Annotated in this window: 98 protein-coding genes, 1 tRNA gene and 2 pseudogenes; 48 read left to right on the plus strand and 53 right to left on the minus strand. The window is 61.6% G+C overall.

Features of this window, described 5'->3' with window-relative positions; translation table 11 throughout:
* From BVH03_RS24330 to folE2, 12 genes are all read right to left on the minus strand, one after another.
* Positions 1 to 597, minus strand: a 597-nt coding sequence (locus BVH03_RS24330) for a leucine zipper domain-containing protein (RefSeq protein ID WP_143486070.1), incomplete at its 3' end; no start/stop codon positions are given.
* Between the two features lie 286 nt (positions 598 to 883).
* Positions 884 to 1,384, minus strand: a complete 501-nt coding sequence (gene hisI / locus BVH03_RS24335) for a phosphoribosyl-AMP cyclohydrolase (RefSeq protein ID WP_075963602.1) — start codon at positions 1,382 to 1,384, stop codon at positions 884 to 886.
* A gap of 18 nt (positions 1,385 to 1,402) precedes the next feature.
* Positions 1,403 to 2,749 carry a dihydroorotase gene (locus tag BVH03_RS24340; RefSeq protein WP_075963603.1) on the minus strand — a complete coding sequence of 449 codons (1,347 nt, stop codon included), beginning with the start codon at positions 2,747 to 2,749 and terminating at the stop codon, positions 1,403 to 1,405.
* Complete coding sequence (gene thrS, locus BVH03_RS24345) at positions 2,746 to 4,755, minus strand: threonine--tRNA ligase (RefSeq protein WP_075963604.1); 2,010 nt, start codon at positions 4,753 to 4,755, stop codon at positions 2,746 to 2,748. Before thrS ends, BVH03_RS24340 begins: the two co-directional genes overlap by 4 nt.
* 2 nt (positions 4,756 to 4,757) lie before the next feature.
* Entirely contained in the window at positions 4,758 to 5,318 is a 561-nt protein-coding gene (locus BVH03_RS24350; RefSeq protein WP_075963605.1) for a carbonate dehydratase, read from the minus strand.
* 9 nt (positions 5,319 to 5,327) lie between these two features.
* Positions 5,328 to 6,329 (minus strand): arsenic resistance protein, encoded by a 1,002-nt coding sequence (locus BVH03_RS24355; RefSeq protein ID WP_075963606.1) that lies wholly within the window; start codon positions 6,327 to 6,329, stop codon positions 5,328 to 5,330.
* The gene (locus BVH03_RS24360; RefSeq protein WP_075963607.1) at positions 6,323 to 6,523 is read right to left on the minus strand and encodes a hypothetical protein; all 201 of its coding nucleotides are present in this window, start codon (positions 6,521 to 6,523) and stop codon (positions 6,323 to 6,325) included. Before BVH03_RS24360 ends, BVH03_RS24355 begins: the two co-directional genes overlap by 7 nt.
* A complete protein-coding gene (locus tag BVH03_RS24365) occupies positions 6,516 to 7,124 on the minus strand; it encodes a 6-carboxytetrahydropterin synthase (protein ID WP_075963608.1) in 609 nt (202 codons plus the stop codon). The genes BVH03_RS24360 and BVH03_RS24365 overlap by 8 nt, the downstream gene beginning before the upstream one ends.
* Positions 7,118 to 7,366, minus strand: coding sequence for a membrane protein insertion efficiency factor YidD (yidD, locus tag BVH03_RS24370; RefSeq protein WP_075963609.1), 249 nt, complete (start codon positions 7,364 to 7,366; stop codon positions 7,118 to 7,120). The genes BVH03_RS24365 and yidD overlap by 7 nt, the downstream gene beginning before the upstream one ends.
* Positions 7,363 to 8,754, minus strand: coding sequence for a cysteine--tRNA ligase (gene cysS, locus BVH03_RS24375; RefSeq protein WP_075963610.1), 1,392 nt, complete (start codon positions 8,752 to 8,754; stop codon positions 7,363 to 7,365). Before cysS ends, yidD begins: the two co-directional genes overlap by 4 nt.
* On the minus strand, positions 8,751 to 9,833 hold the full coding sequence (locus BVH03_RS24380; RefSeq protein WP_075963611.1) for a GTP-binding protein: 1,083 nt from the start codon (positions 9,831 to 9,833) through the stop codon (positions 8,751 to 8,753). Before BVH03_RS24380 ends, cysS begins: the two co-directional genes overlap by 4 nt.
* On the minus strand, positions 9,830 to 10,738 hold the full coding sequence (folE2, locus tag BVH03_RS24385; protein WP_075963612.1) for a GTP cyclohydrolase FolE2: 909 nt from the start codon (positions 10,736 to 10,738) through the stop codon (positions 9,830 to 9,832). The genes BVH03_RS24380 and folE2 overlap by 4 nt, the downstream gene beginning before the upstream one ends.
* Before the next feature lie 614 nt (positions 10,739 to 11,352).
* Here folE2 and BVH03_RS24390 point away from each other — a divergent pair.
* The 4 genes from BVH03_RS24390 (at position 11,353) to BVH03_RS24405 (ending at position 16,343) form a co-directional block, all read left to right on the plus strand.
* Positions 11,353 to 11,619, plus strand: a complete 267-nt coding sequence (locus BVH03_RS24390; RefSeq protein WP_075963613.1) for an antitoxin of toxin-antitoxin stability system — start codon at positions 11,353 to 11,355, stop codon at positions 11,617 to 11,619.
* Between the two features lie 84 nt (positions 11,620 to 11,703).
* Positions 11,704 to 11,895 (plus strand): hypothetical protein, encoded by a 192-nt coding sequence (locus BVH03_RS24395; RefSeq protein ID WP_083640157.1) that lies wholly within the window; start codon positions 11,704 to 11,706, stop codon positions 11,893 to 11,895.
* 245 nt (positions 11,896 to 12,140) lie between these two features.
* Complete coding sequence (locus tag BVH03_RS24400; protein WP_075963614.1) at positions 12,141 to 13,619, plus strand: site-specific integrase; 1,479 nt, start codon at positions 12,141 to 12,143, stop codon at positions 13,617 to 13,619.
* Positions 13,620 to 14,504: 885 nt separating this feature from the next.
* A complete protein-coding gene (locus BVH03_RS24405) occupies positions 14,505 to 16,343 on the plus strand; it encodes a hypothetical protein (protein ID WP_075963615.1) in 1,839 nt (612 codons plus the stop codon).
* A gap of 24 nt (positions 16,344 to 16,367) precedes the next feature.
* On the opposite strand, the gene BVH03_RS24410 is transcribed toward BVH03_RS24405, so the two are convergent.
* Entirely contained in the window at positions 16,368 to 17,345 is a 978-nt protein-coding gene (locus BVH03_RS24410) for a site-specific DNA-methyltransferase (RefSeq protein WP_075963616.1), read from the minus strand.
* Positions 17,346 to 17,635: 290 nt separating this feature from the next.
* Here BVH03_RS24410 and BVH03_RS24415 point away from each other — a divergent pair, with 290 nt between their 5' ends.
* Positions 17,636 to 18,310 carry a hypothetical protein gene (locus BVH03_RS24415; RefSeq protein WP_075963617.1) on the plus strand — a complete coding sequence of 225 codons (675 nt, stop codon included), beginning with the start codon at positions 17,636 to 17,638 and terminating at the stop codon, positions 18,308 to 18,310.
* A gap of 738 nt (positions 18,311 to 19,048) precedes the next feature.
* On the opposite strand, the gene BVH03_RS26220 is transcribed toward BVH03_RS24415, so the two are convergent.
* Complete coding sequence (locus tag BVH03_RS26220) at positions 19,049 to 19,705, minus strand: hypothetical protein (protein WP_143486063.1); 657 nt, start codon at positions 19,703 to 19,705, stop codon at positions 19,049 to 19,051.
* Between the two features lie 9 nt (positions 19,706 to 19,714).
* Positions 19,715 to 20,242, minus strand: coding sequence for a hypothetical protein (locus BVH03_RS26225; protein WP_143486064.1), 528 nt, complete (start codon positions 20,240 to 20,242; stop codon positions 19,715 to 19,717).
* Positions 20,243 to 20,393: 151 nt separating this feature from the next.
* Here BVH03_RS26225 and BVH03_RS24425 point away from each other — a divergent pair, with 151 nt between their 5' ends.
* Positions 20,394 to 20,762 carry a helix-turn-helix domain-containing protein gene (locus BVH03_RS24425; protein WP_075963619.1) on the plus strand — a complete coding sequence of 123 codons (369 nt, stop codon included), beginning with the start codon at positions 20,394 to 20,396 and terminating at the stop codon, positions 20,760 to 20,762.
* Between the two features lie 88 nt (positions 20,763 to 20,850).
* Here BVH03_RS24425 and BVH03_RS24430 read toward each other — a convergent pair whose 3' ends face one another.
* Positions 20,851 to 21,153: an AlpA family transcriptional regulator gene (locus BVH03_RS24430; RefSeq protein WP_075963620.1), complete on the minus strand. Its 303-nt coding sequence runs from the start codon at positions 21,151 to 21,153 to the stop codon at positions 20,851 to 20,853.
* 373 nt (positions 21,154 to 21,526) lie between these two features.
* Positions 21,527 to 21,616 (minus strand) — tRNA-Ser (locus BVH03_RS24435).
* Between the two features lie 291 nt (positions 21,617 to 21,907).
* On the opposite strand from BVH03_RS24435, the gene imuA reads away from it, so the two are divergent.
* The 3 genes from imuA to BVH03_RS24450 are packed head-to-tail and all read left to right on the plus strand — an operon-like array spanning position 21,908 to position 27,022.
* The gene (imuA, locus tag BVH03_RS24440) at positions 21,908 to 22,528 is read left to right on the plus strand and encodes a translesion DNA synthesis-associated protein ImuA (RefSeq protein WP_075963621.1); all 621 of its coding nucleotides are present in this window, start codon (positions 21,908 to 21,910) and stop codon (positions 22,526 to 22,528) included.
* A 1-nt stretch (position 22,529) separates the two neighbouring features.
* Positions 22,530 to 23,939, plus strand: coding sequence for a DNA polymerase Y family protein (locus tag BVH03_RS24445; protein WP_075963622.1), 1,410 nt, complete (start codon positions 22,530 to 22,532; stop codon positions 23,937 to 23,939).
* Positions 23,936 to 27,022, plus strand: a complete 3,087-nt coding sequence (locus tag BVH03_RS24450) for an error-prone DNA polymerase (protein ID WP_075963623.1) — start codon at positions 23,936 to 23,938, stop codon at positions 27,020 to 27,022. Before BVH03_RS24445 ends, BVH03_RS24450 begins: the two co-directional genes overlap by 4 nt.
* Positions 27,023 to 27,527: 505 nt before the next feature.
* Here BVH03_RS24450 and BVH03_RS24455 read toward each other — a convergent pair.
* From BVH03_RS24455 to BVH03_RS24485, 7 genes and pseudogenes are all read right to left on the minus strand, one after another.
* Positions 27,528 to 27,641, minus strand: a pseudogene (locus tag BVH03_RS24455) (GNAT family N-acetyltransferase); the annotation flags it as partial.
* A 242-nt stretch (positions 27,642 to 27,883) separates the two neighbouring features.
* Positions 27,884 to 28,339, minus strand: coding sequence for a GNAT family N-acetyltransferase (locus tag BVH03_RS24460; protein WP_075963624.1), 456 nt, complete (start codon positions 28,337 to 28,339; stop codon positions 27,884 to 27,886).
* Between the two features lie 79 nt (positions 28,340 to 28,418).
* On the minus strand, positions 28,419 to 28,844 hold the full coding sequence (locus tag BVH03_RS24465) for a group 1 truncated hemoglobin (protein ID WP_371915391.1): 426 nt from the start codon (positions 28,842 to 28,844) through the stop codon (positions 28,419 to 28,421).
* Between the two features lie 2 nt (positions 28,845 to 28,846).
* Complete coding sequence (locus BVH03_RS24470) at positions 28,847 to 29,713, minus strand: DUF3034 family protein (RefSeq protein WP_075963749.1); 867 nt, start codon at positions 29,711 to 29,713, stop codon at positions 28,847 to 28,849.
* Entirely contained in the window at positions 29,710 to 32,016 is a 2,307-nt protein-coding gene (locus tag BVH03_RS24475; RefSeq protein ID WP_075963625.1) for an EAL domain-containing protein, read from the minus strand. Before BVH03_RS24475 ends, BVH03_RS24470 begins: the two co-directional genes overlap by 4 nt.
* Positions 32,003 to 32,683 (minus strand): hypothetical protein, encoded by a 681-nt coding sequence (locus tag BVH03_RS24480; protein ID WP_075963626.1) that lies wholly within the window; start codon positions 32,681 to 32,683, stop codon positions 32,003 to 32,005. Before BVH03_RS24480 ends, BVH03_RS24475 begins: the two co-directional genes overlap by 14 nt.
* Positions 32,684 to 32,860: 177 nt before the next feature.
* The gene (locus BVH03_RS24485; RefSeq protein ID WP_075963627.1) at positions 32,861 to 33,613 is read right to left on the minus strand and encodes an AraC family transcriptional regulator; all 753 of its coding nucleotides are present in this window, start codon (positions 33,611 to 33,613) and stop codon (positions 32,861 to 32,863) included.
* A gap of 195 nt (positions 33,614 to 33,808) precedes the next feature.
* Here BVH03_RS24485 and lon point away from each other — a divergent pair, with 195 nt between their 5' ends.
* The gene (lon, locus tag BVH03_RS24490; protein ID WP_075963628.1) at positions 33,809 to 36,196 is read left to right on the plus strand and encodes an endopeptidase La; all 2,388 of its coding nucleotides are present in this window, start codon (positions 33,809 to 33,811) and stop codon (positions 36,194 to 36,196) included.
* Between the two features lie 71 nt (positions 36,197 to 36,267).
* On the opposite strand, the pseudogene BVH03_RS24495 reads toward lon, so the two are convergent.
* A pseudogene (locus tag BVH03_RS24495) lies at positions 36,268 to 37,604 on the minus strand (spinster family MFS transporter).
* Positions 37,605 to 37,872: 268 nt separating this feature from the next.
* Here BVH03_RS24495 and BVH03_RS24500 point away from each other — a divergent pair.
* The 3 genes from BVH03_RS24500 (at position 37,873) to mdoH (ending at position 43,387) form a co-directional block, all read left to right on the plus strand.
* The gene (locus BVH03_RS24500) at positions 37,873 to 39,129 is read left to right on the plus strand and encodes an acyltransferase (protein ID WP_075963629.1); all 1,257 of its coding nucleotides are present in this window, start codon (positions 37,873 to 37,875) and stop codon (positions 39,127 to 39,129) included.
* Positions 39,130 to 39,272: 143 nt separating this feature from the next.
* The gene (locus BVH03_RS24505; protein WP_075963750.1) at positions 39,273 to 40,817 is read left to right on the plus strand and encodes a glucan biosynthesis protein G; all 1,545 of its coding nucleotides are present in this window, start codon (positions 39,273 to 39,275) and stop codon (positions 40,815 to 40,817) included.
* Positions 40,814 to 43,387 (plus strand): glucans biosynthesis glucosyltransferase MdoH, encoded by a 2,574-nt coding sequence (gene mdoH / locus BVH03_RS24510; protein WP_075963630.1) that lies wholly within the window; start codon positions 40,814 to 40,816, stop codon positions 43,385 to 43,387. Before BVH03_RS24505 ends, mdoH begins: the two co-directional genes overlap by 4 nt.
* Here the strand turns inward: mdoH and BVH03_RS24515 are convergent.
* From BVH03_RS24515 to BVH03_RS24525, 3 genes are all read right to left on the minus strand, one after another.
* Positions 43,370 to 44,161 (minus strand): hydroxypyruvate isomerase family protein, encoded by a 792-nt coding sequence (locus BVH03_RS24515; protein ID WP_075963631.1) that lies wholly within the window; start codon positions 44,159 to 44,161, stop codon positions 43,370 to 43,372. The two genes, mdoH and BVH03_RS24515, sit on opposite strands and share 18 nt — an antisense overlap.
* A 261-nt stretch (positions 44,162 to 44,422) precedes the next feature.
* On the minus strand, positions 44,423 to 44,791 hold the full coding sequence (locus tag BVH03_RS24520; RefSeq protein ID WP_075963632.1) for a DUF5064 family protein: 369 nt from the start codon (positions 44,789 to 44,791) through the stop codon (positions 44,423 to 44,425).
* Between the two features lie 199 nt (positions 44,792 to 44,990).
* On the minus strand, positions 44,991 to 45,302 hold the full coding sequence (locus tag BVH03_RS24525; RefSeq protein ID WP_075963633.1) for a DUF2288 domain-containing protein: 312 nt from the start codon (positions 45,300 to 45,302) through the stop codon (positions 44,991 to 44,993).
* Between the two features lie 290 nt (positions 45,303 to 45,592).
* Here BVH03_RS24525 and BVH03_RS24530 point away from each other — a divergent pair, with 290 nt between their 5' ends.
* From BVH03_RS24530 to tsaA, 8 genes are all read left to right on the plus strand, one after another.
* The gene (locus BVH03_RS24530; RefSeq protein ID WP_075963634.1) at positions 45,593 to 46,714 is read left to right on the plus strand and encodes a branched-chain amino acid ABC transporter substrate-binding protein; all 1,122 of its coding nucleotides are present in this window, start codon (positions 45,593 to 45,595) and stop codon (positions 46,712 to 46,714) included.
* A gap of 119 nt (positions 46,715 to 46,833) precedes the next feature.
* Positions 46,834 to 47,757, plus strand: coding sequence for a high-affinity branched-chain amino acid ABC transporter permease LivH (gene livH, locus BVH03_RS24535; RefSeq protein ID WP_075963635.1), 924 nt, complete (start codon positions 46,834 to 46,836; stop codon positions 47,755 to 47,757).
* Positions 47,754 to 49,013, plus strand: a complete 1,260-nt coding sequence (locus tag BVH03_RS24540; RefSeq protein WP_075963636.1) for a high-affinity branched-chain amino acid ABC transporter permease LivM — start codon at positions 47,754 to 47,756, stop codon at positions 49,011 to 49,013. The genes livH and BVH03_RS24540 overlap by 4 nt, the downstream gene beginning before the upstream one ends.
* Positions 49,010 to 49,777, plus strand: coding sequence for a high-affinity branched-chain amino acid ABC transporter ATP-binding protein LivG (livG, locus tag BVH03_RS24545; RefSeq protein WP_075963637.1), 768 nt, complete (start codon positions 49,010 to 49,012; stop codon positions 49,775 to 49,777). The genes BVH03_RS24540 and livG overlap by 4 nt, the downstream gene beginning before the upstream one ends.
* Positions 49,777 to 50,478: an ABC transporter ATP-binding protein gene (locus BVH03_RS24550; protein ID WP_075931190.1), complete on the plus strand. Its 702-nt coding sequence runs from the start codon at positions 49,777 to 49,779 to the stop codon at positions 50,476 to 50,478. The genes livG and BVH03_RS24550 overlap by 1 nt, the downstream gene beginning before the upstream one ends.
* 455 nt (positions 50,479 to 50,933) lie before the next feature.
* Positions 50,934 to 51,644 (plus strand): rRNA pseudouridine synthase, encoded by a 711-nt coding sequence (locus tag BVH03_RS24555; RefSeq protein WP_075963638.1) that lies wholly within the window; start codon positions 50,934 to 50,936, stop codon positions 51,642 to 51,644.
* 60 nt (positions 51,645 to 51,704) lie between these two features.
* Positions 51,705 to 52,166 (plus strand): DUF1456 family protein, encoded by a 462-nt coding sequence (locus BVH03_RS24560; RefSeq protein ID WP_075931192.1) that lies wholly within the window; start codon positions 51,705 to 51,707, stop codon positions 52,164 to 52,166.
* Between the two features lie 5 nt (positions 52,167 to 52,171).
* The gene (tsaA, locus tag BVH03_RS24565; RefSeq protein ID WP_075963639.1) at positions 52,172 to 52,864 is read left to right on the plus strand and encodes a tRNA (N6-threonylcarbamoyladenosine(37)-N6)-methyltransferase TrmO; all 693 of its coding nucleotides are present in this window, start codon (positions 52,172 to 52,174) and stop codon (positions 52,862 to 52,864) included.
* A 208-nt stretch (positions 52,865 to 53,072) separates the two neighbouring features.
* Here the strand turns inward: tsaA and grxD are convergent, their stop codons facing one another.
* Complete coding sequence (gene grxD, locus BVH03_RS24570; RefSeq protein WP_075963640.1) at positions 53,073 to 53,399, minus strand: Grx4 family monothiol glutaredoxin; 327 nt, start codon at positions 53,397 to 53,399, stop codon at positions 53,073 to 53,075.
* Between the two features lie 101 nt (positions 53,400 to 53,500).
* Positions 53,501 to 55,600, minus strand: a complete 2,100-nt coding sequence (locus BVH03_RS24575) for a molybdopterin oxidoreductase family protein (RefSeq protein WP_075963641.1) — start codon at positions 55,598 to 55,600, stop codon at positions 53,501 to 53,503.
* 288 nt (positions 55,601 to 55,888) lie between these two features.
* On the opposite strand from BVH03_RS24575, the gene argF reads away from it, so the two are divergent.
* A complete protein-coding gene (argF, locus tag BVH03_RS24580; protein ID WP_075963642.1) occupies positions 55,889 to 56,809 on the plus strand; it encodes an ornithine carbamoyltransferase in 921 nt (306 codons plus the stop codon).
* Positions 56,806 to 57,891, plus strand: a complete 1,086-nt coding sequence (locus BVH03_RS24585) for an ABC transporter ATP-binding protein (RefSeq protein WP_075963643.1) — start codon at positions 56,806 to 56,808, stop codon at positions 57,889 to 57,891. The genes argF and BVH03_RS24585 overlap by 4 nt, the downstream gene beginning before the upstream one ends.
* Here the strand turns inward: BVH03_RS24585 and BVH03_RS24590 are convergent.
* On the minus strand, positions 57,888 to 58,667 hold the full coding sequence (locus BVH03_RS24590; RefSeq protein ID WP_075963644.1) for a PhzF family phenazine biosynthesis protein: 780 nt from the start codon (positions 58,665 to 58,667) through the stop codon (positions 57,888 to 57,890). The genes BVH03_RS24585 and BVH03_RS24590 overlap by 4 nt on opposite strands.
* A gap of 96 nt (positions 58,668 to 58,763) precedes the next feature.
* Positions 58,764 to 59,522, minus strand: coding sequence for an ABC transporter substrate-binding protein (locus BVH03_RS24595; protein WP_256574811.1), 759 nt, complete (start codon positions 59,520 to 59,522; stop codon positions 58,764 to 58,766).
* A gap of 464 nt (positions 59,523 to 59,986) precedes the next feature.
* Here BVH03_RS24595 and BVH03_RS26235 point away from each other — a divergent pair, with 464 nt between their 5' ends.
* From BVH03_RS26235 to BVH03_RS24610, 4 genes are read left to right on the plus strand one after another with little or no spacing between them, the layout of a single operon-like run.
* Complete coding sequence (locus tag BVH03_RS26235) at positions 59,987 to 60,274, plus strand: hypothetical protein (RefSeq protein ID WP_143486065.1); 288 nt, start codon at positions 59,987 to 59,989, stop codon at positions 60,272 to 60,274.
* A gap of 15 nt (positions 60,275 to 60,289) precedes the next feature.
* Entirely contained in the window at positions 60,290 to 61,459 is a 1,170-nt protein-coding gene (locus tag BVH03_RS24600; RefSeq protein WP_075963646.1) for an efflux RND transporter periplasmic adaptor subunit, read from the plus strand.
* Positions 61,453 to 63,399 carry an ABC transporter permease gene (locus BVH03_RS24605; RefSeq protein ID WP_075963647.1) on the plus strand — a complete coding sequence of 649 codons (1,947 nt, stop codon included), beginning with the start codon at positions 61,453 to 61,455 and terminating at the stop codon, positions 63,397 to 63,399. The genes BVH03_RS24600 and BVH03_RS24605 overlap by 7 nt, the downstream gene beginning before the upstream one ends.
* Positions 63,400 to 63,410: 11 nt before the next feature.
* On the plus strand, positions 63,411 to 64,775 hold the full coding sequence (locus BVH03_RS24610; RefSeq protein WP_075963648.1) for an efflux transporter outer membrane subunit: 1,365 nt from the start codon (positions 63,411 to 63,413) through the stop codon (positions 64,773 to 64,775).
* Between the two features lie 188 nt (positions 64,776 to 64,963).
* Here BVH03_RS24610 and ybaK read toward each other — a convergent pair whose 3' ends face one another.
* Positions 64,964 to 65,431, minus strand: a complete 468-nt coding sequence (gene ybaK, locus BVH03_RS24615) for a Cys-tRNA(Pro) deacylase (protein ID WP_075963649.1) — start codon at positions 65,429 to 65,431, stop codon at positions 64,964 to 64,966.
* 331 nt (positions 65,432 to 65,762) lie between these two features.
* Here ybaK and BVH03_RS24620 point away from each other — a divergent pair, with 331 nt between their 5' ends.
* The 4 genes from BVH03_RS24620 (at position 65,763) to glpD (ending at position 70,870) form a co-directional block, all read left to right on the plus strand.
* Entirely contained in the window at positions 65,763 to 66,611 is an 849-nt protein-coding gene (locus BVH03_RS24620) for an MIP/aquaporin family protein (RefSeq protein WP_075963650.1), read from the plus strand.
* A gap of 69 nt (positions 66,612 to 66,680) precedes the next feature.
* Positions 66,681 to 68,177, plus strand: coding sequence for a glycerol kinase GlpK (gene glpK / locus BVH03_RS24625; RefSeq protein WP_075963651.1), 1,497 nt, complete (start codon positions 66,681 to 66,683; stop codon positions 68,175 to 68,177).
* Positions 68,178 to 68,258: 81 nt separating this feature from the next.
* Positions 68,259 to 69,014, plus strand: a complete 756-nt coding sequence (locus BVH03_RS24630) for a DeoR/GlpR family transcriptional regulator (RefSeq protein WP_075931202.1) — start codon at positions 68,259 to 68,261, stop codon at positions 69,012 to 69,014.
* Between the two features lie 260 nt (positions 69,015 to 69,274).
* The gene (gene glpD, locus BVH03_RS24635; protein WP_075963751.1) at positions 69,275 to 70,870 is read left to right on the plus strand and encodes a glycerol-3-phosphate dehydrogenase; all 1,596 of its coding nucleotides are present in this window, start codon (positions 69,275 to 69,277) and stop codon (positions 70,868 to 70,870) included.
* Here the strand turns inward: glpD and BVH03_RS24640 are convergent.
* Positions 70,794 to 71,783, minus strand: coding sequence for an alpha/beta fold hydrolase (locus BVH03_RS24640; protein WP_075963652.1), 990 nt, complete (start codon positions 71,781 to 71,783; stop codon positions 70,794 to 70,796). The genes glpD and BVH03_RS24640 overlap by 77 nt on opposite strands.
* Positions 71,784 to 71,995: 212 nt before the next feature.
* On the opposite strand from BVH03_RS24640, the gene metR reads away from it, so the two are divergent.
* The 5 genes from metR to cmoB all read left to right on the plus strand — a co-directional run bounded on the left by metR (position 71,996) and on the right by cmoB (position 75,570).
* Positions 71,996 to 72,916, plus strand: coding sequence for a transcriptional regulator MetR (gene metR / locus BVH03_RS24645; RefSeq protein WP_075931204.1), 921 nt, complete (start codon positions 71,996 to 71,998; stop codon positions 72,914 to 72,916).
* A gap of 30 nt (positions 72,917 to 72,946) precedes the next feature.
* The gene (locus tag BVH03_RS24650) at positions 72,947 to 73,276 is read left to right on the plus strand and encodes a DHCW motif cupin fold protein (protein WP_075963653.1); all 330 of its coding nucleotides are present in this window, start codon (positions 72,947 to 72,949) and stop codon (positions 73,274 to 73,276) included.
* A 76-nt stretch (positions 73,277 to 73,352) separates the two neighbouring features.
* Entirely contained in the window at positions 73,353 to 73,745 is a 393-nt protein-coding gene (locus BVH03_RS24655) for a protease inhibitor I42 family protein (protein WP_075963654.1), read from the plus strand.
* Positions 73,746 to 73,828: 83 nt separating this feature from the next.
* Complete coding sequence (cmoA, locus tag BVH03_RS24660) at positions 73,829 to 74,605, plus strand: carboxy-S-adenosyl-L-methionine synthase CmoA (RefSeq protein WP_075963655.1); 777 nt, start codon at positions 73,829 to 73,831, stop codon at positions 74,603 to 74,605.
* On the plus strand, positions 74,602 to 75,570 hold the full coding sequence (gene cmoB, locus BVH03_RS24665) for a tRNA 5-methoxyuridine(34)/uridine 5-oxyacetic acid(34) synthase CmoB (protein ID WP_075963656.1): 969 nt from the start codon (positions 74,602 to 74,604) through the stop codon (positions 75,568 to 75,570). Before cmoA ends, cmoB begins: the two co-directional genes overlap by 4 nt.
* 191 nt (positions 75,571 to 75,761) lie before the next feature.
* On the opposite strand, the gene pdxJ is transcribed toward cmoB, so the two are convergent.
* The 11 genes from pdxJ to rpoE all read right to left on the minus strand — a co-directional run bounded on the left by pdxJ (position 75,762) and on the right by rpoE (position 85,956).
* On the minus strand, positions 75,762 to 76,505 hold the full coding sequence (gene pdxJ / locus BVH03_RS24670) for a pyridoxine 5'-phosphate synthase (protein ID WP_075963657.1): 744 nt from the start codon (positions 76,503 to 76,505) through the stop codon (positions 75,762 to 75,764).
* Positions 76,498 to 77,196 carry a DNA repair protein RecO gene (gene recO, locus BVH03_RS24675; RefSeq protein WP_075963658.1) on the minus strand — a complete coding sequence of 233 codons (699 nt, stop codon included), beginning with the start codon at positions 77,194 to 77,196 and terminating at the stop codon, positions 76,498 to 76,500. The genes pdxJ and recO overlap by 8 nt, the downstream gene beginning before the upstream one ends.
* Before the next feature lie 48 nt (positions 77,197 to 77,244).
* Positions 77,245 to 78,147 (minus strand): GTPase Era, encoded by a 903-nt coding sequence (era, locus tag BVH03_RS24680; protein ID WP_075963659.1) that lies wholly within the window; start codon positions 78,145 to 78,147, stop codon positions 77,245 to 77,247.
* Positions 78,140 to 78,829: a ribonuclease III gene (rnc, locus tag BVH03_RS24685; RefSeq protein ID WP_013792324.1), complete on the minus strand. Its 690-nt coding sequence runs from the start codon at positions 78,827 to 78,829 to the stop codon at positions 78,140 to 78,142. The genes era and rnc overlap by 8 nt, the downstream gene beginning before the upstream one ends.
* Positions 78,826 to 79,203, minus strand: a complete 378-nt coding sequence (locus BVH03_RS24690) for a DUF4845 domain-containing protein (RefSeq protein ID WP_013792325.1) — start codon at positions 79,201 to 79,203, stop codon at positions 78,826 to 78,828. Before BVH03_RS24690 ends, rnc begins: the two co-directional genes overlap by 4 nt.
* A gap of 106 nt (positions 79,204 to 79,309) precedes the next feature.
* The gene (gene lepB / locus BVH03_RS24695; protein ID WP_075963660.1) at positions 79,310 to 80,164 is read right to left on the minus strand and encodes a signal peptidase I; all 855 of its coding nucleotides are present in this window, start codon (positions 80,162 to 80,164) and stop codon (positions 79,310 to 79,312) included.
* 5 nt (positions 80,165 to 80,169) lie between these two features.
* The gene (lepA, locus tag BVH03_RS24700; RefSeq protein WP_075963661.1) at positions 80,170 to 81,969 is read right to left on the minus strand and encodes a translation elongation factor 4; all 1,800 of its coding nucleotides are present in this window, start codon (positions 81,967 to 81,969) and stop codon (positions 80,170 to 80,172) included.
* Between the two features lie 288 nt (positions 81,970 to 82,257).
* On the minus strand, positions 82,258 to 83,691 hold the full coding sequence (locus tag BVH03_RS24705; protein ID WP_075963752.1) for a DegQ family serine endoprotease: 1,434 nt from the start codon (positions 83,689 to 83,691) through the stop codon (positions 82,258 to 82,260).
* A gap of 99 nt (positions 83,692 to 83,790) precedes the next feature.
* Positions 83,791 to 84,744 carry a MucB/RseB C-terminal domain-containing protein gene (locus BVH03_RS24710; RefSeq protein ID WP_075963662.1) on the minus strand — a complete coding sequence of 318 codons (954 nt, stop codon included), beginning with the start codon at positions 84,742 to 84,744 and terminating at the stop codon, positions 83,791 to 83,793.
* 11 nt (positions 84,745 to 84,755) lie between these two features.
* Positions 84,756 to 85,343, minus strand: a complete 588-nt coding sequence (locus BVH03_RS24715) for a sigma-E factor negative regulatory protein (protein ID WP_075963663.1) — start codon at positions 85,341 to 85,343, stop codon at positions 84,756 to 84,758.
* A 31-nt stretch (positions 85,344 to 85,374) separates the two neighbouring features.
* On the minus strand, positions 85,375 to 85,956 hold the full coding sequence (rpoE, locus tag BVH03_RS24720) for an RNA polymerase sigma factor RpoE (protein WP_013792331.1): 582 nt from the start codon (positions 85,954 to 85,956) through the stop codon (positions 85,375 to 85,377).
* Positions 85,957 to 86,541: 585 nt separating this feature from the next.
* Here rpoE and nadB point away from each other — a divergent pair.
* Positions 86,542 to 88,158, plus strand: coding sequence for an L-aspartate oxidase (nadB, locus tag BVH03_RS24725; protein WP_075963664.1), 1,617 nt, complete (start codon positions 86,542 to 86,544; stop codon positions 88,156 to 88,158).
* Here nadB and BVH03_RS24730 read toward each other — a convergent pair.
* Both BVH03_RS24730 and BVH03_RS24735 read right to left on the minus strand, forming a co-directional pair.
* Positions 88,127 to 88,579, minus strand: a complete 453-nt coding sequence (locus BVH03_RS24730) for a protein YgfX (protein WP_075963665.1) — start codon at positions 88,577 to 88,579, stop codon at positions 88,127 to 88,129. The genes nadB and BVH03_RS24730 overlap by 32 nt on opposite strands.
* Entirely contained in the window at positions 88,563 to 88,817 is a 255-nt protein-coding gene (locus BVH03_RS24735; protein ID WP_075931219.1) for a succinate dehydrogenase assembly factor 2, read from the minus strand. The genes BVH03_RS24730 and BVH03_RS24735 overlap by 17 nt, the downstream gene beginning before the upstream one ends.
* Positions 88,818 to 88,975: 158 nt before the next feature.
* Between BVH03_RS24735 and BVH03_RS24740 the strand changes: the two genes are divergently transcribed.
* Both BVH03_RS24740 and BVH03_RS24745 read left to right on the plus strand, forming a co-directional pair.
* Positions 88,976 to 89,917 carry a folate-binding protein YgfZ gene (locus BVH03_RS24740; RefSeq protein WP_075963666.1) on the plus strand — a complete coding sequence of 314 codons (942 nt, stop codon included), beginning with the start codon at positions 88,976 to 88,978 and terminating at the stop codon, positions 89,915 to 89,917.
* Between the two features lie 48 nt (positions 89,918 to 89,965).
* On the plus strand, positions 89,966 to 90,802 hold the full coding sequence (locus BVH03_RS24745) for an HDOD domain-containing protein (RefSeq protein ID WP_075963667.1): 837 nt from the start codon (positions 89,966 to 89,968) through the stop codon (positions 90,800 to 90,802).
* A 35-nt stretch (positions 90,803 to 90,837) separates the two neighbouring features.
* Here BVH03_RS24745 and BVH03_RS24750 read toward each other — a convergent pair whose 3' ends face one another.
* Positions 90,838 to 92,229 carry a sensor histidine kinase gene (locus tag BVH03_RS24750; protein WP_075963668.1) on the minus strand — a complete coding sequence of 464 codons (1,392 nt, stop codon included), beginning with the start codon at positions 92,227 to 92,229 and terminating at the stop codon, positions 90,838 to 90,840.
* Positions 92,222 to 92,893 (minus strand): response regulator, encoded by a 672-nt coding sequence (locus BVH03_RS24755; protein ID WP_075963669.1) that lies wholly within the window; start codon positions 92,891 to 92,893, stop codon positions 92,222 to 92,224. Before BVH03_RS24755 ends, BVH03_RS24750 begins: the two co-directional genes overlap by 8 nt.
* A 236-nt stretch (positions 92,894 to 93,129) precedes the next feature.
* Between BVH03_RS24755 and BVH03_RS24760 the strand changes: the two genes are divergently transcribed.
* From BVH03_RS24760 to BVH03_RS24785, 6 genes are all read left to right on the plus strand, one after another.
* Complete coding sequence (locus BVH03_RS24760) at positions 93,130 to 93,870, plus strand: hypothetical protein (RefSeq protein ID WP_075963670.1); 741 nt, start codon at positions 93,130 to 93,132, stop codon at positions 93,868 to 93,870.
* Between the two features lie 75 nt (positions 93,871 to 93,945).
* On the plus strand, positions 93,946 to 94,929 hold the full coding sequence (locus BVH03_RS24765; RefSeq protein ID WP_075963671.1) for a tripartite tricarboxylate transporter substrate binding protein: 984 nt from the start codon (positions 93,946 to 93,948) through the stop codon (positions 94,927 to 94,929).
* A gap of 84 nt (positions 94,930 to 95,013) precedes the next feature.
* Positions 95,014 to 95,472 carry a tripartite tricarboxylate transporter TctB family protein gene (locus BVH03_RS24770; protein WP_075963672.1) on the plus strand — a complete coding sequence of 153 codons (459 nt, stop codon included), beginning with the start codon at positions 95,014 to 95,016 and terminating at the stop codon, positions 95,470 to 95,472.
* 3 nt (positions 95,473 to 95,475) lie between these two features.
* Positions 95,476 to 96,990: a tripartite tricarboxylate transporter permease gene (locus tag BVH03_RS24775; protein WP_075963673.1), complete on the plus strand. Its 1,515-nt coding sequence runs from the start codon at positions 95,476 to 95,478 to the stop codon at positions 96,988 to 96,990.
* Entirely contained in the window at positions 96,983 to 98,038 is a 1,056-nt protein-coding gene (locus BVH03_RS24780) for an AbrB family transcriptional regulator (protein WP_075963674.1), read from the plus strand. Before BVH03_RS24775 ends, BVH03_RS24780 begins: the two co-directional genes overlap by 8 nt.
* A 108-nt stretch (positions 98,039 to 98,146) precedes the next feature.
* On the plus strand, positions 98,147 to 99,001 hold the full coding sequence (locus BVH03_RS24785) for a DUF6279 family lipoprotein (protein ID WP_075963675.1): 855 nt from the start codon (positions 98,147 to 98,149) through the stop codon (positions 98,999 to 99,001).
* 209 nt (positions 99,002 to 99,210) lie between these two features.
* Here the strand turns inward: BVH03_RS24785 and ung are convergent, their stop codons facing one another.
* The gene (ung, locus tag BVH03_RS24790) at positions 99,211 to 99,903 is read right to left on the minus strand and encodes a uracil-DNA glycosylase (protein WP_075963676.1); all 693 of its coding nucleotides are present in this window, start codon (positions 99,901 to 99,903) and stop codon (positions 99,211 to 99,213) included.
* 179 nt (positions 99,904 to 100,082) lie between these two features.
* Between ung and BVH03_RS24795 the strand changes: the two genes are divergently transcribed.
* Positions 100,083 to 100,901, plus strand: a complete 819-nt coding sequence (locus tag BVH03_RS24795) for an enoyl-CoA hydratase (protein ID WP_075963677.1) — start codon at positions 100,083 to 100,085, stop codon at positions 100,899 to 100,901.
* A gap of 31 nt (positions 100,902 to 100,932) precedes the next feature.
* On the plus strand, positions 100,933 to 102,033 hold the full coding sequence (locus BVH03_RS24800; RefSeq protein ID WP_075963678.1) for an enoyl-CoA hydratase/isomerase family protein: 1,101 nt from the start codon (positions 100,933 to 100,935) through the stop codon (positions 102,031 to 102,033).
* A 4-nt stretch (positions 102,034 to 102,037) separates the two neighbouring features.
* Here the strand turns inward: BVH03_RS24800 and BVH03_RS24805 are convergent, their stop codons facing one another.
* Genes BVH03_RS24805 through BVH03_RS24815 form a run of 3 tightly spaced genes read right to left on the minus strand, consistent with a single transcriptional unit; the run spans position 102,038 to position 106,942 of the window.
* Entirely contained in the window at positions 102,038 to 103,381 is a 1,344-nt protein-coding gene (locus BVH03_RS24805; protein ID WP_075963679.1) for an HlyD family type I secretion periplasmic adaptor subunit, read from the minus strand.
* Positions 103,382 to 103,400: 19 nt separating this feature from the next.
* On the minus strand, positions 103,401 to 105,557 hold the full coding sequence (locus BVH03_RS24810) for a type I secretion system permease/ATPase (protein WP_075963680.1): 2,157 nt from the start codon (positions 105,555 to 105,557) through the stop codon (positions 103,401 to 103,403).
* Between the two features lie 32 nt (positions 105,558 to 105,589).
* Complete coding sequence (locus BVH03_RS24815) at positions 105,590 to 106,942, minus strand: TolC family outer membrane protein (RefSeq protein WP_075963753.1); 1,353 nt, start codon at positions 106,940 to 106,942, stop codon at positions 105,590 to 105,592.
* 304 nt (positions 106,943 to 107,246) lie between these two features.
* On the opposite strand from BVH03_RS24815, the gene BVH03_RS24820 reads away from it, so the two are divergent.
* On the plus strand, positions 107,247 to 111,393 hold a 4,147-nt coding region (locus tag BVH03_RS24820; RefSeq protein WP_075963681.1), incomplete at its 3' end, for a retention module-containing protein.

The raw sequence follows: 111,393 nt of genomic DNA on the forward strand, positions 1-111,393 counted from the left end.
TGCCTGCAGCAGGGCTCGACAGGCGCTATTGCCGCGCTCATCTGGGTGCAGGCTGGTGAAGGCCAGCCGAGACGCGTCATCGATGGCTACATGAACGAACTCCCAGCCGGCGCCAAAGGAGCCCTGCAGACGATCCCCCGTAACTCGGTGCCCTGGCCTCCAGAATCGGCCCAGCTTCTTGATGTCCAGGTGCAGGAGATCGCCGGCGTTGGGATATTCGTAGCGAACCACTGCAGGGGCAGGCTCCAGCTCGGCCAACCGATGAAAGCCCGCTTGTTTGAGACGGCGCGCAACGGTACTGACGGCCACGCCGAGTGCCAGCGCGATCTGTCGGTAGGTATGGCGAGATTGGCGTAGTTGAATCAGTTGTGCGATGAGGTCGATTGCCGTCTCATGAGGGCATGAATGCGGACGTGACGAGCGATCCATCAGGCCGGCCTCGCCCTCCTCACGAAAGCGCCTGAGCCATTTGTAGGCGGTGCGGACACTGACTCCTGCGGCTTGTGCTGCATCTTCGACACGTAATCCATCGAGCATGCGCTGCACGAGAAGGGCTCGACCTCGAGGGGTAAGACGGGCATGTTTATGCAAGTTCATCCGGGGCTCCTGGAAGGCTGTGTTGGTCGCGCTTCCAGAATTCCGGGAACGCCCCGGATGAACAACCTACTGAGAGATCACAGCTAGTGGGGCACAGTACCTGTTGGCGCGGGCGGGGACGCCTAGCCCCGCCCGCGTTTCTCGCGCGCGCATGGCGCGCTCCCATAGTGGATAAGGGAACGGCCGCTTCTACCTCGTAGTTGCCGCTTCATGGCATGCAGACCTTGAACAGGCTCTCAGGTTTGACACGCTGTGCAGTTGCATAAAAGTGGCTCGGGGGCCGCGCTCAGAGGATGGTCGGGTTGGGCGCGTCGCCATAGACAGCCTGGGGATCGAAGGTTTTCTCGGCCTCAGCATAGCCAATGCGCCCAGTCTGTAGCTCGACGGTGCGGTAGAAGCAACTGCGATAGCCAACGTGACAGCTGGCCGGAGCACTGTTGTGCCCGGCAGACAGCACGACACGCAACCAGACTGCGTCCTGGTCATCGTCAATGCGCATTTCTTCGACTTTCTGCACCAGGCCGCTGGTAGCGCCCTTGTGCCATAGCATCTGGCGTGAGCGGCTCCAGTAATGGGCCTCGCCGGTCTGGATAGTCTTTTCCAGCGCCTCGCGGTTCATGTAACCCAGCATCAGTACCTCACCGCTGACAGCATCGGTGGTAACGCAGGCGATCATGCCGTCGGCATCGAACTTGGGGGCCAGGTCATGGCCCTCTTCCACCTGTTCGATGGACGTGCGCGCTGCAAACAGGGACGTTTCAGGGGCTTTTTGCGATGTGTTGTTCATCAAGAAAATCTCGGTTATTCAACGACGCCGATCGGCGTCCAGAAAGCGCAGCATCTGGCCTTGGGGAGCGCCCTGCAGTTGTTCGTCGCGGACCACCAGCCGGCCATTGACCAGCGTGTGGATAGGCCATCCTTTCACCTGCATGCCGTCGTAGGGCGTCCAACCACTGCGGCTGGCGATCCAGCTGTTGTGGATCGTGCGCTGCGCCTGCAGATCGACCAGCGTCAGATCGGCATCGAAGCCCAGCGCGATGCGGCCCTTGCCTTCCAGGCCGAAGATCCGTGCCGGACCGGCACTGGTCAGATCGACCAAACGCGCCAGACTCAGTCGTCCGGCGTTGCAGTGGTCGAGCAACAACGGCAACAGGGTTTGCACCCCCGTCATGCCGCTGGGCGAATGCGGGTAGGGTTTGGCTTTCTCTTGCAACGTGTGCGGGGCGTGGTCGCTGCCCACCACGTCCACCACGCCGTCGCGAATGGCTCGCCACAATGCCTCCTGGTGTCTCCTGTCACGCACAGGCGGGTTCATTTGCGCCAGGCTACCCAGGCGCTCGTAGCAATCCGGGGCCATCAGGCTCAGGTGGTGCGGGGTGATTTCCACCGTGACCCGGCGCTTGTGGCGGGCGAGAAAGGTCATTTCCTCGGTGGTGGAGACGTGCAATACATGCAGGCGGCGATCAACCTCGGCGGCCAGCCGCACGATGCGCTCGGTGGCCATCAGCGCGCTGGTTTCATCGCGCCACAGCGGATGCTGTCGAACGTCACCACTGGCCTCGACCAACGCCTTGCGCGCTCGCAGCCGGGCTTCATCCTCGGCATGCACCGCCATGCGCCGGCGTCCATGCTTGAGGATGCGCCGTAACACGCTTTCATCGTCGGCCAGCAGGTCGCCGAACGAACTGCCCATGAACACCTTGACCCCAGCACAGCCAGGCAGGTTTTCAAGGTCCGCGAGCTGCTCGGCATTGCTCCCCGAGCCACCGATATAGAAGGCGTAGTTGCACCATGCACGCTGCGCGGCCGCATCGAGCTTGGTCTGCAGGTCAGCCTGCCAGAGCGTCAGCGGGTTGGTGTTAGGCATCTCGAACACGCCCGTGACACCACCCAGCACTGCGCCACGGGTGCCGGCTTCCAGGTCTTCCTTGTGGGTCAGGCCCGGCTCGCGAAAATGCACCTGACTGTCGATCACGCCCGGCAGTACATGCAGACCACGAACATCGACTTCGTTCTCGGCGCTCCACGTGTCACGCAAGTCGCCCAGGGCAACGATGAGCCCATCGCGGCAGGCCAGATCGATGCGCTCGGCGCCATTGGGCGTCATCACCGTGCCGCCGTGCAGCAGGACGTCGGCGTGGCGCTCGCTCATGGGTTTACCTCGAGCAACGGCTGCTGGGTTGCCAGGCCCCGCAGACGCTTATCGCGAACACGCTGCTCTGCCTGTCGGTCAGCGAAGTCAGGGGCCTGCGCTTGCTCCAGCAGAAAATGCCGGGCCTGCGCCAGGCTCATCACGCCCAGGTCGGCGCCGTCGCGGGTGCGCACTGCGACCTGTCCGGCAGCCGCCTCCTTGGCCCCAACCACCAGCAGGAACGGCACGCGCTGCAACGTCTGCTCGCGGATCTTGTAGCCGATCTTTTCGTTGCGCAGATCGTGCTCGGCGCGCAGCCCTGCATCACTCAGCCACTGCGCCACATCTCGGGCGTAATCGGCGTGGGCATCGGTGATCGGCAAGAGCACCGCTTGCACCGGCGCCAGCCACACTGGCAACTTGCCGGTGTAATGTTCGATGAGAATACCGGTGAAGCGCTCCAGCGAACCGAATAACGCTCGGTGCAACATGACCGGACGCTGACGCTGGCCCTCTTCGTCGACGTAATCGATGCCAAAACGCTCAGGCAGGTTCATGTCCACCTGCAGGGTGCCGCACTGCCAGTCACGGCCGATGGCGTCACGCAACACGAACTCCAGTTTGGGCCCGTAGAAGGCGCCCTCCCCCGGATTGATCTGATACGGCAGGTTCATCGCTTCGAGCGCCTGTACCAGCGCGCCTTCGAGGGTGTCCCAGGTGGCCTCGCTGCCCATGCGGTTGGCCGGACGGGTGGACAGTTTGATGCGCACATCGTCGAAGCCGAACTGGCGATAGATGTCCAGGGTCAGCGCCACCACCTCGCGGCACTCGGCATCCATCTGTGCAGGGGTGCAGTAGATGTGCGCGTCATCCTGGGTGAAATGGCGTACGCGCAGCAGGCCGTGCAGCGAGCCGGATGGCTCGTAACGGTGCACCTTGCCGAACTCGCCCATACGAATCGGCAGGTCACGATAACTCTTCAGGCCATGACGATAGAGCAACACGCTGCCGGGGCAATTCATTGGCTTGAGCGCCAGGGCGCGGCCATCCTCGGTTTCGGTGGTAAACATATGATCGCGGTAGTTCTGCCAATGGCCGGAAATCTGCCACAGGCTGCGATCCATCACGTCCGGTGTGTTGACCTCGATATAACCCGCGCCGTCGTGACGGCGACGCATGTAGCTGATCAAAGCCTGGAATACCGTCCAGCCGCGCGGATGCCAGAACACCGCGCCAGGAGCGTCTTCCTGAAAATGGAACAGATCCAGTTCGCGGCCCAGCTTGCGATGGTCACGCTTCTCGGCTTCCTCCAGGCGTGTAAGGTAGGCCTGTAAGCCCTTCTTATCCGCCCAGGCGGTGCCGTAGATGCGCTGCAACTGTTCGTTCTGCGCATCACCGCGCCAATAGGCACCGGACAGTTTGGTCAGTTTGAAGTGCTTGAGAAACCGCGTGTTGGGCACATGGGGGCCACGGCACATGTCCACGTACTCTTCGTGGAAGTACAGACCCATGGCCGACTCTTCAGGCATGTCCTCGATCAGCCGCAGCTTGTAGTCTTCTGCGCGTGCCGTGAACAGTGCAATGACCTCGTCACGCGGCGTCATGCGCTTGGTCACGTCGTAGTCGCGGGCGATCAACGCCTCCATGCGCTGCTCGATGGCGCTCAGGTCATCGGGGGTGAAGGGGCGCTCATAGGCGATGTCGTAATAGAAACCGTCGTTGATCACCGGGCCGATGACCATCTTCGCTGTAGGGTACAGTTGCTTGACCGCGTGGCCGATCAGGTGCGCGCAGGAGTGGCGGATGATTTCCAGGCCCTCGTCGTCACGCGGGGTGATGATCTGCAGTGTCGCGTCTCTCTCGATCCGCTCGCAGGCATCCACCAGAACGCCATTCACCCGGCCTGCCAGGGTGTTCCTGGCCAGGCCCTGACCGATGCTTGCCGCCACCTCCGCCACGCTCGGCGCTTGCTCATAGCGGCGCTGCGAGCCGTCGGGCAGCGTGATGCTTACAGGTTTTTCGCTCATTTCTAGAACTCGTTCTGAATGCTTTTGTAGCCCAATACCAACTCGTTGTTGGTACGGGCCACGTCTTCGGAAAACTCACTGGCGGCGGCGGGCACCTGAGGCAAGGTGCTCAAGTCGGTCTCGGCGCCGATGCGCTCGGTGGAACGCACATAGAAACCTGCCGGCAGGTGAACGCCGTCGACCACTGCGTTGTGGCGTACCACGCAGCGGTCTTCCACGACGCAGTTGAACAGCACGCTGTTGAAGCCGATGAATACCGCGTTACCCACGGCACAGGGGCCATGAACGATAGCGCGGTGAGCGATGGAAGTGTTTTGGCCAATGCTGACCCGAGCACCGGACTTGGAATGAATGACCACGCCATCCTGAATATTGGAGTGGGCACCGATGACGATGGGATCGATATGACCATTGGCGTCCATCTCGTCGGCACGGATCACCGCGTAAGGGCCAATGAATACATTCTCTTCGACGATCACCAGGCCACAGAGGATGGCCGTCGGGTCAACGAAGGCACTGGGGTGGATTTGCGGCAGATCACCACGCGGATTTTTGCGAATCATCTGTTTTTCTCAAGCAGGTGGGGTCACGGTATTGGAGACGTGCGCGCGCTGCCGGCGTTGGGCTAGCAACACGCGGCTGAGTGCCGTCAGGTGGGGAAACTCGACCAGCATGCCGATCACCAGGGCGGCGTAGATCAGCGGCTGGCCTGGCAGTGCCGCCATGGTCACGGCGAGCATCAGCGGTGCATTGCGCGCAGCGGTGGTCATGCTCAACAACGCGTGTTCGGGATAGTCGAAACCCAACAGGCGGCTGAGGCCCTCGCCGAGCAGAAAGGTCAACACGAAGAAGATGAATACCGCCAGCAGTACCCAGGCGAACACACGGCGGTGCTCGAGGATCACCGCGATGTGGCCGGCGAAGATTTCCAGCACCAGCAGGCCGATCAGCCAGGGCACCAACTGATCGACCAGGGCCAGCAAAACCTCGAAGCGCTCGCCCCCCAGCAGCCAGCGCAACCCCTGATGGGCAAGGATGGCCAGCAGCAAGGGCTGCAGGAACCACTGCAATAAGGTGCTGCCCAGGGTGCCCGCCTCCACCGCCACGGTTTGCCCGGCGAACAGCTGCAGGTAAAGCGGGTAAAGCAGCAGTTGCACCAGCATGTTCAGCGGAATCAGCGCCGTGCCCAGGGCGACATTGCCTTTGGCCAACCGGGTGAAGCCGAGAACCCAGTCGGTGCAGGGCGACATGAAGTAGATCACCAGGCCAACCATGAACAGCGGGTGGTGGCCGAGCAGCAGCCAGGCCACGGCATAGCCGATCAGCGGAATCAGCACGAAGTTGGCCAGCAGCGCCACGACGAAGAAGCGCAGATTGCTCGCTGCCTGCAGCAGCGCACCGAAACGCACGCCAAAGAACAGCAACGCCACGAGGCTCAGCAACGTGGGGTCGACCCAGTCGCCCAGGCGCTCGCCGGTGTACGGCGCGAAGTGCCCCAGGGCAGCGCCGAGGGCGATGGCCGCCAGCAGGATGAGCGAGGTAAAGGAGGCGCCGGGCGCCTTGAGACTCAGCATTGGCAGCCCTCGCAACATTCAGCGTTGCCGGACGGCCGCCAACTGCCCTGCTTCTCTCTGGCATGTTCGAGGCCCAGGGGCGCGGAAATCCCCTCGGCGATCAGCGCGAAGCGCTGGCGGAACCCGTAGCTGAAGCAGTAGATGAGCGGCTCATGGCGCACCTGCAGGCCGACCACGACATTCACACTACGCATATACCCCTCCCTGATGGTCGACCGGCGGCGCCGGGTTGGCCCGCCGCTCGCCGCGCTGCAGGCGTTGCAGCAGCTGCGGATCGCTCCAGGCGGCGCGAATGGCTGGGGAAAATTCGATGCAGTCCAGCTCGATCAGGCCCATCCGCGGGTTGTCTGCATCCTCGCGGAAACACTGGGCATAGCCGGTTTCCGTTTCATGCACGATCACCGAGTGCAGGCACACGTCCTGCTCACCGTTGACCATGTCGGTCAGCTGCAGAGCGCTGTCGACCAGGCGAAATAACAGCCGGGAGAACTGCTCGGCGCTGGGCGATACCGGTAGCAGCACCCAACGCGCCGAGTGCCGGCGCATGCTCTGCAGGTAATCCGGATCATCGCCGGACCATAGCGCCACAGCGTGGTCGAACGCGTCGATCAGCTCGCGGATGTCGCCCTTGAGCAGCCCGAAGTCGTAGACCATCTGCCCCTGATCCAGGACGTGAGCCTCGAGCAGTAGTTCGACCTTGTAGGAATGACCGTGGATGGAGAACGCGCAGCGCTCGCTGCTGCAGCCGCGCACGACGTGCGCGTTCTCGAACTTGAACAGCTTGCGAATCAGCATTGGTCCTCTCGTTTGCAGGTACAGGGCACCGGGTCGTAACCGCCCGGGTGCCAGGGATGGCAGCGCCCCAGCCGGCGTAGCGCCAGCCAGCTGCCGCGCAATGCGCCGTGGCAGCGCAGGGCATCGATGGCGTACTGCGAGCAGGTAGGGTGAAAACGGCAGCGCGGGCCTATCAGCGGGCTGATGAACAGCTGATAACCGCGCACCAGGCCGATTAGCAGCTTCAGCGTCAGGCGCTTCATGCCGGCTCCGCCGCGCGTAGTTGCGGCCCCGTGGCGCGGTCTTCGACCTGAAAGCCCAGTTGCGCCAACTCGGCACGCAGGGCGTCGGCACGAGCAAAGTCCCGCGCCTGACGCGCCCGCTCACGTGCCGCCAGCAGCGCTTCGGCCTGCTGACGTTCGGCCCCCTGGGCCGCTAGCTGCTGTTTCAGGGCGGGCTGCGACACAGGTTGCTGCAGCAGCCCGAGCAAGGCGCCGGAGGCCAGCAGCTGCGCCTTGGCCTGACGCCGCGCCGCCGGCTCGCGGGCGGCATCGAGCTGTCGGGCTAGCACCTGCAAGCGTGCGAGTGCCGCGGATACGTTGAGATCGTTGCGCAGGGCCTGCAGCACCTCGTCGTCGACACCTGTATCGGCGTCGGCCTCGACATCGGCGGCTCGCGCCAGGCTAGCCTGCAACCGCGCCAGCGTCTGCTGCGCGGCCTGCAGGCGCATCTCGTTCCAGTCCAGCGGCCGGCGGTAATGAGTGGCCAGCAACGCCAGGCGGATGGCCTCGCCCGACGACTGCTGCAGCAGGTCGCGCACCAGCAGCACATTGCCCAGGGACTTGGACATTTTCTGCCCGTCGACGGTGACGAAGCTGTTATGCACCCAGGTGCGGCAGTACAGCCCGCCATGAGCACAGGTGCCCTGGGCGATCTCGTTTTCGTGGTGCGGGAAGATCAGGTCCTGCCCGCCGCCGTGGATGTCGATGGTGTGGCCCAGGTGCTGGCCGATCATCGCCGTACACTCCACGTGCCAGCCTGGCCGGCCGCGGCCCCAGGGGCTGTCCCAACCGGGCTGCGATGCGTCCGAGGGTTTCCAAAGCACGAAATCCAGCGCGTCACGCTTGTACGGCGCCACTTCGACCCTCGCACCGGCGAGCATGTCTTCGACGCGGCGGCCGGAAAGATGCCCGTACTCGGGATAGGACGCCACCTCGAACAGCACATGGCCCTCGGCGACATAGGCATGGCCGCGCTCGATCAGGGTCTGCACCAGGGCGATGATGTCGCCGATATGTGCGGTGACCCGAGGCTCGATGTCCGGCGCCAGAACTCCGAGGGCCTGCATGTCCTCGTGATAGGCGTCGATGTACCGGGCCGTGATGCTGCCGATCGGCACGCCGGCGGCCGCGGCGGCGGCGTTGATCTTGTCGTCGACGTCGGTGAAGTTGCGCGCGTACAGCAGCTCGCGGTAATCGTGGCGCAACAGCCGCGCCAGCACGTCGAAAACCACCGCCGGACGGGCGTTGCCGATATGCGCGTAGTTGTAAACCGTCGGCCCGCAGACATACAGGGTGACGCGATCCGGGCGTTCGGTCTGCAGCGGCTCCTTGCGCCGGCTCAGGGTGTTGTGCAGCAGGATCTGGCTCATGCGCTCTGTTCCTCGATCGGGGCCACGGCGCCGCGCAGGGCCAGGAGGATACCCTCGACCACCTCGCGCTCCACCCCACGGGTGATGAACACCAGTCGCGTGCGACGGTCCGCGCTCGGCCAAGCCGGCAACCACACTGGCGGATGAAAGATGTGCTGCACGCTATGCAGCACCACTGGGCGCTCGCGGCCCTGGATGTTGACGATGCCCTTGACCCGCAGAATGTGGCTGCCGGCCACGCTCATCAGCAGTTCCAGCCAGTCGCTCAGCTCGCTGTCGGCCAACGGTTCGTCGAGGCTCAGGCAAAAGCTGCGAATATCACCGTCATGCCGGTTGGCGGGTGGCAGGCGCAGTGACGTCCCCAGGTGCCGCGGTACAACCGGTTGTTTCAGAGGACGGTAAGCCGGCTCGTTGAGCCAGCGCTCGACATCGGCACCTTCACCCCGGCTGGAAAACAACCCCAGGTCAAGCAGCCGCTCAGCCTCGACCACGCCCTGAGGCGCCGGCCAGCGCGGCGCTGCCGGATTGAGCTGCTGTAACCGGGCCAACACGACTTCGCCTTCACCAGCACTGACCAGATCGCCCTTGGTCAGCAGCAATACATCGGCCACCGCCACTTGCTTGAGCGCCTCCGGCTGACTGGCCAGGGTCACTGCGCCAGCGGCCAGATCGACCGTGACGACGATGCCGTCGAGGCGATAGCGCGATGCCACCTGGGTGTGGGTCATCAGGGTGTGAATGATCGGCGCCGGATCGGCCAAGCCGGTGGTTTCGATCAGCACACGGCGCAGCGGCCGCCGTTCGCCCGTCGCCAGTTCGCGGCCGACCTCCGCCAGGGTTTGCACCAGATCGCCACGGATGGTGCAGCACAGGCAGCCACTGCTCAGCTCCATGAGCAGGTCTTCGCGGCTGTGCTTGACCAGCAGGTGATCCAGTGCGATTTCGCCGTACTCGTTGATGATCACCAGGGTGTCGGCCAGCGCCGGCTGGCGCAGCAGATGGTTGAGCACGGTGGTCTTGCCGCTGCCGAGAAACCCGCTCAACAGGGTCACTGGGATCAGCGGTGCCGTGGCACTCATGCCGGCGGCACCAGGGGCCCGGCCCAGGCCGAGGCGTCATGCGGGTGCAAGCTTTCCAGGTGGCGCACATGCACGCGGGGGCCGGAGTAGTGGCCGGCCAGGGCGTGCTGGATGCGCCGCGCGGCGTCTTCGACGAACATCAAATTACTGCCATTGAGGGCAGCGAAGGCCTGCTCGTCGGCCCGTTTGACCGCCGTCTGTACCGGCGTGCCGAGGGCCTGTTCGATACGCTCGACCAATGCCAGCAACTGCAGTTCATCAGCTTCGCCCAATTGCACCCGCACCTGGGCGACACTGCGCTGGCTGTGCGGTGTGGCCAGGGTGGCGTGCTCACGCAGCCAGGCGGCCACGTCTTCAACGGAGAGCCCCTGCTGCCCGACGAACGCTTCGGCGAAGGCGTGTTCCACCAGTTGCCGTGACAGCGCCGCGGAGCACGGGCAGGTCGATGAGTAGGTGACGCCAACTTGCGCCTGCAGGCTGAAGGTGCCGGCGATCAGCGTGGCTTCCAGGCTCACCGGGTAGGCTTTCCAGCCGGCCAGGTGTTCGCTGACCAACGCCGGACGCCGGGTCAGTAGGTCGAAGTCCAGCGACAACCGGGCATTGCCGCTGGCGCAGTCCTGGTGGCTGTCGGCCATCGCCTGCAGCAACTGGTGCAGGCCCGCCGGCGACAGCGCCTGGCCCTCGCCCAGACTATCGACCAGTCGGTACAGCCGCGACATGTGGATGCCCTTCACATGGGCCGCCGGCAGGTCGACCTGAACGTCGGCGCGGGCATGCAGGGTCGGCGGGCAACCCCTTTCAGCCAAGGTCACCGGCAGGTCGATGCCCTGCATGCCGACCCACTCCAACTGACCCAGCTGGGCGGCGCGCTCGGCACGTGATACATCGGGCAGTACAGCATTCATTGCGGGGTCCTTGTGGGTTTGATCGTAAAGGTCGTCAAGTACGCCGCGCCGCCTTGAGCGCGGTGAACACGGATTTCTGGTTGCTGGCTGCTGGCATACGGCAGCCTCGCTGAATACCTGGATACGTTATAACATAACAAGTAAATAGTCAGCGTAAAGCTTCTCTTCGTCTACTTTCGGGCACGCTGGTCAACGCTCCGTGCCGATGGTGAGGCTCAGTCCGCAGCCTTAGCGATCGCCAGAGCGCGTGCTCCTAACCCGCAGAACGGACAGTTATAGCCGCGACAGAAGGTGGAGACGTTCGCCGCACCCAAGTAGCCGCCTCAAAGGTGATCTGCTCACTTGTGCTGGAACAACAGCGTCCTGGCCAGCGGCATGCGTTGACTACGTAAATAACAGAGCCGACACCCAGATCACCTGCTTGAGCGCCTCTCGTTGGATGGCCTGGCCCACTCCCAGCTGCCTGCCAGGGCGTTCACCGACGGCGGGTTGGCAAGCCCCTCGCGCCGCTACGTACTAACGCACAAGCGTCGCCCTTGAATCGATTAGAGTACGCGCAGGTTTACCATGCTTGAAACCTATATACGTCGCACACATGATCAAGGGTGTCTGTCATGGCTAAAGAAGCTTTATTCAACCTGAAGCTGGAGCCTGAACTGCGTGACGAATTCATGGCTGCTGCACAAGCCGCACACCTCCCGGCTTCTCAGGTAATGCGCGATTACAGTCGCCAGCAGCAGCAAGCCAAAGCGCATGATGAATTCGTTCAGCGCAAGGTGGCTGTTGCCAGAGCTTCTGTCGAGGCTGGCCATGGCCGATCCAATGAAGATGTAGAAGCTGCGTTCTCTGCACGGCGCGCTAAAGCTTTGGGTCACAAATGAAGATTATCTGGACGCCCGAAGCTGAGTAGGGTCGTGTGGATATATGGGACTACGTCGACGGATAACCCGCCAGCAGCCGTACGCATGGATAAGCTATTCAGTACTGCAGCAGCATCCCGGAGAGACTTTCCTGACCAGGGCATGCGGCAGATCGCCGGCACCCGCGAATTAACTCCTAACAAAACCTACCGGCTCATCTATCAGGCTGAAAATGATGCGGTCTGGATTCTCACCCTAGTGCATGGCGCCAGGATGTGGCCCCCGCACCAGGGCTGAGCAGCAGGCCGGTGCGCCTTTCGACAGCCGGCGATCCTAAAAAGCAAAAGCCCCCAGACTCTAGTAGTTTCAGGGGCTTAGGCTTGAGATATGGCGGGAAGATAGGGACTTTCCGATTTAGAGCAAAAAACCCAATAAAATCAATAGATACAGTCAGTTACAGAACCGTTTGCTACAAATTTCTGCTACAAAATCACCAGAAAAACACCTACGATCCAAGCATTCTTGGCTCTGAGGTAGCGGCAATGGCAAGCGATAATCTAGTTCTACGTTCGGGCACATGGCATGCCCGTCTCAGTATCCCGGCAGATGCTCGCCCTACCCTCAATCGACGCGAGTTCACCGCTTCGCTAAAGACCGGATCTAAAACCAAAGCCCAGCGGCTCAAAATCTCCTACCTACAGCAATGGCAATCCTTGATTGACCAAGCCCGTGGAAAATTGAAGATCGATCCAGAAGATGCCCGGATTTTGGCTAGGAAAAACTCAGAGCACGCTAAGACCTTTCTTGCCGAGTCGGCCCAAGCAGCGATTGCCGATACGCCAATGAGTGGCGAAATCTTTGACAGCATGACGGAGTTTCTAACCTTGGGGCCGGAGAACTCTGCAGAGGAATGGGAGCAGATAGTTAGGCATTTCAGGGTAGGAGGGCCGGAACCAGATCCGTTACAGCTCCACCGTGATATTCAAAGCCTTATGCAAGACAATATGGAGCGGCAAGTAACAGCATTGGTATTGGAGGAAGTGGACAAGGCAGAAATTAAGCAGATCCTCAAAGACCCGAGCCACTACCGGGCGAAGTCCCCTATCACAACAGCCAGAATCAACGCATTCAAGACTCATCAAGAACAGGTCAAGGGAATTGTCCAGAAGACGGTAGATACGCAGGTTGCTCGCTTGCAGAGCCTAAAAAAATGGCTTGAAGACAACCGCCACGACCTAACCCACGAAAGCATTACGGCCTATATGGATACGCTTCAGGTCAGTGAAAAGACCAAAAAACAGTTTTTGTTTGCAGGTTCCAGCTTTTGGAAATGGGCCAACCGATACGATGAATTTTTCAAGAAATTGCATCGTGATCAAGTTTCTCCGTTCCAGAATCATGACTTTCCAACGAACCGAAGCAAAAAAGCTAACGCCTCTACGGAACGCAAAGCATTTGCCGTTGATGATGTAGTGAAGCTCTACGAGGCTGCCAAAAAACAGAAAAACCGGGAAACCCTCGCAGATCTCATTTTGCTAGGTGCATACACCGGGGCACGCATCGAAGAACTATGCCGTTTGAAAACGAGCGATATCCTCCAAGAGGAAGGCATTCAGTGCTTTTCAATCAAAGATGCGAAAACCGCAGCCGGTGATCGATCTATTCCCGTTCATCCAAAACTGCTACATGTAGTAGAGCGTTTGGTTAAACAGTCCGAAGACGGATATCTAATAAAATCCACCTCGGGCAATAAATATGGCAACAGATCAGATGCCCTCAGCAAACAATTTGGACGATTAAAAACCGATCTCGGCTATAACGCTCAATTTGTTTTCCATAGCTTCCGCAAAACTGTCATCACGCAATTACAACGCTCAGATGTGCCCGGAATTTTGATTGCCGCGATTGTTGGACACGAAACCGGAACCATTACGTTTGACGTGTATAGTGCAGGGCCAAGCCCGAAGCAAAAAAACACAGCAATCTCCAAACTCAAATACAACATAAAACTTTATACTTAGATAACTCACACATTGAGAATATTCTTACTTTCCAGCAACCCCACATCAGAACATGTAACAACCATATCCTTAAAACTTCAAAATCTGCTCATATTCGAGCATTTAGTATTGGTTTGGTGCTTTGGTAGCAAAAACTAAAAACACTCATTAAATGGCTTGTTTTCGATTGATAAATGTATGAATGGATTTTCACCCGAAAAGAGCAGAAGCCAGATTTATTTACAACTCATAAAAATGGCCTTTAAGAAGGGTCTTTTTATCTCTGCCTACTAATATACGAATAAAAATAATCGCTCAAATTTGACCCATTTCCATAAATGCACACAAAAAGTGCATATCGTTTTTTATATGCTTTTATACCAATTTTTTGATATTTTTAATTTTCCGAACCTCAAATTTTGGCTTATAAACAGCAAAAAACTCTGTCAATAGATAAATGAAAATATTTTTACCGTTCGATGAAAAAGCCTAAATAGCGTCCAACCTTAATTTTCTTTTCCCGCTCTTATAAAGCGAAGCGACCATCAGCCTAACCGAGCAGTTGCTCGGTTATTCTTTTTCTTGTCGGTAATAAGATATCTCCTCGCATTACAACACTTTACTGCTTTGGCGATTTTATATCCTCACCCACGCTATAACCACATACTGAAGCACACGTATTACACAAGCACCAAAAAACCCAAACCCTTTACATACTTGAAAACCATTTTAATCATGGTTCAATATATACATATAGCTCAGCTTTTAAACTGGCCCCTTAAACATACCTGCTATATTAACCATCCCACTTTTGCTACGCAAAAGATGTGACGGTTAATGCAGGTGCCTAGTCGGCAGGACAGAAGCAAAAGCTAGAGCAAGGATAAACCCATAACTGAGGATGACATGAATGACATAAAATTGCAGAGAATCACACTGACCAAAAGAGATAGAAACTATTCAAATTTGAAGGGACTAGATAGCTCGTTAAGGCACTCGCTTAGGCTGGAACAAAACGAGTATGACGAGTTTGAATTTAACCCTAATCCACCACATCCAAACATTGCCATTGTTGATGGTGTGGAGCAGGTGCTAACGAGAGATCTGGCAGAGCAATTACTGGCCAATTTCAATGACCAATTACAAACCAAAATAATCGAAACGGAAGCATCCGAAGAGATAGCAACCGAAAAAGAGAAACTGAGAAAATTAAGATCCAAGCTCAACAAATTCATCAACGCAACTGATGAAACAGAGGTAAAGGAATACGTTGTCTCAGTTATGGAAGGTGAAAAACCGCTGGTAGTGGAAGACTACGCCGCCCTATTGAATCACCACAAAATAAGCCGCATAGGCCAGCGTATAGACCTTTTAGAAAACTACGCGACCAAGAAGAGCGAGATTGATCAGAAAGCACCAAGCAGAGCAGTATCAAGGACGGTCAACAGAGTGAAAGAAATGATCCTTGTGATACCGGAGCCCAACAAGGTAGCCATATCCAGGGAGAAAACCGATCTCTTACAGAAGTCGTTGCACCAGTTCTATCAAAAACATTTCCCTGACAATAAGATTCTCTTTTCATTCAGTCACCTGGACGAATCAACTAATCACGTCCACGCCTTTCTGGATCTTCAAAATACAAAAACAGGGAAATATGACTTTTCAGCCCAAGAGTATGACTTTGCAGTGAAATACTACGCAAAGAACAAAGAACGCTTGGAAAGCATAACAAACCCACCGAAATTAGAAGACTTTAAACTTCCAAACCGCAGCGAAGAAAAGCAAAATCATAGATTTATCCGCGAACGTGAATCTTGGAAGTCAAAAGTAATGCAAGCGGCATTCTACGAACACTTCAACGGGCTAGCCGCAGTCTATGGCTTGCAGGCCAAGTTTTTACCAAAGACCAAGAAAAACAAAAAACACCTAAGTGAAGTTGAGCAAGAGGCAAAGAAGCCGAAAAGTGAGCGTAGCTATAACTATTACACAAAGCAAATTGAGAATCTTAAAGAAGATCTCAGGCTTCAAGAGTTAGAATCTAAAAAGCAGAAAATTGAAACCATCAATCTAAATGCAACCATTGTAGATCTTCAAAACACTGTAACGACGTACAAGGAAAATATTCAAATCTTGCAGCTAGAGGCTAGCAAGCAGAAAGAGCACAACATCAAACTTCATAGCCAAAGGCAAAAGCTTGATGGCGACATAACAGAAATGACAAGCAAGACCAATCAATTGAAGGAGAATTTTAACAAAACCAAGAGCGAAATGCTCAAAGAGCTAAAGCAAATATCCAAACAGATAGAAAAAGATACAGCAAAGAAAAAACACCTTGAAAGTGCAATTGTAAAGATTGAGGGAACACTTGAACCACTTGTCAAAAGATTTGACATTCTTGTGGATCGCATACTTCAAGCCAAAGATCAGGACGAGAATCCAGAAGAATTTTACAAGAGATTGAAAGAGAACACTTTTGACACTGCTAAAATGTTTGGGCCGGAAAAGCGTAAAGACTACTTATCTAACGTTAGGGAAAACTTAAAAGAGAAGGGACTAGATCCATCCCAGGTCAGGTTTGGAATTAAAGAAAATATAAAATTGTGGGCATCTGATACCTTCACCGAAAACCAGACATTGGAATTTACCAAAGAAGAAAAAGAAGAGTCGACTAAAGCAAGAAAGCGAAGACTTTTGAAGCCTAAACCGCCAAGCCCGTTTCAAGACCCTTACGACCCGCACCAATAAAAAGCCCCAATTAAGGGGCTTATTTTAAAATGTATTTTCAAATCTGAATTTACTAGCTTCAAGGTACTCTTCGACTTGATCAAAGGCGAACCAGTAACGCTCTAATCCCTCTGCCACTTTGCCAGTTGTGTTAGATCCAGCAAATGGATCAAGTACCACATCACCGGGATCGGTTAACAGCTTGATAAAAAACTCAGGCAATGCAGCCGGGAACCGTGCTGGGTGGATTTTGATTCCCGCTTCTTTGCATCGCTTTGTATACCCATCATTGGCAGAGTTGTTTCCAAATTTAAGCAGGTCAGACGGCGTATCATCGTCAATAATATTTGGAGGAATAGAGCCCCCAGCGTGAACCTTATCAAACGAATCACGGATAGCGTGGCCAGATGGCCTAGTTGTTGATTTAACACCACGCTTATTCAACCTGATCATATCATCGCTATAAGGACGCAATGCGTTGCGGTTGTTGGCTTTCGGCCACGGAGTTTTTGACAGCCACCAAACGTATTCAACGGAATCTTTGATCCTGATCCGTCGAACAGTCACCCACTCTGCTGGAACTGGCATTTTGGCCGGGTTGTACCAGAAGCACTCTTGAGCCAAGTAGAAGCCCACAGTCTCAACAAGTTCAATCAATAGCTTGTAATGATAAAGAGAGCGGGTTGGCTCGCCTTTGTTGTAGCTCCCGCCGATGTTTAATACAAAACTACCATTGTCGGTCAATATACGAGCTATCTCTTTAGCGAATGGAATAAACCACTCGTTATAGTCAGCCTTATCCTTATTCCCATAGGCCTTCTTAAAATGCAAGGCATAAGGCGGCGAGGTCATCACCAGATTGACCGATCCGGTTTTAATCTCTCTCAAATATTCCAAAGAATCACCTAAAAAAGCATTTCCTCTGGACGTGGAGTAGAAAGAGGTACGGTCGCCATTCGCAAAAATGTTAGGGATGGCCAACTCTTTGGCTGATTCAACTGAAAGCGTAAGTTGTTCTGTCATTCTGGCCGTGATCTAATAAATGATTTTCGAGGAAATGGCGAGCCAAATCCTACCACATCTACAAGGCTAGACTAATGGGTTGTCAATGTCAACCAATTTAGACGAATGGATCAATCAGGCAGACGCTGCACGGCTTCGGGGCGTAACCAGACAGGCCATAGGTCGCCTGATCAAGCGGGGACGTGTCCGCACCCTCGCGGTGGCCGGTTACATCCTTGTATCCCGTGAAGACGTGTTGAATTTCCAACCGGAGAAGGCTGGACGCCCTAAGGGTAGCAAAGGAGTAGTAAATGATTGAGTTGAGGCAGCGTCTCGCTGAACTAACCACAGACGAAAGGGACGAGATTTTCAAATTCCTACGAAGCGAAATAGCTATCCACCCGCTTGAGGAAGAATTTAACGCCCAGGCAGAGGTGATTCTGGAGGCTATATCCAGAGGCTCCGATCTAACCAAGCGAGGTATCCGGGGAATCATCGCAGAGGCCAGCTTTAAGGTTGAAGTATTGGAAAAGCTCCCCCAATGGCAGGACATTACGCCACCGGGCGATCTGCCTTTTGATTTCAAAATCGCCGATGCTATTGGCGAGATTGGCATTCAAGTAAAAATGCAACGAAAGAAAAACCAGCGACCTATGATGGCTAATGAAGGCTACCGAATCCTATCCGCTGATAAATATGTTGTAGAAACTCAAAAAACCCGAGGCGGCAACAAGGATGGAGCCAGCACCCGGCCTTATCGCTATGGCGAGTTTGAAATTCTAGCGGTATCAATGCACCCAGCAGCGAACGACTGGGCACAATTCCGCTATACCGTCGCTTCTTGGCTTTTGCCTGACCCAAAGGATTCGGCCTGCATTTTGAAGTTCCAGCCCGTTCCCCTTGAAAGGAATGAAGACTGGACTGATTCACTTGAAGAGTGTATCCAGTGGTATAGATCGGGCAGACAACACACAATTAGTCATTAAAAGAAAGCCCGCAATCAAGCGGGCTTTTTTCTTGCCATCAATTGACTTAATCAAATCAAGTGGTACTGTATAAAAAGATGAAGCCCAAATGCATCACACACTTGGGCTTCGGCGTTGATACTGATAGCAGCAGTCTCAACTTGTAATTAAAGTTATAACACATAAACTACCAAGTTCAAGACTTCCTGCCGAAAAATCTCATAACTATAATAAATTCAGTATTTACGCCTCCCATAGTTTTGGACAGGACACCCGATCCTATCATTGCGATTTTTGGACTATGGAAATCGAGGCCGTACAAAGGGGAACCCGGCAACGAAGGTGCCAGCCCGCAAGCCATCGAAAGATGTTGAACAGGGAGCCGGGACGCAGCAGATATATGCGTTAAGTGTTCAAAATTTAAGCGTCAGTATCAACGACTTAAATCCGAGAAAAGGGCTCGCTTCCCTTAATCGGTAAAGCTCTCCTCCGAAAGCTCATTTTTTATTGAGTTACTAGGAAGGAGCAGCTTTGCCGAGAAGAAAGGCGAAGCCGCTTCGCGGCAATGCTGAGAGTTAAGAGCAAAGCGAAAACCCCTTAGGGTTTTCAAGACACGCACACGCATACGCACACGTGAAGCCCTTCCATCCAACCTAACCAGCACTGCAAATGTTAAACCATGGGAATAGTTTAAATCCGGATCGCATATGCTTTTTCCACCAATGAAGAAATAAAAAAGCCACCGAAGTGGCCTTTTCATCACGCTAACTCCGATACCTTTTCTCCGAAATTTTCGTTTATATCTTCAAGCATGCTTCTACGCCCTGAATTTTCTTTACCATAATGTAGTGAAAAGACGATAGCGTTTAAGACACCAAAGGCTGCAGTCCCTAAAAAATATCCAATCCACGGATTCATTAAAAGACACGTACAAGCAACCCCAAGCAAACTAATGAGCCCCGATACCTTGGCGGGATTATAAACTTTCATCTCCCCATCTTGATAATATGTTTCATCATTGTAAAGCATAAATAAACCAATCAACGTCCCAGCACCAGGCATAATGCAAAACCAAAAGTCTTGGCCAGAAAGACTGCCCTTTTGACTGGTATAGCCTAGAGAACAAACTGGTGATCTAGGAGTTACTTGATACCCACAAGGCTTATCATCCTTAAAAGCCATCAATATTTTCTTTCCAACTGGAGCATCAAGGCTTTCATTAACCAATTCATATTTCTTGAACTCACCGTCACTATGCTCAAGAATAATTTCAAGCACTATGTCAGTATGTAACGTATTAGTTACAGTCGTATGCTTCCCTCGCGTACTGGCAGTCACTGATCCGCCTGTTTTAGAAATACTGCTCTTTTCCCTAACAATAACGGCTTCACATTTAAAGACAGATCTTTTATTCACAGCATTCCCCTACTCGAACCAAACGCCACTTTCCTTGGCACTTTTAAGTTTCTTCGGGCTTGGATTTTCAGGGAACTCTTTTACACGTTTCAAAATCAACCGATCTCGCTCCTTAGCTGTATTAGCGTATGGAACCATTTCTAACGTATCGTCATCGACCAGCTTAAAATGTAGAGAGCCTTGATTATAAAATTCAATGAATCCCAAACGCTGGCTTTGCCTTGCAAGCATATCATCCAGATCTTGAACCTCTGTTTGATGAATATATTTTTTAATATTGAAAAAATAGCCGTCGCTAAGTCTTCTATCATAAGAATCTTTATATCTGTTATCACTTTCAGAAAAGTAATAACCAACACCATTTTCAGCCGCCCATTTTTTTCCTGTGACTTTCCCGGAGAACTCAAGAATCTTAGAGCCGTACTCCATACCCGTTCTCTCAGGGGAAAGTTCTTGAAGCTTAAAATCTAGATCAGCAAAAGCAGTGCTAGATACAACCAAACACGCCAACCCAACAGCCTTCACGTACGTCTTCACAGGTCTATTCCGTAGCTATCCATGCCGACCCATTCGGCAGGTCGGGTGTGAATATACGATCAAAATCTGTCAATTGGTATCTACCAATCACTAAATGTTATTCAGCAGGATGCAGGGAGGTGTAAGCATCTGATTTTTCAAGGGGTTAGCTATGACCCAAGACACCACCAAAGCCCTTGGCAAGCGGCTAAAACAGATCCGTGAAGCGAAGCAGTGGACGCAAGCCCAGCTTGCCGAGCGGCTTGGATGCGAGCCAATTACCATCAGCCGCTACGAACGCGGCCAGTCGGCTATGGGTGTCGATACCTTGGGGGAAATCGCGGCAGTCCTGGAGTGCTCGATAGCGTCATTTTTCAGCGAGACGCCCGAGCCTGCAGCTCCTAACGAGTTGAGCCGCGACGAGCTTCGACATTACCTAAGCGATCTCATCTATGAAGTCAGCGACCGCGAGTCACTGAAGGAGATAGCGACGTTCGCGAATGAGGTAATCACCCGTCGTCGCAAAAGCCGTAAGCGTTAGCAGCAGAGACCACAGACTTTATCAAAAACGTCGCATTGCCCGCTAAGCCTCGGGATGCTGAGCATCCACCAGCTTAGCGGGCAATCTCTTAGCAACGCTGCTTCTCAAGCCACTTCACAATTTCATCCTCATCCCACTTCAAGGCACGACCGATTTTAAATGGTCTCGGGAAACCTCCAGGCTCATCCTGCAGCCTATCGAACTGAGCTTTAAGCTCTTCAATTGAACCGAAACCAGAAGCTACTGCCGTGACCGTCCTTCCAGTCGAAAGCCCTCGGCTGACGCCTAAAGCAAACGGTTCGTTCCCTTCTTTGATGCCGCACCAGCGGTACAAGGTTGATTTGCTAATGCCAAGCATTTCGCAAACCCCCGAGCTATCAATGAGTTTCATTGACCTATCCTCTATTTGATTGAACACCGGGCCACCTGCTCATTTCATGATCGCCAATGATAGCCAATGACAACAAATGGCGTCTTATGGATGTTAATGGAACCCTATGACAATTGCTAGAGGTCGGCACCCAAAGCCGCGGATAGCAAGTACCCGCACCTTTGGCTACCTCGATCAAAAAACAAGCGTAAAAATCCCTAGAAGCCCTTTGGCGGAGTTTCAGGGCGGGGACTGGGATGGAGATCAGGAGCAGAAAGCTCCGAGCAGGCAAAAAAAAACGACAACCTGCGGGCTTTGGTTTGCTACAAACCATTGCTACAAATCGTCGTTTTATAACCTTATAAACACTTGATTTATAAGGGATTTTTCAATATGGCGGGAAGATAGGGATTTGAACCCTAGGTACCATCGCTGATACAACGGATTTCGAATCCGTCCCGTTCGGCCACTCCGGCATCTTCCCAGGCGGCGCGCATGATACCAGCAGAATTCGCTTTGGCGAAGCCCATTAGGTAATTTTTTTCGCGTGCTATCAAATGCTTGGCTCATTTGCCGATGGCGGCTATGTGGCTACTGGCTGGTTGGCGTGCCCGATGCCGCGTGCCAAAGCCCTTGGCATCGGGGTTGTAGCCCGGAGCCTGCTGGCATGCGCAAACGCTGCCCGAGTCGGCTGCCATCCGCTCGGCGGATAGTGGCTTACTGGCCGGGCAGAATACTGTACATTTAAACAGTATATTTCTTGCGCCCATCTGCCATGCCTTCCGTCGTCGCTATCGATCATCTGCTCAATGAGCGCCGTATCTGGCGTGGCCAAGGCATTGTCGCGCCCAGCGGCCACCAGCCCACAGGCCACGCGGAGCTGGATGCTGCGCTGCCAGGCGGTGGCTGGCCGGAAGCGGCGCTGAGCGAGCTGCTCGTCGAGGCGCCGGGTATCGGTGAGCTGCGCGTGGTGCTGGCGACGTTGGCACGTTTGAGCGCTGCCGGGGAGCGGGTGGTGTTGGTCGCGCCGCCCTACCTGCCCTACCCCAGCGCCTGGTCGGCAGTCGGGGTGGAGATGAAGCAGGTGGCGCTGATCCAGGCGAGCGCACGGGATGCCTTGTGGGCGGCCGAGCAGTGCCTGCGTTCGGGCAGTTGCGCGGCGGTGGTGCTGTGGCCGCAACGGGCCGATGACCGTGCCCTGCGCCGCCTGCAGATCGCCGCGGAAACCGGGCAGACCCTGGCCTTCGCATACCGCCCGCTGCATGAGGCGCGCAACCCTTCGCCAGCGGCCTTGCGCCTGACCATCCAGGCGCAGCCCGCCCAGGTGCGGGTGCTCAAGTGCCGAGGCGGCCAAGCACCGGCGCGCACGTTTCAATTGAGCGGCTGGGGCTTTTGATATGCGCTGGGCGTGCATCCTGCTGCCGCAACTGGCCATGGACGGCGTGTTGCGTGGCCGTGAAGAGGCCGACGCGCCGCTGGTGCTGCTGAGCGGCACACCCCAGCGGCGCATGCTGCAGGCGGTCAATCCGGCCGCCCGGACGCTCGGCCTGCGCCCGGGGCTGACGCTGACGGCAGCGCAATCCCTTAACTGCGCATTCGCCAGCGCCGAGTACGACCCCGCCGACATCGAGCGCTGGCGCAGCTTCCTGGCGGCATGGGCCTACGGTTTCAGCTCCCAGGTGAGCCTGCACTATCCGCGCTGCCTGCTGCTCGAGGTGCAATCGAGTCTGTCCCTGTTCGGGCCCTGGCCACGTTTCGAGGCGCGCCTGCGTGAGGAGCTGACGGCGCTGGGCTTTCGCCATCGCATTACCCTGGCGCACCACCCTGCCGCGGCGCGCATGCTGGCCAACCTGCACGATGGCCTGGCGATCACCGACGAGCAGGCGTTGCGCGAGCGGCTGGCAGCCATGCCGCTGGATCGCATCGGCCTGCCGGAAGAACTGGCCACGACGCTGGCGCGCATGGGCCTGCGCCAGGTGCGACAGTTGCAGGCGCTGCCTCGCGACAGCCTGGCGCGGCGCTTTCCACCTGAGCTGCTGGCCGGCCTGGATACGCTGATGGGCCTGCGCCCGCTGGCGCTGGATTATTACCGCCCGCCAGATGTGTTCGACAGCCGGCTGGAGCTGCACTTCGAGGTGGAGTCGACTCAGGCCCTGCTGTTTCCGCTGCGCCGCCTGATCGCCGACCTGGCCGCCTACCTGGCGGGCCGGGACTGTGGCGTGCAGCGTTTCGTGCTGCACCTGGAGCACCGTGACGGTGACGACAGCCTGCTGCCCGTCGGTTTGCTCAGTGCCGAGCGGGAGGCGGCGATGCTGCTGGAGTTCACCCGCGGCCGCCTGGAACAGCTGCAACTGCCGTCACCGGTGCTAGCGCTGCGCCTGGTGGCCCGCGACCTGCCGACCTTCGTGCCGCAGCATCAGGCCCTGTTCGAGGACCGCCCACAGCAAACCCTGGGCTGGGAGCAACTGCGTGAACGCCTGCGTGCGCGCCTGGGCGACGACGCCGTGCAAGGCCTGGCCGCCCATGCCGACCACCGCCCGGAGAAGGCCTGGCGCACGGATACCAGCCGGGTTGCGCTGCCCAGCCCGAGCGGCGCGCGGCCCAGCTGGCTGCTGCCGGAGCCACAAATGCTGCGTGAGCCGCTGCATATTCTCAGCGGCCCCGAGCGCATCGAGTCCGGCTGGTGGGATGGCGAGGACGTGCGCCGCGATTACTACCTGATCGAGACGCGCAGCGGCCAGCGCGGCTGGGCGTTTCGCAGCGTCGGCGAAGACGGCCCGTTACGGCTGCACGGCTGGTTCGCATGAACCTGCCCGAGTACGCCGAGCTGCACTGCCTGTCGAACTTCAGTTTCCAGCGCGGTGCCTCCAGCGCCGCCGAACTGTTCGAGCGCGCCAAGCTGCTCGGCTATCGCGCCCTGGCGATCACCGACGAATGCACCCTGGCCGGCATCGTGCGTGCCTGGCAGGCCGCCAAGGAGCAGGGTGTGAAGCTGATCGTCGGCAGCGAGCTGCGCCTGCACGGCGGTGCCCGGCTGATCGTGCTGGTCGAGAACCTCGCCGGTTACCAGCGCCTGTGTGCGCTGATCACTCGTGCTCGGCGGCGTGCGGAAAAGGGCCGCTACATTTTGCTCGACGAAGACCTGCCCGAAGCACCGGATGGGCTGCTGGCCATCTGGCTGCCCACCGCGAGCGACGACGCCATGGCCAGCGCCTGGCTGCGCGAGCGCTTTGCCGAGCGCCTGTGGTTGGGCGTGGAGCTGCACCGTGGCGCCGACGATGCAGCGCTGTTGCAGCATGGCCTGGGCCTGGCCCGGCAACTGAGCATCCCTGCCGTGGCCTGTGGCGACGTGCACATGCATGCCCGTGGCCGCCGCGCCCTGCAGGATTGCATGACGGCCATCCACCACCACCTGCCCGTGGCCGAGGCCGGCGCCTATCTGTTCGCCAATGGTGAGCGCCACCTGCGCCGCCGCGAGGAACTGGCCGAGCTGTATCCGCCCGAATTAATCGCCCAAACCCTGGCCATCGCCGAGCGCTGCCGGTTCGATCTCGATGAACTCAAGTATCAGTATCCCCACGAGCTGGTGCCGGCCGGCCATGACGCCAGCTCCTGGCTGCGCCATCTGGTCGAGGACGGCATCCGCTGGCGCTGGGGCGATGGCATCACTGACAAGGCGCGGGCGCAGATCGAAAGGGAGCTCGCGCTGATCAGCGAGCTGGGTTACGAAAGCTATTTTCTGACCGTGCACGATATCGTGCGCTTCGCCCGCGAGCAGTCGATTCTCTGCCAGGGGCGTGGCTCGGCGGCCAACTCGTCGGTGTGCTTCGCACTGGGCATCACCGAACTGAACCCGATGGCCAAGGGCAGCCGCCTGCTGTTCGAGCGTTTCCTGTCCCGCGAGCGCAACGAGCCGCCGGACATCGATGTGGATTTCGAGCACGACCGCCGCGAGGAAGTCATCCAGTACGTGTTTCGCCGTTATGGCCGCGAGCGCGCGGCGCTGACCGCGGTGGTCAGCACCTACCACGGCGCCGGGGCGATCCGCGACGTGGCCAAGGCCCTGGGCTTGCCCCCCGATCAGATCAACGCCCTGGCCAGTTGCTGCGGCCGCTGGAGCGACCGCATTCCCGATGCCGAACGCCTGCGCGAAGCCGGTTTCGACCCGCAGAGCAAGGTGCTGCACCGGGTGCTGGTACTGGCTGGCGAGCTGATCGGCTTTCCCCGTCACCTGTCCCAGCACCCCGGCGGCTTCGTGATTTCCGAGACGCCACTCGACACCCTGGTGCCGGTGGAAAACGCCAGCATGGCCGAACGCACCGTGATCCAATGGGACAAGGACGATCTCGACGCCGTCGGCCTGCTCAAGGTCGACGTACTGGCCCTCGGCATGCTCAGCGCCCTGCGCCGCTGCTTCGACCTGTTGGCCGTCTACCGCAACAAACGCTGGACGCTGGCCAGCCTGCCGGTCGAGGACACCGCCACCTACGAGATGATCAGCCGCGCCGACACCCTGGGCGTGTTCCAGATCGAATCCCGCGCGCAGATGGCCATGCTGCCGCGCCTGCGGCCGAAGACCTTCTACGACCTGGTGATTCAGGTCGCCATCGTGCGGCCGGGGCCGATCCAGGGCGATATGGTGCACCCCTATCTGCGCCGCCGCACTGGCGAAGAAAAGGTCACCTACCCCTCCGAGGAATTGCAGCCAGTGTTCGAGCGCACCCTGGGCGTGCCGCTGTTCCAGGAGCAGGTGATGGAACTGGCGATCATCGCCGCCGATTACTCACCCGGCGAGGCGGACGAACTGCGCCGCGCCATGGCCGCCTGGAAGCGTCATGGCGGCCTGGAGCCGCACCGCGAGCGGCTGACCAGGCGCATGCTCGAGAAGAACTACCCGATCGAATACATCAACCGCATCTTCGAGCAGATCAAGGGCTTCGGCAGCTACGGTTTTCCCGAGTCCCACGCTTCCAGCTTCGCCCTGCTCACCTACGCCAGTTGCTGGCTCAAGTGTCACGAGCCGGCGGCCTTCGCCTGCGCGCTGATCAATAGCTGGCCGATGGGGTTCTACAACCCCGACCAGGTGCTGCAGGACGTACGCCGCCATGGCCTGCGCATCCACCCGGTGGACGTGCGCTACAGCGCCTGGGAATGCACCCTGGAAGACATCGGCAAGCCGCAGCCGGCCATCCGCCTGGGACTGTGCCTGGTCAAGGGGTTTCGCGAGGACGCGGCGCAGCGTATCGCCGCCGCCCGCGAGCTGGCCGCATTCAGCGATATCGCCGATCTGTGCCAGCGCGCCCGCCTGGATAACAACGCCCGCGCGCGCCTGGCCGACGCGGGCGCCTTGCAGGCCCTGGTCGGCCATCGCCACCAGGCACGCTGGGCCATCGCCGGGGTGGAACCGCAGTTGCCGCTGTTCGCCAGCCTGCCCGCCCAGCAGGAAGCCGCCATCAGCCTGCCACGCCCCAGCGTCGGCGAGAACCTGCTGACCGACTACGCGACCCTGGGCACCACCCTCGGCCCGCATCCGCTGGCGCTGCTGCGCGGCAAACTCCGGGCCGCCCGCTGCCGCAGCCGGCGCGAACTGGAGCGCGTGGAGCCCGGCAGGATGGTCAGCGTGGCCGGCCTGGTGATCGGCCGCCAGCGCCCGCAAACCGCCAGCGGCGTGACCTTCGTTACTCTGGAGGACGAGTTCGGCATGATCAACGTGCTGGTGCGCCTGGAACTGGCCGAGCGCCAGCGCAAGACGCTGCTGCAATCGCGCCTGCTACGCATCGACGGCCATCTGGAAGCCGCCAACGGCGTGCAACACGTGATCGCCGGACGGCTGGTCGACCTGACCGACTGGCTAGTGGGGCTGGATGTGCGCAGCCGGGATTTTCATTGAGGCGAGGATGCAGCGCTCAGCAGCTGTGGTTTGGCTAGGGTTTTGATGCCCCCACCGGTATGGGGCTGATCCCTTCTTTTGTGGGAGGGCGCCATGCGCCCGATTTGATAGACGCGGGCGCAGATACCCAGTGCATGCCCATGAGCTTTTCGCGCGCATGGCGCGCTCCCACGTATGTGGTTTGGCTACGTTTTGATGGGGCCCCACCGGTATGGGATTGATCCCGTCTTTTGTGGGAGGGCGCCATGCGCCCGATTCGATAGACGCGAGCGCAGATGCCCAGTGCATGCCCGTGAGCTTTTCGCGCGCATGACGCGCTCCCACGTATGTGGTTTGGCTACGTTTTGATGGGGCCCACCGGTATGGGATTGATCCCGTCTTTTGTGGGAGGGCGCCATGCGCCCGATTCGATAGACGCGAGCGCAGATGCCCAGTGCATGCCCGTGAGCTTTTCGCGCGCATGGCGCGCTCCCACAGGGTGCGGTTAGGGCCGTAGAACCGTTGCTTAAAGCGCCCGGCGCATACCGATATGGGGAATATCGTCTTCCAGGTATTCATCGGTAGCCGCCACGAAACCATAGCGGCCGTAATAACCCTGCAGGTGCGCCTGGGCGGAAAGATCCAGTGCATACCCATGAGCTGTGACACGCATGGACCAGGCGTCCCCGCGCGCTCCCACGGGTGTAGTTTGGCTAAGGTCTTCATGGCCCCCACCAGTATGGGGTTGATCCTGTCTTTTGTGGGAGGGCGCCATGCGCCCGATTCGATAGACGCGAGCGCAGATGCCCAGTGCATGCCCGTGAGCTTTTCGCGCGTATGGCGCGCTCCCACAGGGTGCGGTTAGTGCTGCAGAATCGCTGATTACAGCACCCGGCGCATACCGATATGCGGGATATCGTCTTCCAGGTATTCATCGGTAGCCGCCACGAAACCATAGCGGCCGTAATACCCCTGCAAATGCGCCTGGGCGGACATGTACACGGGCAACCCCGGCCAGCGCAGGCCGCAGGCCAGCAGCGCCTGCTCCATCATGCCATGGCCGAGCCCGGTGCCCCGCGCGCTGGCCGCCGTCACCACGCGGCCGATCACCACTTCGCCGTCGTTGAGCGCCGGGTCGAGCAGGCGCAGGTAAGCCACCAGTTCGTCACCGCGCCAGCCCAGCAGGTGGCAGGTATCGCCTTCGAGGTCGCGGCCATCGACTTCCAGATACGGGCAGTTTTGCTCGACCACGAATACCTGGGTACGCAGCGCGAGGGCGGCGTACAGCTCGGTTTTGGTCAGTTCGGTGTGGTGTTTGCAGTGCCAGGTGACGGACATGATCGACTCGCGGCTGGAGGTTCGGAAATAGCCAGCGACTCTACCCGCTTCGCCCCCTTTCGTCATGGGCAGCGCCGTTCTACTTTTCGATCACCTGCCCGCGCAGGGCCGCCAGGCGCGAGAGCAAGCGGTTCTGCACGGGCGTCGGCACGCCTTGGCTGTCCATCGAGGCCTGCAGATTCTCGACCAGCGCATTGAAGTGGCTGGGCGACAGGTTCTGACCCTTGTGGCTTTCCTGCAGGGAGTCGCCGGTGTACACGCAGGGCCCGCCGGCGATCACGCAGAACTTGTCGACCAGCTTGTCACGCAGCCCGGCGATATCGACCTTGGCAAAGAAATGCACAATGCGCGGGTCGCCTGCCACGTTGATCAGCATGCCCTCGACGATACGGGTGATGCCGGGCTTCTCGCCCAGATCGCGGTACAGGCTGTCATCCTTGGCAGGCTGCTGTGCGCAACCGATCAACACCAGCGCCAGCAGCGCGACGCACAGAGAACGCAGCATGCTCAGAAACTCCCCTGCACGGACAGGTAGGCGCCGTTCTGGTTATCCAGCGTGGCGATCTCGCCGAGGCGCGCATAGGCCAGCACGATGGCCAGGTGCTTGTTGGGGAAGTAACCGACGAACAGGTCGGCCCAGTCGCTTTCGCCAGCGAAGTTGAGATTGTCCGGCTTTTCCCGGTACTCCACGCCCACCGCCCACTGGCGGTTGAGCAGCACCGCCAGCGAACCTTCCTTGAGCACCGAGCGACGGTCGCGGCGATCACCGCCAAAGCCCAACAGCCCCAGCTCGTTGGCGCGGCTGTAGCGCACGCCGCCATTGAGCAGCAGGTTGTAGCCAAAGGCGCCACCGAGGATCAGCCGGCTGGCGGTCAGGTAGCCTTCGGTGTCCTCGTCGCGCTGGGCGCCGACCAGGCTGGGGATGAGAAAGTCCTTCTGGCGTTTGTGCTGGATGCCCAGGGACACCTGGGGCAACTGGTCGTAGATGAGGTCGCCGAACAGGCGCACCTTGATGCCGAAGATATCCTGGCTGAGGCTGTTTTCCGGCAGGCTCAGGTTGCGAGCCAGGTTGCCCAGGTCAAAGCGCTGGCGCGCGTAGGACAGCTCGATGCGATTGTCGTAAGCGACGGCCATGCCGGCGACATCCAGACGGTAGTCGCCGGTTTCCACACGGGTGGCGAACACGTCGGCGCCCCACTCGCCCCTCTCACCGTAGCCAGCCAGCACCGCCCACGGCGTGATGCCCCCGCCAGCAGCGCCTTCCAGGCTGCTGGCGCCACCGGTGGCAAGCAGACGGCCTTCGCTGGCCAGAGCCGCCGAGGTGAACATGCCCAACAGGAGGGCGCCGGTCAGTTGAGATAGCCACATGGTCAGTACACCAGAGAAACGGGAGAAGTCAACGGCCGCTGCATCCAGGTTTCGAACGCTTGCGCCGCCAATGGTCGGCTGATCAGGTAGCCCTGCACGCTGTCGCACTGCCAACGGTCGAGCAGATCCAGGCTGCGCTGCAGCTCGACGCCCTCGGCCACTACCTTGAGCCCCAGGCTGTGACTCATCTCGATGGTCGAGCGGACGATCACCGCGTCTTCGCTGGTGTCGTCCAGTTCGCGAATGAACGACTGGTCGATCTTCAATTCCTGCACCGGCATGCGCTTGAGCTGCGCCAGTGAAGAGTAGCCGGTGCCGAAGTCGTCCACCGACAGGCCGATTCCTTTTTCACGCAGCCCGTGCAACACCTGCAAGGCCGCCGCCGGATTGAGCATGACGCCGCTCTCGGTGATCTCGAAGATCAGCTGGGCAGCCGGAACCTGGTAATGGGCCAGCAGCCGACCGACACGGGCGGGCAGTTCGGTATCGATCAGGTCGTCGGTGGAGATGTTCAGCGACAGTTGCACCACCAGCCCGCGCTGACGCCACTCCTGCAGTTGTCGCACGCCCTCCTCGATCACCCAGGCAGTCAGGGTCTGGATGCTGCCGGTGCGCTCGGCCAGCGGGATGAACTCCCCCGGTGACACCATGCCGAACTGCGGATGCTGCCAGCGCAGCAAGCCCTCGGCCTGGATGCGCGCCGGGTTGCGTACGTCCAGCTTGGGTTGATAGTGCAGCAGCAGCTCCTCGCGCTGGGCAGCGCGGCGCAAGTCGCGGATCAGTTGCACCTGGCGTTGCAGGGCAACGTCGCGGCCGCTTTCGTACACCTGAATGCGCCCTGCCAGGTGGCCGGCGTCCTGCATGGCGATGCCGGCCCGGCGCAACAACTCTTCCGGGGTCGCACCATCGTTGGGGTAGCCGGCTATGCCGATTCGACAGTCCAGGGCAATGTCCACACTATCGATGCGAAAGGGCTTCATGGACAGCTGCTGCACACGGTCGGCGGTGGCCACCGCACTGTCGACATCGACGCCATCGAGTAGCAACACGAATTCATCGCCGTGCAGGCGCGCCAAGCTGTCGGACGGGCGTAATGCCACCTGCAGACGGTTGGCCAGTTGCTGCATGACACGGTCGCCACCGCCCGCTTCGCAGCTCTCCGTGATCGTGCGGAAGTTGCCGATGCCCAGGTACAGCAAGGCGATGTGCCGCTCGGCCATGATCGCGCTGCTCAGGCGCTCGAGTGCCAGGTTGCGATTGGGCAGGCCGGTCAGCGGGTCGTGCAGGGCATTGTGGGCCAACTGCCGCTCACGCTCGGCGATGCCGTGCTGCATGCTCTGAAAGGCCTTCGCCAGGCTGCCAAGCTCATCCGAGCGGTCGAGTGCCAAGGGCACTTCGTAGTCGCCCTGGCCAATACGCTCTGCCGCACCGGCCAGGCGACGGATCGGCTGCGACAGGCTGCGCGCCAATAACAGCGCCCCCAGAAGCGATGCCAGCAGGGCCGCCATGGCGATCAACAGGATCTTCTTGTTGAGCGCCGCCACCGAGCCTTTGGCCTGTTCGAGGGAACGCTGTAACAGCGCCTGCACCCTGAAGCCATCACCGCTGGCGAGCACCAGGCGTTGTACCAAGAAGGGTTCACCGCCATGCATGACCTCGCCGCTGTCACCGTCGAAGACGATCATCGGCATGTCGTGCAGCGTGCTTACACGCACGTCGGGCTGCCCGTCCATGCTGCCGGTGATGGTCAATTCCAGGTGGGTCAGCTGATTCAGCTCACTGGCCAAGCCCTCGTCGATGGCGAACCCGGTCACCAGCCGCGCAATCGGCACCGGCGCGTTGACGGTGGCCTGTACCAGCAGATAGATGCGGCCATCGACCGGCATGAGCAGGCTTTGCCCTTGCTGACTCAATTGCGCGTTGATCTGCTCGGCCCTCGGCCCGGACATCGGCGTGAGGGTGCTGGCGCTGAGCCTGCCGTCCATGTCGAACATCATCACCACGCCGGCGTTGATTCGCGCACCATGGTTGAACAAGGCCGAGCGGATGGTCGCCTCGTCGCCACTGGCTACCGCCTCACGAAAACCGAAATCGCTGGTCAGTACCTGCACCGCATCGCGCAATTGCCGGGCATGTACGTCGAGCAGCTGGCCGAACACACCGGTACCGACGTCGAGCTGCTCGCGCGCCTGGGTGCGTATCGAGGCGGTGGTAGCCGCCTGCACGGCGAAGTACAGCGCACCGACCACTACCAGCAACAGCAGGATCAGCACACTGGCGATGCGCGCCTGGAAACTAGTGCGAACCATGTTCCACGGCTTTCTTGAAGGCATCACCGAAGGCGCTGGGCGGCGCGCCCGGCGGCTCGGCTTCAGCGGAGGCCTCGACCGGCAGGGCGAAACGCCGCTGCGCCGCGCTGCCCTCGACCTTGACCGCTTCGCCCTGCTGCGGCTGCATGTCCGGCAGCGCCGAATGCCACAGGGTCACCCGATAATCACCAGTCGGCAGGTTGTCGAAACTGACCTTGCCCTGAGCGTCGCTGACGGCGAACCAGGGATCATCGGTGACGTAAACGTAGCCCACCATCCAGTCGTGGATGTTGCAGCCCAGCACCACCAGGCCCGGTTTGTCGAACACCACCGGTGCGCTGGGCGTGCCTTGGTAAAGGCGCAGCTCGAAGCGCTTGGCCGGCGAGAACGAGTAGACCTGATGGCGGATGTCGTCACGGTTCGGAAAGGTCACCGCCGTGCCGGTGCGCACGGCCAGCACGCTTGGCACGAAGCGCATCTCCTGCTGGTCCATCACCGCCTTGCCGGGCGCCGCTGCGCCAGTGGCCGGGCCCTGCAGCGTCACCACGGCATTGGCCAGCGGCGCGCCCTTGGCGTCCACCACGTCCCCCTGCAGGCTGGCCGCCTCGGCGATGCCCAGCGCGCCGATCAGGTACAGAGGTGCAGCGAGAATCAAACGTTTGGTCATAAGTGCTCGTCAAGGGCCGCTCAGCCCTGCCGCGAGGCCACATGGGCCTCTTCGCTGATCAGGAGGGTGTGCGGGAAAGATTAGCTGCCCTATGGGATAAGTTCGAGCTTTTGTGACGACAAAATAAGGCAAAACGCCACTATCGGACGAAAAGCCTTCGAAACCAGCCCTTGAACGCTACTCGCTGCCGCGCAGACGCTTTGGCGTAAGCCCCAGGTAACGGCGCATGGCGGTGGTCAACGCGCTCTGGCTGGAGAAACCGCATTCCTCGGCGATACGCACCAGCGGCAATCCGCTGCCACGCAACAGGCGCGTGGCGCGATCGAGGCGCGCCTTGAGCAGGTATTGATGGGGCGTGAGGCCGACGCTGTCCTTGAACTGGGCGTGGAAATGGCTCGGGCTCAGGCAGGCGACATGGGCAAGCTCGGCCACGCTGATGCGCCGTGCCAGGTTGTCGGCGATATAGCCATCGAGGCGCTGCACGTTCAGCGAACCATGGCCGCGGCTGGATTGCTCACCGAACAGCCGCAGGTGCAGGGCGCGCAGCAGCACGCCGCCCAGCGACCGCGCCAGCAGCGGGTCGCTGCCGTAACGCTCCAACTCGGCGCCGGCATAGCAGAGCAGGTGCTGGAAGTCGGCATCGAGTTGCGGGTAACGCGGCGTGTCGAACAGGTGGCCGAGCAGCTGCAGATCCTCGCTGGACATGTCCTGCTCGTTGAGGTCGACGATCAGCATGCGGTTGTCGCCAATGCCGGCGAACTGATGGTCGGCGTCGCCCGGCACCAGGCAGGCGCGCATGCGGCACACCTCGCCGCCACGCCCAACCACCTCGAACTCGGCACGCCCGGATACCGACATCACCAACTGGTGATGGTCGTGGGTGTGTTCGTGGGCCTGGTCGTCCAGACGCATGAGGCGGGCGTTGAGCATGATTCGCATCTCGATGGGCAACGCGCGCACTCTACCGCGTTGCCGGGCAAAACTGTATGGGTAGCGACAGGAGGCCTGATGGCGGGAAAGCGCCGCATCGGCTGGGCTGACAAGCAAACATCTGACACATGAATAAATGTTGAAAAAACCCGGCGGTGCCCCATCTAACCTTCAACGTCAATGGACAGGTGCCGCATGAACGACCCGCACGATATCGAGATCGCTTCGGAGCAAACCAGCCACAGCCTGATGCTGCCCGGCCAGAACCTGCCGGACAAACTCTATGTGATTCCGATCCATAACCGCCCCTTCTTCCCGGCGCAGGTGCTGCCGGTGATCGTCAATGAAGAGCACTGGGCGGAAACCTTGGAGCTGGTCAGCAAGACCGAGCACAAGACCCTGGCGTTGTTCTACGTCGACAAGCCGGTCACCGACCCCCGCCACTTCGACACCTCCAGTCTGCCTGAGCACGGCACCGTGGTGCGTGTGCACCATGTCAGCAACGACGACGGCAAGCTGCAGTTCGTGGCCCAGGGCCTGACCCGGGTGCGCATCCGCGGCTGGCTCAAGCACCATCGCCCGCCGTACCTGGCCGAGGTCGACTACCCACGCAACCCCAACGACGGGCGCGACGAGGTCAAGGCCTACGCCATGGCGCTGATCAACGTGATCCGCGAGCTGCTGCCGCTCAACCCGCTGTACAACGAAGAGCTGAAGAACTATCTCAACCGCTTCAGCCCTAACGACCCTTCGCCGCTCACCGACTTCGCCGCCGCCCTGACCACGGCGCAATCCAAGGTGCTGCAGGAAGTGCTCGACACCGTGCCGATTCTCAAGCGCATGGAGAAGGTGCTGCCGCTGCTGCGCAAGGAAGTCGAGGTCGCGCGCCTGCAGAACGAGCTCTCCGACGAGGTGAACCGCTCGGTAGGCGAGCACCAGCGCGAGTTCTTCCTCAAGGAACAGCTGAAGATCATCCAGCAGGAACTGGGCATCACCAAGGATGACCGCAGTGCCGACGCCGAGCAGTTCAGCCAACGCCTGGAAGGCAAGACCCTGCCCGAGCAGGCACGCAAGCGTATCGACGAGGAGATGAACAAGCTCTCCGTGCTGGAAACCGGCTCGCCGGAGTACGCCGTCACCCGCAATTATCTGGACTGGGCCACCAGCGTGCCCTGGGGCGTGGTCGGCAAGGACAAGCTGGACCTCAAGCACGCGCGCAAGGTGCTCGACGATCACCATGCCGGCATGGACGACATCAAGCAGCGCATCACCGAATTCCTCGCCGTTGGCGCCTTCAAGGGCGAGATCGCCGGCTCCATCGTGCTGCTGGTCGGCCCGCCGGGCGTGGGCAAGACCAGCATTGGCAAGTCCATCGCCGAATCTCTGGGCCGGCCGTTCTACCGGTTTTCGGTGGGCGGCATGCGTGACGAGGCCGAGATCAAGGGCCATCGCCGCACCTACATCGGCGCCCTGCCCGGCAAGCTGGTGCAGGCGCTCAAGGAGGTCGAGGTGATGAACCCGGTGATCATGCTCGACGAGATCGACAAGATGGGCAGCAGCTTCCAGGGCGACCCGGCCTCGGCACTGCTGGAGACCCTCGACCCGGAGCAGAACGTCGAATTCCTCGACCACTACCTCGACCTGCGCCTGGACCTCTCCAAGGTGCTGTTCGTGTGCACCGCCAACACCCTGGACTCGATTCCCGGTCCGCTGCTCGACCGTATGGAAGTGGTGCGCCTGTCCGGCTACATCACCGAGGAAAAGCTGGCCATCGCCAAGCGCCACCTGTGGCCCAAGCAGCTCGACAGGGCGGGGGTTTCGAGCAAGCAGCTGTCGATCAGCGACAGCGCCCTGCGCGCCCTGATCGAAGGCTATGCCCGCGAAGCCGGCGTGCGCCAGTTGGAGAAACAGCTCGGCAAGCTGGTGCGCAAGGCCGTGGTCAAGCTGCTCGAAGCCCCGCAAACCAAGGTCAAGATCGCTGCCAAGGATCTGGAAGGCTACCTGGGCATGCCGGTATTTCGCAGCGAGCAGGTGCTGTCCGGCGTCGGCGTGATCACCGGTCTGGCCTGGACCAGCATGGGCGGCGCCACGCTGCCGATCGAGGCGACGCGCATTCATACGCTGAACCGCGGCTTCAAGCTCACCGGCCAGCTTGGCGAGGTGATGAAGGAGTCGGCGGAGATCGCCTACAGTTACGTCAGCTCCAACCTGAAGACCTACAAGGGCGACCCGACCTTCTTCGACCAGGCGTTCGTGCACATGCACGTGCCCGAGGGCGCCACGCCCAAGGACGGGCCGAGCGCCGGCGTTACCATCGCCAGCGCGCTGCTCTCCCTGGCCCGTAACCAGGTACCGAAAAAGGGCGTGGCGATGACTGGCGAGCTGACCCTGACCGGCCAGGTACTGGCCATTGGTGGAGTGCGCGAGAAAGTCATCGCCGCGCGCCGCCAGAAGATCCACGAGCTGATTCTGCCCGAGGCCAACCGTGGCTCTTACCAAGAGCTACCGGACTATCTCAAGCAGGGCATCACCGTGCATTTCGCCAAGCGCTTCAGCGACGTCGCCAAGGTGCTGTTCGACTGACGGGCCTCTCGCCCTGCCCTTGCTGCTGCAAGGGCAAGCGCAGGCGCGGCGCTCGGTCACCCGCATACCCGTTACTTGACGACCTCCGCCGCTGCGTCGGCGAGCCCTTCGCGCATACGCTGCGCGTCGGCCACGAAATGGCGGCTTGCCTTCAGCAGGGCCAGCATGGTCAGCAACAGGGCTACCGGCACCAGATAAAGGGCATCGTGCAGGCCAATGCCCTTGGAGGTTTCGCTCATCTCGTCGGCACCGGCTGCGAGCATGGCCGCCGAGGAAAAGTGGTCGGATAGCAGCCCCACGGCAATTGGCCCCAGGCCACCACCGAGCAAATACAGGCCGGCGAAATACAGCGCCATGGCGGTCGCTCGCAGGCGTGGCTCGATCACGTCCTGAATCGCGGTGTAAACGCAGGTGTAGAAGTTGTAGGCAAACAGCCAACCGAGGCTGAACAGCGCCACGAACACACCGATCTCGACACGTCCCGCATGCAGTGCATAACCGGTGCTCAGGGTGGCGACGAGCATGCTGACGGCAGCGAGCAGCAACCGCCCGTTGCGGTATTTCTGGTGAATCCGGTCCGCGACCCAGCCACCCAGCGTCAGGCCAACCAGGCCGGTAAGGCCGACGATCACCCCAGTGGCCACGGCGGCCTCCTGCAGCGGCAACAGGAAATAACGTTGTAGCATTGGCACCAGAAACGAATTGCAGGCGTAGGTGGCAAAGTTGAACGCCAGGCCAGCCAGCACCAGCCACCAGAACGTGGGAACGCGCAGCACCTTGCGCAGCGGCTGACTGACCGGGGTGGCGGCCACCTGAATGTCTTCGGCAGCCCCGCGGCGCGGCTCCCTGATCAGAAAGATGAACACCGCCAGGATCAGCCCGGGTACCGCGGCAATGAAGAATGGCGCGCGCCAGCTGTCGAATGCGGCGACCAGCGCACCGATGGTGAAGAACGCCAGCAACAACCCAACGGCAGGCCGAGCATGAAGATTCCCATGGCCCGCGCGCGCTTGTGAGCCGGGAACAGGTCGCCAATCAGAGAATTGGCAGCCGGTGCATAGCTGGCCTCGCCGATCCCGATGCCCATACGGATCAGCAGAAAGCTCCAGTAATTCCAGGCCAGCCCGTTCACCGCGGTCAGCGCGCTCCAGGCGGCCAGCCCCCACCCCATGATCTTGCGGCGCGAGCCAGTATCGGCCATGCGCCCCAACGGCAAGCCCGCGATGGCGTACACCAGGGTGAACGCGGTGCCGATCATGCCCAGCTGAAAATCACTCAGCCGCCACTCCATGCGGATGGGCTCGATGATGATCGCGGGAATGGTGCGGTCGAAGAAATTGAACAGGTTGGCGAGAAACAACAGGAACAGGATGCGCCACGCATTCGCGGCTTGCTGGGTCTGCGACATGACGGTGCTCTCTTATTGTTGTTGGAAGCCGAGCCGTTGCCGACCCTGGCACTCGCATCTTGGCCGCTAACGGCTGGCAGCCCCACGATCATTCGTGATGGTTATAGGTGGCGATGGCGCCAGCGTTCCGGCGTGCAGAGAAATCAGGTAGATCGAAACGAGATTTGCGCTGTCTGAACCCGGTCTGGACGCCGAAGGCTACGCATTCAACATCTGGCGCTCCGTTCGTGATCGACGCGCCAGACACAAGGCATTAAGGAGAATGGGGATGCCCCGCACCGACAAGGAACATTTCATCGGGCTCGAGTGGCTGCGTTTCATACTCGGCCTGTACATCGTGGTCTTCCACACCCTGCACAACTACCCCGAGCAGAAGTTGCCGATCATCAAGCAGCTGAGCAGCGTGGGCTTCTTCGCCACCAGCACCTTCTTCGTGCTGTCCGGCTTTCTGCTCGCGCACGTCTACTGCCAGCGCGGCCAGTTGCGCGAGCCGGCGGTGAGCTTCTGGAGCAAGCGCTTCGCCAACCTCTACCCGCTGCACATCTTTTCGCTGCTGCTGACCATCTCGGTGATCTTCGTGATCAGCAGCCTGGGCATTCCGCCGGACGACACCAAGGCCAGCATCCGCTTCGTGGTGTACGACACCAACGAAGACATGACCGATATCTCGCGCACCACCCTCGAGCACTTCATGAGCAATGGCGAGCTGGCCCTCAACAGCCTGCTGCAACTGACCATGCTGCAAGCCTGGAACCCCTTCTACCTGACGTTCAACGCACCGCTGTGGTCGATTTCCACGCTATTCTTCTTCTACCTTACCTTTCCCTTCGTGGCGCCGCGCCTGGCGCGCCTGAAGCACAAGGTGCTGTGGATCGGCGTGCTGACGCTGATCTACCTGATTCCGCCGGCGCTGGTAATTCTCAACGGTGACTACGGCATGCCGTTCACCGGCATCCTGCACCGCAACCCGCTGGTACGCCTACCCGAGTTTCTCGCCGGCATTCTCGCCTACGGCCTGTTCCGCGACCTAAAGGATGCCGGCCGCACGCCGGGGGCAGGCGCCATCGGGCTGATGATTGCCGCCGTGCCGGCCAGCTTCTTCACGGCTGCCTGGCTGATCGAAGGCCCGCAATTCTGGTACTACCTGCTGCACAACGGCCTGCTGTTGCCGGTGCAGATCATGCTGATCTATCTCTGCGCACTGGCGCCTTCGCCGGACAACCAGCGGCTGTGGCGCTGGTCGCAGCGCCTGGGCGCCGCCTCATTGCCCTTGTTCGTGCTGCACGTGCCGGCCTTCACCCTGTTCTCCCGCTCGGAAAAGCTGCTGAGCGTGGCGTCCGGCGAGTGTTTCGCCAACTGGGCCGAATGCGCCGTGCGCGCTGGCGAGCAGGACCTGTCGATCGTCTTCTACCCGCTGTTCCTGCTGCTGACGGTGATTCTCTGCGTCTGGGCCCAGGAAAAGGCCGTGGTGCCGACCCGCAAACGGCTGCTCAAGTGGCTGCCCGTGCGGCGTAGCACAGCCTGAGGAAAACGGAAGGAAATTCCCAGGAATCATCTGCAAAGGCGACGGTCGGAAGGAGATGTTCGGCCGACCGTGCCGCTGTTTCTTACTGTTTTCTGGAGGGATCCGTGATCCTCAAAACCGTCAAGGCATCTGTCCGCCACAGCATGCTTCCAGCTGCGCTGTGCCTGGCCTGCACCACCTCGCTGTTCAGTGCTCAGGTGCTGGCTTTCTCCCTCGATGATGTGGCTTCGCAAGCCAAAGGCCTGCTGGACAAACCTTACGCCGCGCCCGCCAGCAACCTGCCCAGAGAACTGCGCACCCTGTCGTTCAAGGATTACCAGCAGATCAAGGCGCGTGAAGACAAGTACGAATGGGCCGACGGCAAGACGCCCTTCAAGCTGAGCTTTTATCACCAGGGCATGCACTTCGAGACCCCGGTGAAGATCAACGAAGTGACCGCCACCAGCGTCAACGAGATCAAGTACGATCCGGAGCGCTTCGACTTCGGCGACATCAAGGTCGACAAGGATGCCACCAAGGATCTGGGCTACGCGGGCTTTCGCGTCATGTACCCGATCAACGAGAAGGACAAGCTCGACGAGATCATGAGCCTGCTCGGCGCCAGCTACTTCCGTGTGGTCGGCAAGGATCAGGTCTACGGCACCTCGTCCCGTGGCCTGGCCATCGATACCGCACTGCCCAGCGGCGAAGAATTCCCCTATTTCCGCGAGTTCTGGATCGAGCGCCCGAAAGCCGGCGACAAGCATCTGGTGATCTTCGCCCTGCTCGACTCGCCGCGCGCCACCGGCGCCTACCGCTTCATCCTGCGTCCGGGCAAGGATTCGGTGGTCGATGTCAAATCCAAGGTATTCCTGCGCGAGAACGTCACCAAGCTGGGCGTCGCCCCGCTGACCAGCATGTTCCTGTACGGCAGCAACCAGCGCTCCGCCAAGGCCAATTACCGCCCTGCCCTGCACGACGCCAACGGCCTGGCGATCCACACCGGCAGCGACGAGCACATCTGGCGCCCGCTGAACAACCCACAGAACCTGGCGGTGAGCACCTTCGAAGTGCAGAACCCGAAAGGTTTCGGCCTGCTGCAACGCGGCCGCGACTTCGCCCAGTACGAAGACCTGGACGATCACTACGAACAACGCCCCAGCGTGTGGCTCGAGCCCAAGGGCGAATGGGGCAAGGGCAAGGTCGAACTGGTGGAAATCCCCACCCCGGACGAAACCAACGACAATATCGTCGCCTTCTGGACACCTGACGAGCAGCCCAAGCCGGGCGAGCCGATGGCGTTCGACTATCGCATGCACTGGACCAAGGACGAGCGCGCCCAGCTGGGTCAGGACATCGCCTGGGTCAAGCAGACCATGCGCAGCGCCGGTGAAGTCAAGCAGCCCAACCTGACCCGCAAGCTCGATGGCAGCATCGCCCTGCTGGTCGACTTCCAAGGCCCGTCGCTGGAAGCGCTCAAGCCCGATGCCGCAGTGACCAGCAACTTCAGCATCAACGACAACGCCGAGGTGCTGGATAACCAGTTGCAGTACAACAAGGCCACCAAAGGCTGGCGCATGACGGTGCGCCTCAAGGTCAAGGATGCCAAGCAAGCGGTGGAAATGCGCGCGGCCCTGGTCGAGGGTGACAAGACCCTCAGCGAGACCTGGAGCTATCAACTCCCGCCCAATACGGTTGCCCCCCAATGAAAACCACCGAGCAGTCCGCCCTGGACGAGTACCTGGACAGCCTGCCTCTGAGTGCCACCGAGCGCCAAGCGCTGGCTGATTGTCGCGACTTCACCGAACTGCACGGCCGCCTCGGCGGTGTGCCGGCGGCCGAAGCCGAAGAGGCCGTGCATAAATCCGCTGCCCGGCGTATCGAACTCGGCGCGGGCGAGCCTCTGGAAGCCAACGGCCTGCTCTCGCTCGATGCTGCCGGGCGGCCGATCCTGAGGGCGGCCCCGCCGCTCAATCGCACCAAGATGACCCCCGAGCCATGGCGCACCAACCTGCTGACCCGCGGCTTTCGCTCGCTGTTCGGCAAGAGCAACCCGCCACGCCCGCCCAAGCGCGAGCTGGAACCGGCCCGTTGGCGCCGGGTCGGTTCGCTGCGTCGCTACGTGCTGCTATTGCTGATGCTCGGCCAGACCGCCGTTGCCACCTGGTACATGAACAGCATCCTGCCCTACCAGGGCTGGTCGCTGATCAACCTGCAGGAGGTGATGGAGCAAGGCTGGCAGGAAAGCTTCTTCCAGGTGCTGCCCTACCTCGTGCAGGGCAGCATTCTGGCGTTGTTCTCACTGCTGTTCTGCTGGGTATCGGCAGGTTTCTGGACGGCCCTGATGGGCTTCTGGGAATTGCTGCGCGGCTACGACCGCTATGGCATTTCCGGCAGCAGCGCGGGCGACGAGCCGATCGACCCGAAGGCCCGCACCGCGATCATCATGCCGATCTGCAACGAGGACGTACCCCGGGTGTTCGCCGGCCTGCGCGCCACCTACGAGTCGGTGAAAGCTTCCGGCGAGCTGGACCAGTTCGACTTCTTCGTGCTCAGCGACACCGGCGATGCCGACATTGCCGTAGCCGAGCAGCGCGCCTGGCTGGAGCTGTGCCAGGAGACCGAAGGCTTCGGCAATATCTTCTACCGCCGCCGTCGCCGCCGCGTGAAGCGCAAGAGCGGCAACATCGACGACTTCTGCCGCCGCTGGGGTGGCGACTACCGCTATATGGTGGTGCTCGACGCCGACAGCGTGATGAGCGGCGAATGCCTGACCAAACTGGTGCGGCTGATGGAGGCCAACCCCCAGGCCGGCATCATCCAGACCTCGCCCAAGGCCGCGGGCATGAACACCCTCTATGCACGCCTGCAGCAGTTCGCCACCCGCGCCTACGGCCCGCTGTTCACCGCCGGCCTGCATTACTGGCAGCTGGGCGAGTCCCATTACTGGGGACACAACGCGATCATCCGCATGCAGCCGTTCATCGAGCACTGTGCCCTGGCGCCGCTGCCGGGCAAGGGTTCGTTCGCTGGCGCGATCATGTCCCACGACTTCGTCGAGGCGTCGCTGATGCGCCGCGCTGGCTGGGGGGTATGGATCGCCTACGATCTGCCGGGCAGCTATGAAGAACTGCCGCCCAACCTGATCGACGAGCTGCAGCGCGATCGGCGCTGGTGCCACGGCAACCTGATGAACTTCCGCCTGTTCCTGGTCAAGGGCATGCACCCGGTGCACCGCGCGGTGTTCCTCACCGGCGTGATGTCCTACCTGTCAGCGCCGCTGTGGTTCATGTTCCTGCTGCTCTCCACCGCCCTGCTGGCGATCCACACGCTGATGGAGCCACAGTACTTCCTGGTCCCCGGCCAGCTTTTCCCGGTGTGGCCACGCTGGAATCCACAGCTGGCGGTGACGTTGTTTTCCACCACCCTGACCTTGCTGTTCCTGCCCAAGCTGCTGGCCGTCATCCTGATCTGGGTCAAGGGCGCCAAACCCTATGGTGGTGCTTTCAAGGCGACGCTGAGCATGCTCCTGGAAATGCTCTTCTCGGTGCTACTGGCGCCGGTGCGCATGCTGTTCCACACCATGTTCGTCACCGCCGCCTTCCTGGGCTGGTCCGCCACCTGGAACTCACCGCAGCGCGACAACGGCATCACCACCTGGGGTGACGCCACGCGCCGTCATGGCTGGCAGGCATTGCTGGGCATGGCCTGGATGGCCGGCGTGGCCTGGCTCGACCCGAACTTCCTGTGGTGGTTGTCGCCTATCGTGGTATCGCTGATGCTGTCGATCCCGGTGTCGGTATTCTCCAGCCGCCTGAGCCTGGGCCTGGGCAGCAAGAAGGCCGAGCTGTTCCTGATTCCCGAGGAATCCAACCCGCCCCAGGAGCTGCTGTCCACCTACGCCTACACGCGGCACAACCGCGAGCACGCTATGGAAAACGGCTTCATCGAAGCAGTGCTGCGGCCCTTCCCCAATGCCCTGGCTTGCGCCATGGCGACGGCGCGTCATGGCCAGGCACCGCTGCTCGAACAGGCGCGTCAGCGTGCCCTGAGCGAGGCTCTGGAACTGGGTCCGAAAAAACTCGACGGCAAGCGCAAGCTGGCGCTGTTGAGCGACCCGGTGCTGCTGGCGCGCCTGCACGCGCAACTGTGGCAACAGGCCGAGCAGCACCCGCTGTGGCGCCATGCCTACAACCAGAGTGCGCCGGCCCAGCCAAGACATGACAACCAGGCGCTCAAGCTGGCGCCGGTTGGCAGCGCCTCACCCCTGGTCAACTGACCGCCAGGCGGTCATCCAGCCCAGGCTGGCACGGGTATCGCTCTCTTCGGGGCGGTACTCGGCGCCCAGCCAGCCGCGGTAGGCGGCGCTCTCCAGTGCATTGCGCACAGCCGTGAAATCGATACTTCCCTTGCCAGGCGCACCACGTCCCGGACAGTCGGCAAATTGCACGTGGCCGATCCGCCCGGCCAGCGTTTGCACCGCCACCACCGGATCGATCCCCTGCCGCGCCATGTGATAGATATCCAGTTGCGCCCGGAAATTATCGTGGTCGACGGCAGCCAGCAACGCCTGCAAGTGCTGCGGCGTGTTGACCAGAAAGCCCGGCATGTCGAGGGGGTTGATCGCCTCACTGACCACACCGATGCCGAGTAGGCCAAAGGCCTCGGCCGCTTTACCGACATTGCCGGCCAGAGCGTCCAGCGCCTGCTCACGATCGAGCCCCTCTGCCAGGCGACCGGGCAACACATTGACGAGCTGCGGGCGCACCATGGCCGCGTAGGTCAATGCGACCTCGAGCGCCTCGTCGAATGCGGCCTGGCGCGCCGGTACCGCCGCCAGCCCAGGCCCGCCGGCGAGAAAGTCGCCGCCTGGAAAATTCATCAGCACCAATGGCAGCCCTGCCCGTTCCAGTTCGCCCTTCAGGCGCAACGCCGGCACCTCGTAAGGAAACTGGATTTCCACGCCATCGAAACCCGCCGCGGCGGCTGCCACGATGCGTTCGAGCAGGGGCCGCTCGGTGAACAGCATCGTCAGATTGGCGGATAGCTTCATGCACGACTCCTCTTCTCGGAAACGGTACTAACGGTGGAGGACGGCACTAAAAACCTGTTCATAATCTTTCGGTCCAGGCTCGCCGATTTTGGCCGCCGAGTGGTAGCGGCCGTTCACCGATCCACTGTGGGAGCGCGCCATGCCCGCAAAGAAATCTCGGGCATGGCCTGGGCGTCCTCGCCCGCTCCCACAGATGCTGCGCCAATGACCGCTTCTGCCATGTAGTTGCCGCTTCAGGCGCATAACGATCGTGAGCGGGTCCTAAAGGCCGTCCTTTTCGAGATGATCAAGGTCGACCGGATCGCCACTGTGGGCATCCAGGCGATGACGGATATCCTCGAACATCTGGTCGAACGCCTCGTGCTCATGGCTGATCAACACCACGCTGGTGGGCAGGCCGTGCTTGTGAGCCAGGCGGCTGACCACACTGGCGAAGTTGAAGGCGGTATCGCGGTGCAGCTCGAAGGCCTCCTCGAATGCCGTACCGTCGATCTCGCCCTTCATGGACATGTGCAGCATCGGCCCCTCGGCCGCATCCTGACGGATGTCGTAATGCAGGTCGATGGCGTAGACCGGAACGTCACCAGTCGCCACGCTGTTACTGCGATGAAAATGGCCGGGCTCGAACATGGGCTGTCTCCTGCGCTGAAGGATCGACCGAAACCGCGATCGGCATTGGACTCCTCAACATAGACCGTCGCGGCACATGGTGATGCGATTGCGAAAGCGCACCACAAAAGCGCACATAAAGCACCAATAGTGGGCATACTCGACACACGACTAGCGCTGCAAATACCCATGGCAGAGGGTTTGATACGCTCGTTTGAACTCAGTGCTTCTTTTCGGCGCGTTCCTGCACCAGTACCCAAGGCGCGACGACCACGGCCCACAACGACGGATCACGGGTGAGCAGATCCTGGGCAAGGCTATCATCCAGCACCGCGATACGCCCGGCATTCAGCCATGCGGCGACCTCATCCTTGCGATTCTCGGCAAGCGCTTCGGCTACCTCGATCAGGTCCTGATCGCTGTCGACCCAGAGCAGTGATCCACGAGCGAAGAACGGTTGCAGTTCCTGCCAGGTGATGGCAGCGGTTTCGCCGAGCAATTTGGCATAGAGGGTGCTTGGTTGTTCGTTCATGGCAGTTCCGTATTTCGATGGCCGTTTTTTGACGGCCGCCATGATAACGACGGACGGCTGACAGACAAGGGACTGTCAACCGCCCGGCGGTCAGGAACTAGCCGTTTTTCTATACATTTCTTGTAATTACGCGACATTCTTACCGATCTCTTTCGACTGCCGACTTTCCAAGGCGCAAATCTGCGCTCTACACTGTATCGGTACAGTTGCCGGGGGTATGGCCGGAAGTCGACTCCGGTTCTGCAGCTTTGGCTACCAGAACTACAACAAAACACAACGAGTGGAGCACTATGAACAACGCTACTAAGCAGATTTCCAAGCTGTTCGCCGCTATGGCCCTGGCTGGCTGCGCCAGCTACTCGGTCGCCGCCGACACCATCAAGATCGCCATGGCTGGTCCGGTGACCGGTGCCGTCGCTCAGTACGGTGAAATGCAGTTCGTCGGTGCCAAGATGGCCATCGAGCAGATCAACAAGGCCGGTGGCGTGAACGGTGCTCAGCTCGAAGGCGTGGTCTATGACGACGCGTGCGATCCCAAGCAAGCCGTGGCCGTCGCCAACAAGATCGTCAACGATGGCGCCAAGTTCGTCGTTGGTCACCTGTGCTCCAGCTCCACTCAGCCGGCTTCGGACATCTACGAAGACGAAGGCATTCTGATGATCACCCCGGCTGCCACCAGCCCGGAAATCACCGCCCGTGGCTACGAGCTGATCTTCCGCACCATCGGCCTGGACAGCCTGCAAGGCCCGACCGCCGGTAGCTTCATCGCTGACCACATCAAGCCGAAGAACGTCGCCGTCATCCACGACAAGCAGCAGTACGGTGAAGGCATCGCCAGCGCCGTGAAGCAGACCCTGGAATCCAAGGGCGTGAAAGTCGGCGTGTTCGAAGGTATCAATGCCGGCGACAAGGACTTCTCCTCGCTGATCGCCAAGCTCAAGCAGCAGGGCATCGACTTCGTCTACTACGGCGGCTACCACCCGGAACTGGGTCTGCTGCTGCGTCAGTCCAAGGAAAAGGGTCTCGACGTCCGCTTCATGGGCCCCGAAGGCGTAGGCAACAAGGAAATCTCGGCTATCGCTGGCCCGGCTTCCGAAGGCCTGCTGGTGACCCTGCCGCAATCCTTCGACCAGGACCCGAAGAACCAGGCGCTGGTCGAGGCCTTCAAGGCCAAGAAAGAGGACCCGAGCGGTCCGTTCGTGTTCCCGGCCTACGCTGCCGTTCAGGTCATCGCCGGCGGCATCGAGAAAGCCGGTAGCACCGACACCGCCGAAGTAGCCGCAGCCCTGCGCGCCAACACCTTCGAAACCCCGACCGGCACCCTCGGTTTCGACGAGAAAGGCGACCTGAAGAACTTCAACTTCGTGGTTTACGAATGGCACCAGGACGGCACCAAGTCCGAAGCCAAATAAGCCCCCCGCCTGAGCCTAAAGCCCACTGCACGCGCAGTGGGCTTTGTTTATTTAGAAAGAATTCCGGTTTCGCGCTGCGCCACAAGCGCTGCCGTGCGCGCAAACCCAGGAGTTAGGCAATGCCTGATCTTTATCACTACCTGCAACAGCTGCTCAACGGCCTGACCGTCGGCAGTACCTATGCCCTCATCGCCATTGGCTACACCATGGTGTACGGCATCATCGGCATGATCAACTTCGCCCACGGCGAGGTTTACATGATCGGATCCTACGTCGCCTTCATCGCCATCACCCTACTGGCGATGATGGGCCTCGACAGCCTGCCACTGATCATGATCTGCGCCTTCGCGGCGAGCATCATCGTCACCAGTGCTTTCGGTTACAGCATCGAACGGGTCGCCTACCGGCCGCTACGCGGCGGCAACCGGCTGATCCCGCTGATTTCGGCGATCGGCATGTCGATCTTCCTGCAGAACGCCGTGATGCTTTCCCAGGACTCCAAGGACAAGGCCATCACCAACCCGTTGCCCGGTAACTTCGTGTTCGGTGAGAGCGCCATGAACGGCGTGGTGATCTCCTACATGCAGGTGCTGATCTTCGTGGTCACCTTCCTGACCATGATCGGCCTGACCCTGTTCATCTCCCGCTCCCGCCTGGGCCGCGCCTGCCGCGCCTGCGCCGAGGACCTGAAGATGGCCAACCTGCTGGGCATCAACACCAACAACATCATCGCCCTGACCTTCGTCATCGGCGCTGCCCTGGCAGCCATCGCGGCGGTGCTGCTGGGCATGCAATACGGGGTGATCAACCCGCACCTGGGCTTCCTGGCCGGCATCAAGGCGTTCACCGCCGCGGTACTCGGCGGCATCGGCAGCATTCCAGGCGCCGTGCTCGGTGGCCTGGTACTCGGCGTGGCCGAAGCCTTCGGCGCCGACATCTTCGGCGACCAGTACAAGGACGTCGTGGCCTTCAGCCTGCTGGTACTGGTGCTGCTGTTCCGCCCGACCGGCATCCTTGGCCGTCCGGAGGTTGAAAAGGTATGAGCAAGAACCTCAAGACCGCCCTGTTCAGCAGCATCCTGCTGCTGCTGATCTCCTACCCGATCCTGGGCCTCAAGCTCAGCGTCGTCGGCATCAGCCTGCAGGTGCAAGGCGCCAGTGCTAAGACCCTGTGGACCATCGGCATCGCCGCTGCACTGCTGTTCGTCTGGCACCTGGTGCTGCGTGACCGCCTGCTCGGCGGTGAAAAGCTCAAGGGCGCGCTGCCGAGCATTCCGGCGAACCTCAAGGACACCCTGACCCTGCCCAGCGTGCAGCGCTGGATCATGCTCGCACTGTTCGTGGTGGCCCTGGCCTGGCCGTTCTTCGGCTCCCGCGCCGCGGTGGACATCGCCACGCTGATCCTCATCTACGTGATGCTGGGCATCGGCCTGAACATCGTGGTCGGCCTCGCTGGTCTGCTCGACCTGGGTTATGTCGGCTTCTACGCCGTGGGGGCCTACACCTACGCGCTGCTCGCCGAGTACGCCGGGTTCGGCTTCTGGACGGCATTGCCGATAGCGGGCCTGATGGCCGCCACCTTCGGTTGCCTGCTGGGTTTCCCGGTACTCAGGCTACGGGGTGATTACCTGGCCATCGTGACCCTGGGCTTCGGTGAAATCATCCGCATCATGCTGCGCAACCTCACCGACATCACCGGCGGCCCGAACGGCATCAGCTCGATTCCCAAGCCGGAACTGTTCGGCCTGTCCCTCGATCGTCGCGCGCCGGATGGCGGCCAGACCCTGCACGATTTCCTCGGCATCGCCTACAACTCCACCTACAAGGTGATCTTCCTCTACCTGATCGCCCTGCTGCTGGTATTGCTGGCCATCTTCGTGATCAACCGCCTGATGCGCATGCCGATCGGCCGCGCCTGGGAAGCGCTGCGCGAAGACGAAATCGCCTGCCGCGCCCTAGGCCTGAACCCGACCACGGTCAAGCTCTCGGCCTTCACCATTGGCGCCAGCTTCGCCGGTTTCGCCGGCAGCTTCTTCGCCGCCCGCCAGGGCCTGGTGACGCCGGAATCGTTCACCTTCATCGAGTCGGCGATGATCCTTGCCATCGTCGTGCTCGGCGGCATGGGCTCGCAACTCGGCATCATCTTCGCCGCCATCGTGATGACCCTGCTGCAGGAGATGCGCGACTTCAACGAGTACCGCATGCTGATATTCGGTCTGACCATGATCGTGATGATGATCTGGCGTCCGCAGGGCCTGATGCCCATGCAGCGCCCACACCTGGAGTTGAAACAACGATGAGCCGCCCGATTCTAGAAGTGAGCGGCCTGTCCATGCGTTTTGGCGGCCTGCTGGCCGTCAACGGGGTCAGCCTCTCGGTCAATGAAAAACAGGTAGTGTCGATGATCGGCCCGAACGGCGCCGGCAAGACCACCGTGTTCAACTGCCTGACCGGTTTCTACAAGCCGACCTCGGGCAGCATCCACCTGGGTGGCGAGCAGATCGAAGGCCTGCCGGGCCACAAGATCGCCCGCAAGGGTGTGGTGCGCACGTTCCAGAACGTTCGCCTGTTCAAGGAAATGACCGCGGTGGAAAACCTGCTGGTCGCCCAGCACCGCCACATCAACACCAACTTCCTGTCCGGGCTGTTCAAGACCCCGGCGTTTCGCCGCAGCGAACGCGAGGCCATGGATTACGCCGCGCATTGGCTGGAACAGGTCAACCTGACCGAATTCGCCAACCGCACTGCCGGCACTCTGGCCTACGGTCAGCAGCGCCGTCTGGAGATCGCCCGCTGCATGATGACCCGACCGAGCATCCTGATGCTCGACGAGCCGGCCGCCGGCCTCAACCCGCGGGAAACCGACGACCTGAAAGCGCTGATCGGCGTGCTGCGTGACGAGCACAACGTGACCGTGCTGCTGATCGAGCACGACATGAAGCTGGTCATGAGCATTTCCGACCATATCTTCGTGATCAACCAGGGCACGCCCCTGGCCGACGGCACGCCACAGCAGATCCGCGACAATCCGGACGTGATCAAAGCCTACCTGGGGGAAACTTGATGCTGTATTTCGACAACGTTTCCACCTTCTACGGCAAGATCCAGGCGCTGCACGGCGTCAGCGTGGAGGTGCGCCAGGGTGAGATCGTCACCCTGATCGGCGCCAACGGCGCCGGCAAATCCACCCTGCTGATGACCCTGTGCGGCACACCCCAGGCCACCAGCGGCAGCATCCGCTACCAGGGTGAAGAGCTGGTCGGCATGGAAACCCCGCAGATCATGCGCAAGAGCATCGCCGTGGTACCGGAAGGCCGCCGCGTGTTCGCCCGCCTGACCGTCGAGGAAAACCTCGCCATGGGCGGCTTCTTCGGCAACAAGGCGGATAATCAGGAGCAGCTGGACAAGGTGCTGCACCTGTTTCCGCGCCTGAAGGAGCGCCTGGTGCAGCGCGCCGGCACCATGTCCGGCGGCGAACAGCAAATGCTCGCCATCGGCCGGGCGCTGATGAGCAAGCCCAAGCTGCTGCTGCTCGACGAGCCGTCGCTGGGCCTGGCGCCGATCATCATCCAACAGATCTTCGACATCATCGAACAGCTGCGCAAGGACGGTGTGACGGTGTTTCTGGTCGAGCAGAACGCCAACCAGGCGCTCAAGCTCGCCGACCGTGGCTACGTGCTGGAGAACGGCCGGATCGTCATGCAGGGCAGTGGCCACGATCTGCTGAATGACCCGAAAGTACGCGATGCCTATCTAGGCGGCTAGAAACCGCCTCGGCTTGGCTTCCCGCGTCGCTCTACCTCGTGCAGTCGCAGGTTGCCAACGCTGCGTTGCAAGCAGGCTGAAAATACTCGTGTACAGTTCGTACACGGCACTTTTCAGCCTGCTTTCGCGGGGCCGCCATCGGTAGTACGCTGGCTGCCTCGCTAGGTTTTCGTACAGCCGTGCCAGCAGGGGATATTTACCCTGAACGTTGCCCGGCGCGCTCCAGTCCCAATACTGAACGGACTAAACAGGAGTCGCACCATGCTGAAGTTTCTGGGCAGCACCATCGGTATCATCTTTCTGATCGGCCTGCTGGTCGTGATCGGCATCTTCTCACTGATCTTCTGATCACCCCCGCCTGCAAGCCGGGCGCCAAGCCCGGCTTTTTTCATGCAGCGCGCATGAGCTCGCGCGCAACGGTACAATGGGCATCACTTCGCTGACGATGCTCTGCCATGACCGCTCCCCTTCGCCTCTCCAAACGCCTGATCGAACTCACCGGCTGCTCGCGCCGCGAGGCTGAGCTGTACATCGAGGGCGGCTGGGTCACGGTTGACGGTGAGGTCGTTGACGAGCCGCAGCGCAAGGTCACCGATGAAATCGTCGCGCTGCTGCCCGATGCCGTTGCCGAACCCTTGATGCCGGTTACCGTGCTGCTGCACATCCCCAGCGGGCGCTTTCCCGAGCGCGCCGCCGAAGCGATCGGCCCGGATAGCCGCTGGCCGGACGACCGTGCCGAGCAACGTACCCTGAAGGGACACTTTGCCCGCCTGACGCCGTGCGCGCCTCTGCAGGCCGGTGCCGATGGCCTGCACGTGCTGACCCAGGACTGGCGTACCGAGCGCAAGCTGCGCGAGGACCTGGCCAAGCTCGAACAGGAGTACGTGGTAGAGGTTAGCGGCGAGTTGTCGGAACGCGACCTCAAGCGCCTCAACCATGGCCTGGTGTTCAACGGCACGCCCTTGGCGCCCTGCAAGGTCAGCTGGCAGAACGAAACCCGGCTGCGCTTCGCCCTGAAGAATCCGCTGCCTGGCCAACTGGTGTTCATGTGCAACAGCGTCGGCCTCAAGGTGCTGGGCCTCAAGCGCATCCGCATCGGCGGCGTGCCCATGGGCAAGGTTCCGGCGGGTCAATGGCGCTACCTGGGTGCCAAGGAACGCTTCTGAGCCACGCCCCCCCTTTCACAGGGTTGCGCCAAGCTGGCGCGCCCGTCATCAGGAATACCCATGATCAACAACGATGTACTGCGCAGCCTGCGCTACATGCTCGACATCAGCGACGAGCAACTGGCCGAGATCGTCGAACTCGGCGGCTACGCGGTGAGCGAGGAGCAGATCGCCGCCGTACTGAAAAAGGACGACGAGCCAGGCTTCCAGCCGTGCAGCGATGAACTGCTGGCCCATGCTCTCGATGGCCTGGTGTACTTCAAGCGCGGCAAGGACGACAGCCGCCCGGCGCCCGCCCTGGAGTTGCCGGTGAGCAACAATCAGGTGCTGAAGAAGTTGCGCGTGGCCTTCGAACTCAAGGAAGACGACATCCACGCCATCATGCGCAGCGTCGATTTCGTGGTGTCGAAGCCGGAAATGAGCGCACTGTTCCGCAAGGCCGGCACCAGCAACTACCGCCCCTGCGGCGATCAGTTCCTGCGCAACTTCCTCAAGGGCCTGACCCAGCGCCTGCGCGGCTGAGCAGCGTGAACCATCAGGTTTCGCCCATCGGCTACGTGCGCTCCTGCTTCAAGGAGAAGTTCGCCATTCCCCGTCAGCCGCAACTGGCGCCTGCCGCACGTGGCGTGCTGGAACTGTGCCCGCCATTCGATAGCGGCGACGCCGTTCAGGGCCTGGAGCAGGTCAGCCATGTGTGGCTGCTGTTTCTGTTTCACCAGGCGCTGGAAGACAAACCACGCCTGAAGGTGCGCCCGCCGCGCCTGGGTGGCAACCGCGCCATCGGCGTGTTCGCCACCCGGGCGACTCATCGCCCCAACGGCATCGGTCAATCGGTGGTGAAGCTGGACAGGGTCGACAAGGATCGCCTGTGGCTGTCAGGCATCGACCTGCTCGATGGCACCCCGGTGCTCGACATCAAACCCTACGTGCCCTACGCCGACGGCGTGCCAGGCGCCCATAACCAGATCGCTGCCGATGCCCCGCCGCAGATCGCCGTGCATTGGCAGGACGACGCCCTGGCCAGCGCCCGACACCACGCACTGCGCCTGGGCGAGCCGCTGGTGGAGTTGATCGAGCAGTGCCTGGCCCAGGACCCGCGTCCGGCCTATCAGCAGCCCGTGCCGGAACGCTGCTACGGAGTACGGTTGTGGGATGTGGATGTGCGCTGGCATTACCCGCAGCCAGGCTGTATTCGCGTGCTGGATGTGCAGGCGGAGTAGCTCACCGAGCTTCTCGCACCTGGAATATCCGCACGACCGCCCCGGGTATCGCTTCGCTCAACCACGGGCTACCCCCGTAGCCTGGCGTTGAGCGAAGCGATACCCAGGAAAATCCTGCAGACGACCGCGGCAACGGCCAGCGCCTCTTTTTTGCAAACGAAAAAAATCCGCAGCCATCACTGGCTGCGGATTCTCGATCGTCAGTCGATCAGGCGCCAGCTTTCTGCACGGCGTCCTTGATCAGGGTCTGCAGCTCACCCTTTTCGTACATTTCCAGCAGGATGTCGCTGCCGCCGACCAGTTCGCCAGCTACCCACAGCTGCGGGAAGGTCGGCCAGTTGGCGTACTTGGGCAGGTTGGTGCGGATTTCCGGGTTCTGCAGGATGTCGACGTAGGCGAACTTCTCGCCGCAGCCCATCAGCGCCTGGGACGCGCGAGCGGAGAAACCGCACTGCGGCGCATTCGGCGAGCCTTTCATGTACAGCAGAACGGTGTTGTTGGCGATCTGCTCTTTGATGGTTTCAATGATATCCATTAGGCACCTCAGAACTGGACTATCCGACTCGTGGGTCGATACGGTGCGCGCATTGTAACCAAAAGCCGAGCGCAATGCTCAGCCATGCTGCACGCGCACTATCAGGCCGCCACCACCTCCACGGGAACGCCATTGAGCGCGGCATTGCCGGACAGCGCATCGAGCAAACGCTCATCGGTCAGGTCGTTGGCGCTCGCCCCCGGCGTCGCCTGGGCGATGCTCATCTGCACACCCGGGCGGCCATGGCCCCAGCCATGTGGCAGGCTGACCACCCCGGGCATCATCTCGGCGCTGCCGAGTACCTCGACCTCCAGCGCACCGACCCGCGAACGCACACTGACCCGCTGGCCATCGCTGAGCCCGCGTCGCGCCAGATCCTCGGGGTTCATCAGCAACTGATGGCGCGGCTTGCCTTTCACCAGCCGGTGATAGTTGTGCATCCAGGAATTGTTGCTGCGTACATGACGGCGGCCGATCAGCAACAGCTGGTCCTCGACCAATGCCGGCTGCGCCGCGAAACGCTGCAAGTCGTCCAGCAACAACGCCGGCGCGATCTGCACCTGATCCTTCAGACGCGCCGCCAGGTTGGGCTTGAGCGGGCCGATATCCAGGCCATGGGGATGATCCAGCAGCGTCTGCAGCGACAGGTTGAGCGGCGAGCTCTCGCCGTACGGTCCCATGCGCAGGCCGAAGTCGATCATCTGCGCTGGCGGCTGCGTCGGTTTGAGGGTCGCGCCGGTCTGTGCGGCAAAGGCCTGCGCCAGGCCGACGAAGATCTCCCAGTCATCCAGTGCGCCAGCGGGCTTGGGCAGTACGGCTTGGTTGAAGCGGGTGACGTTGCGCACCGCGAACAGGTTGAAAGTGGTGTCGTAGTGATCATGCTCCAGCGGTGCGGTAGATGGCAGGATCAGATCGGCGTGGCGCGTGGTTTCGTTGATGTACAGGTCCACGCTGAGCATGAACGCCAGCCCTTCGAGCCCGCGCTCCAGCTGGCGACCGTTGGGCGTGGACAGCACCGGGTTGCCCGCCACTGTGATCAGCGCCCGCACCTGGCCGTCACCGTCGGTGAGCATTTCCTCGGCCAAAGCGCTGACCGGCAGCTCGCCGCCGTATTCCGGCAGGCCGGATACGCGGCTCTGCCAGCGGTCGAAGTGCCCGCCGGACGTTGCACCCACCAGATCCACCGCCGGTTCGGTGCACAGCGCCCCGCCCTCGCGATCCAAGTTGCCGGTCACCAGGTTGATCACCTGCACCAGCCATTGGCACAGGGTGCCGAATACCTGGGTCGAAACCCCCATGCGCCCGTAGCAAACAGCGCGCTCGGCCGCGGCAAAGTCACGGGCCAGTTGCCGGATCGTTCCTGCCGGCACGCCGCAGCGCGCGGCCATGCGATCAGCGTCGAACGGGGCAACCGCGCCGCGTAACTCATCCAGCCCGGCGATTGGCAAATGACTGGCCCGCCGGAGGTTTTCTTCGAACAGCGTGTTGAGCATGCCCAGCAACAAGGCGGCATCCTGCCCGGGGCGAATGAACAGATGCTGGTCGGCGATGGCTGCGGTTTCGGTATGCCGCGGATCGACCACCACCAGCTTGCCGCCACGAGCCTGGATGGCCTTGAGGCGCTTCTCCACATCCGGCACGGTCATCAGGCTGCCGTTGGACGCCAACGGGTTGCCGCCCAGGATCAGCATGAAATCGGTCTGGTCGATGTCGGGGATGGGGATCAGAAAACCGTGGCCGTACATCAGGTGACAGGTCAGGTGATGGGGCAACTGATCGACCGACGTGGCGGAGTAGCGATTGCGCGTTTTCAGCAGGCCCAGAAAGTAGTTGCTGTGGGTCATCAGCCCGTAGTTGTGCACGCTGGGGTTGCCCTGGTAGACCGCCACGGCGTTCTGCCCGTGAGCAGCCTGCACGGCCGCCAGGCGATTGGCGGCGAACTCGAAAGCCTCCTGCCAGCTGATGGCTTCCCAGCGATCGCCGGTACGCCGCATGGGCTGGCGCAGGCGATCCGGATCGTTCTGGATATCCTGCAGGGCCACGGCCTTCGGGCAGATATGGCCACGGCTGAACGGATCGTCGCGGTCGCCCTTGATGGAACGCACCTGAGGCTGCCCATCGGCAACCTGCTCGACTTCCAGCGTCAGCCCACAAATGGCTTCGCACAGGTGGCAGGCACGGTGATGGAGGGTCGTGGTCATGGCCAGCCTCGCTTTATTGTTGAAGGCCCATGATGGGCGCCAACGCGGCGTCCTGCCAGCAGCTTCGATGCCGTGAATCGTGGGCCATCAGGGCCATCCATCAGGCCGGCGCAGAGGCAGGAAAGGCACGTCGGGTGTGGCAATCCGGGCAAATTTGCGCCTAGGCGTCATTTACTTATAAGATCGGCGGCTTCCCGTTTCGTCGCACTGTGCGGCTCCCAGCCGCAGGTTCTCCCGTTTTTCCTCGAAAAAACAACCTGCGCCCTGTATGTCAAAAGGTAGTTAACGATGAGCGCAAGACACTTTCTCTCGCTGAAGGACTGCACACCGGACGAACTGGTGGGACTGATCCGACGCGGCATGGAGCTGAAAGGCTTGCGCAACAGCGGCGTACTCTTCGAGCCTCTGCGCAATCGCGTGCTGGGCATGATCTTCGAGAAAGCCTCGACCCGTACCCGCGTATCGTTCGAAGCCGGCATGATCCAGCTCGGCGGCCAGGCCATCTTCCTGTCGCCGCGCGACACCCAGCTGGGCCGTGGCGAACCGGTCGCCGACTCGGCCATCGTCATGTCGCGCATGCTCGATGCGATCATGATCCGCACCTTCGCCCACAGCACCCTGATCGAGTTCGCCGCCAACTCCCGCGTACCGGTGATCAACGGCCTGTCGGACGATCTGCATCCCTGCCAGTTACTGGCCGACATGCAGACCTTCCATGAACAGCGCGGCAGCATCGTCGGCAAGACCGCTGCCTGGATCGGCGACGGCAACAACATGTGCAACTCCTATATAGAAGCAGCCATGCAGTTCGACTTCACCCTGCACGTCGCCTGTCCGGAAGGCTACGAGCCGAGCGCCGCCCTGCTGGCCGAAGCGGGTGAGCGGGTGAAGATTTTCCGCGATCCGCGCGAAGCAGTCGCCGGTGCGCACCTGGTGACTACCGACGTGTGGGCCTCCATGGGCCAGGAAGAAGAAGTCGCCGAGCGCCACAAGCTGTTCGCGCCCTATCAGGTGAACCGCGCGCTGCTCGACGCCGCCGACGAGAACGTGCTGTTTCTGCATTGCCTGCCGGCACACCGTGGCGAGGAAATCAGCGTCGACCTGCTCGATGATCCTCGCTCAGCTGCCTGGGACCAAGCGGAGAACCGCCTGCATGCGCAGAAAGCGCTGCTCGAATTCCTGGTCGAACCGGCGTATCACCACGCATGAGCCAGCCAATGCTGTTGAGCCTGCGCAATCTGGGTTGCGGCTACGGTGACCAGCGCATCGTGCAGCAGTTGAACCTGCACCTCAACGCCGGGGAAATCGGTTGCCTGCTTGGCCCCTCCGGCTGTGGCAAGACCACCACCCTGCGCGCCATCGCCGGCTTCGAGCCGGTGCTGGAAGGTGAAATAGCCCTGGCCGGCGAGGTCATCTCCCGTCCGGGCTTCACCCTGGCGCCCGAGAAGCGCCGCATCGGCATGGTGTTTCAGGACTACGCGCTGTTTCCGCACCTGAGCGTGGCGCAGAACGTGTCCTTCGGTATTCGCAAGCAGCCCGACCGCGAGCAGGTGACCCGCGAATTGCTGGAGCTGGTCAAGCTCGACCAACTGAGCGAACGCCACCCGAACGAGCTGTCTGGTGGGCAGCAGCAGCGCGTCGCCCTGGCCCGCGCGCTGGCTACCAACCCGCAACTGTTATTGCTCGACGAGCCGTTCTCCAACCTCGACGGCGAGCTGCGTCGGCGCCTGAGCCAAGAGGTGCGCGACATTCTCAAGGCCCGTGGCACCAGCGCGATTCTGGTCACCCATGACCAGGAAGAAGCCTTCGCCGTCAGCGACCAGGTCGGCGTGTTCAAGGCTGGGCATCTGGAGCAATGGGACACGCCCTTCAACCTCTACCATGAACCGCAGACGCCCTTCGTCGCCAGCTTCATCGGCCAGGGTTACTTCATTCGCGGCCAGTTGCTTGCGCCCGATGAGGTGCAGACCGAGCTGGGTCTGATCCGCGGCAACCGTACCTATTCATGGCCAGTCGGCAGTGCGGTGGACGTGCTGCTGCGCCCGGACGATATCGTTCACGACCCCGAGAACGCGCAAAAGGCCAAGATCGTCGGCAAGAGCTTTCTCGGCGCCGCCACTCTGTATCGCCTGCAACTGCCCACCGGCAGCCAGCTGGAAGCCCTGTTCCCCAGCCATGCCGATCACCAGCCCGGTGAACAGGTGGGCATCCGCATCGCCGCCGACCACCTGGTGGCCTTCGCCGCGCCAGGCAGCGTGGCGGCGCCCTCGACGCTGGAACGAGCGGACTAGAGGAAAAGCTGGCCGCTGCTCACCACCCGGGCCTGGCCAGCGATCTCTACCCGCTCGCCCTTCAAGCGGCACCACAGGAAACCGCCTCGGGCGCCGCCCTGGTAAGCGCTCAGCGCCGGCTTGCCCAGCAGCTGCGCCCAGTACGGCGTGAGGATGCAGTGGGCCGAGCCGGTGACCGGATCCTCGTCGATGCCCACCACCGGCGCGAAATTGCGCGACACGAAATCCACCGCTTCGCCTCGCGCGGTCACGATCACCGCCGGCCAGGGCAGCTGCGCCAACGCCCGCAAGTCGGGGTTACAGGCACGTACGGCCGCTGCGGATTCGAGCACTACCAGCAGTTGCGGCGCATCCAGCACGGCAGTTGGCTTCTGCCCGAGGATTTGCGCCAGGCCCTCGGGCTCGGCGATTGGCGTCGGCGCATTGCAAGGAAAATCCAGTACCAGACGATCACCCTCGCGGCGCACCGACAGGCTGCCATCCACGTAGTTGAAATCGATACGCTCACCCGGCTCGCCATGGCACTCGAACAGGGCATGGGCACTGGCCAGGGTGGCATGCCCGCACAGCGGGACTTCCGTGGTCGGCGTGAACCAACGGATGCGCCAGGCTGCGCCCTCTTTGACCACGAAGGCGGTTTCGGCCAGATTGTGCTCGGCGGCGATCTGCTGCATCAAACCAGCGTCGAGCCACTGGTCGAGGCGATAGACCACCGCCGGGTTGCCTGCAAAAGGCTTGTCGCTGAAGGCGTCGATCTGGTGAAACGGCAGGGACATCGGGATTTTCCTTGAAGATGACGGATGGCTCAGCATGCCTCTATCGCACCGCCTGGCTGCGATACAGCGCGGCGCCAATAGGGCGCAACAGTGTGATCAGGGCTGGGTATGGATGCCGTAGCGTTGCAGCAGGGCGTCGAGGCGACCGTCATGCCGATAGCGCTGCACGCCTTCGTCGAAGATATCGCGATAGCGGGCACTGGACGACAGCACGGGGGAGAAGGCGATGTAGATCGGCACGTCCGGCACCCGACAGCCAACCTCGACCAGATCATCGTGATTGCCGTGCTGGTCCTGATACATGGCCATGATCCAGGTGTTCTCCAGCAGCGCGTCCAGGCGCCCCAGCTCGACCTTGCGCACGTTCAGTGCCAGTGCCTGCTCACCGGCGGCAAGCTGCAGGCGGTCGTACTCCTTCTGATACCGGCGGATATAGTTGTCGAGTTCCTGGCCGTAGCTATAACCGTTAATCACCCCGAGACGAATCGTGGCGAGCGAATCCGACCCTGTATAGCGCCACTTGCTGTCGGCCCGAGCATAGAAACAGTTGCGGGAAATACCCGGCGCCGATTTTCCAAAGAGAAAGTCCGGCGCGTCGCGCACACCAGCACCAACCAGTGCGTTGGCACGCCCACTGCGCACGTCCTGCACGGCACGAGCCCAGTTGGTGACGCGGTAGTCGACCTGAATGCCGGCCTCGGCGAAGATCTGCGTGGCTAACTCGACGAAGATGCCGGGGCGCTCGGCGTCCTGCGCGCAGTTGACCGGGCACCAGACGTCGGCCTCCATGATCAGGGTTTCCGCCCGGGCGCAGGCGCTGCTCAGCAGCACAGCCGCCAGCAGGCTTCTTGCCAACCAACCAATATCCCTCACTATTCGCCTCGCCTCCTGCTACCGCGGGCGCCACTGACACCCTGTCCTTTGCCACGCCGCCCTCGGTCATGCCCGAGGGCAGGCAGATAGTGTCCCAACCCATGGCATGAGCAAACCAATCGTGGGCGCCCTGTAGGCGCCAGTGAGTGATCGTCGTAAATCTTGGCCAGCATTTTCTGCAAAACCTCACGAGCATCGGCGATGCCGCGCTCACCATGGCCACTATCGCATTGACCGAGTTGATTGAGAAAGGGGCAACACCCCTTTGCTCGAACGAAAGACGCGGCGCCTCAGCGGCCACGTGTTCAGCCTGTATAGCTCCTCACAGCCAAGCGCTGCACTGGCGATCGTGATCGATACCCATCGACGCGCGATGACGATCGTCCGCTACCAATTCTGGAACGCCGCGTCGGAGCGCATGAATTTCGCCATTAATCGATCCCCTGATGCTGGAAACGATTGAATTTGGCCTGACGCCAGCGCAGTACCATTCGCCGAAAGACTTAGAAATATTTTGTTACAATCCATCAAGAAAGGGCCGCTGGGTTTTACGCCAGTCATTCGTCTTGCATATAGGAGTTACGTTTATGCCTACGCCAGTTCCCTTACTTGGTCCTGCGGTGAAGGCTGCGATTCTTACATTTACCATCACCTCGGCAGCCACCGCCGCGTACCCTAGCGCGATGATGTCAGTTGCTCGGGGAATCATCGATGGTCGTTCAACGCTGAGCTAGAGATTGATTCTGCGCATGCCGCTTTCAGTGCATTCCTACCGTCGTCGTTGGTTATTGGTGATTATCCCGTTGTTGCTGGTCGGCCTCGCTGGCTGGTTCAGCGCCTCGTCGACGCTGACTTACGAAACCGTGGCAGTCAGCCGCGGCGATGTCGAGGCCACGGTGGTGGCCATCGGCACCCTGCAACCGCGCCATTCGGTGGATGTCGGCGCCCAGGTGTCCGGGCAGGTGATGCGCTTGCACGTCGAGCCCGGCGAGCAGGTCGAAAGGGGCCAATTGCTTGCCGAGATCGATGCCAGCCTGCACGAAGCCACGGTCGAAGCCGACCGTGCTGCACTGGATGGCCTGCGCGCACAATTGCAGGAACAACAGGCGCAGCTGGTGCTGGCTCGTCAGCAACATGATCGACAATTGCACCTATCCAGGCTGGATGCCACCCGTGAGGAAGATGTGCAGACCGCCGCAGCGAATCACAAGGCTGCCCAAGCCCGGCTCGCCAATTTACGCGCGCAGATCGCCCAGAGCCAGGCGCTGCTGAAGGGTAACGAGGCGCAACTGAGCTACACCAAGCTCTACGCACCGATCGCCGGCACTGTGCTCGGCATTGACGTGAAAGAGGGGCAAACCCTCAATGCCACCTACCAGACGCCCACCGTGCTGCGCATCGCCGACCTGTCGAGCATGACCGGCTGGACCTGGGTCTCCGAAGCCGATATTCGCCGCATCAAGACCGGCATGCCGCTGTACTTCAACACCTTGGGTGGAGATGAACGACGCTGGTACAGCAAAGTGCGTCAGGTGCTGCCCGCCCCACCGGTGCCAGCTGGCAGTCAGGGCGAAGCGGCAAGCAGTACCAGCAAGACCGAAAAGGTGGTGCAGTACACGGTGTTGTTCGAAGTAGACAACGCCGATCGCGAGCTGATGCCGCAGATGACCGCTCAGGTGGTATTCATCACAGCTTCGGTGCAAGGCGTACTGACCGCGCCGCTGGACGCCCTGCTGGGCAAGCCAGGTCAGCACCAGGTGCGCATCCTGAATAGCGCCGAACGTCCGGAGCTGCGTTCCGTACAGGTCGGCGCACGGAGTCGCCAGGTGGTGGAAATCACCGATGGCCTCGACGAAGGCGAGCGCCTGGTCACTGACGAAGTACAGGCTGACAGGGGCATGTCGAGGTTCCAGTGGTAACGGCGCTGATCGAACTGCAAGGCATCCGTCGCACTTACGGTGGCAATAACGACGCCCCGGCGGTGGACGTGCTGCGCGGCATCGACCTGTCGATTCAGGCCGGCGAGTTCGTGGCCATCGTCGGCACATCCGGTTCCGGCAAGTCGACCTTGATGAACATCCTCGGCTGCCTGGATCGCCCCAGCGCCGGCACTTACCGTTTCGCTGGCGAAGACGTCGCCGCCTTCGACGACGATCAACTCGCTTGGTTGCGCCGCGAGGCGTTTGGTTTCGTGTTTCAGGGTTATCACCTGATCGCCACCGAGTCAGCGCGGGAAAACGTGGAGGTACCGGCGATCTACGCCGGTATGCCGGCCGAACAGCGTCGCCAGCGCTCCAGCGTGCTGTTGCATCGCCTGGGCCTGGACGGGCGTCTGGATCATCGCCCCAACCAACTGTCCGGCGGCCAGCAGCAGCGGGTGTCGATTGCCCGGGCGCTGATGAACGGCGGGCGGATCATCCTTGCCGACGAACCCACCGGCGCGCTCGACAGCCGCAGTGGCAAGGACGTGATGGCACTGCTGCACGAACTGGCCGATGCCGGCCACACCATCGTCTTGATCACCCACGACCGCGACGTGGCCGCTCAGGCACAGCGGGTGATCGAGATTCGCGACGGTGAGGTCATTACCGACAGCGGCCACATCGCGCCCAGCAACGCCCTGCCGGCCCCTGACATGCGCCAGGCCGGGCGCGACAGCGGTGCTTCGTTCTCCAGCGAACTCGGCGAAATGCTGCGTAGCGCCTGGCGTGTGCTGCTGATCCACCGTTTTCGTACCGCGTTGACCCTGCTGGGCATCATCATCGGGGTGGCCTCGGTGATCGTCATGCTCGCCGTCGGTGAGGGTGCACGGCAGAAAGTGGTTGGGGAGCTGGGCGTAATGGGTGCCAACGTGATGTATATAGGCAGCGCCGTACCGCGCACCGGCGGCCCCATCGGCGTGCTGACTCTCGATGACTTCGCCGCCATTGGCGAGCTGCACGAAGTGGCCGAGGTGATGCCCATCCTGCGTGACCCGGCGCTGATCCGTCACGGCCAGGAGGCCCTGCATACCGAAGTGCTCGGGGTCGGCGACAAACTGCCGCAGATTCATCACTGGCCAGTGGCACGCGGCCGCTTTTTCAGCGCCGCGGAGAACCGCGAAGTCGCCCCGGTTGCAGTGCTCGGCCACGGGGTCTACGAAGCCTTGTTCACGGATGGCAGTGACCCGCTGGGTACGGTCATCCTGATCAATAGTGCGCCTTTCGAGGTGATCGGCGTAATGAGCGAAAAAGGCAGCGACGCCGGTGGTAATTACCCTGACGAACAAATACTGCTGCCACACAGCACCGGGATGGTGCGGGTGTTTCCCAAACTGCGCGACGAGAGCTACGGCGCCATTCAGGTAAAAAGCAGCGACTTGGTAATTCAGGCGCAGACAGCCATCGAAGAACTGATGCAGGACCGTCATGGCCGCACAGACTTTCGCGTTTACAACTCGGCCGCCAAGCTGCAGGCCGAAGCCAAGACGAGGCAGAGCATGACCTTGATGCTCGGCCTGATCGCCGCGGTGTCACTGTTGGTTGGCGGCATCGGCGTGATGAACGTGATGCTGATGACCGTACGCGAGCGCACCCGCGAGATTGGCATCCGCATGGCCACTGGCGCCCGCCAGCGCGACATCATGCGCCAGTTCCTCACCGAATCGGTGTTGATTACCTTGGTTGGCGGCAGTTTCGGCGTGATCAGCGGCCTGGCATTTGGCACCCTGCTGATTCTCTGGAGTGTGCCACTGGTGTTCTCGCTGTCGGCCATGCTGCTGGCCTTCGCCTGCTCGATGGGCACAGGTCTGGTGTTCGGCTACCTGCCGGCCAAGACTGCCGCGCGGCTCGACCCAGTGGTGGCACTGGCCGCGCAATGACAGGATTGTTAATGACCCGCTACCTCATTGGAGCACTGTGCTCAGCCCTGCTGCTGAGCGGATGCAGCCACAACACCGAAAGACCTGACGAGCTGCCGGCCGTCCCGTCCCAGTGGCGTCATGCACAAGCTGGCGAACCCGTGACGGACACCTGGTGGCGCGGCTTTGCCAGCACTGAACTGGACGCCTTGATCGACGAGGCATTGCGCAACAACCAGGACCTGGCCGCAGCCGCGGCGCGGCTACGTCAGGCCGAAGCCGCCACCCGAGCCGCCGGTGCCCCACTGCTGCCTCGTCTGGATGGCAACCTGAGCGGCAATCGTGAAGGCCGCCTCGGTGGCAACGCCGATAGCAGCGGAAATCGCTACAGCGGTGGTCTCGCCGCCAGTTATGAGGTGGATCTGTGGGGGCGTCTGGCGGCTGATTACGACGCCACGCGAGCCGAGCTGGACGCCAGCCGCTTTGACCGCGATGCCCTGCGCCTGAGCCTGACTGCCACCTTGGTGGAAACCTGGCTGCGCCAGGTCGCCCTCGACGAGCTTCTACGTCTGGCCGATCTCAACCTGAGCAATGCCGAGCGGGTGCTGGCCACGGTGCAGGCACGCGCCAATGCCGGTGCCGCCACGCCGCTGGAGGTGGCTCAGCAACGTGGCCTGGCCGCCGAGCAACGGCGCCACCGCGAAGAGTTGCGCCAGCAGGCCGATGACGTGCGCAGCAAACTCGCCGTACTGCTGGGCCAGGGCGAACCAGCGGCACAATCATCGACCTCGTTGTCCAGGCTGCAAGCGCCTTCTCTGGATGCTCGCCTACCTGCCGATCTGCTGCTACGTCGTCCGGATCTGGCCCGAGCCGAAGCGCAACTCAGCGCCGCCAACGCCAATCTGCGCGTTGCCCGCGCGGCCCTTCTGCCTCGCCTTAACCTCTCGGTCGGTGCCAACAACGCGGTTGGCAGCCTGAATCGTATATTCGCCGACCCCGTGTATTCTCTGGCCGCCGCCCTCACCGCCCCTATCTTCGATGGCGGCGCTCTGGCGGCCGAACGTGATCGTAGTGCCGCCAGGCGCGAAGAGCTGCTGGCCAATTACCGCCAGACCATCATCGAAGCCTTCGCGGATGTTCAAGTGGCACTCAACGCCGGCAGCGGCGTGGAGGCGCAATGGCGGGCACAAGAGGACGTGAAGACCCAGGCCGAACGTGCCCTGCAGATCGCCGAGCGACGCTATCAGGCCGGCGCTGATGACCTGCTCAATCTGCTTGACGCTCAGCGAACACTGTATGCTGCCGAAGACCAGAGCGTCCTGCTCCGCCTGGCTCGCCTGCAAAGCGGCGTGGCACTGGCCAGAGCGCTAGGTGGTGGGTGGGTGAAGGCGGATTGAGGTTATCCATCGCACCACGAAACATGCCCATCTTGTGCCCCGTGTCCCGCCTGACCTCCTGTCTTGGACCAAGCTCTCTCTCGTATCCGGATCGACATGGCCTGTCTACTCGGCCAACTGCCTGGCCTTTGAACGCGCCGTCATGGCGCACGGCCTTCGGCTTTCACCTTCTTCTGACGCGATAAGGCTCAGCGGCCGATATCGGCGAACTGCGCCTGGGTATGCTCGGCCAGAATCTCGGCGCTCAATTCGACCTCCAGCCCACGCCGACCAGCGCTCACGTAAACGGTGGGGAAGTCGCGTGCACGGCGGTCGATAAAGGTGCGCAGGCGCTTCTTTTGGCCCAGGGGACTGATGCCACCGACCAGATAGCCCGTCGAGCGCTGTGCGGCATCGACCGCAGCCATGTCCACCTTCTTCACGCCTGCAGCCTGGGCCAGGGCCTTGAGGTCGAGGCTGCCAACCACCGGCACCACCGCCACCAACAGCTCGCCCTTCTCGCTGGCTGCCAGCAACGTCTTGAACACCCGCGCCGGCTCAAGGCCTAGCTTCTCGGCAGCCTCCAACCCATAGGACGCCGCCTTGGGATCGTGCTCATAGCTGTGAATGCGATGCACGGCGCCAGCCTTCTTCAACAGATTCAGTGCAGGTGTCATGAAGGCTCCGACTGCAGGAAAGACCTCGGGATTCTAGCGCTGCTGCCGGCAAAACGCTGCGCCGATCTGTGGCCGCCTAGGAAACTTGTTTCACAACGGAACCTATTACTCGCCAAACTGACCTATTGAACTGTACGCGCGATTGATATCGAAAATATCGACCGTTTACACGGTTCGATTTTTGACAATACGCGCAAACCGCATCTAATTTTTTCGATTACGAACATTCAGAGATCCTTATCCGATGGCCATGGTGCGAAGGTTGCCCTACCCAGCAGTGGGCCGCCGTACCTGACACCAGCGCCAACAACAACAAAAACGAGGCTTCCTCATGACTACTGCGCTACCACAACCCTCGCTATCGGGCCAATGTATGGCCGAGTTTCTGGGCACGGCCCTACTGATCTTCTTCGGCACCGGCTGCGTTGCCGCCCTCAAGGTCGCAGGCGCCAGTTTCGGTCTCTGGGAAATCAGCATCATCTGGGGCGTCGGCGTCAGCATGGGCATCTACCTGACCGCGGGCGTATCCGGCGCGCACCTCAATCCGGCAGTGAGCATCGCGCTCTGGCTGTTCGCCGGTTTCGAAAAACGCAAACTGCCGTTCTACATCCTTGCCCAGATCGCCGGTGCCTTCTGCGGCGCACTGCTGGTGTACACCCTGTACAGCGGGCTGTTCGCCGAGTTCGAACAGGCCAACCAGATGGTCCGTGGCTCCCAGGCCAGCCTGGAACTGGCCTCGGTATTCTCCACCTTTCCCAATTCGGTACTGTCCACCGGGCAGGCGTTCATGGTCGAAGTGGTGATCACCGCGATCCTGATGGGTGTGATCATGTCCCTGACCGACGACAACAATGGCTTGCCGCGCGGCCCCATGGCGCCGCTGCTGATCGGCTTGCTGATCGCCGTGATCGGCAGCGCCATGGGCCCTTTGACCGGCTTCGCGATGAACCCGGCGCGTGACTTCGGGCCAAAGCTGATGACCTTCATCATGGGCTGGGGCGAGATCTCCCTGACCGGTGGCCGCGACATCCCCTACTTCCTGGTACCGATTTTCGCGCCGATCCTGGGCGCCTGCATCGGCGCCGCGGCATACCGAACCCTGATCGCGCGACACCTGCCCAGCGCGGTCGAGGCACCGGTGGCAGAACGCGCCGCCGACCGTGACGTCAAAGCATCCTGATTTCAACGGCGTGCGGATCGGCTCGAAACGCACGCCATTTTGTTCTCCGCTCACCTCAAGGCAATCGACATGACCGACAAGAACTACATCATTGCCCTCGACCAGGGTACTACCAGCTCCCGCGCGATCATCTTCGACCGCGACGCCAACGTGGTATGCATCGCCCAGCGCGAATTCACCCAGCACTATCCGCAAAGCGGCTGGGTCGAGCACGACCCCATGGAAATCTTCGCCACCCAGAGCGCGGTGATGGTCGAAGCCCTGGCTCAGGCCGGTCTGCATCATGATCAGGTAGCTGCCATCGGCATCACCAATCAGCGTGAAACCACCGTGGTGTGGGACAAGAACACCGGCCGGCCGATCCACAACGCCGTCGTCTGGCAGTGCCGCCGCAGCACCGAGATCTGCCAGCAGCTCAAGCGCGACGGCCTCGAGCCGTACATCAAGGAGACCACCGGTCTGGTCACTGACCCGTACTTCTCGGGCACCAAGCTGAAGTGGATTCTCGATCACGTCGAAGGCAGCCGGGAACGCGCCCGCAAGGGTGAACTGCTGTTCGGCACCATCGATAGCTGGCTGATCTGGAAATTCACCGGTGGCAAGGTGCACGTCACCGACTACACCAATGCCTCGCGCACCTTGCTGTTCAACATCCACACCCGTGAGTGGGATGCCAAGATGCTGGAGGTGCTGGATATCCCCCGCGAGATGCTGCCGGAGGTCAAATCCTCGTCCGAAGTCTATGGCCATACCAAGAGCGGCATCGCCATCGCCGGTATCGCGGGCGACCAGCAGGCCGCGCTGTTCGGCCAGATGTGCGTCGACCCAGGCCAGGCCAAGAACACCTACGGCACCGGCTGCTTCCTGCTGATGAACACCGGCGACAAGGCAGTCCACTCCCAGCATGGCATGCTCACCACCATTGCCTGCGGCCCGCGCGGCGAGCCGGCCTATGCGCTGGAAGGCGCGATCTTCAACGCCGGCTCCACCATCCAGTGGCTGCGCGACGAACTGAAGGTGGTCAACGACGCCTACGACACCGAATACTTCGCCGGCAAGGTCAAGGACAGCAACGGCGTGTACCTGGTCCCGGCCTTCACCGGTCTTGGCGCCCCCTACTGGGATCCCTACGCCCGTGGCGGCCTGCTCGGCCTGACCCGCGGCGTGAGGATCGACCACATCATCCGCGCCGCCCTGGAGTCCATCGCCTACCAGACCCGCGACGTGCTCGACGCCATGCAGCAGGACTCCGGCGAACGCCTCAAGTCCCTGCGCGTGGACGGCGGCGCGGTGGCCAACAACTTCCTGATGCAGTTCCAAGCGGACATTCTCGGCACCCATGTGGAACGCCCGGAAATGCGCGAAACCACGGCCCAGGGCGCTGCCTACCTGGCTGGCCTGGCCACCGGGTTCTGGAGCAGCCTGGACGAGTTGCGCGGCAAGGCAGTGACCGAGCGCGAGTTCGAACCGCAACTGGCCGATGCGGACAGGGAAAAGTTCTACGAGGGTTGGAAAAAGGCCGTGGATCGCACCCGTGATTGGCAGCCCCACGAAGAGCAGAAGTGAGCCACAGCCCCGGCTGTCGCTGGCAGTGAGCAGGTTCGTGCGGCATCATGGTGCAATCTCGTGCGGCCCGAAGGACACTCAATGAATCTGCCCCCTCGCCAGCAGCAAATCCTCGATCTGATCCGCGAACGCGGCTACGTCAGCATCGAGGAGCTGGCCACCCAGTTCGTCGTCACTCCGCAAACCATCCGCCGCGATATCAACCAGCTGGCGGATGCCAACCTGCTGCGCCGCTACCATGGCGGCGCGGCCTACGATTCCAGCGTCGAGAACACCGCCTACGCGATGCGCGCCGACCAGATGCGCCAGGAAAAACAGCGCATTGGTGAAGCGGTGGCCGCACAGATTCCCGACCATGCCTCACTGTTCATCAACATCGGCACCACCACCGAAGCCATCGCCCGGGCGCTGCTCAACCACAGCCACCTGAAGATCATCACCAATAACCTCAACGTCGCCTCGATGCTCGCCGCCAAGGACGATTTCGACGTGCTGCTCACCGGCGGCAACGTGCGCCGCGACGGCGGCCTGGTGGGCCAGGCGAGCGTGGACTTCATCAGCCAGTTCAAGGTCGACTTCGCCCTGGTCGGTATCAGTGGCATCGACGAAGACGGCAGCCTGCTGGATTTCGATTATCAGGAAGTGCGGGTTTCACAGGCGATCATCGCCAACGCCCGCAAGGTGATTCTCGCCGCCGACTCCAGCAAGTTCGGCCGCAACGCGATGATCCGCCTGGGCCCGATCAGCCTGATCGACTGCCTGGTAACCGACCAGCAGCCAGTCGCCGGCCTTTGCCAATTGCTCGACCAGCACAAGATCCGCCTCGAAGTCGTCTGAACCCTCCCCTCTCCACCCGAGCCCTGGGCAACACGCCCGTGGCTCGGGTGCGTGTCATTTTTTATTCCTATTCGAACATCGGGCGAACCTTCCAGCCCCCCGAGCATCCTAATTCATGTTCGTGAATTTTCATTCCAGCGCATTCCAGGGCGGTTTTTGATCGAACACCACTGGATGCGTCTCTAATCATGCGCTAGTATTTTCGAAAATGAACATTCATGTTCGATTTGAAAATGAAAACGCTATACGAGGCCCCGACGATGTCCACATCCAGCCTGTCCAACAGCCCGCTGTCCGAGGTTTACGATATCGCCGTCGTGGGCGGCGGCATCAATGGCGCCGGTATCGCCTGTGATGCGGCGGGTCGTGGCCTGTCGGTATTCCTGTGTGAAAAGGACGACCTCGCCCGTCATACCTCGTCGGCGAGCAGTAAGCTGATTCATGGTGGCCTGCGCTACCTGGAGCACCACGAATTCCGCCTGGTGCGCGAAGCACTGGCCGAGCGTGAAGTGCTGCTGGCCAAGGCGCCGCACATCGTCAGCCCGATGCGCTTCATCCTCCCTCACCGCCCGCACCTGCGCCCGGCCTGGATGATCCGTGCCGGCCTGTTCCTGTATGACAATCTGGGCAAGCGCAAGGCGCTGCCGCGCTCGCGAGGCCTCAGCTTCGGCGCCAACAGCCCACTCAAGGCCGAGATCAGCAAGGGTTTCGAATACTCCGATTGCTGGGTCGACGACGCCCGCCTGGTGGTGCTCAATGCCATGGCCGCCCGCGAGCATGGCGCCCATGTGCATACCCACACGCGCTGCGTCAGCGCACGCCGCAGCAAGGGTGCCTGGGAAGTCGATCTGGAACGCGCCGATGGCAGCCGTTTCTCAATCCGTGCCAAGGCGCTGGTCAATGCCGCTGGCCCCTGGGTGGCGCGCTTCATCCGTGACGATCTGCAGCAGAAGTCGCCGTATGGTATCCGCTTGATCCAGGGCAGCCATATCGTCGTACCGCGTCTGTTCGAAGGCAAGGAAGCCTACATCCTGCAGAACGAAGACCGCCGCATCGTGTTCGCCATCCCGTATCTGGATCGCTTCACCCTGATCGGCACCACTGATCGCGAGTACCAGGGCGACCCGGCCAGCGTGAGCATCAGCGAGGAAGAAACCACCTACCTGCTGAAAGTGGTCAACGATCACTTCCGCAAATCACTCAGCCGTGAGGACATCCTCCACAGCTATGCCGGTGTGCGCCCACTGTGCGACGACGAGTCCGACGAGCCTTCGGCCATTACCCGCGACTACACCCTGTCGCTGTCGGCCCAGGGCGGTGAACCGCCGCTGTTGTCGGTGTTCGGCGGCAAGCTGACTACCTACCGCAAGCTCGCGGAATCGGCCCTGGCCCAGCTGGCGCCGTTCTTCCCGAACATGAAGGCGCGCTGGACGGCCGATGCCCCGCTGCCTGGCGGCGAGAACATGCATAGCCGTGAAAGCCTGATCGAAGCCCTGCGCGCCCGCCACGGCTGGTTGAGCGCCGAGCTGGCAAGCCGCTGGGCCATCACCTATGGCAGCCGCACCTGGCAATTGCTCGACAAGGTACAGAGCGAAAGCGACCTGGGCGAACACTTCGGCCACGACCTGCACGCCCGCGAGGTGGACTACCTGCGCGAGCAGGAATGGGCCACCGAGGTGGACGATATCCTCTGGCGCCGTAGCAAGCTGGGCCTGTTCCTGTCCGCTGCCGAGCGCAGCCGACTGGAAGCCTACCTAGCCCCCGCCGCACCGGCGCTGCTTACATCTGTACCAGTTGCACATCCAGCCGATGCGCTTGCAGATGCGGCAGTACCGCGGCAAGCAACGGCGCCTTGAAACGCTCCTGAAAGCGGTGGGCCAGCCCGGGAATCAGGCGCAGCTCGCTGCCGCGAATATGCGCAGCCACGTGCACGCCGTGCATCACCGGCAATAGCGGGTCGGCGGTGCCATGCACCACCAGGGTCGGCACCTGCAGACGATTGAGCAGGTCGACCCGGCTGCGTTCGGCGAGAATCGCCAGTAGCTGGCGTTCCACGCCTGCCGGATTGAAAGCGCGGTCATAGGCCACCTCGGCCTGATGCAGCAGTACGGCGCGGTCATCCACCACGGCAGGGCTGCCCAGCGCAGCCAGCAGGTCGGCCTGCTGCTCCAGCGCCACCTCACGGCTCGGCGCCTCGCGGCGCGCCAGCAGGCGCAGCAGCGCCGGGCTGGGCGCCGGCAATCCCTGGGCACCCGAACTGGTCATCACCAGCGTCAGGCTGCGTACCCGCTGGGGTGCCATGTCGGCGACATGCTGGGCAATCATCCCGCCCATGCTGGCGCCGAGCAAATGGAAATCCTCGATGCCCAGCGCATCCATCAAAGCCAGGGCGTCGCCGGCCATATCGTGCAGCCGATAAGGCGCGCCAACCGACAGCCCAAGCCGATAGCGCAGCACTTCGAAAGCCAGGTTGGCCTCGGGTGCCTGGGTGTTCCAGCGACTGAGCCCCACGTCGCGATTATCGAAACGGATCACCCGAAAGCCCTGCTCGCAAAGTTGCTCGACCACGTCATCCGGCCAGTGAATCAGTTGCCCGCCGAGGCCCATGACCAACAGCAGGGCCGGGTCGCTGCTACGCCCGATGCTCTGATACGCAAGGCTCACCTCGCCCAGCGACACGCGCTCGACGTCCGTGCCGACCTTGCATGTTTCGGCCGCCAGGGACGACAGGCTGCCCAGCAGGGCAGCCAGAAAGATAACGATGCGCATGATGAATTCCACGGGCGAATGGGCAAATAGCAGACAAGTGTTGCAGCGAAGGACCACGCCGCGCTGCCACACAACGGTGACAGTTTGATGAAACCCGCCAAACGGACGAAGGGGTCGCGACTCGACAGTAGGCCGGCTCATGGGCGACACTTTCACACATGAATACTGCTCATCTTCCTGACTAAACAGTTGAATACCTTGCAGGTAACCTGATGCTCGAAATTCGTCACCTGAAAACACTCCACGCCCTGCGGGAAACCGACAGCCTGGTCGAAGCCGCCGACCGCCTGCACCTGACCCAATCGGCACTGTCGCACCAGTTCAAGGAACTCGAGGAGCGCCTCGGCATGCAGCTGTTCGTGCGCAAGACCAAGCCGGTGCGCTTCACCAGCGCCGGCCTGCGCCTGCTCCAGTTGAGCGACGCCGTGCTGCCATTGCTGCGCAGCGCCGAGCGCGATCTGTCGCGTCTTGCCGGTGGTACGGCCGGCCGGCTGCACATGGCGATCGAATGCCACAGTTGCTTTCAATGGCTGATGCCGACTATCGACCAGTTTCGCGATGCCTGGCCGGAGGTCGAACTCGACCTGGCCTCGGGCTTCTCCTTCGCGCCCCTGCCGGCCCTGGCCCGTGGCGACCTGGACCTGGTGGTAACGTCGGACCCGGTGGAGCTGTCCGGCATTACCTATGTGCCGTTGTTCACCTACGAAGCCATGCTGGCGGTGGCCAACCAGCACGCCCTCGCCAGTCGCCCCTATATCCGCCCTGAAGACCTGCTCAAGGAAACCCTGATCACCTACCCGGTGGAGCGTGATCGCCTGGATATATTCACCCGCTTTCTGGAGCCCGCCGACATCGAGCCGGCCCAGGTACGCACGTCCGAGCTGACGGTGATGATGATGCAGCTGGTGGCCAGTGGTCGCGGTGTCTGCGGTCTGCCCAACTGGGCGCTGCACGAGTACAGCTCACGGGGCTACGTGACCGCCAAGCGCCTTGGCGACAAGGGTTTGTTCGCCACGCTCTACGCCGGCGTGCGCACCGACATGCTCGATGCGCCGTTCATGCGTGATTTCCTGCTCACCGCCAAGGACACTTCGTTCGCCAATCTCGAAGGCGTCAGCGTCGCCCGGCAGTAACCCCTTTCCACGGCAACACAGGGCTTCACCATGAACATCAGCGACATCCCCTTTGGCGTCACCGACTGGAGCCAGATTCAGCCTACCGAACACGCTGGCGAAACCGGCATGGCCTATTGGCGCACCTGCCAGTTCGGCGCGCTGCGCGTGCGCATGGTCGAGTACACGGCGGGCTATCTGGCCGACCATTGGTGCAAGAAGGGCCACATCCTGCTTTGCCTGGAAGGTGAGCTGCATACCGAACTCGATGACGACCGCCGCTTCGTGATGACGCCCGGCATGAGCTACCAGGTCGCCGATGGCGCCGAAGCGCACCGCAGCTCGACGAGCACCGGCGCTCGACTGTTCATCGTCGACTGAATCGGGCCGCCGACGGGTTACAGCCTCGCCGTTCTGCCGTTATGCTGGCGGTCGATTTCTGCGCCTGGAGCCCGTCATGATCAATGCCTACCGTCTGCCCGTTATCGCCGGCCTGGTTCTGCTGGGTGCCTGCGCCAGCCCCTCGAAAACCCTGCAGGTGCAGAAACAGAGCCAGTGCCCCATCGCCCTGCACGCGGGCCAGCAACTGATCCTCAGCCTGCCGAGCAACCCGACGACGGGCTATCGCTGGACGGTGCAGGAAGACGCGGCCGCGGTACTCAAGGCCCTTGGCCCGGAAGTCTACAGCGCAGCCCAAGATTCCGACCTGGTCGGCGGCGACGGCCACTCCACCTGGCGCTTCCAGGCCACGGAGCCAGGTGAAGCCCAGTTGCTGCTGACCTACGCCCAGCCCTGGGACGCCAGCGCCGCGCCTGCCGACACCTTCGACTGTCAGATCCGCGTGCGCTAAGGGTGCGCCTGCACGGCCAAATCCAGGCCGACCATCGCATCCGGCTCGTCACGAGGTTTGGCTAATCGCCGGACTTGGCTAAAATGCGCGCCTTTCCAGCGCCATGCAGACCGACCGTGAACAGACAGCCCGACCAACTCTTCGCCCAGCCACTGGATCAGGTGCCGGATTTCGTCTTCAACGAAGACGTGGCCCGGGTCTTTCCCGACATGATCAAGCGCTCGGTGCCGGGCTACCCCACCATCGTCGAGAACATCGGTGTGCTGGCCGGCCAGTTCGCCCGGCCCGGCAGCCTGCTCTATGACCTGGGCTGCTCGCTGGGCGCCGTCACCCAGGCGCTGCGCCGCCACGTGCAGGCGGACGGTTGCCGGGTGATCGCCGTGGACAACTCCAGCGCCATGGTCGAGCGCTGCCGCGAGTACCTGCACGCCCAGGACGCCATGTTCCAGGAGCTGCTGCCGGTCGAGGTCATCGAAGCCGACATTCTCGCCATGGACTGGCAGCCCGCCTCTTTGGTGGCGATGAACTTCACCCTGCAGTTCATCGCCCCGGAAAACCGCCTGGAACTGCTGAGCCGGATCCGCAGCGCCCTGCTGCCCGGTGGGGCGCTGATCCTCTCCGAGAAACTGCGCTTCGAAGACGGGCAACAACATGCCCTGCTCACCGACCTGCACATCGCCTTCAAGCGGGCCAACGGCTACAGCGAACTGGAAATCGCCCAGAAGCGCAGCGCCATCGAAAACGTCATGCTGCCCGACAGCCTCGAGCAGCATCGCGCACGCCTGCAGGCCGCCGGCTTCAGCAAGGTGGTGCCGTGGTTCCAGTGCCTGAACTTCGCGTCCCTGGTGGCACTGCCATGATGCGCCGTATGGATCTGGACGCCCTGCAGGCCGAGCTCGCCGGCACGCCTCTGCAGGACTGGAGCGCCGACCTGCCCGCGCAGATCGACGCCAAGCTGGCCATCGGTCATGGCGACCTGCAGCGCTGGTACGCCGCCGTCGAAGCGCTGCCATCGCTCAATGCCGAGCAGATCGACCTGCGGCAGGACTTCAGACTCGACGGCCCCTGCGACGAAAGCATGCAGGCGGCACTGGACAGTGCGCTACGCGGCCTGATCCCGTGGCGCAAAGGCCCCTTCCATCCATTCGGCGTGCACGTGGACACCGAATGGCGCTCCGACTGGAAATGGCAGCGCGTCGCCCCGCATCTGGACCTCAAAGGCAGACGCGTGCTCGACGTCGGCTGCGGCAATGGCTACTACATGTGGCGCATGCTCGGCGCCGGCGCACGCAGCGTGGTCGGCATCGACCCGAACTGGCTGTTCCTCTGCCAGTTCCTGGCGATGAAGAACTACCTGCCCGATATGCCCGCCTGGCACCTGCCGCTGGGAATCGAAGAGCTGCCAGCCAAGCTGCTGGGCTTCGACACGGTGTTTTCCATGGGCGTGCTCTATCATCGTCGCTCGCCCATCGACCATCTGCTCGAACTCAAGGACTGCCTGCGCAAGGGTGGCGAATTGGTGCTGGAAACCCTGGTGGTGGAAGGCGACGCCCAGCAGGTGCTGGTCCCCGAAGACCGCTACGCGCAGATGCGCAATGTGTGGTTCCTGCCGTCGGTGCCGGCGCTGGAGCTATGGCTGCGCCGCGCCGGGTTCCTTGACGTACGCTGCGTGGACGTCAGCGTCACCTCGGTCGAGGAACAACGCAGCACCGAGTGGATGCGCTACCAGTCGCTGCCCGAGTTCCTCGACCCGCTGGACCATCGCCGCACCGTCGAAGGCCTGCCGGCACCGCGCCGCGCTGTCATGGTCGCGCGCAAGCCCTGATAACTTCGCTGGGTAGCCCGGTTGAGCGAAGCGATACCCGGGGGCTTATGGGGCGGACCGGGACGCCGGCCGCCCGTGGCGCCCGCGAACAGTCGACCATCGCCCTATCGGCATGAACCGCACGCCAGATACGGCGGACTGCTTCGCGAACCGAACGCCGCCCGGTACGCCTGCGCGGCAGGCGCAAAGCGTTAACGTCCTGCTGCACCCTGGATCAACTGCTTCATCTCACGCACGGCTTCCTTGAAGCCGACGAACAGCGCGTGGCTGACCAGCGCATGGCCGATGTTCAGCTCGTTGATGCCAGGGATCGCCGCGACCGGCTCGACGTTGTGATAATGCAGACCGTGGCCGGCGTTGACGATCAGCCCCAGCGACACGCCCAGGGCGACGCCTTCTCGGATGCGCTGCAGTTCGGCAGCCGCTTCTTGCGGCGTGTGCGCATCGGCATACCGCCCGGTATGCAATTCGATGGCCGGTGCGCCGACGCGCTTGCTCGCCTCGATCTGCCGCGGGTCAGCATCGATGAACAGCGAAACCTCGCTGCCAACGGCCGCCAGGCGCGTTACCGCTGCGGCAATCCGCGCTTCCTGGCCGGCGACGTCCAGGCCACCTTCGGTGGTCAGTTCCTGGCGGGTTTCCGGTACCAGGCACACGTGCTCGGGGCATATCTCCTCGGCGAAGTCGAGCATGAAGTCGGTCACGCCCATCTCGAAGTTCATGCGCGTCTGCATGACTTCCTTGAGCACTCGCACGTCGCGCTCCTGGATATGCCGGCGATCTTCACGCAGGTGCACGGTGATGCCGTCGGCACCCGCCTCTTCGGCGTCCAGCGCGGCTTTCACCGGATCGGGATAGCGAGTGCCGCGCGCCTGGCGCAGCGTGGCGACGTGATCGATATTCACGCCCAGCAAAACACGGTTGGCTTCAGTCACGAGTCGGCTCCTTGAGCGTCATGAACAATTCGCGGCTGACCAGCGGTCGGCCGCCGAGATGAGGGGCGAGTGCCTGGCGCATCAGGCGCTTGGCCGCGGCCAGCGCGCCAGGCGTGCTCCAGTCTGCATCGGCCATGGCCAGCAGTTCACTACCGAGAAAGGCCCCGGGCTGCCAGTGGCCAATGGGCAGGAAGCCGCTGTCAGCCTCCAGCCGGTACAAGCCGCCGCTGGCCACGGCATTGCCCTGGACGTCGCTGTCGAGGGCGAAACCATAGCCGAGTTCATCGAGCAGCCGCCATTCGAACGCGCGCAAGATCGGCTCCAGCGGCCGCCCTTGGGCCAGCGCCAGGATGCTCATGGCGTAATGCTCGAAAATCACCGGGTGCGGGTCTTCGGCGGGCAGCACGCGAATCAGCAACTCGTTGAGGTACAGGCCGCTGAACAGCGCCTCGCCGGTGAGCAGGTTGGGAATGCCGGCGGCTTCCAGGCGGCCGACGTTCTTCAGCTCGCCGCGGCCGCGGGTTTCCAACTCCAGGGGAATGAACGGCCGCGCCAGGCTGCCAGCCTTGCCCCGCGCGCCACGCAACACGGCGCGCAAACGGCCCTGCGGGGTCAGGAAGTCGACCAGCGCGCTGCTCTCGCGATAGGCGCGGCTGTGCAGGACGTAGGCGGGCTGGCTGAGCGCAAGCATGGGAGGAGACTCGCAGGGTTAGCCAGCCGCAGCGCGGCGGATGCCGGGTCAGATATCGTCGTAACCGAGCGAACGCAAGGCGCGCTCGTCATCGGACCAGCCACTCTTCACCTTGACCCAGAGATTGAGCATGACCTTGGTATCGAACATCGACTCCATGTCCTTGCGCGCTTCCTGGCCAATGCGTTTGAGGCGCTCACCCTTCTCGCCGATGATGATCTTCTTCTGGCCATCGCGTTCGACCAGGATCAGCGCATGGATATGCATGATCCGCCCTTCGCGCTTGAATTCCTCGATCTCCACAGTGATCTGGTAAGGCAGCTCAGCACCGAGCTGACGCATGATCTTCTCGCGCACCAGCTCGGCAGCGAAGAAACGCCCCGAGCGGTCGGTGATCTGGTCTTCCGGGAAGAAGTGCACACCTTCAGGCAGGCGCTCGCCCACCAGCTTTTCCAAAGCATCGAGGTTGTGCCCATGCTGCGCCGAAACCGGCACGATCTCGGCGTCGGGCAGTTGCTGCGCCAGCCACTGCAGGTGCGGCATCAGGTCGGCCTTGTCTTCCAGGCGATCGGTCTTGTTGACCGCCAAAATCACCGGCCCTTCGACGTACTGGACGCGCTCGAGCACCATCTGGTCCTCGTCGGTCCAGCGGGTGCGATCGACCACGAAGATCACCACGTCGACATCCTTCAGAGCCGACGAGGCGTTCTTGTTCATGTAACGGTTGATCGCCTTGTCGTTGTTCTTGTGCAGGCCGGGCGTATCGACGTAGATCGCCTGCACTTCACCCTCGGTCTTGATGCCGAGCATGTTGTGGCGGGTGGTCTGCGGCTTGCGCGAGGTGATCGCCAGCTTCTGACCGAGAATGTGGTTGAGCAACGTCGATTTGCCCACGTTGGGCCGGCCAACGATGGCGACATAGCCACAGCGCGTTACGGGCGAATCAGTCATTGCCGTTCTCCACACCCAGGGCGATCAGCGCGGCAGTGGCCGCGACCTGTTCGGCGATCCGGCGGCTGGCGCCTTGGCCCAGGGTCTTGTCATTGAGTAAATTGACCTGACATTCGACCACGAATGTCCGGCAATGGGGTTCGCCCTGGATGTCGACCACCTCGTAGCGCGGCAGCTCGCAAGCACGCGACTGCAGAAATTCCTGCAGACGGGTCTTGGGGTCCTTGTTGGTGTCGACCAGGGTCAGGCCGTCCAGTTCGTTGGTCAGCCAGGCCAGCACGCGCTCGCGGGCGACGTCCATGCCGGCATCAAGATAAATGGCGCCGATCAGGGCTTCCAGGGCATCGGCCAGGATCGAGTCGCGTCGAAAGCCACCGCTCTTCAGCTCACCGGAGCCCAGGCGCAGGTACTCGCCAAGGTCGAAACCGCGCGCCAGTACGGCAAGGGTCTCGCCCTTCACCAGCCGCGCGCGCAACCTCGACAGCTGGCCTTCGCGGGCCTGGGGGAAGCGCTCGTAGAGCGCCTCGCCGGCGACGAAATTGAGGATGGCATCACCGAGAAACTCCAGACGCTCATTGTTGCGTCCGGCAAAACTGCGATGGGTCAGGGCCAGGATCATCAGATCCTGGTCCTTGAAGCTATGCCCGAGCTGGCGCTCGAGGCGGGTCAACGAAACACTCACGGCATACGCACACGAAATTCTTTATCGAAATTAACCACCAGATCGATGTTCTCGATCAGGTGCTCACGTTTTTCATACTTGAGGTGGGCAAGAAATTCGTTGCCATCCTGGGTCACCTTCAGCGCGTCCTGCATGTTCAGGTCGCGGATGCTGTTGACCGTCATGCCACGGCTGACGTGGCTGTAGAAATCGCCCACCGTCCTGACTTCCTGCAGGCGGTCGGTTTCCACGGAAGTGATGATCTTTTCCATCGACATGTAGTCGAGGTAATGCGGCACTACCTTGAACGCCGTGCTGGCCAGAAACGCCACGACAGCCAGTACCACCAGCCAGCTGACGATCGACAAGCCCTGCTGCGAGCGTGCGAATTTCATGTTCATCCCCAAAAGTATCCAGATAGTCCGATGCGCGTCGCGCGCATGACAAGACTATAGATAGCTGGCGGCGCCGTATTGAACGGCGCCGCAAATTTTCATCAGATCAGTGAATGAGCCCGACACGGGAGAAGTTCGGCAGGGTCTTGAACTTCGGATCCGGCCAGCTCATCCAGATGGCGAACGCCTTGCCGACGATGTTGCGATCCGGAACCATGCCCAGCACGTCTTTGGGGATATTCGGGTCGTTCCAGTAACGGCTGTCGTTGGAGTTGTCGCGGTTGTCGCCCATCATGAAGTAGTGCCCTTCAGGGATGGTCCATTCCTTGCCGGGCTCGGCGCGGTAGCGGGTCATTTCCTTGCGGATGCGGTGCTCGACCTCACCCAGGTGCTCACTGTACAGCGTGGCGCTGCCCAGGCTGCCCGGCTCCTCACCGATCAACTGCTCGGCCACCGCGTTGCCGTTGACGAACAGGCGCTTGTCGCTGCTGTAGCGCACGTGATCGCCCGGCAGGCCGATGACGCGCTTGATGTAGTTGACGTTGGGGTCGCTCGGGTAGCGGAACACCATGACGTCGCCGCGCTGCGGATCACCGACTTCGATGACCTTGGTGTCCAGCACCGGCAGGCGAATGCCGTAGGCAAACTTGTTGACCAGGATGAAGTCGCCCACTTCCAGGGTCGGAATCATCGAGCCGGACGGAATCTGGAACGGCTCGACCAGAAAGGAGCGCAGTACCAGCACGATGGCCAGTACCGGAAAGAACGACTTGCCGTATTCGACCAGCAAGGGTTCCTTGTTGAGCTTTTCGACCACTGCGTCGTCGACTTGCTCGACCTTGCCCTGGTAACTGGCGATCGCTGCACGACGCCGCGGCGCCAGGAATACCAGATCGAACAGGGCCAGAGCGCCGCACACGGCGACGGCAATGACCAGCAACAGCGGAAAATTGAATGACATAGGCCCTAGCTATCCAACTTGAGTACAGCAAGGAAGGCTTCCTGTGGAATCTCCACGTTCCCCACCTGCTTCATGCGCTTCTTACCGGCCTTCTGCTTCTCCAGCAGTTTGCGCTTACGGCTCACGTCGCCGCCATAGCACTTGGCCAGAACGTTCTTTCTCAATGCCTTGACAGTGGTTCGTGCCACGATCTGACCGCCAATGGCCGCCTGGATCGCCACGTCGAACATCTGCCGAGGAATCAGCTCTTTCATCTTCTCGGTCAACTGACGCCCTTTGTAGTGGGCGTTGTCACGGTGCACGATCAGTGCCAGTGCATCGACCTTGTCGCCGTTGATCAACACGTCCAGCTTGACCAGATTGGCCGACTGGTAACGGTCGAAATGGTAATCCAGCGAGGCATAGCCACGGCTGGTGGATTTCAGACGGTCGAAGAAGTCGAGCACCACTTCGTTCATCGGCAGGTCGTAGCGAACCTGAACCTGAGTGCCGAGGAACTGCATGTCACGCTGCACGCCGCGCTTTTCGATGCACAGGGTAATGACGTTGCCCAGATGTTCCTGCGGAACCAGGATCGTGGCTTGTACGATCGGCTCACGGAAATCTTCGACCGAGGACACATCCGGCAGCTTCGACGGGTTGTCCACGTAAATGGTTTCACCGGTCTTGAGCACGACTTCGAAAATAACGCTCGGCGCGGTGGTGATCAGGTCCAGGTCGTATTCGCGCTCCAGGCGCTCCTGGATGATTTCCATGTGCAGCATGCCCAGGAAGCCGCAACGGAAGCCGAAGCCGAGGGCGTCGGAGCTTTCCGGCAGATACTGCAGGGACGAATCGTTGAGGGTCAGCTTCTGCAGGGCGTCGCGGAAGTCCTCGAAATCATCGGAGCTGACCGGGAACAGGCCGGCGTACACCTGCGGCTGGATGCGTTTGAAGCCGGGCAGCATTTCCACGTCGGGCGTGGAGCTCAGGGTCAGGGTGTCGCCCACCGGCGCACCGTGAATGTCCTTGATGCTGGCGATGATGAAGCCCACTTCGCCGGCCTTGAGGTCGGCCGTGGCCGTGTGCTTGGGATTGAACACCCCAACGCTGTCGACCAGGTGCACCTTGCCGGTGGACTTGACCAGAATCTTGTCGCCCTTCTTGACGCGGCCGTGGCGCACGCGCACCAGGGACACGACGCCCAGGTAGTTATCGAACCAGGAGTCGATGATCAGCGCCTGCAGCGGCGCCTCGATCTCACCGGTCGGCGCCGGAATCGCCTGCACCAGGCGCTCGAGCACCTCATCGACACCCATGCCGCTCTTGGCACTGCAGGCCACGGCGTCGGTGGCGTCGATGCCGATGATCTTCTCGATCTCGTCCTTGACGCGATCGGGGTCGGCCTGCGGCAGGTCCATCTTGTTCAGCACCGGCATGACTTCCAGGCCCTGCTCGATGGCGGTGTAGCAGTTGGCGACCGACTGCGCTTCCACGCCCTGCCCCGCATCGACGACCAGCAGTGCACCTTCACAGGCCGCCAGCGAACGGCTCACCTCATAGGTGAAGTCGACGTGACCGGGCGTATCGATGAAGTTCAGCTGGTAGGTAATGCCGTCCTTCGCCTTGTAGTACAGAGTGACGCTGTGAGCCTTGATGGTGATGCCGCGCTCACGCTCCAGATCCATGGAATCGAGAACCTGAGCCGCCATCTCGCGCGCGGTCAGGCCGCCGCACATCTGGATGAAACGGTCAGCCAGCGTCGACTTGCCGTGGTCAATGTGGGCAATGATGGAAAAATTGCGGATATGACTCAGGTCACTCACAGGACAACACTCGAAAAAGGGCGCAGGCGAATGCCTGCCGAAAATAGCCGCAAAGTTTACCCGAGTGGCTGCCCTCACGTCACGTCGGGACACGCGCGCGAGTGCAGTAATTGAGCGTCCGCTTGCCTTACCTGCTTCGAATGGCCGGGATTTGCCGGGCAATCTTCATGGGCAAACTGTGAGATGGGCATAAAAAAGGGCGACTTTCGTCGCCCTTCAACTGCTGGCCGTATTATTTGGCCAGACCTATTCGGCCAAGCCTGCTCGGCCAGACCTACTCAGCCAAGCCTACTCGGCCAGCTTGAAAGTAATGAAGCTGGCGCGGCCCTGGCGCAGTACACGCATCGACACCGAACGGTTCTTCGGCAGCGATTGCGCCACCTCGGTGAAGTTCTTCGCCGAGCTGATGGCCTGGTTGTTCAGGTGAGTGATCACGTCGCCCGGACGCAGGCCGATCAGCGCGGCCGGACCATCCTGCACCTCGCGAATCACCACGCCACCACGCAGGTCCAGCGTTTTCTTCTGCTCATCGGTCAGCTCGGCAACGCTGACGCCCAGACGGTTGCTACTGCGCTCAACGCCTGGGGTCGCGCCTTCGGAAGCCTCGTCGCCGTCATCGGCCGGCATGGTGCCAACGGCCAGCTTCAGCGTCTTGCGCGAGCCCTCACGAACGATTTCCAGACTCGCCTTGGTGCCTGGCTTCAGGGCGCCAACCAGATGCGGCAGGTCGGCGGACATGATGATCGGCTTGCCATCCAGACTGAGGATGACGTCACCGACCTGCAGGCCGCCCTTGGCAGCCGGCCCATCCTCAAGCACCTGAGCGACCAGCGCACCCGCTGGCTTCTCGAGCCCGAACGACTCGGCGAGATCCTTGTTTACTTCCTGAATCACTACGCCCAGCCAACCGCGACTGACCTTGCCGCTGGCCTTGAGCTGATCGGCCACATCCATTGCCACACTCATCGGAATGGCGAATGAAAGGCCCATGAAGCCACCGGAACGGGTGAATATCTGCGAGTTGATACCCACCACTTCACCATCGAGGTTGAACAGCGGGCCGCCGGAATTACCCGGATTGATGGCCACGTCGGTCTGGATGAACGGCACATAGCTTTCGTTCGGCAGGCTGCGGCCCTTGGCGCTGACGATACCGGCAGTGACCGAGTGATCGAAACCGAAAGGCGAGCCGATGGCCAGCACCCACTCACCGACCTTGAGGTTGTCGGAGTTGCCCAGCTTCACGGTAGGCAGGTCGGTCGCATCAACCTTGAGCAGCGCCACATCGCTGCGCGGGTCGGTACCAATCAGCTTGGCTTCGAGTTCGCTGCGATCGGACAAACGCACGATGATCTCGTCGGCATCGGCGACCACATGATTATTGGTCAGGATGTAACCGTCCTTGGAAATGATGAAACCCGAGCCCAGCGATTGCGCTTCACGCTGACGACCGCCGCCACCTGGCGCACGAGGCTGCTGGGGAATGCTGCGCTCGAAGAACTCGCGGAACATCGGCGGCAGGCCTTCCAGATCCGGCACCGAGAGCCCACCGTTGCTGGCAACGGCATTCGGCACTTTCTGCCGGGTACTGATGTTGACCACGGCAGGTGAAGCCGCCTCCACCAACGGGGTGAAGTCCGGCAGCTGCGCGTGCGCGGCGACCGACTGCCCCATCAGGAACACCGCGAACAACGCGGCAGCGCAATTTTTTAGGCTAGGCATCGACATTACAGTTTCTTCCCCATCCAGAACAAACGAGGCCCCTAGGGGGCCATTGGTACAACAAGAGAGCACATCGACCTTACTCAGCCGCCTCGCCCGCTACGGCGCGGCATGCACATCGTCGGCACGCATTGACATGGCGACACGCTCCGCCGTTCCCAGCGGAATTTCGCCCACCACCGTAACCATGACATCTCCGTCGTCGGTTGTCAGGCGCCGGGATACGGCCACGGTGGGACCGAGCTGGTTGCGCGCATCCACTACCGAGACATCGTGCAAGGGCTCGAGAAACACGGAAAAACGCGCCAGCCCGTCATCGTAGATCAGGCAATCGACGCTATCGGCCGATACCGGGCTGGGTTGCTGGGTCACCGCACTTAGACTGAAGCCAGGCGGCAACCATTCGGAGCGCCAGGATTCTGCGGACGGCTTACGCGCCTTGACGACGCGTACCGGCATGCAGTGGGTAGAGGGCTGCAATGAGGCAGTTGGCTGCGTAGCCGCCGTATCGAGCTGGGTGAACTGGAATCGCTCGAGCAGCTCACCACGGTCATTGACCAATAGCGACTTGAGCGGCAGGCCGGTTTCCTTGTCCACGTACAACTGAACGCCGTAACGATGCCGATCACGCGGAACCAGGCCGAGCACTACCGCCGAACGCCCAGCCACCCGGGATTCGCCGCGCAAGCTCAGCTCGTACCACTGCTCGATCTGCTTGGCATCGAGACCATGGGCAGGCCAGGCTTGCTCATCGACCACGGCGGAAGCAATCGGGCCATTGACGCATTGCGCCTGACCATTGACTCGCAGCATTTCCTGGGGCGTGCCATCGAGCTGCAACAACCGCTCACGCACGGTTCCGCCTGGCTCGACGTGACGCCAGATGCTGTGAGTGGAAAGATTGCCGCTGCGTTCGTAAACGAAGGTGCCTTGAAAGCTTTGCTTGCTTTCGGCCTGACTCAGCCGATGCAACCATCCCTGGGCATCAGCGGCCATGGCAGGGGTTGCCAATAGACCGCCGAGCATCAGGGAGGTGACGAGAATGGAGCGCATACGCGTCGTTCTTAACGCTCTTCTACACCCGTAGACCGTGCAAACGGCAGTGCGTTCTCGGCAGCACCAGGGGCGGACTGCTGACCATGCTGACGCAGGTACTCAGGCAGACGCTGTTCGTGCCAACCTTCACCTTCGGCAGAGACAGTTTCCACAGCCGGCTGCTCGTCCGAAGTCTTGAAGCCTGCCAGAATGGCCGGCCCTTGAGCTTGCGGCAGAGCGATGGACGGTTGATCCTGTTGCGCCAGTTGGGCTCCAGAAACATCATCCTGGTTGTAGAAACGCACGCCGGCCAGCACGGCAACCGTCACGGTTGCAGCAACAGCTACGCGTCCCAGGCTACGCCACGGACCACGCACGACCTTCTCCTGCGCAACTGGAGTGGCATCGCTTTCCAGAGCCGCGGAAACGGCTGCAGCGATGTCCAGTTTCGGCACGAGCAGGTCCTTGTGCATCGCGGCGCGGGCAACCTGATAACGAGACCAGGTAGCACGCAGTTCGGCATCGTTGCTCGCACCGAGCACACGCCGAAGTTCAAGTTCATCCGCTTCGTTATCCATCACCGCGGACAGCGATTCCTGCAGGGCTTCACGACTCATAGCGGTTCCTCTCTTGGCTGTCGCCGCTGTCTCAGGCTTCCTGCAACAGAGGTTGCAGGGACTTGTCGATGGCTTCACGCGCTCGAAAGATTCGCGAACGCACGGTACCAACTGGACACTGCATGACGCTCGCAATGTCTTCATAACTAAGACCATCAAATTCACGTAACGTTAGCGCCGTTCGTAAATCTTCTGGCAATTGCTGGATGCTCCGATGCACGGTGGCTTCGATTTCATCCCTCAACAGGGCTCGCTCGGGAGATTCGATATCCTTGAGGGCATGATCGCCATCGTAGAACTCGGCATCCTCTGCACTTACATCGTTGTCCGGTGGCCGGCGGCCACGAGAAACGAGATGATTCTTCGCCGTGTTGATGGCGATGCGGTACAGCCATGTATAGAACGCACTGTCACCGCGAAAGTTTCCCAGAGCCCGATAAGCTTTTACGAAAGCTTCTTGGGCAACATCCTGAGCTTCATGGGTGTCGTGCACGAATCGCACGATCAACCCGAGAATCTTGTGCTGATACTTCAGCACCAACAGATCGAATGCTCGCTTGTCGCCGCGCTGAACGCGCTCGACCAGCTGCTGATCTTCTTCCTGGGTTAGCATGGATACTCCTCGTTGAGCCCGTAGGAGGTCTGCACCTGCCAGAAGATCGATCTGCCGAAATAGACTCGAGTCATATGCAAAAGTTCTCTCCCCTACGAACAAGCTTCCCACAAAACATTTTCTGGTTTTGCACGAAACCACGCACCAGGGCCATGCCTGCTGCGCGAATTGTCTTTAGATCACCTGACGGGTCGAATCGTGAACCGCTTCGCTCACAGACTCGCCAGACATAAGCCCTCTCCGGGGCGACTCCGCTATAGAACCCTGCCCCATGGCAAAGTTCAGAGATGTTTCAACGGAGCGAATGCAGCTCCACTAGAGTGGCCGGCCAAGCAGGCATATCGCCACCCGGGCACAATACACGTTCTGCGCCGGGCAACCTACCAGGCCCGCTATTGTGCCGCTGGCTACCTCTATATACTAGAGTCCGGCGAGCCCCTGCCATGGTCCTGAAAGCCCTGCTGTGGGCATTTGCAGGTCGCTCGACCGAATCTCCGATTCGGACGTGAGCGCCTCAGCGAAAAACATTCGGCTCGTTCGATCGCGCCTCTTTTTGCTGCATGCCATCCAGTGGAATCCATAACGATGAGCCAACACTTTCAGCACGATGTTCTGGTTATCGGCAGCGGCGCCGCCGGCCTTACCCTGGCGCTCACGCTTCCCGACAATCTGAACATCGCCGTGCTGAGCAAGGGCGAATTGACCAATGGCTCGACCTACTGGGCCCAGGGCGGCGTCGCTGCCGTGCTGGATCACAGTGATACCGTCGACTCGCACGTGGACGACACCCTCGATGCGGGAGCCGGCCTGTGCCGTGAAGATGCCGTGCGCTTCACTGTGGAACACAGCCGCGAAGCGATCGAATGGCTGATCGAGCAAGGCGTCCCCTTCACCCGTGATGACGAGCATCAGGGTGAAGACGGCGGCTTCGAATTTCACTTGACCCGCGAGGGCGGCCACAGCCACCGCCGCATCATCCACGCCGCCGACGCAACTGGCGCAGCCATCTTCAATACGTTGCTCGAACGCACGCGCCAGCGAAACAACGTGGTGTTGCTCGAACAGCGGGTGGCGGTGGACCTGATCACCGAACGCAAGTTGGGTCGTGACAGCCAGCGCTGCCTGGGTGCCTACGTGCTGAACCGTCGCAGCGGTGAAGTGGACACCCACCATGCGCGCTTCGTGGTCCTTGCGACTGGCGGCGCGGCCAAGGTCTACCTTTACACCAGCAACCCCGATGGCGCCTGCGGCGACGGCATCGCCATGGCCTGGCGCGCTGGCTGTCGGGTCGGCAACCTGGAATTCAACCAGTTTCATCCCACCTGCCTTTATCATCCGCAGGCCAAGAGTTTCCTGGTCACCGAGGCTCTGCGCGGTGAAGGCGCCCTGCTGCGCCTGCCCAACGGCGAACGCTTCATGCCGCGCTTCGACCCGCGCGAGGAGTTGGCGCCACGCGACATCGTGGCCCGCGCCATCGATCACGAAATGAAGCGCCTGGGCATCGACTGCGTCTATCTGGATATCAGCCACAAGCCGGCGGACTTCGTCAGAAATCATTTCCCGACCGTTTACCAGCGCTGCCTGGAGTTCGGCATCGACATCACCCGCCAGCCCATTCCCGTGGTACCCGCCGCTCATTACACCTGCGGCGGCGTACTGGTCGACCAGGCGGGCCGCAGTGATCTGGACGGTCTTTACGCCATTGGTGAAACCAGCTTCACCGGCCTGCATGGCGCCAACCGCATGGCCAGCAACTCGTTACTCGAGTGCTTCGTGTATGCCCGCTCGGCTGCCGCTGACATCGTCGCCAACCTGGATTGCGTAGTGATGCCCGCCAACCTGCCTTCCTGGGACGCCAGCCAGGTCACCGACTCGGACGAGGATGTGATCATCGCCCACAACTGGGACGAACTGCGGCGCTTCATGTGGGATTACGTAGGCATCGTTCGCACCACCAAGCGCCTGCAGCGCGCCCAGCATCGCGTGCGCCTGCTGCTCGATGAAATCGACGAGTTCTACAGTAACTACAAAGTCAGCCGGGATCTGATCGAATTGCGCAACCTGGCCCAGGTGGCGGAACTGATGATTCTCTCGGCCATGGCGCGAAAGGAGTCGCGCGGCCTGCACTACACGCTGGATTACCCGGACCTGCTGCCCAAGCCACACGACACTATTCTGCAACCCGCCAACGCTGACGGCTGAATTTCAGGCGCACCCGCAGACGTCGGTGCGCATCCTGGGGCATGGCGTCGGCCGCGATGCACAGGCTGTTCGTGAGCCGGCTGCCCGGCAGGCGAAAGCGAACGATGACCAGCCACGGCAACGCCATGCTGTCCGGGCGCAAGGTGATGGGCTGCCACTGCCCTCCGCGGCTCGCCACCTGCCAACCGTCATCGTCGTGACGCAGGCGTTTGAACACGGCCGGGTGGGTCAGCAGCACGTGCCTGGGCAGTGCCCAGACGGCATGGCATGCACAGCCCAGCACGCCTAACAGACGCGCCCAGAGCGGAATCTCGACGAGCGACAACGTCAACAGTGCCAGGGTCTGGGCGCACAGGTAGATTTCCAGCAGCCGCCGTGACGGCCGCCATTCGCACTCGAACCGTTTACTTGGGCTGGACACGATCCAGGATCATGCGAACGATGTGGCGCAGATCGGCGTCTTCCGGCTCACCGCGCTGCATGAACCAGCCGAACATGTCCTGGTCCTCGCATTCGAGCAACTTGCGGTAGCGAGCGCGATCGTCCTCGTCGAGCGTGGGGTAAACCTCCTGCACGAAAGGCACCAGCAATACGTCCAGCTCCAGCATGCCGCGCCGGCTGTGCCAGAAGAGGCGATTGAGTTCAGTGGCATCGACCATGGGAGTGCTCCTCGGAAAAAGGCCGGCAGTATACCAACAGCCGCCGCTCGCATCAGCGTCGCCAGGCGAAACGCCAGACGGCATCTTTGCCTGTAGCTAGACGCTTGCCGCTGCTCTTATCATGGCAGCCTCATTCTTTGCCCACGATTGTCTCGACCATGGCCGATAGCGCTTTCTTTTGCCCGCTTACCCACGAAGGCATCCTCGCCGTGCGCGGCCCCGATGCAGCCAAGTTCCTGCAGGGCCAGATCACCTGCAACATCAACTACCTGGGCACCAGCGGCTCGAGCCTGGGCGCTCGCTGTACACCCAAGGGTCGTATGCTGTCGAGTTTTCGCATCGTCAGCGTAGCCGATGGTTTTCTCCTGGCCATGAGCCAGGAGCTGCTGGCGGCGCAACTTGCCGAGCTGCAGAAATACGCGGTGTTCTCCAAGGCCAAGCTGAGCGACGAGAGCGCTGCCTGGGCTCGCTTCGGCCTGAGCGGCGCGGATGCCGTTCTGCAAGCCCTGGAGCTGGACCTCGCAGCCGAAGCTGACAGCGTGGCGAGCACCGACGCGCTGCTGGCCATCCGTCTCAGCGACGGCCGCGCCGAGCTGTGGGCGCCGGCCGAGCATGCCCAAGCCCTGCGTGCACGCCTGAGCGAGCAGCTCACTGAAGCCTCGCTCAACGACTGGCTGCTGGCGCAGATCCGCGCTGGCATTGGTCAGGTGACCGGCACCACGCGCGAGCTGTTCATTCCGCAGATGATCAATTTGCAGGCCGTAGGCGGCGTGAGCTTCAAGAAGGGCTGCTACACCGGCCAGGAAATCGTCGCCCGCATGCAGTACCTGGGCAAGCTCAAACGCCGCTTGTACCGCCTGCGCCTGGATGGCGACCAACCGCCGGCGCCGGGCACCGAGCTGTTCTCGCCCGTGCACCGCAGTGCGGTGGGCGAAGTGGTGCTGGCCGCCTCGAGCGTCGGCGGCGTGGAATTGCTGGCAGTCGTGCAGGCAGACGCGGCAATCGACGGCAATATCCACCTGGGCAGCCTGGAAGGTTTACCGCTCGACCTGCTCGACCTGCCGTATACGCTGGACAGCAACCGCGAAATCCAGCGCTGACGTACACTGCGTAGCGTCTGCCATCACTCCGCCAAGAACGAGAATTTCATGAGCAAACTCGCCGAGAAAGTCCTGCTGGATCTGACCAGGGCCATCGAAAACGATGAACTGGTGCTGCCCACCCTGCCCGAGGTCGCCCTGAAGGTTCGCGAGGCGGCGGAGGACCCCAACGTCGGCATCCCCGAGATGACCAAGGTGATCGGTAACGACGCCGCGCTCACCGCACGCATCATCAAGGTGGTGAACAGCCCGCTGCTGCGCACCAACCGGGAAATCACCGACCTGCAGATGGCCATCGGCCGCCTGGGTATCAACTATACGTGCAACCTGGCAACGGGCCTGGCCATGGAACAGATGTTCCAGGCGACCACCGATGTGGTCGACCGCAAGATGCGCGAAGTGTGGACCAAGAGCACCGAGATCGCGGGTATCTGCCACGTGCTGTGCCGTCATTACACGCGGCTGATGCCGGATCAGGCCACCCTCGCCGGCCTGGTGCACCAGATTGGCGTGCTGCCGATCCTCACCTATGCCGAAGAGCACAGCGAGTTGCTGGCCGACTCGATCAGCCTCAACCATGTGATCGAGCAAATCCACCCGATCATTGGTGACAAGATCCTGCGCACCTGGGAATTCCCGGAGATGATCGCCTGCATCCCGAGCCAATACCTGAACTTCAGCCGCGACGGCGGCAAGGTGGACTACGTCGACATCGTGCAGGTGGCTACCCTGCAGAGCCACCTCGGCACCCCGCACCCTTATACACAGCTGGACTGGAGCCAGATTCCGGCGTTCGCCAAGCTCGGCATCAAACCGGACCTGGACATCCATGCCGACGAAGACCTCTCGGCGGCCATGGACGCTGCCATGACCATGCTGCAGTGACCGCTCGGGGGCGAGTCTCGGCTCGCCCCGTTCAGCTAACTCGTCTCACCACGAAACACCACGCGCACCAGCAGTCCATGGGGGCTGGCCTGATGCAGGCTGATATCGGCGCGGTGAGCGCGGCAGATCTCGCCGACGATGGCCAACCCCAGGCCAGCGCCCAGCCCCTGGGCCTGGCGCCGATAGAAGCGCTCGAACACTCGCTCCCGATCTTCCTCGGGAATGCCCGGCCCATCGTCCTCGACCTCCAGCACCCCCGGCTCCCTGACCCGCAGGATGACGTTGCCGCCGGCCTCGGTGTAAGCCATGGCATTGTCGACCAGGTTGCACAACAGCTCATTGAGCAGCGTCGGCTCGCCGCGAATCCACACCGGCTGCTCGGCCTCCAGCGCCAGGGCTACGCCGCGCGAATGAGCCAAAGGCGCCAGAGCCATGCCCAGTTCGCGGGCCAGCTGGCTGAGATCCAGGCGCAAAGCGCCGCCCTCGGCAATCGCCCGCGCACCGCTTTCGATCCGTGCCAATGACAACAGCTGGTTGGCCAGGTGAGTCAGGCGATCGGCATTGAGGGCCGCGTCCTCGAGCGTTGCGTGCCAGATGCGCGGATCCTGGTCACGCAGGCCCAGTTCGACGCGCGCCTTGAGCGCCGCCAGGGGCGTACGCAGCTCGTGGGAAGCATCGGCGATGAACTGCGACTGCCGCTCGAACAGGCCGCGCAGTCGGTCGTTGAACTGATTCAGGGCGTTGACCAGTGGCCGCAATTCTCTTGGCATGTCCTCGTCCGGCAGCGGGCGCAGGTCGTCGCTGCTGCGCGCGGCGACCGTTCTGCGCAGGCTTTCGAGCGGTCGCAACCCGGCGCTCACCGCCAACCAGACCAGCAGCAGCGCACTGAGCGACAGTAAGCCCATGCGCCACAACGTGCCCAACAGCAGATCTCGGGTCATGCGCTCCCGGGCACCCTGGGTTTCAGCCACGCGGATCTCGGCGACGCCGCTGTAACCGGGCTCGCTGACCGGCTGCAGGAAACTGACCACGCGCACGCCCTGCCCGCGGTAATCGCCATCGTAGAACTTGGCCAGCGCCGGGTAATCATTGGTTCGCGGCGTATTCGGCGGCGCCGCGGGCAGGTCTTCGTACCCCGAGACCAGCTCGCCCTTGGGGCCGAGCACCTGATAATAAATACGCCCGGCGCTGTCGTAGGCGAAGGTGTCCAGGGCGATATACGGCACATTGGCACTGAGCATGCCTTCGACGGCGTAGAGCCCGTCCGAGATCGCCCGAGCCGACGCCAGCAGGGTGCGATCGTAAGCCGTATCGGCCGCGTGGCGGGCACTCCAGTAGGCGGTCAGACTGCTGACCAGAAGGATCACCGTGAACAGCGCGGCGAGCCGGCGAATCAGCCGGCCACGCAGACTGCCTGGCCTATCCACCCGTGGCTTCCAGCAGATAGCCCAGGCCGCGGAAGGTGACGATGCGCACCGAACCGCCTTCGAGCTTCTTGCGCAGGCGGTGGACGTAGATTTCGATGGAGTCGGCGCTCGCCTCCTCGTCCAGGCCGAACACCTGGGAGGCCAGTTGCTCCTTGCTCATGACGCGCCCTGGCCGGGAGATCATCGCCTCGAGCACGGCCTGCTCGCGAGAGGTCAGATTGAGGCTCTCCTCCAGCAACGTGAAGCGCCGGGTATCCAGGTCGTAGACCAGGTCACCGCAGCGCAGTTGCTGCTCGCCACCCAGCATGCTACGGCGTAGTAAGGCCTTGACCCGCGCCTCCAGCTCACTCAGTTCGAAGGGTTTGGCCAGATAGTCGTCGGCCCCCAGATTCAAGCCGTGCACGCGGTCCTTGACCTCTCCGCGGGCCGTGAGCATCAACACCGGGATGGTCTTGCCGCGGGCGCGCAAGCGCGCCAGCACCTCGAAGCCGTCCATGCGCGGCAAGCCGACGTCCAGAATCGCCAGGGCGTACTCCTCGCTGCCAAGCGCGAGATCAGCCGCTACGCCATCATGCAGCACATCCACCGTCCATCCCGCACTCTTGAGCGCCTGGGTGACGCTCGCCGCCAATTGCGGATGATCCTCGACCAGCAGAATTCGCACTGCAACCTCCAACCGAACCATGGACTTGACCGCCATGTGTGGCGAGAGTTTACCGCTCGCGCACAAAGTTGGCAGTTACAGCATGAAAAGGCGACACATGTGCAACAACTTGCTGCATTGAAAGGTTGGTGAAAGGTTGCACTTCTAGGATCACTTCCCGGGCGGCTCGATCCTCCCAATCAGCGACTCGCACGGTGGCGTGCGGTCGTGACAACAATAACAATGGAGTATCACGCATGCCGATCGCCGCGCGCCGGGCTATCTCGTCTTCGAGCCTTTTGAGCCTCGCCCTGCCGGCTGCCTTCTTCGCCTCGCTCGCCCAGGCGAACCTCCCCGAGTACTCCGTTTCTAGCCTGGAAAATCAGACCCAGCCAGCCCTCTATCGTGCCCCTGAGCCAGCGCCCCGTGACCGTCGGGAAGACGCTCAGCAGCTCGAGGCAGCCCAGCAGACCAGCCGATACGCAGCCGAACACGACACAGCCGCCGAGCCGTCCGAGGCGATTGCCGATAGGGAGCGTATCGTGACCCAGCGCGCAGTCAACGAGCCAGGTGTACAAGCTCGTCGCACGCGACCAGGCGCGTTATTTGACCAATCGCAGCCCGCAGCCGCGAACAGTGCTGCAGACCATGCGGCTTATCTGCCCTTTTTCATCGCTTCTGCCGAACCCAGCACGGGTGGACGGCAGACGAGTCACGACTTCAAAGCGCTCGGCGTTCCTGTCCTGCGCTCCCGCCCACTAGGGTCTGTTCCCGTTTCACGCACGGCCGCGCTGAAACGGGAACAGACCCCAGGCAGCCCCGGCGATCATGCTGAAGTGGCGGACGCCGGCAGTGGCGACAGGCAATGGGAACGCAACGTCGACTTGAAGTATGTGGCACGCAGCGCTGCCGTCCGGGAAGCAGGCAACAGCCTGGCGCCCAAGCTACAGCGCTACCGCCTCGACCGATCAGCCGAGCATTCGCGCCTGTGCGCGTAGCGAGGCTCGCCCGTACCGCGCCATTGGCCGGTGTGATGCTGGTTACACAATAAAGACTCCAACGGAGAACAACCGATGAAAACATCTCTGCGTACCATCCTGCTGACCGCCTCCTGCCTGATGCTGGCGGGCCAGGCACTGGCCGACGAGCCCCGTCGTCCCGAGTGCATCGCACCGGCTGCCCCCGGCGGCGGCTTCGACCTGACCTGCAAACTGGCGCAGAGCGCGCTGGTCGAAAGCAAGCTGCTCAAGGCGCCGATGCGCGTGACCTACATGCCTGGCGGCGTTGGTGCAGTGGCCTATAACGCGGTAGTCGCCCAGCGTCCGTCCGAAGCGGGCACCATCACCGCCTTCTCCAGCGGCTCGCTACTCAACCTTGCGCAGGGCAAGTTCGGTCGTTTCGACGAGAACGCCGTGAAGTGGCTGGCTGGCGTCGGCACCAGCTACGGTGCTCTGGCGGTACGCAACGATTCGCCATTCAAGACCCTCGACGACCTGGTCAAGGCCTTGAAGGAAAACCCAGGCAAAGTGGTCATCGGTTCCGGCGGCACCGTCGGCAGCCAGGACTGGATGCAGACCGCACTGATTGCCCGCGCCGCCGGTATCGACCCACGCGAACTGCGCTACGTGGCAATGGAAGGCGGTGGCGAGCTGGCTACCGCCCTGCTCGGCGGCCACATCCAGGTAGCCAGTACCGACATCTCCGACTCCGTACCGCACATCGAAAGCGGTGACATGCGCATTCTCGCGGTGTTCTCTGAAGAGCGCCTGCCAGGTAACGTGGTCGCCAACATCCCGACCGCCAAGGAGCAGGGCTTCGACGTGGTGTGGCCGGTGATCCGCGGCTTCTACCTCGGCCCGAAAGTCAGCGACGAAGCGTACACCTGGTGGAAGAACGCCTTCGACCAGCTGCTGGCCTCCGAAGATTTCGCCAAGCTGCGTGAAGACCGTGAGCTCTATCCGTTCGCCATGACCGGTGACGAGCTGGACGCCTACGTCAAGAAGCAGGTCGCACAGTACAAGGAACTGGCCCAGGAATTCGGCCTGATCCAGCAGTAACACCCGCGCCGCATCCCTTACCCGGTCATCCTCTGGGCATTGCCCAGGGGATGCCTTTGTCATGCTCGAACGAGGACTTCCTCAATGTCACAACGCATTTTCGGCGTCGTGCTACTGCTCGCCTGCGTAGCGCTGGGTATCGTCGCCTGGGGCTATCACGCGCCTTTCTCCTATGAGCCGGTGGGCCCGCGCGCCTACCCGATGCTGCTGCTGATCCTGATGGGTCTGGGCGCCATCTATCTGCTGGTCAAGAAGCCGTCGAGCAGCGCTTCGCACAGTGACGAGCCGCCTCTGGACCGTCACGTGATCAGCAAGGTGATCGGCTGCGTGGTGATCCTCACCATCTATGCCGCCCTGTTCGAACCCCTGGGTTTCGTGCCGGCCAGCCTGATCTTCGGTATCGCCATGGCGCGTCTGTACGAAGGCACCTGGGTCGCCAGCGTGATTTCCGGTGTGGTACTGGCCATCGGTCTGTACCTGCTGTTCGACAAAATCCTCGACGTACCGCTGCCGCTCGGCATCCTGTCCTCCCTGGAGATCTGATCCGTGGATACTTTTAGCTACCTGGGTCAGGGCTTCGGCGTCGCCCTGAGCCCCTACAACCTGTTCACCGCGCTGTGCGGCACCCTGATCGGTACTATCGTCGGCCTGCTGCCGGGCCTGGGCCCGATCAACGGCGTGGCGCTGCTGATCCCCATCGCCTTCGCTCTCGGCCTGCCGCCGGAAACCGCGCTGATCCTGCTCGCTGCCGTGTACCTGGGCTGCGAATACGGCGGTCGTATTTCCTCCATTCTGCTGAACATTCCGGGCGAAGCTTCGGCCGTGATGACCACCCTGGACGGCTACCCACTGGCCCGTCAGGGCAAGGCCGGTGTCGCCCTGTCGATCTCCGCCTGGAGCTCGTTCGTCGGCGGCTTGATGGCCACCTGTGGCGTGGTGATCTTCGCCCCGCTGCTGGCCAAATGGGCGGTGGCGTTCGGCCCGGCCGAATACTTCGTGCTGATGGTGTTCGCCATCGTCTGCCTGGCGGGCATGGCCGGCAACAAACCAATGAAGACCGCGATCGCGGCCTGTATTGGCTTGTTCCTGTCGTGCGTCGGCATCGATTCGAACAGCGGCGTGTACCGCTTCACCTTCGGCAGCCTCGGCCTGGCCGACGGCATCCAGTTCGTGGTGTTGGTGCTCGGTCTGTTCTCGGTCAGCGAGATCCTCGTGCTGCTGGAGCGCACCCACCATGGCCAGAAGGCCATTGAAGCCAAGGGCCGCATGCTGTTCAACCTCAAGGAAGGCCTGTCGGTACTGGCCACCAACCTGCGCAGCGGCGCGGTCGGTTTCGGCCTGGGCATCCTGCCGGGCGCCGGTGCAACCCTGGCCAGCGCCGTGGCCTACATGAGCGAGAAGCGCCTGGCCCACAAGGACAACAAGTTCGGCAATGGTGACCTGCGCGGCCTGGCCGCTCCGGAAACCGCCAACAGCGCCTCGGCCTGCGGCTCCATGGTGCCGATGCTGACATTAGGCGTTCCTGGCTCAGGCACCACCGCGGTGATGCTCGGCGCCCTGACGCTGTACAACATCACCCCCGGCCCGCTGCTGTTCCAGAACCAGCCGGACATCGTCTGGGGTCTGATCGCCTCGCTGTTCGTGGCCAACGTCATGCTCATCGTGATGAACGTGCCGATGATCAAGGTGTTCACCAAGATCCTTGCCGTGCCTTACTGGGCCCTGGTGCCAGCCATCGCCATCATCACTTCGATCGGCGTTTACGCCGTGCACGCCACCGCGTTCGACCTGTATCTGATGATCGGCATCGGCATCGCCGGCTACATCCTGCGCAAGATGGACTTCCCGCTGTCGGCCATCCTCTTGGGCTTCATCCTTGGCGGCCTGATGGAACAGAACCTGCGCCGCGCCCTGTCGATCTCCAATGGTGACCTGGGCATCCTGTTCGCCAGCCCGATCACCTGGGGCGTGTGGACGCTGATCGTGGCGATGATCGCCCTGCCGTTCTACCGCGCCTGGCGCAGGCGCAGCGAGCGCAAGGCCGAAGCGGCCAATGCCTGATAGCGTCGACCCGCAAGGCAACGCCAGGCATCTGCGCAACTGGTGGCTCACGCCGCTGGTTGGCGCAGTCGGTGGTTATCTGGCCAGCCTCATCGGCTGGCCTTTGCCTTGGGTGATCGGCTCTCTGCTGGCAGTGATCCTGCTGCGCTGCAGCGGCGTACTCAGTCAGGAAATGCCCGGTGGTCGCCAGGTCGGCCAGTGGCTGGTGGCCGCCGGAATCGGCCTGCACTTCACCAGCGAAGTGCTCGAGCAGGTGCTTGGTAATCTGACGATCATCCTAATCGGTGCCTTCGCCACGCTCGCGCTGAGCGTCATCGGTATTGCCGGCCTGCGCCGCTCCGGTGTGGATCGCGCTACGGCCTTCTTCGCCAGCATGCCCGGCGGTGCCAGCGAAATGGTCAACCTGTCCCGCCGCCACGGCGCCCAGCCGGCACGTATCGCCGCCGCGCACAGCGTGCGGCTGCTGATGGTCATTTTGCTGATTCCGGCGCTGTTCACCTGGGGCTTGCCACCCGCCGAACCCGCACCCGCCATGCCGGTTGACTGGTTCTGGCTGGCGATCCTTCTGCCTGCGGGTGCGCTGCTGGCCTTGCTATGGCGACGGCTCGGGCAACCCAACCCGTGGATGCTCGGCCCGTTGACGCTGTGCGCCGCGGCCAGCGTGACCTTCGATCTGCATATCGGCATGCCCGGCTGGCTCGGTCAGCTAGGCCAGTGGTTGATCGGCTGCGCCCTGGGCTGTCATTTCGACCGGGCTTTCTTTCGCAGTGCCCCCAGCTTTCTCGCTCGGGTGGTGCTGTTCACGCTGCTGGCGATGATCGTCACGGCGCTGCTCGGTTCGGCCATCGGCTGGGTAAGCGGCATCGAGTCGGTTTCGCTGATGCTCGGCATGATGCCCGGCGGCATCACCGAACTGTGCCTGACCGCAGAAGCACTGCAGTTGTCGGTTGCCCTGGTCACGGCGCTACAGGCACTGCGCCTGTTCCTGGTGATGTTCCTGGCCGAGCCGTTGTACCGCCTGTGGCAGCGACACTCGCCACAGCCCTGACCGCTCATGCCTGACTTAACGTCGGGCTTTTTTAGCGGATATGTCCGCGCACGTGCTGTCGATATGGCTGGCTTACTCTTGTCCAGGTACGCACTGCGAGGAGTCGACATGTCCGCTTATCTGAAAAGCCTGCTCCTGCTGCTTTCCATTGGCCTGCTGGTCAGTGCTTGTGGCAAGGCCAGCCTCGCCTATCGCAACCTGGACTGGGTGATACCCTGGCGGGTCAATCAATACCTGGGCCTCGACTCACAACAGAAGGCCTGGCTCAAGCCAAGGGTGCAAGAGCACCTGGCCTGGCACTGCAGCACCGAGCTGCCACGCTATGTGGACTGGCTACAACGCACACAGGCGCTGCTTCAGGAACCTGCGCCGGACGCCGGCCAACTGGAGGCGCAAATGATCGACATCGAGCAGGCGTTCCACGCCATCGTGCAGGAAACCAACCCCACGGCGGTCGAGCTGCTCGCCGATCTACGCCCCGAACAGGTCGAGCAGCTCTACGCACGCATGGAAAAAGACAATCGCGAAGACCGCCAGGAATTTCTCGACCCGCCACTGCAGATCCAGATCAGCGAGCGCGCCGAGCGCCTGGAGAAGCGCCTGAAACCCTGGTTCGGCACATTCAACGAAACGCAGCGCGCACGCATCGGCCAGTGGGCCAGCGAGCGCCGCGACCAGAATCGCCAATGGCTGGACAATCGCGCACGTTGGCAGGATGAATTTCGCAGCGTGCTCGATCAGCGTGACGCCAAGGATTTTGCCCAGCGCATGAGCCACGTGCTGGAGAACCGCCGTGGCGCTCATGACGCACGGGCGCCCCAGGCCTACGAGCAATCGCGCCTGGCGATGGCCACCCTGCTCAGCGACCTGCTGGCCGCTGCCGACGAGCAGCAGCGCACCCGGGTGAACGAGCGCCTCGCGTCGCTGCAAAGCGACCTGGCCGGGCAGATCTGCTCCGGCTGATCGGCCCCCAGGGCTCGCTCACGAGCTTCACGCCGAGCTTTATCCATTTTGGCTGTAATGTGGCGGTAGCAGCCGTTCCCCTATCCTGTGGGAACGGGCCATGCCCCTGATGTTTCGCGGGCATGGCCCGCTCCCACAGGTACCGCATCGATGGCCGCTTCTGCCTTGAAGCTGCCCGTGCGCACGCCCGGAGAGATCGTGCACAAGCGTCAAGCCGGCGGCAGGCGCCAGTCGATCGGCGTCAGCCCGTGCTGCTCGAGGAACTTGTTGGTGCGGCTGAAATGCCCATTGCCGATGAAGCCCCGATGAGCGGACAGCGGTGAGGGATGGGGCGAGCGCAGTACCAGGTGTTTGCTGGTGTCGATCAGCCGCTCCTTGCTCTGCGCATGGGCACCCCACAGCAGGAACACCAGATGGGGGCGCTGTTCGCTGACCACCGAAATGATCCGATCGGTGAACGGCTGCCAGCCCTTGGCAGCGTGGGAGCCGGCGTTGGCCCGCTCGACGGTGAGCGAGGTATTGAGCAGCAGCACGCCCTGTTCCGCCCAGGACTGCAAGTTACCGTGGTTGGGAATATCGATATTGAGATCGCGCTTGAGCTCTTTGTAGATGTTCACCAGCGACGGCGGCGTGGCCACGCCCGGCTGCACCGAGAAACACAGGCCGTGGGCCTGGCCGGGGCCGTGGTAAGGGTCCTGGCCGATGATCACCACTTTCACCTGATCGAGCGGCGTGGAGTCCAGCGCGTTGAAGATCAGCGGGCCCGGTGGATAGATCTCCTTGCCTGCGGCCTTTTCCTGGCGCAGGAAATCACCCAGGGCGCTCATGTAGGGTTTGTCGAATTCGTCGTGAAGCGCCTGTTTCCAGCCGGCCTCCAGCTTGACCTTGTCTGCGGCGGACATGCCTGCTCCCGGTAATTCAATGAAACCGGCACGCTAGAGAAGCCTACAGACCAAGTCAAGGCGCCGCCCGATACTCAGATTGGCCGCAACGATTTCTGACCCGAAGGTGAATCGCCCGGCGCAACGCTGAGCAACCTTTGGCGCTACAGTTAAGGCAACACCGCTGAAGAGGACGACTCATGAGTACGGCACTTGAACCTTACAAACCCGGCATCTTCGACCTGACCCACAAGCTCACGGTGGAAAAGCACGGCCACACCGCCCTGCTCACCATCAACAACCCGCCTGCCAATACCTGGGACCGTGAATCGCTGATCGGCCTCAAGCAGCTCATCGACCACCTGGACCGCGACGACAACATCTATGCGCTGGTCATCACCGGCCAGGGCGGCAAGTTCTTCTCGGCCGGGGCTGACCTGAAATTGTTCGCTGATGGCGACAAGGCCCGCGCCCGCGAGATGGCCAGCCGCTTCGGCGAGGCCTTCGAACGGCTCAGCGCCTTCCGCGGCGTATCCATCGCGGCGATCAACGGCTATGCCATGGGCGGCGGGCTGGAATGCGCCCTGGCCTGCGACATCCGCATCGCCGAGCGCCAGGCCATGATGGCCTTGCCGGAGGCCAGCGTGGGCCTGCTGCCTTGTGCCGGCGGTACCCAGAACCTGCCCTGGCTGGTCGGCGAAGGCTGGGCCAAACGGATGATTCTGTGTGGCGAACGGGTCAATGCCGACACGGCGCTGCGCATCGGCCTGGTCGAACAGGTCGTCGATACCGGCGAGGCCCGCGGCCACGCGCTGCTGCTGGCCGCCAAGGTCGCCAGTCAGAGCCCGGTGGCGGTACGCGCCATCAAACCCTTGATCCAGGGCGCTCGTGAACGCGCGCCAACCACCTGGTTGCCTGCCGAACGCGAGCGTTTCGTCGACCTGTTCGACGCGGCCGATACGCGCGAAGGGGTCAACGCCTTTCTGGAAAAACGTACGGCCAACTGGCGCAATCAATGATGCTCACCGGCAACAGCCTCTGGAAATGCTCATGAATGTCACCTTCGAAGAACGTCCCAGCCTGCACGGCTATCGCATCGCCATTGCCAGCCTGGACGCGCCGGCGAGCCTCAATGCCCTCTCGCTGCCAATGATCGATGCCCTGCAGGATCGCCTGCGCGCCTGGGCCGAGGATGCCGATATCGCCTGCGTGCTGCTGCGCGGCAACGGCAGCAAGGCGTTCTGCGCCGGCGGCGATGTGGTGCAGCTGGCCAAACAGTGCCTGGCCTGCCCTGGCGAAGCGCCGGAACTGGCCGAGCGCTTCTTCGCCCACGAATACCGCCTCGATCACTACCTGCACACTTACGCCAAGCCGCTGATCTGCTGGGCCCATGGCCATGTGCTGGGCGGCGGCATGGGCTTGCTGCAGGGTGCGGGAATTCGCATCGTCACGCCGAGCAGTCGCCTGGCCATGCCGGAGATCAGCATCGGCCTGTTTCCGGACGTGGGCGGCAGCCACTTCCTGTCCCGCCTGCCAGGCAAGCTGGGCTTGTTCTTCGGATTGACGGCCAGCCCCCTGAACGCCCGCGACGCGCTCGACCTGAACCTGGCCGACCGCTTCCTGTTGGACACCCAGCAGGACGCCCTGATCGACGGACTGATTCAGCTCAACTGGCGCGATCAGCCGAACTTGCAACTGCACAGCCTGATAAAGGCGTTGGAGCAGCAGGCCCGCGCCGAGCTGCCGGCCGCCCAGTGGCTGCCGCGTCGCGAACGCATCGATACCCTGCTCGACCAGGCCAACCTGGCGCTGAGCTGGCAGGCATTGGCCTGCCTCGAAGACGATGACGACGCCCTGCTCGCCAAGGCTGCCAAGACCATGCTCGGCGGCAGCCCGTTGACCGGTCACCTGGTGTGGGAACAGATCAGGCGCGCCCGGCTCCTGTCATTGGCGCAGGTATTTCGGATGGAATATGGCATGAGCCTGAACTGCTGCCGCCACCCGGAATTCGCCGAAGGCGTACGGGCCAGGCTGATCGACAAGGATCACGCCCCACGCTGGCACTGGCCGGATGTCAGCCAGGTGCCAGAGCAGGTGATCACCGCGCATTTTGCCGCGCTCGACGATCACCCCCTGGCCGACCTGGCCTGATCGATCAACGCTCGCGCAGCGCCTCGGCGCGTGCGCGAATGATCGGTTTGAGCAGATAGCTGAGTACGCTCTTCTTGCCGGTGATGATATCCACCGAGGTGACCATGCCGGGAATGATCAGCAACGGGTGATCGTCGGTACCGAGGTGGCTTTTCTCGGTGCGCAACTTGATCAGGTAAAAGCTGTTGCCTTCCTCGTCGGTCACCGTGTCGGCACCGATCTGCTCGAGTTTGGCCTTCAGGCCGCCGTAGATGGTGTAGTCGTAGGCGGTGAACTTGACCACGGCTTCCTGGCCCGGGTGCAGGAAGGCGATGTCCTGCGGACGAATGCGCGCCTCGACCAGAATGGTGTCGTCGATGGGCACGATTTCCACCATGTCGCTGCCCGGCTGGATGACCCCACCGATGGTGTTGACCAACAGTTGCTTGACGATCCCCCGCACCGGCGAGGTAACCAGAGTGCGGTTGACCCGATCCTCCAGCGCCTTGCCGGTGGATTCGATCTTGCTGAGGTCGGTACGCGCCTCGTTCAACTGCGTCAGCGCTTCGCTACGGAAGCGCCCACGGGTTTCGTCGATCTTGCGCTCCACTTCCTTGATCGCCGCCTCGGCACGCGGAATCGCCAGACCGGTCGCCTCCAGCTGGCCGCGGCTTTCCACCTCGGCACGTTTAAGGCGCAACACCTCGACCGGCGACACGGCGCCTTCGGCCACCAGGGGCTCGGACATGCGGATTTCCTGGCGTAGCAACTCCAGGCTGTTACGGAACTGGCCCTGCTTGGACGCGTATTCGCGCACCTCCTGACGACGCTGGGTCAATTGCTCTTGCAGCCCGGCGATCTCGTCCTGCAGCTGCTGCTGGCGACTGAGAAACAGCGCCCTTTCGCTCTGCGCGAGGCCTGGAGCCTTGGCGGCGATGCCCTCGGGAATGGCCAGCTCGCGACCCTCGACCTCGGCACTCAGGCGCTCGACGCGCATGGCCAGCGACAACCGATCGGCCTCCGTTTCGCCCACGTTCGAGGCAAAACGGGTGTCATCCAGGCGCAGCAAGGGCATACCGGGCTCGACCACCTGCCCTTCGTGGACGAACAGCTCGGAAACGATGCCGCCTTCCAGGTTCTGAATCTTTTGCACACGCGAGGATGGAATGGCCTTGCCGTCACCGCGGGTCACTTCGTCGACCTGGGCGAAGTTGGCCCACAACAAGCAGAACACCACGAAGGCGATGATGCCCCACAGAGTCAGGCGCAGAACCCTGGGCGCATCTTCGATGAGTGCCTTGCGCACTTCCGGCAGGGGTTCGTCGCCGACCTCGTCACGGGGGCCGAAATAGGAAGCGGCAGCACGCATGAAGCGCTGGAAGGAATCCTTAACTGACACTGATCTGCCCCTTCTTCAACGCCTCCATGACGCTCTCTTTCGGACCGTCGGCGATGATGCGCCCGCGGTCGACGATGACCAGCCGCTCCACCAGCGTCAGCATCGAGGCCCGGTGGGTGACCAGCAGCAACGTCTTGTTCTTGCTGATGGCTGCCAGGCGCTGCTTGAGGCGCTCTTCGCCGGTGTTGTCCATCGCACTGGTAGGCTCGTCGAGTAGCAGAATCGGTGGATCCAGTAACAATGCCCGCGCCAGAGCCACGTTCTGGCGCTGACCGCCGGAGAGATTCTGGCCACGCTCACCGACCTGCAGCTCGTAGCCGTTGGGGTGCAAACGGGCGAACTCGTGTACGCCGGCCAGCTCGGCGGCTTGCAGCACGAGTTCGTCCTCGACGTAACGCGCGCCCGAGATCAGGTTGTCGCGCAGGGTGCCGGCGAACAACTGGATATCCTGGGGCACGTAGCCGATGTTGTAGCGCACGTCGCTGACATCCAGCTGGCGCACATCGATCCCGTCGACCAGCAGGCTGCCGGCGTCGAACTGATAGAGCCCGACGATCAGCTTTGCCAGGGAGCTTTTGCCGGAGCCACTACGGCCAATGATGCCGACCTTTTCTCCGGGACGGATCACCAGGTTGATGCTCTGCAAAGCAGCCTGCTGCTGATCCGGATAGTGGAAATCCAACTGGCGGAATTCGATACCGCCCTGCAACGTCTGACGTTTGAGCGGGCGCTCGTCGGCCTGGCGCTCCTGCGGCAGTTCCATCATCTGGTTGACCGAATCCAGCGTCACGCGCGCCTGCTGGTAACGGATCAACAGACCCGACACTTGTGCCAGCGGCCCCAGAGCCCGGGAGCTGAGCATGTAGCAGGCGATCAGGCCACCCATGCTCAGGTTGCCGGCGATGATCTGGTACACCCCCAGCACGATGATCACCACGCCGGCGAGTTGCTGCAGCAGCAGCGTCGAGTTCATCGCCAGGCTCGACAACATGCGTGCCTTGAGCTCGAAGCGGCCCAACGTCCCGATGGTTTGTTCCCAGATATACTGGCGCTCGCTTTCCGCATTATTGACCTTGATCGCATCGAGGCCCGCCAGGCTTTCGATCAGCCCGGACTGCCGCTCGGCCGCCAGGGCCATGCTGCGCTCCATGGTCGTGGCCAGTGGCTTTTGCAGCGCCCAGCCGATCAGCGCGACCAGCGGGAAAGCCAGAATGGGGATCCACACCAGATGCCCGCCAAGATAGGCGATGACCGCCAGGATCAGGATGGTGAACGGCAGGTCGATGACGCTGGCCAGCGTCAGCGACGCCAGGAAGTCGCGCAGGCTCTGAAACTCGTGAATGTTCTGGGCGAAGCTGCCGACCCGTGCCGGGCGATGCTTCATCGCCATGCCGACGATGCGCTCGAACAGGGTGGCCGAGATGATCATGTCGGTTTTCTTGCCGGCCAGATCCAGGCACAGGCCGCGCAAGGTCTTGAGCAGCAGATCGAAGATGAACACCCCGCAGATACCGACGGCCAGCACCCACAACGTGGCCTCGGCCTGGTTGGGCACGACACGGTCGTAGACGTTCATCACGAACAGCGGGGTGACCAGGCCGATCAGGTTGATCAGTAGACTCGCCGCAACGGCATCGATGTAAAGCCAACGCGAACGCTTGAGGGTATCTTTGAACCACGAGCTGGCGCGGGGGATGAGCTCGCCACGAGTGAAGTCGAACTTGTGCTGAGGCTGGGCAAAGAACACCCGGCCGCTGTAATCCTCAGCCAGGGTTTCGATACTGACCCGTACCTCGCCGCCTTCCGTCTCGCTGGGCATGATGCGCGCCTGCCCATCGGTCTCCCAGCCAAGCAGCAGCGCACTGCGGCCGTCGCGCAGCAATAGCAGCGCGGGTAGAGCCAACTCGGGAATCTTGTCGAGATTGCGACGCAGCCAGCGGCCCTGGAGGCCTGCGCGGGCAGCCGCCCGCGGCAGCAGTTCGGCACTCAGGCGCTGCTTGGGTAACGGTAGCCCGGCAGTGAGCATGGCCCGACTGACGGACTTCTGATGGAGACTGCACAGCGACAGTAAACTATCCAGCAGAGGATCGTCGTAACGGTCACGAGGATCATTACGTGGCTGGGATGGATCAGGTTCTACTGCCACTGCACATTTACCCTTACCTTAAAAACCGAACTCTAGTTCATGTTGGGCAGTTGCACATTAGTCCTGATGGTATCCAGCGGCACGGAGGCCATCGGTGCCGAGATTCCCTGGCTTCTGAGCAGCGTACCGGTGGTCGCCTTGATACGGTAATGGGTGAACAGTTCGGTAAAACGCACTTCCTGCAGGCGGCGGGCGGCGGTGAAGTATTCGTTTTCGCTGTCGAGCAGATCCAGCAGGGTGCGCTCACCCAGGCCGAACTGCTTCTGGTAGGAGTCGCGCACCCGGGAGCTGTGGTCGACGTACTGCTGGGCGATCGGCAATTGTGCACGGGCATTCTGCAGCGCGTTCCAGGCCAGGCCGACTTCCTCGTTGAGCACGCGCAACGCATTGTTGCGAATGTCCATGGCCTGGTTGCTCAGGTACGCCCTGGAACGCACGTTAGCGCTGTCGCTACCACCTGCATAGAGGTTGTAGCGCATGCGCACCATCGCCTGCCATTCCTTGTTTTCGCCGTTCACGCCATCGACGTTATTGTTGAGGCCGGTGGACACTTCCGCGTCGAAGCGAGGGTAGTAAGTACTTTTTGCCGCGGCGTATTGCGCCTCGGTGGCCTTGACGTCGGCCTCGGCCGAACTGATGTTGGGGTTGTTGGCCAGCAGCTCGTCGCGGGCAGCTGTCAGGCTTTCGGGCAGGTGCACGCCCATGTTGTCCGGCATGCTGAGATCAACGGCCTCGCGGCCCACCACGCTCAGGTAGGTGACCTGGGCATCGGCCAGGTTGGTCTGCTCGGTCAGCAGGTTGTTACGCGCCTGAGCCAGGCGCGCCTCGGCCTGATCGAGATCGGCCATACGGCCCACGCCGCGTTCGCTGCGCAGGGAAATCTGATCGTAGATGCGCTCGTGGCTGCGCAGGTTCTCTTCCGCCAAGCGCGCCAGCTCCTGGCGCTGCAGAACATCCAGATACACTTGGGCCACTTCCAGCGCGGTCCGCTCGGAGTTGGCCAGTAACGAATAGGCGCGGGCGTTGACTGTAGCCCGCTGGCGCGCAACTTCATTACGGGTGGCGAAACCATCAAAGAGCATCTGCTGGACGGTCAGGCTCGACTCGGAGCGATTGAGCGTCCGGTAACCTCGGTCATCCCTGGCGCGGGTACTGTTGTTGTCGGTGCCCTCGCGGCCATAACCGGCCTGCACGTCGACACGCGGCAGATAACCTGCCCGTGCTGCCTTCATTTCCTCCTCGACCGCCAGCCGCGCATTGATGCCGGACTGAATTTCAGGATGCACGGTGAGTGCGTTCTGCATGGCCTCGGTCAACGTCTGCGCCTGGGCTGAAACGGAAATGGCGAGGGCAAGAGGAAGCGTGGCGATGAAACGCATGGTCAGTAAACTCCCTGTTAAGGCCAACATGTTTTGTCGGTGTAGATCAAGTCGCTGGGCAACCGACCGAAGACTATCATTGCCACTGAACTTCAGTGTTTGGCGGAAGACCAAACACTGAAAAATATCAAAGTGACATCAACGGTTCTGATTGTTTATGATCTGACCCGAAGGGTCAATACTCTGGCGGCAGCCCTAGAGCAATAAATTTCCGCCAATTATATGACGACATGTTTTCAGCAGTATCCGCTATAAATCGGTATAGACGCATTTCACAGATGTTACCTCGCGCATGCGCATGGAGCTGGTTATGAGCAATTTCGCCGCCGTCATCAAATCTCTGATTGGTCAAGTTTTCGTTACCTCAGTCGACGGAGTCCGGCGCCAGGTATTCGAGGGAGATCGCATCTTCGCTGGCGAGCAGGTCACCACGGCCGATGGCGGCTCTGTGACGCTCGAGATGGCGAATGGCGAAACTGTCAAACTCGGCGCCAATAGCTCCTGGCAGGCCGGCAATCCAGACACTCGGGATGCCGCCGAGGCCGCGCAAGCACCCTCCAGTGAGTTCGAGCAAGCCCTGGCGGCGGGCATGGACCCCACCGTCGACCTCGAGCCGACCGCGGCAGGCCCTGGCGCAGGTGGCGGCGGTGGCAGCGCAGGTGGCGGCCATAGTGCGGTAATGCTCAGCGAGACGGCACAGCGCGTCGATCCAACGATCGGTTTCCAGACTACCGGCCTGGGTACTCCAGGTTTCAACCTGATCGAGGACAACGATCCCGCCATTTTCACCGCCGCGGCTGCCACCCCCACAACCTCGCCTGACACCACTGCGCCGGTCGTGACCATCAGCATCGACCCGATCACTGGCGATGACGTACTCAACAGCTCAGAACTGAGCGCCGCCACAGTGAACATTACCGGTACGGTCGGCGGCGAAGCCAGGGTCGGCGATGCAATCACGCTGAACCTGGGTGGCAACGTCTATAGCGGTACGGTCGTCGCACTCGGCAACGGAGCGCTGGGCTTCAGTATTCCGGTCAGCAGCGCTGACCTCGGCACCTTCAGCAGCATTAGCGCGACAGTCAGCAGCGCCGATGCGGCAGGTAACGTCGGCACCGCCACCGCGAATCGGCCCTACACCATCGATACCATAGCGCCGGTCATCACCGTCAATGCTCCGGCCGTCACCAATGACACCACGCCGACTATCACCGGCACCACCGATGCGCCGGTTGGCAGTACCGTTACGCTGACCATCACCCAGGGCAGTACCGTCATTACTGTGACTACACCGGTTCTGGCTGGTGGGACTTTTACCGTCGATGTGCCCCAGGCATTGGTCGAAGGCCCTTATACCGTTGGGGCGCAGGTAAATGATCCGGCGGGCAACACGGGCTCTGCTACTAACAGTGGCGCCATCGACACTACCGCTCCGGCGATTACGGTCGATACTCCGGCCATCACCAATGACACCACGCCGACCATCACTGGGACTACCGATGCGCCGGTGGGCAGCACCGTCGCGCTGACTATCACCCAAGGCACGACCACCTACACCGTAAATACGCCAGTTCTGGCTGGCGGTACCTACAGCGTCGAGCTCACTCAGCCGTTGGTTGAAGGCCCGTATACCGTTGAGGCTCAGGTGACTGACCAGGCGGGCAACACCGGCTCGGCCAACGACAGCGGCGCCATCGACACCACCGCTCCGCTGATCACCGTCGATGCCCCGGCCATCACCAATGACACCACGCCGACCATCACTGGGACTACCGATGCGCCGGTGGGCAGCACCGTTACGCTGACTGTCACTCAGAACGGTTCAAGCTTCACCGTTACCACGCCAGTTCTGGCTGGCGGTACCTACAGCGTCGAGCTGACTCAGCCGTTGGTTGAAGGCCCGTATACCGTTGAGGCTCAGGTGACTGACCAGGCGGGCAACACCGGCTCGGCCAACGACAGCGGCGCCATCGACACCACTGCTCCGCTGATCACCGTCGATGCCCCGGCCATCACCAATGACACCACGCCGACCATCACTGGGACTACCGACGCGCCGGTGGGCAGCGTAGTTACGCTGACAATTACTCAGGGCACAACCGTTCTGACCACCACGGCTACCGTAGTCGCGGGAGGGACTTATTCTGCCGATGTACCGGCTGGTTTGGTGGAGGGCTCCTACTCTGTAGATGCCAAGGTTACTGACGCCGCCGGCAACACCGGTTCGGCGACCGACAGCGGCGCCATTGACACCACCGCGCCGGTACCAACTATCACCCTCGATGCCAACATCACTGCCGATGACGTGATCAACATCGCCGAGTCGGGTCAGCAGATTCCGGTTACCGGTAATGTCGGCGGCGACGCCAAGGTTGGCGATACCGTAACCCTGACCGTCAATGGCAAGACCTTCACGGGCCAAGTTCAGGCGAACAACACCTTTAGCATCAACGTGCCAGGTGCTGATCTGGTCGCTGATGCGGGCAAGACGGTTACCGCCAGCATCAGCACCACCGATGCGGCCGGCAATGTCGGCACTGCAACGGCTACCGAGGGCTACAGCGTCGACATCACAGCACCGCTGATCACTGTCGATGCTCCGGCCATCACCAACGACACCACGCCGACTATCACCGGTACTACCGACGCACCGGTGGGCAGCATCGTTACGCTGACCATTACACAAGGCACCAACACCTTTACCGTAAACACGCCGGTACTGGCGGGCGGCACCTACAGCATCGAACTGACTCAACCTTTGGTGGACGGCCCATATTCGGTTGATGCGAGAGTCACCGATGCCGCTGGCAACCCCGGTTCGGCCAATGACAATGGCACCATCAACACCACGGCCCCATTGATCACCGTTGATGCTCCGGTTATCACCAACAACACCACACCGACCATCATAGGTACCAGTGACGCGCCGGTAGGCAGCACTGTCACACTGACCATTGTCCAGGGCACCAACACCTTTACCGTGGATACGCCGGTGCTTGCTGACGGCACCTACAGCGTCGAACTACCTCAGCCACTAGCTGAAGGCCCCTACTCCGTTAATGCCGAGGTCACTGACGCTGCGGGCAACACTGGTTCAGCTACTGACAGTGGAGCAATCGACACTACGGCTCCGCTGATCACTGTCGATGCTCCGGCCATTACCAATGACACCACGCCGACTATTACCGGTACGACCGATGCTCCGGTGGGCAGCGTGGTTACGCTGACCATTACGCAGGGCACCAACACCTATACTGTCAATACGCCGGTACTGGCTGATGGTACCTATAACATCGAACTGCCTCAGCCATTGGCTGAAGGCTCTTACTCCGTCGATGCTAAAGTCACCGATGCGGCTGGCAACACAGGCTCTGCTACCGACAGCGGTGCCATCGATACTACGCCGCCAGCCCCGACCATCACCCTCGATGCCAATATCACCGCCGATAACGTCATCAATATCGCCGAATCGAGTCAGCAGATTCCGGTTACCGGCACCGTCGGCGGCGATGCCAAGATCGGCGATACCGTTACCCTGACCGTCAATGGCAAGGAGTTCACCGGTTCGGTCGTTGCCAATGCATATGGCACCCTGGGCTTCAGCATCAACGTCCCAGGTGCTGATCTGGTCGCCGACGCTGGCAAGACCGTAACCGCAAGCATCTCGACCACCGATGCGGCCGGCAACATCGGCACGGCGACAGACACCGAAGGCTACAGCGTCGATGTCACCGCACCAGTTCCGACCATTACCCTCGACGCCAATATCACCGCCGATGACGTCATCAATATCGCCGAATCGAGTCAGCAAATCCCGGTCACCGGCACCGTCGGCGGCGACGCCAAGGTCGGCGATACCGTTACCCTGACCGTCAATGGCAAGGAGTTCACCGGTTCGGTCGTTGCCAATGCAAATGGCACGCTGGGCTTCAGCATCAACGTGCCCGGCGCTGATCTGGTCGCCGACGCTGGCAAAACCATCAGCGCCAGCATCAGCACTACCGATGCCGCCGGCAACATCGGCACGGCGACGGACACCGAAGGCTATAGCGTCGACGTCACCGCTCCCGTTCCGACCATCACGCTGGATGCCAATATCACCGCCGACGACGTGATCAATATTGCCGAGTCGAGCCAACAGATCCCGGTTACCGGCACTGTGGGCGGCGATGCCAAGATCGGCGATACCGTTACCCTGACCGTCAATGGCAAGGAGTTCACCGGTTCGGTCGTTGCCAATGCAAATGGCACCCTGGGCTTCAGCATCAACGTCCCAGGTGCTGATCTGGTCGCCGACGCTGGCAAGACCATCAGCGCCAGCATCAGCACTACCGATGCCGCCGGCAACATCGGCACGGCGACAGACACCGAAGGCTACAGCGTCGATGTCACCGCACCAGTTCCGACCATTACCCTCGACGCCAATATCACCGCCGATGACGTCATCAATATCGCCG

This window comes from Pseudomonas sp. PA15(2017) (assembly GCF_001945395.1).
In the GTDB taxonomy this organism is placed as follows: Bacteria; Pseudomonadota; Gammaproteobacteria; order Pseudomonadales; family Pseudomonadaceae; genus Aquipseudomonas.

Bases quoted from the DNA above. Each gene is read 5' to 3' on its own strand.
- ybaK (WP_075963649.1), bottom strand. From the start codon at position 65,431: ATGACACCTGCACTGAATCTGTTGAAGAAGGCTGGCGCCGTGCATCGC.
- glpD (WP_075963751.1), top strand. From the start codon at position 69,275: ATGTCCACATCCAGCCTGTCCAACAGCCCGCTGTCCGAGGTTTACGAT.
- rpoE (WP_013792331.1), bottom strand. From the start codon at position 85,956: ATGCTAACCCAGGAAGAAGATCAGCAGCTGGTCGAGCGCGTTCAGCGC.
- BVH03_RS24705 (WP_075963752.1), bottom strand. From the start codon at position 83,691: ATGCCTAGCCTAAAAAATTGCGCTGCCGCGTTGTTCGCGGTGTTCCTG.
- BVH03_RS24430 (WP_075963620.1), bottom strand. From the start codon at position 21,153: ATGAAACTCATTGATAGCTCGGGGGTTTGCGAAATGCTTGGCATTAGC.
- BVH03_RS24480 (WP_075963626.1), bottom strand. From the start codon at position 32,683: ATGACCAAACGTTTGATTCTCGCTGCACCTCTGTACCTGATCGGCGCG.
- BVH03_RS24360 (WP_075963607.1), bottom strand. From the start codon at position 6,523: ATGCGTAGTGTGAATGTCGTGGTCGGCCTGCAGGTGCGCCATGAGCCG.
- hisI (WP_075963602.1), bottom strand. From the start codon at position 1,384: ATGAACAACACATCGCAAAAAGCCCCTGAAACGTCCCTGTTTGCAGCG.
- lepB (WP_075963660.1), bottom strand. From the start codon at position 80,164: ATGTCATTCAATTTTCCGCTGTTGCTGGTCATTGCCGTCGCCGTGTGC.
- metR (WP_075931204.1), top strand. From the start codon at position 71,996: ATGCTCGAAATTCGTCACCTGAAAACACTCCACGCCCTGCGGGAAACC.
- yidD (WP_075963609.1), bottom strand. From the start codon at position 7,366: ATGAAGCGCCTGACGCTGAAGCTGCTAATCGGCCTGGTGCGCGGTTAT.
- thrS (WP_075963604.1), bottom strand. From the start codon at position 4,755: ATGAGCGAAAAACCTGTAAGCATCACGCTGCCCGACGGCTCGCAGCGC.
- BVH03_RS24610 (WP_075963648.1), top strand. From the start codon at position 63,411: ATGACCCGCTACCTCATTGGAGCACTGTGCTCAGCCCTGCTGCTGAGC.
- livH (WP_075963635.1), top strand. From the start codon at position 46,834: ATGCCTGATCTTTATCACTACCTGCAACAGCTGCTCAACGGCCTGACC.
- nadB (WP_075963664.1), top strand. From the start codon at position 86,542: ATGAGCCAACACTTTCAGCACGATGTTCTGGTTATCGGCAGCGGCGCC.
- BVH03_RS24405 (WP_075963615.1), top strand. From the start codon at position 14,505: ATGAATGACATAAAATTGCAGAGAATCACACTGACCAAAAGAGATAGA.
- BVH03_RS24785 (WP_075963675.1), top strand. From the start codon at position 98,147: ATGTCCGCTTATCTGAAAAGCCTGCTCCTGCTGCTTTCCATTGGCCTG.
- BVH03_RS24800 (WP_075963678.1), top strand. From the start codon at position 100,933: ATGAATGTCACCTTCGAAGAACGTCCCAGCCTGCACGGCTATCGCATC.
- livG (WP_075963637.1), top strand. From the start codon at position 49,010: ATGAGCCGCCCGATTCTAGAAGTGAGCGGCCTGTCCATGCGTTTTGGC.
- BVH03_RS24485 (WP_075963627.1), bottom strand. From the start codon at position 33,613: ATGCTCAACGCCCGCCTCATGCGTCTGGACGACCAGGCCCACGAACAC.
- grxD (WP_075963640.1), bottom strand. From the start codon at position 53,399: ATGGATATCATTGAAACCATCAAAGAGCAGATCGCCAACAACACCGTT.
- BVH03_RS24550 (WP_075931190.1), top strand. From the start codon at position 49,777: ATGCTGTATTTCGACAACGTTTCCACCTTCTACGGCAAGATCCAGGCG.
- BVH03_RS24560 (WP_075931192.1), top strand. From the start codon at position 51,705: ATGATCAACAACGATGTACTGCGCAGCCTGCGCTACATGCTCGACATC.
- BVH03_RS24340 (WP_075963603.1), bottom strand. From the start codon at position 2,749: ATGAGCGAGCGCCACGCCGACGTCCTGCTGCACGGCGGCACGGTGATG.
- BVH03_RS24355 (WP_075963606.1), bottom strand. From the start codon at position 6,329: ATGCTGAGTCTCAAGGCGCCCGGCGCCTCCTTTACCTCGCTCATCCTG.
- BVH03_RS24795 (WP_075963677.1), top strand. From the start codon at position 100,083: ATGAGTACGGCACTTGAACCTTACAAACCCGGCATCTTCGACCTGACC.
- BVH03_RS24640 (WP_075963652.1), bottom strand. From the start codon at position 71,783: ATGCGCATCGTTATCTTTCTGGCTGCCCTGCTGGGCAGCCTGTCGTCC.
- ung (WP_075963676.1), bottom strand. From the start codon at position 99,903: ATGTCCGCCGCAGACAAGGTCAAGCTGGAGGCCGGCTGGAAACAGGCG.
- BVH03_RS24590 (WP_075963644.1), bottom strand. From the start codon at position 58,667: ATGTCCCTGCCGTTTCACCAGATCGACGCCTTCAGCGACAAGCCTTTT.
- BVH03_RS24515 (WP_075963631.1), bottom strand. From the start codon at position 44,161: ATGAAGCTATCCGCCAATCTGACGATGCTGTTCACCGAGCGGCCCCTG.
- argF (WP_075963642.1), top strand. From the start codon at position 55,889: ATGAGCGCAAGACACTTTCTCTCGCTGAAGGACTGCACACCGGACGAA.
- BVH03_RS24500 (WP_075963629.1), top strand. From the start codon at position 37,873: ATGCCCCGCACCGACAAGGAACATTTCATCGGGCTCGAGTGGCTGCGT.
- BVH03_RS24445 (WP_075963622.1), top strand. From the start codon at position 22,530: ATGCGCTGGGCGTGCATCCTGCTGCCGCAACTGGCCATGGACGGCGTG.
- BVH03_RS24740 (WP_075963666.1), top strand. From the start codon at position 88,976: ATGGCCGATAGCGCTTTCTTTTGCCCGCTTACCCACGAAGGCATCCTC.
- cmoA (WP_075963655.1), top strand. From the start codon at position 73,829: ATGCGCGCCTTTCCAGCGCCATGCAGACCGACCGTGAACAGACAGCCC.
- BVH03_RS24520 (WP_075963632.1), bottom strand. From the start codon at position 44,791: ATGTTCGAGCCCGGCCATTTTCATCGCAGTAACAGCGTGGCGACTGGT.
- BVH03_RS26235 (WP_143486065.1), top strand. From the start codon at position 59,987: ATGCTGGAAACGATTGAATTTGGCCTGACGCCAGCGCAGTACCATTCG.
- BVH03_RS24415 (WP_075963617.1), top strand. From the start codon at position 17,636: ATGATTGAGTTGAGGCAGCGTCTCGCTGAACTAACCACAGACGAAAGG.
- era (WP_075963659.1), bottom strand. From the start codon at position 78,147: ATGACTGATTCGCCCGTAACGCGCTGTGGCTATGTCGCCATCGTTGGC.
- BVH03_RS24425 (WP_075963619.1), top strand. From the start codon at position 20,394: ATGACCCAAGACACCACCAAAGCCCTTGGCAAGCGGCTAAAACAGATC.
- BVH03_RS24805 (WP_075963679.1), bottom strand. From the start codon at position 103,381: ATGCGTGCTGCCGCTTCCTATTTCGGCCCCCGTGACGAGGTCGGCGAC.
- BVH03_RS24460 (WP_075963624.1), bottom strand. From the start codon at position 28,339: ATGTCCGTCACCTGGCACTGCAAACACCACACCGAACTGACCAAAACC.
- recO (WP_075963658.1), bottom strand. From the start codon at position 77,196: ATGCTTGCGCTCAGCCAGCCCGCCTACGTCCTGCACAGCCGCGCCTAT.
- lon (WP_075963628.1), top strand. From the start codon at position 33,809: ATGAACGACCCGCACGATATCGAGATCGCTTCGGAGCAAACCAGCCAC.
- BVH03_RS24735 (WP_075931219.1), bottom strand. From the start codon at position 88,817: ATGGTCGATGCCACTGAACTCAATCGCCTCTTCTGGCACAGCCGGCGC.
- BVH03_RS24760 (WP_075963670.1), top strand. From the start codon at position 93,130: ATGCCGATCGCCGCGCGCCGGGCTATCTCGTCTTCGAGCCTTTTGAGC.
- BVH03_RS24585 (WP_075963643.1), top strand. From the start codon at position 56,806: ATGAGCCAGCCAATGCTGTTGAGCCTGCGCAATCTGGGTTGCGGCTAC.
- BVH03_RS24770 (WP_075963672.1), top strand. From the start codon at position 95,014: ATGTCACAACGCATTTTCGGCGTCGTGCTACTGCTCGCCTGCGTAGCG.
- BVH03_RS24690 (WP_013792325.1), bottom strand. From the start codon at position 79,203: ATGAAATTCGCACGCTCGCAGCAGGGCTTGTCGATCGTCAGCTGGCTG.
- BVH03_RS24530 (WP_075963634.1), top strand. From the start codon at position 45,593: ATGAACAACGCTACTAAGCAGATTTCCAAGCTGTTCGCCGCTATGGCC.
- BVH03_RS24400 (WP_075963614.1), top strand. From the start codon at position 12,141: ATGGCAAGCGATAATCTAGTTCTACGTTCGGGCACATGGCATGCCCGT.
- BVH03_RS24600 (WP_075963646.1), top strand. From the start codon at position 60,290: ATGCCGCTTTCAGTGCATTCCTACCGTCGTCGTTGGTTATTGGTGATT.
- BVH03_RS24765 (WP_075963671.1), top strand. From the start codon at position 93,946: ATGAAAACATCTCTGCGTACCATCCTGCTGACCGCCTCCTGCCTGATG.
- BVH03_RS24365 (WP_075963608.1), bottom strand. From the start codon at position 7,124: ATGCTGATTCGCAAGCTGTTCAAGTTCGAGAACGCGCACGTCGTGCGC.
- BVH03_RS24475 (WP_075963625.1), bottom strand. From the start codon at position 32,016: ATGGTTCGCACTAGTTTCCAGGCGCGCATCGCCAGTGTGCTGATCCTG.
- BVH03_RS24465 (WP_371915391.1), bottom strand. From the start codon at position 28,844: ATGCTGCGTTCTCTGTGCGTCGCGCTGCTGGCGCTGGTGTTGATCGGT.
- BVH03_RS24655 (WP_075963654.1), top strand. From the start codon at position 73,353: ATGATCAATGCCTACCGTCTGCCCGTTATCGCCGGCCTGGTTCTGCTG.
- BVH03_RS24715 (WP_075963663.1), bottom strand. From the start codon at position 85,343: ATGAGTCGTGAAGCCCTGCAGGAATCGCTGTCCGCGGTGATGGATAAC.
- BVH03_RS24395 (WP_083640157.1), top strand. From the start codon at position 11,704: ATGGATAAGCTATTCAGTACTGCAGCAGCATCCCGGAGAGACTTTCCT.
- BVH03_RS24525 (WP_075963633.1), bottom strand. From the start codon at position 45,302: ATGAACGAACAACCAAGCACCCTCTATGCCAAATTGCTCGGCGAAACC.
- BVH03_RS24410 (WP_075963616.1), bottom strand. From the start codon at position 17,345: ATGACAGAACAACTTACGCTTTCAGTTGAATCAGCCAAAGAGTTGGCC.
- BVH03_RS24540 (WP_075963636.1), top strand. From the start codon at position 47,754: ATGAGCAAGAACCTCAAGACCGCCCTGTTCAGCAGCATCCTGCTGCTG.
- BVH03_RS24350 (WP_075963605.1), bottom strand. From the start codon at position 5,318: ATGATTCGCAAAAATCCGCGTGGTGATCTGCCGCAAATCCACCCCAGT.
- BVH03_RS24630 (WP_075931202.1), top strand. From the start codon at position 68,259: ATGAATCTGCCCCCTCGCCAGCAGCAAATCCTCGATCTGATCCGCGAA.
- cysS (WP_075963610.1), bottom strand. From the start codon at position 8,754: ATGAGCCAGATCCTGCTGCACAACACCCTGAGCCGGCGCAAGGAGCCG.
- BVH03_RS24650 (WP_075963653.1), top strand. From the start codon at position 72,947: ATGAACATCAGCGACATCCCCTTTGGCGTCACCGACTGGAGCCAGATT.
- BVH03_RS24745 (WP_075963667.1), top strand. From the start codon at position 89,966: ATGAGCAAACTCGCCGAGAAAGTCCTGCTGGATCTGACCAGGGCCATC.
- BVH03_RS24390 (WP_075963613.1), top strand. From the start codon at position 11,353: ATGGCTAAAGAAGCTTTATTCAACCTGAAGCTGGAGCCTGAACTGCGT.
- BVH03_RS24710 (WP_075963662.1), bottom strand. From the start codon at position 84,744: ATGCGCTCCATTCTCGTCACCTCCCTGATGCTCGGCGGTCTATTGGCA.
- imuA (WP_075963621.1), top strand. From the start codon at position 21,908: ATGCCTTCCGTCGTCGCTATCGATCATCTGCTCAATGAGCGCCGTATC.
- BVH03_RS24380 (WP_075963611.1), bottom strand. From the start codon at position 9,833: ATGAGTGCCACGGCACCGCTGATCCCAGTGACCCTGTTGAGCGGGTTT.
- BVH03_RS24780 (WP_075963674.1), top strand. From the start codon at position 96,983: ATGCCTGATAGCGTCGACCCGCAAGGCAACGCCAGGCATCTGCGCAAC.
- BVH03_RS24620 (WP_075963650.1), top strand. From the start codon at position 65,763: ATGACTACTGCGCTACCACAACCCTCGCTATCGGGCCAATGTATGGCC.
- cmoB (WP_075963656.1), top strand. From the start codon at position 74,602: ATGATGCGCCGTATGGATCTGGACGCCCTGCAGGCCGAGCTCGCCGGC.
- BVH03_RS24575 (WP_075963641.1), bottom strand. From the start codon at position 55,600: ATGACCACGACCCTCCATCACCGTGCCTGCCACCTGTGCGAAGCCATT.
- BVH03_RS24450 (WP_075963623.1), top strand. From the start codon at position 23,936: ATGAACCTGCCCGAGTACGCCGAGCTGCACTGCCTGTCGAACTTCAGT.
- BVH03_RS24505 (WP_075963750.1), top strand. From the start codon at position 39,273: ATGCTTCCAGCTGCGCTGTGCCTGGCCTGCACCACCTCGCTGTTCAGT.
- mdoH (WP_075963630.1), top strand. From the start codon at position 40,814: ATGAAAACCACCGAGCAGTCCGCCCTGGACGAGTACCTGGACAGCCTG.
- folE2 (WP_075963612.1), bottom strand. From the start codon at position 10,738: ATGAATGCTGTACTGCCCGATGTATCACGTGCCGAGCGCGCCGCCCAG.
- BVH03_RS24555 (WP_075963638.1), top strand. From the start codon at position 50,934: ATGACCGCTCCCCTTCGCCTCTCCAAACGCCTGATCGAACTCACCGGC.
- glpK (WP_075963651.1), top strand. From the start codon at position 66,681: ATGACCGACAAGAACTACATCATTGCCCTCGACCAGGGTACTACCAGC.